We start from the raw sequence: 111,148 nt of genomic DNA, 5'->3' as shown, positions 1-111,148 counted from the left end.
TACGGCGATGAGGTCGCTGATCTGCATCCGGGTGCAGTCGGCGATGGACCGGCCGCGGATCCGGGTGGCCAGCGCGGCCTCGTTGAGCCGGGCGCCCGCGCAGCGCGGGCAGGTGTCCTCGGTGAGGAAGCGCTCGACCATCTCGCGGGTGCGCGTGCTGAGCGCGGACAGATCCCGGTTCAGGTACAGCCGCTCGAAGCGGTCCGCCAAGCCCTCGTAGTCGATGGCGCGCGATCCGCCGGTGTTGTCGACACTCACGCGCGTGCCGCGCCCGCGCAGCAGGAACTCCCGCTCGGCGTCGGTGAACTCGCCGACCGGTTTGCGCACATCCAGGTCCGCCGTGTTGGTGTACGTCTGCCCCTGCCAGGTGCCCGCGGTGAACGGCGGGAAGAGGATCGCACCGCCGGCGAGGGAACGGGCCGGGTCGAGGATGCGGTCCCAGGCGGGCCGTGCCGTGCGGCCGAGCCCCTGGCACTCGGGGCACATGCCCGCCGGGTCGTTGAAGGAGTACGCCGTCGCCTCGCCGGCGCTCGGGGTACCGCACCGGGAGAACAGCACCCGGATCACCGCGTAGACGTCGGTCATCGTGCCGACGGTGGAGCGTGAGTGGCCGCCGACCGGCCGCTGGTCGACCACGATGGCGGGGGACAGGTCCTCCATGGCGTCCGCGCGCGGGCGTTCGTACCTGGGCAGCCGGTTGCGCACGAACCAGGTGTATGTCTCGTTGAGCTGGCGCTGCGACTCGACGGCGATCGTGTCGAAGACGACCGACGACTTGCCCGATCCCGAAAGGCCGGTGAACACGGTCAGCCGGCCTTTCGGGATGCGCAGGGTGACGTCCTTGAGGTTGTTCTCCCTGGCTCCGGTGAGGGTGATGTAGTCGCGCACGACCCCGACGCTAGGCGGGATACCCGACAGCTTCTGGCGTGATTTCCTTCAGTTCTCCGTCGAGCAGCAGCCAGCGCGTGATGCCGATCGACTGCAGGAACGGCAGGTCGTGGCTGGCCACGATCAGTGCGCCCTGGTACGACTCCAGCGCCGTGGTCAGCTGGTTCACGCTCGCCATGTCGAGGTTGTTCGTCGGCTCGTCCAGCATCAGCAGCTGCGGGGCGGGCTCGGCGAGCATCAGCGCGGCCAGGGCCGCCCGGAAGCGCTCGCCGCCGGACAGCGTGGCCGCCTTCTGGTCGGCGCGTGCGCCCCGGAACAGGAAGCGGGCGAGCCGTGCCCGGATCCGGTTGTTGGTGGCGCCCGGCGCGAACCGGGCCACGTTCTGCGCGACGGTCAGCTCACCGTCCAGGACGTCCAGGCGCTGCGGCAGGAAACGCAGCGGGACGTGCGCCGTCGCCTCGCCCGAGACCGGCGCGAGTTCGCCGGCGATCGTGCGCAGCAGCGTGGTCTTGCCCGCGCCGTTGCGACCGATCAGCGCGATCCGCTCCGGACCGTACAGATCGAAGCCGCCCTCGACACGTGCGCCGTAGGCCAGTGTCAGGTCCCGAAGGGTGAGCACGCCGCGGCCCGCGGGGACGGCGGTGTGCGGCAGGTCGACCCTGATCTCGTCGTCGTCCCGTACGGCCTCCACCGCCTCGTCGAGCCGTTCCCTGGCCTCGGTGAGCTTCTCCTCGTGCAGGAGGCGGTGCTTGCCCGCGGACTCCTGGGCCGCGCGCTTGCGCGCCCCCATGACGATCTTCGGCTCGCGTTTCTGGTCCCACATCTTCTGCCCGTACCGCTTGCGGCGGGCCAGCTTGACCTGGGCGTCGGTCAGTTCGCGCTTCTGCTTGCGCAAGTCGGACTCCGCCACGCGCACCATGCGCTCGGCGGCCTCCTGCTCGACGGCGAGCGCCTCCTCGTAGGCGGAGAAGTTGCCGCCGTACCGGGTGATCTCCCCGCCGCGCAGATCGGCGATCTGGTCGACCCGCTCCAGCAGTTCGCGGTCGTGGCTGACCACGATCATCACACCCGGCCAGGACTCCACGGCCGCGTACAGCCGGCGGCGGGCGTACAGGTCGAGGTTGTTGGTGGGTTCGTCCAGCAGCAGGACCTCCGGCCGGCGCAGCAGCAGCGCGGCCAGCCGCAGCAGGACCGACTCGCCGCCCGACACCTCGCCGATGGTGCGGTCCAACGCGATGTGGCCGAGGCCGAGTTCGCCGAGGGTGGCGAGCGCGCGCTCCTCGACGTCCCAGTCGTCGCCGATGGTCTCGAAGTGTTCGTCGGCGGCGTCACCGGCCTCGATGGCGTGCAGTGCGGCGCGCTGTGCGGCGATGCCGAGCGCCTCGTCGACGCGCAGAGTGGTGTCCAGCGTGACGTTCTGCGGCAGATGGCCGATCTCCCCGGCGACGCGTACGGCACCGTCGGTGGGGGTCAGCTCCCCGGCGATCAGTTTCAACAGGGTGGACTTCCCCGACCCGTTGGCGCCGACCAGTCCGGTGCGGCCGGGACCGAAGGCGGCGTCCAAGCCGTCGAGGACGACCGTGCCGTCCGGCCAGGCGAAGGACAGGGAGGTGCAGGTGAGGGATACAGACATGGGGCCTCGCGGTTGCTCGTGTACGGGAAGCGGGGGCAAACGCGTATCGAGACACCGCGGGACGGCAACCACTGAGGGTCCGGGAAGGCGTCAAAGGGAAAAGCCCTGTGCCCGGGACGGCTCGTATGCCGAGGTCGCACGCACGCAATGCACACCTGACGGGTGTGGCGCGGTGTCTCAGGACCTCAGACGAGCAACGTCCTTCTCCAATCGACGGCAACAGGATCGGTATCCACGGTAAGGGAGCGCATCGGGGCGGTCAACGGAATTAACGGGGCCCCTGCCGGGCAGGCGCGTACGTGTCGGATTTCTGCCGGACGCTGCTCACGCGCGGCTGGTTGAGTGGCCCGTATGACGAACCAGTCCTCCTCGCTGCGCGACAGTGCGCTCGCCTTCCGTGCCCTCCATGTGGCCGGCCGTCCGCTGGTCCTGCCGAACGCCTGGGACACCGCCAGCGCCCGGCTCGTGGAGGACGCCGGTGCCGCCGCGGTGGCCACCACCAGCGCTGGGCTCGCATGGGCCCTCGGCGTGGCCGACGGCGACCGCCTGGAGCGCGATCGGGCCCTCGCCGGCGTCGCCGCGATCTCCGCCGGGGTGCGCGTGCCGGTGACCGCGGACATCGAGAGCGGCTACGCCGCCGCCCCGGAGGGCGTCGCCGACACCGTGCGCGCGGTGCTCGAGGCGGGAGCCGTGGGCGTGAACATCGAGGACGCCGCGCACGGGGAGGGGCCTGGCCCGCTGCGACCGGTCGCCGAGCAGGCCGAGCGGATCGCCGCCGCCCGCGAGGCGGCCGACGCAGCCGGCGTTCCCCTGTTCGTCAACGCCCGCATCGACACGTTCCTGCGTGGCGCCGGTGGAGTGGACAGCACGCTGGAGCGGGCCGCCGCCTATCGCGCCGCCGGAGCCGACGGGATCTTCGTCCCCGGGGCCGTCGACCCGGAGACGATCAAGCTGCTGGCCGACGGCGTCGACCGGCCGCTGAACGTCATGGTGCATCCCGGAGCGCTGCCGGTCGCCGACCTCGCGGCCCTCGGCGTCGCCCGCGTCAGCGCCGGATCCGGTCTCGCTCAGGCCGCGCACGCCGCCGTCCGCCGCGCGGCACGGGAACTGCTCGGCGCCGGCACCTACGAGACGCTGTCCGGAGGGCTCGACTACGGCGAGCTGAACACGCTGCTGGGCCGGAGCGCCTAGCAGACCTGCGGACGCCGCCTAGCAGGCGTCCCGCATCAACTCCGCCAGGCCGTGGTCCAGGTCGAGCTGCAGGTGCTCCAGGCCCACCGGCACCAGCTCGCTCGTGGCCCGCAGGAAGCGCTGGATCTCGCCGGTGCGGACATGGACGACGGCCGTGCCCTCGGGGGCGTGGAACTCCAGGACCGTGCGGTCGAAGCCGTACGGCCGCACCCGGACGTCGCCGTGGCCCTCCGGGCCCTCCAGGCCGGCCGTGAGCAGCTCGCGGGAGAAGGTCCAGCAGACCTCCACGCCTTCCAGCGTGGCCGGCGCGGGGAAGGTCATCCGGACCGCGAACGGGTCCCGGCGGTCGTAGTGCAGCGTGGCGGGGATGTTCGGCATCCGGGGCGCGGCGGCGACGAGACGTGCCTGCACGGGCTGCTCGATGACGGTGGACAACGCCTTGCTCCCTTGTGACGGCTGGACGGCGGACGGACGGCGGGGCGGATGAGGCCGGTCACTTCAAGAGACGTGGGAACCGGCCGATCCGTGCACACTCAGAGCGAGTGACCTCTGTCACCGCCTTCATGCACGGTGCTGTCCGACTGCTTCCGGTGTGCCGGGAAGGTCACTTGTGGCGGGACGCGCTCTGGACGGCACCCGGGCGGTCGGCTAGCTTCGCCCGCCATGACGATCGCGAGGGCCATGAGGAGCAAGGGATCCGAGGGGCGCAACGGGTTCAAAGGGCCCAAGGCGGGCATGAGTCGCAGGACCGTCTCGGGAGCGGTGTGCGCCGCGGTGCTCGCCGCCCTGGCCGCCGCTCCGGCGCAGGCGCACGACGGCGCGCACCGCATGCCCCACTGGGTGCTCAAGAACACCGGTGCGCCCACCGTCCGCTTCCGCGGGCTGGCCGCCGTCGACCGGGACACCGCGTGGGCGGCCGGCAGCGCGGGGACCGTGCTGCGCACCACCGACGGCGGGGCGAGCTGGCGGAACGTCTCCCCGCCCGGCGCCGGCGAACTGCAGTTCCGGGACGTCGAGGCGTTCGACGCGCGCCGCGCCGTCGTCCTGGCGATCGGCGAGGGCGAGGCGTCCCGCGTGTACCGCACCGAGGACGGCGGCACGACCTGGACGGAGTCCTTCCGCAACACCGACCCGAAGGCCTTCTACGACTGCCTGGCCTTCTTCGACCACCGGCACGGCCTGGCGGTGAGCGACCCCGTCGACGGGCGGTTCCGCGCCCTGTCCACCAGCGACGGCGGCCGCTCCTGGACGGTGCTGCCCGCACGCGGCATGCCCGCCGCCCTGGACGGCGAGGCCGGCTTCGCGGCGAGCGGCCAGTGCCTGGTCACCTCCGGACCGAAGGACGTCTGGCTGGCCACCGGCGGAGCCGCCCACGCGCGCGTGTTGCACTCCGCCGACCGCGGCCTGACCTGGACGGCCACCGAGGCACCCGTCCCGGCCGGCGACCCGGCCCGCGGCGTCTTCGCGCTCGCCTTCCGCGACCGCGCCCACGGACTCGCCGTCGGCGGCGACTACCGCCCCGAGCAGCCCTCGCCGCTCGCGGCCGCGGTGACCGCCGACGGCGGCCGCACCTGGCGCCCGGCCGACCGCCCGCCGCCCGCCTACCGCTCCGGCGCCGCCTGGCTCGCGCACAGCCGCCGCGCCGCGCTCGCCGTCGGCCCCACCGGCACCGACCTGACGACGGACGGCGGGCGCACCTGGCGCACCGTCGACACCGGGTCGTACGACACCGTGGACTGCACGGCGGACCGGGCGTGTTGGGCCGCGGGCGAGCAGGGGCGCGTGGCCCGCATGGAGCCCTGAAACAGGCCCCGGGAGGCGGATTCGGGTGCAATGGGGGTACTCGGGGACCGCATCCGAAAGGAAGTGAACGCACATGCCACGCGGTTCCAGCCCCAAGCGGGAACGCCAGTACGAACACATCAAGGAGAGCGCCGAGGAGCGCGGCGCGAGCACCGGGCGCGCCAAGGAGATGGCCGCACGGACCGTCAACAAGGAACGCGCCCGCTCCGGCGAGTCCAAGACCGCCGGCCGCTCCTCCACCAAGGACATGTCGTCCGGCAAGCGGGGCGGCCAGCGGTCGGGCAAGGGCTCCCAGGGCAAGGGCTCCGAGGGCCAGACCTATGACCAGCTGTACGAGGAGGCCAAGCGCCGGGACATCTCCGGCCGTTCGAACATGAACAAGAGCGAGCTGCAGCGCGCCCTCGGCAAGTGAGCGGTACCGCTCAGCCGAGCGTCTCGCGGTGGCGCTCCAGCTCCGGCGCCGTCTTGGTGGCGATGAACTCGGTGATGCGGTACTCACAGACGCCCGCGGCGACGAAGGGGTCGCTCGCGGCGATCGCCTCTATCTGCGCGCGGTCCCCCGCGACGGCGATGATCACCCCGCCGTCGCGGGGTTCCTTGCGTCCGGAGGCCAGGACGCGGCCCTGGGCGTACAACTCGTCCAGCCAGACGACATGGTCCTTCAGGACGGCGTCGACGGCTTCGAGCGGGGCGGTGTAGATCAGCTCCATCACGAACATGATCGCGAGCCTACGCCGGGTCGCGGCGACATCGTAGGCTCATGGTCATCATGACGACCGTACGCGTTCCCGCGGGCTGGCCCGCGACCGAGGAAGAGGCCCGGGCGGTCCAGGACGGGCTGCGGGCCCGGGTGGTGCTCGACGAGCCGGGGCCGCAGCCGGGCACCGGGCACGTCACCGGCGTCGACGTGGCCTATGACGACGAGCGTGATGTCGTCGCCGCGGCGGCCGTCGTCCTGGACGCCGCGACCCTCGGTGTCGTCGCCGAGGCCACGGCCGTCGGCCAGGTCTCCTTCCCCTACGTGCCCGGGCTGCTCGCCTTCCGCGAGGTACCGACGGTGCTGGCCGCGCTCCACGCCCTGCCCTGTCCGCCGGGCCTGGTCGTCTGCGACGGCTACGGCCTCGCCCACCCCCGCCGTTTCGGGCTCGCCAGCCACCTCGGCGTGGTCACCGGGTTGCCCACCATCGGCGTCGCCAAGAACCCGTTCACCTTCGCCTACGACGAGCCGGACGCGCCCCGCGGCTCCTCCTCGCCGCTCCTGGCCGGCGAGGAGGAGGTCGGCCGGGCGCTGCGCACCCGCGACGGCGTCAAGCCGGTGTTCGTGTCCGTGGGTCACCGCGTGAGCCTCGCCGGCGCCTGCGCCCACACACTTGCGCTGACGCCGGCCTACCGGCTGCCGGAAACCACCCGCCGGGCCGACGCGCTGTGCCGCCGGGCGCTTCAGGAGGCGACGACCCGCCAGGCACCCACCTCCTTGTAGCCCGAGTCGTACACGGCCGACCCGTCGCCGGTCTGCAGCGGACAGTGGCGGACGTTGCCGGCCCAGTACCGCAGGATCCGGCTCAGCTCCCGCGCCTTGTCCTCGCTGCTCGCCGCCTCGTCCAGGGTGATGTCGAGAAGGAATCTCATACGTTCCATCGTTTCATTGACGCGCCCAGTGAGACTTTTGGCGACGGCGGCAAGGAGAGCCTGCACGGTGCCGGTGAAAGTCTCACGGCAGGGTGCATCTGAGTACGCGTACTGAGTACCCGTACGGATGTGCGGCGGGCAGGGCACCGGAAGGCTGACCCGCATGACGACACATCGCGCCGCCAAGCCCCTCAACGACCCCGCCCGGCCCGTCGAACGCGCCGTGAACGCCGCGCTCGCCCTCGCCGTGCTCGCCGGGCTCGGCTGGATCTGCGCGATGATCTACACGGTGGTGTCCTGGCCGCTGTAGCCGCGCCTGAGCCGGGCGGACCGCCGGACGCCGCCTCAGCGGCGCGCCGCGACCCGGAAGACGATTCCCGCCGCCCGCAGCCGCTCGGTGAGGGCCTCACCCATCGCCACCGCCGTGGTGACCTGGCCCGACGTCGGCGGCAGGTCGTCGAAGGACAGGGACAGGGCCGCCTCGGCGAAGATCTTCGCGGTCTCGCCGTAGCCGGGGTCGCCGCCCGACACCTCGGTGAAGACGCGCCGGCCGCCGCCTTCGCCGACGAAGCGCACGCGGAACCAGCTGCGGGCCCGCTTCTCGGCGTCCGGCCCCTCCCCGGGGCGGACCCGGTCCGACAACCAGCGGCGTGCCGACGGCACTTGGGCGGCGACGGCCACCGCGCCCACGGCCGCGATCCCGCCGGCCGCGACCGGCAGCCGGCGCACGGCCGCGTAGTGGCGGTAGCGGAAGTCGGGTCCGTAGCGGTCCAGGGACCGTGCCGACCGCTGGACGACCTGCGGGTCGATGGTCGGCAGCGGCAGCGCCCACGCGCCGATGTCGCGCGCGTAGTGCGGCACGCCGATCGGCGCGGTCGCCCGGCGCCCCACCAGCCGCGGCTCGTGCCGCGCGCGGTCCCGGGCCGCCGCCACCATCTGCCGTCCGCGCGCGAACTGGTTCAGCGCCGAGGCCAGCGTCCCGCCCGAGAAGGCCGCGTCGGCCGACACGAAGCCGTCCACGGTCAGCGGCACGTCCGGCGGCAGCTGCCCCACCGTGAACAGCACCCCCAGGTCGTGCGGTACGGAGTCGAAGCCGCACGCGTGCACGAGGCGCGCACCCGTCTCCCGCGCGCGTGCGTCGTGCCGGACGTACATCAGGTCCACGAACTCCGGCTCACCGGTGAGGTCGAGATAGTCCGCGCCGGTGTCCGCGCAGGCGGCGACGAGCTGCTCGCCGTAACGGATGTACGGCCCGACCGTGGACGCCACCACGCGCGCGTGCTCGGCGAGTTCCCGCAGGGACGCGGCGTCGGCGACGTCGGCCCGCAGCATCCCGATCCGCTCGCCGCCGGGCAGCCGCTCCCGCAGCCGCTCAAGTTTCGACGTGTCGCGTCCGGCCACCGCCCAGCGCAGGTCGGCGGGCGCGTGCGCGGCGAGGTACTCCGCGGTGAGCGTCCCGACGAAGCCGGTGGCTCCGAAGAGCACGATGTCGTACGGACGGTCCGTCCTGTTCAGCCTGCTCATGACACCCCTCGCCTTGTTCGGCCGCGCCGCTGTCGGTGGCCGAGGCTAGCGTGAGGAGTGCGTGAGCGGATGACGAGCCCGGAGGTGGCGGATGGCCGTGGCCGAAAGCGTCCGGAGAAAGTGGGAGAAAGTACGCGGGTTCGCCCTGTCCCTGCCGGGTGCGGCCGAGGAGTTCCCCTGGGGTGAGACGGTCGCCAAGGTGAACAAGAAGGTGTTCGCCTTCCTCGGCGTGGACGACGGCGGCCACCCCATGGCGGTGACCGTGAAACTCACGGACGAGGCGGCCCACGCCCATGCCCTGTCATCCCCGGGCGCCGAACCCGCCGGGTACGGCCTGGGCAGAGCGGGCTGGGTGCGCATCCCGCTCCAGGAGCCGGGCGCCCCGGCGGCCGAGCTGCTGTGCGACTGGGTGGAGGAGAGCTACCGCACCATCGCGCCCAGGCGGCTTGTCGCCGAACTGGACGCCGGGTGAGGCGGGCGGCGGATCGGAGGCCGATCGGCCGGCGGCGGCCCATAATTGGCTAAGCGCTTGCTCGCTCGGGTCTTGTGCCCGGTGGAACACGTTCTTAGCATCACTGGTGTTACATCGGTTGTGTCACAGCGAGGGGGCCTGGATGGCCACGGCACCGACGACGCCCGCGCAGGGGCCGCTGACCGGCGTGCGCGTGGTCGAGCTGGCCGGTATCGGCCCCGGTCCGTTCGCCGCCATGCTCCTGGCCGACCTCGGCGCCGACGTCGTCCGTGTCGACCGCCCCGGTGGCCCCGGCCTCGGCATCGACCCGGCGTACGACGTCACCAACCGCAACAAGCGCTCGGTGGTGGTCGACCTGAAGGACCCCGGCGGACCGCAGTGCGTCCTCGCCCTGGCCGCCCGCGCCGACCTCCTCATCGAGGGCTACCGTCCCGGCGTCGCCGAGCGCCTCGGCGTCGGCCCGGAGGCCTGCCACGCCCGCAACCCGAAACTGGTCTACGGCCGCATGACCGGCTGGGGCCAGGACGGCCCGCTCGCCGACCGCGCAGGTCACGACATCGGCTACATCGCCGTCACCGGCACCCTCGGCATGATCGGCGGCCCCGACCAGCCGCCCCCGCCCCCGGCCAACCTCCTCGGCGACTACGCGGGCGGCTCCCTCTACCTCGTCGTCGGCCTCCTCGCCGCGCTGCACCACGCGCGCGCGTGCGGCACCGGGCAGGTCGTCGACGCCGCGATCGTCGACGGCACCGCCCATCTGTCGGCGATGATCCACGGCATGCTCGCGGCCGGCAGCTGGCAGGACCGGCGCGGCGCCAACCTCCTCGACGGCGGCTGCCCCTTCTACGGCACCTACGAGACCGCCGACGGCCGGTACATGGCGGTGGGCGCGCTCGAGCCGCGGTTCTACGACGCGTTCACGGACCTGCTCGGCATCGACGGCGAGGTCCCGGCCCGGCACGAGGTCGCCCGCTGGGGCGAGCTGAGCGAGGCGGTCGCCGCCCGCTTCAAGGCCCGTACCCAGGACGAGTGGACGGCCGTCTTCGAGGGCTCCGACGCCTGCGTGGCGCCCGTGCTGTCGCTCCGCGAGGCCCCGCACCACCCCCACCTCGCCGCCCGCTCCACCTTCACCGACCACGGCGGCATCACCCAGCCCGCCCCGGCGCCGCGTTTCTCCGCGACCCCCGCCACCATCCGCAGCGGCCCGGCGCGACCCGGCGCCGACACCGCGGACGTGGCCCGCGACTGGGACGTACCCGAACTGCTGCCCCCGCCTTCCTCCCACCCTCAGCGAAAGGCCTCCTCGTGAGCACCGAAGCGTACGTGTACGACGCCATCCGCACCCCGCGCGGACGCGGCAAGGCAGGCGGCTCCCTGCACGGCACCAAGCCCGTCGACCTGGTCGTCGGCCTCATCCACGAGATCCGCGCCCGCTTCCCGGGCCTGGACCCGGCGGCGGTCGACGACATCGTGCTCGGCGTGGTCGGCCCGGTCGGCGACCAGGGCTCCGACATCGCACGGATCGCCGCGATCGCCGCCGGCCTGCCCGACACGGTCGCCGGCGTGCAGGAGAACCGCTTCTGCGCCTCCGGTCTGGAGGCGGTCAACCTGGCCGCCGCCAAGGTCCGTTCCGGCTGGGAGGACCTGGTCCTCGCGGGCGGAGTGGAGTCGATGTCCCGGGTGCCGATGGCCTCCGACGGCGGCGCCTGGTTCAACGACCCGATGACCAACCTCGCCACCAACTTCGTGCCGCAGGGCATCGGCGCCGACCTCATCGCCACCATCGAGGGCTTCACCCGCCGGGACGTCGACGAGTACGCGGCCCTGTCCCAGGAGCGCGCGGCCACCGCCTGGAAGGAAGGCCGCTTCGAGCGGTCCGTCGTACCCGTGAAGGACCGCAGCGGCCTCGTCGTCCTCGACCACGACGAGCACCCGCGCCCCGGCACCACCGCCGACTCCCTCGCCAAGCTCAAGCCGTCCTTCGCGGACATCGGCGAACTGGGCGGCTTCGACGCGGTCGCGCTGCAGAAGTACCACTGGGTGGAGCAGATCGACCACGTCCACCACGCGGGCAACTCCTCCGGCATCGTCGACGGCGCCTCCCTCGTCGCCATCGGCTCCAAGGAGGTCGGCGAGCGCTACGGCCTCACCCCGCGCGCCCGGATCGTCTCCGCCGCGGTCTCCGGGTCCGAGCCCACCATCATGCTCACCGGCCCCGCCCCCGCCACCCGCAAGGCCCTCGCCAAGGCCGGACTGACCATCGACGACATCGACCTCGTCGAGATCAACGAGGCGTTCGCGGCGGTCGTGCTGCGCTTCGTGAAGGACATGGGCCTGTCGCTGGACAAGGTCAACGTCAACGGCGGCGCCATCGCGCTCGGCCACCCGCTCGGCGCGACCGGCGCGATGATCCTCGGCACCCTCCTCGACGAACTGGAGCGCCAGGACAAGCGCTACGGCCTCGCCACCCTGTGCGTGGGCGGCGGCATGGGCATCGCCACCGTCGTCGAGCGCATCTGACCTTCCCACCGGATCACCACGGACCATCACGGAGCAGCTTCCATGAGCACTGAGCCCACCACCATCCGCTGGGAACAGGACGACACCGGTGTCGTCACCCTCGTCCTCGACGACCCCAACCAGTCCGCCAACACCATGAACCAGGCCTTCCGCGACTCGCTGGCCGCGGTCGCCGACCGCCTGGAGGCCGAGAAGGACTCGATCCGCGGCGTCATCGTCACCTCCGCCAAGAAGACCTTCTTCGCCGGCGGCGATCTGCGCGACCTCATCCGGGTCACCCCCGAGACCGCGCAGGACCTCCTCGACGGCGGCATGGCCATCAAGCGCAACCTGCGCCGCATCGAGACCCTCGGCAAGCCCGTCGTCGCCGCGATCAACGGCGCGGCCCTGGGCGGCGGTTACGAGATCGCGCTGGCCTGCCACCACCGCGTCGCCCTGGACGCCCCCGGCTCCAGGATCGGCTGCCCGGAGGTCACCCTCGGCCTGCTGCCCGGAGACGGCGGCGTCGTGCGCACCGTCCGGCTGCTCGGCATCACCGACGCCCTGCTGAAGGTCCTCCTCCAGGGCACCCAGTACAACCCGCGCCGCGCCCTCGACAACGGCCTGGTGGACGAGGTCGTCGACAGCCGCGAGGAGCTTCTCGCCCGGGCCCGCGCCTTCATCGACGCCCACCCCGAGTCCCAGCAGCCCTGGGACCGCCCCGGCTACCGCATCCCCGGCGGCACCCCGGCGAGCCCGAAGTTCGCCGCCAACCTGCCCGCCTTCCCGGCCAGCCTGCGCAAGCAGACGGGCGGCGCCCCCTACCCGGCGCCGCGCAACATCCTCGCCGCCGCCGTCGAGGGCGCCCAGGTCGACTTCGAGACCGCGCAGATCATCGAGGCCCGCTACTTCGTGGAGCTGGCCGCGGGCCAGACCTCGAAGAACATGATCCAGGCGTTCTTCTTCGACCTGCAGGCCGTCAACTCCGGCGCCAACCGCCCGAAGGGCGTCGAGCCGCGCACGGTCCGCAAGGTCGCCGTGCTCGGCGCCGGCATGATGGGCGCCGGCATCGCCTACTCCTGCGCCCGCGCCGGCATCGACGTCGTCCTCAAGGACGTCGCCCTGGAAGCCGCAGTCAAGGGCAAGGGCTACTCCGAGAAGCTGTGCGCCAAGGCCGTCGCCAAGGGCCGTACGACGCAGGAGAAGGCCGACGCGCTGCTCGCCCGCATCACGCCCACCGCCGATGCCGCCGACCTCGCGGGCTGCGACGCGGTCATCGAGGCCGTGTTCGAGGACACCGCGCTCAAGCACAAGGTGTTCCAGGAGATCGAGTCCGTCGTCGCGCCGGACGCGCTGCTGTGCTCGAACACGTCCACGCTGCCCATCACCACGCTCGCCGAAGGCGTCGAGCGGCAGACCGACTTCATCGGGCTGCACTTCTTCTCGCCGGTCGACAAGATGCCCCTGGTGGAGATCATCAAGGGCGAGCGCACCGGGGACGAGGCCCTCGCCCGCGCCTTCGACCTGGTGCGCCAGATCAACAAGACGCCGATCGTCGTCAACGACTCGCGCGGCTTCTTCACCTCCCGCGTCATCGGCCACTTCATCAACGAGGGCGTGGCCATGGTCGGCGAGGGCATCGAGCCCGCGTCGGTCGAGCAGGCCGCGGCCCAGGCCGGCTACCCGGCCAAGGTGCTCTCCCTGATGGACGACCTGACGCTGACCCTGCCCCGCAAGATCCGGAACGAGACGAAGCGGGCCGTGGAGGAGTCCGGCGGCACCTGGACGGCGCACCCGGCCGAGGCCGTCATCGACCGGATGGTCGACGAGTTCGGCCGCACCGGCCGCAGCGGCGGCGCCGGTTTCTACGAGTACGGCGAGGACGGCAAGCGGCTGCGCCTGTGGCCTGGCCTGCGCGAGCACTTCACGCAGGAGGAGCGCGAGATCCCCTTCCGCGACATGCAGGAGCGCATGCTGTTCTCCGAGGCGCTGGACACCGTCCGGTTGCTGGAGGAGGGGGTGCTGACCTCGGTCGCCGACGCCAACATCGGCTCGATCCTCGGCATCGGCTTCCCCGGCTGGACGGGCGGCGTGCTGCAGTACATCAACGGCTACGACGGCGGTCTGCCCGGCTTCGTGGCACGCGCGCGTGAGCTCGCCGAGCGCTACGGCGAGCGCTTCACGCCGCCGGCGCTGCTGGTGGAGAAGGCGGAGACGGGGGAGACGTTCACGGACGGGCGCTGAGCGGCCGGATCACTCATCGGCGCTGTCCAGCCACTCCCGCAGCTCATCCTTCAGCGACCGCTGGAAGGTCGTGAGCAGGGCCTGCACCACCAGTGGGTGCATATGGGCGGACAGTGACTTCACATCCTGCGGGCCGCGGTCGGCAACCGCGGCCCGCAGCAGTCCCGACAGTTCCCGCGCGGCCGCACGGGAGTGCTCGATCAGGGCGGTACGCGCGGTGAGGACCGTCTCCTGCGACAGCGGTACGTCCAGCAGCTCGACGCCGAGCCGCAGCAGCCCGGCGTCGACGCGGAACGCGTCCCCGTCCGGCACGGCCACGTCCATGGCCGTCAGCCGCCGCAGGTCTTCGTCGCCGAGCGCGCGGCCCGCCCGCCGCTCCAGCTCCTCGCGGCTCACCGACTCCACCGTGTCCGGCGCCCACGACGCCACCACCGCGCGGTGCAGGGCGAGGTCGCGGGCGCTCAGGTCGGCCGGGAGCTGCCGCAGATACCGCTCGATCGCCGCCAGCGTCATCCCCTGGCGCTGGAGCTCCTCGATCAGCGCCAGGCGCGCGAGATGACCGGCGCCGTAGCGGCCCACCCGGCGCGGGCCCAGCACGGGCGGCGGGAGCAGACCCTTGGTGCTGTAGAAACGGACCGTGCGTACGGTGACGCCCGCGCGGGCGGCCAGCTCGTCGATCGTGAGGGTCGGCTCCTCGGTCGTCGTCATGTGCAGCAGTATCACTGTCTCACCGGTGCTGTGACACCCGTCGTGCGAGGAGTGGCCGTTCATCCGCCCTGGTGAACGCGCCGTGAACCCCATGTGAGAAGAACCGCTCTGTGACATGGACCATCGCATGAGAAGTGATCTAGCTGGGAAGCTGCTGCCTTGGTCTGTGCCGTGAGGGGGTGGTGCGGGCCAAGCCACGTACGAGTCCCGAGGGCAACCCGCTCGGGCCGCACCAGAGAGTGGAACCACCCGTGAGCAAGGAAGCCGTGCACACGGCACAGGCCGCCGCCCACCCCGCGGCGACCGCAACGCCCGCGGACGCGGGCGACGCCGGTTACAGCAAGGACCTCAAGCACCGCCACGTCAACATGATCGCGATCGGCGGCGCGATCGGCACCGGCCTCTTCCTGGGCGCCGGTGGCCGACTGCACAACGCGGGCCCCGCCCTCGCGCTGGCCTACCTCGTCTGCGGCATCTTCGCCTTCTTCGTGGTGCGGGCGCTCGGCGAGCTGGTCCTCTACCGCCCCTCCTCCGGATCCTTCGTGTCGTACGCGCGCGAGTTCCTCGGCGAGAAGGGCGCATACGTCGCCGGCTGGATGTACTTCCTGAACTGGTCGACGACCGGTATCGCCGACATCACCGCGATCGCGCTGTACACGCACTACTGGAGCCTGTTCACGCCCATCCCGCAGTGGGTGCTGGCGCTGATCGCGCTCGCGGTGGTGCTCGCCGTGAACCTCATCTCCGTGAAGATCTTCGGCGAGATGGAGTTCTGGTTCTCGATCGTCAAGGTGGCCACGCTCGTCGCCTTCATGCTGATCGGCATCTTCCTGCTGGCCACGCAGCACGAGGTCGGCGGTCACACGCCCGGCCTCAGCATGGTCACCGACCATGGCGGCGTCTTCCCGCACGGCGTCATGCCGGTCGTCCTGGTCATGCAGGGCGTGATCTTCGCGTACGCGGCGCTGGAACTGGTCGGTGTCGCGGCCGGCGAGACCTCCGAGCCCGAGAAGGTCGTCCCGCGCGCGGTGAACTCGATCATGTGGCGGGTCGGTCTGTTCTACGTCGGTTCCGTCGTCCTGCTGGCGCTGCTGCTGCCGGGGTCGGTGTACTCCGGTGACCAGAGCCCCTTCGTGACCGTGCTGTCGAAGATCGGCGTGCCGGCGGCCGGCGACGTGATGAACCTCGTCGTCCTGACCGCGGCCATGTCCTCGCTGAACTCCGGCCTGTACTCCACCGGGCGCATCCTGCGCTCCATGGCGATGGCGGGCTCGGCGCCGAAGTTCACCCGCGTGATGAGCCGCACCCAGGTGCCGTACGGCGGCATCCTGCTGACCTGCGGCATCTGTGTGCTCGGCGTGGGCCTGAACTACCTGATGCCCAGCCAGGCCTTCGAGATCGTGCTGAATGTGGCCTCCCTCGGCATCATCAGCACCTGGGTGATCATCATGATCTGCCACCTGGTCTTCGTGCGCCGGGCCAAGGCGGGCCTGGTCACCCGGCCGCACTTCCGCCTGCCGGGCAGCCCCGTCACCGAGATCGCGACGGTGGCGTTCCTGCTGGCCTGCCTCGGCATGATGTGGAACGACCCCGAGGTCGGCCGCAAGACGCTGCTCCTGATCCCGCTGATCGCGGTGCTCCTGGTCGCAGGCTGGTTCGCCGTCCGCCGCCGCGTGGCCCAGAACGCGGAGCGCGAAGTCACGCAGTAGCAGCCCATGGCCACTGTCAGTGGCACCCCCTAGGGTGGCGTCATGTCGGAGATCACATATGTCCGGGGTGACGCCACCGCGCCGCCGGTCAAGGGCGTCAAGCTGATCGCCCACGTCTGCCGGTCACGGCAGAGCGCCGTGACGGTCCACGACCACGGGGAGGGGCAGTGAGCCGGGACCTCGACGTTCTCGTGCTGGGCGGGGCCGGGGTGGACACGATCGTCCAGGTGCCCGAGCTGCCGCTGCCCTATGCCGACAGTTACATGATCGACTCCGGCATCCGCACCCGCGCCGGACAGACCGGCGACTTCGTCTCGCTCGGCCTCGCCGCCCTGGGCCTCGCCGTCCACCATGTCGACCTGCTCGGCGACGACCCGGAGGGCGACCTGGTGCGCGCCCTGCACCGCGACCACGGCATCGCGCTGACCGCGGTCCCGCAGCCGGCCGGCACCAAACGCGCGGTGAACCTGGTCGGCCCGGACGGCCGCCGTCTGTCGCTGTACGACACCAGCCGCAGCCGCCCCGGCGACGGGCTGCCCGAGGACACCGTCCGCCGCCTCGCCGTCACCGCCCGGCACGCGCATGTGTGCATCACCCAGCCGTGCGCCGACGCCCTGCCGGTGCTGCGCGCGGCCGGCGTGACGATCTCCACCGACCTGCACGACTGGGACGGCGAGAACCCCTACCACGAGCAGTTCGCCTACGAGGCCGACATCGTCTTCCTGTCCGCCGCCGCGCTGAGGGACCCCGAGGGCACCCTGCGCCGCATCGCCGCCCGGGGCCGGGCCCGTCTCGCGGTCGCGACGGCCGGGGCGGAGGGCGCCCACCTGCTGGCCGACGGCGCCCTGACCCGCATACCGGTGGCGCCGCCGCCCGCACCGGTGGTGGACTCCAACGGTGCGGGCGATGCCTTCGCCGCCGGCTTCCTCTTCGGCTTCCTGACCGGCGAGCCGCCCCAGCGCTGCGCCTTCTACGGCGCACTGGCCGGCGCCCACGCCTGCACGGTCCCGGCGTCCCGCACGGCCGCCCTCGGCCGCGCCGAGCTCCTGGCCCGGGCGACCGAGGCGGAACCCGTCACCGGCTAGCCGACCCGGGGCCACAGCCCCGTCTCGGCCGGCAGGCCCGGCGTCGCACCCTCCGTGTCGGCCGGCAGGCCCGGAGTCGCACCCCCGCCGGTCGGCCGGGTCGGCGTCAGCCTCCGCGTCGGCCGGCAGGGCCTGCGTCATCCGCCCGCCGGCCCCCGCCTTTCGCTCAGTGCCCGTGCACCTCGTTCGTCGCCGCGATCTTCTTCCAGGACTTCGGCTGGGCGGCCGGGGCCGCCGAGGTCCGGGCGAAGGATTCCGCGCGGGCCGCCGGAGCGCTCGGCTTCACCGGCTGGTACAGCCAGGTGTCGAAGAGGGCCGCGAGCGGCTTGCCGGAGACCTGCTCGGCGTAGCGCTGGAAGTCGGCCACCGACGCGTTGCCGTACGCGTACCGCTGCGGCCAGCCCTTCAGGATCCTGAAGAACGCGTCGTCACCGATCTCGTTGCGCAGCGCCTGGATGGCCAGCGCGCCGCGGTCGTAGACCGCGATGTCGAACTGGTCGTCCGGACCCGGGTCGCCCGGCTTCACCGTCCAGAAGGGGTCGTCGGCCGGGTGCGAGGCGTAGGTGTAGTCCGCGAGTTCCTGCGCGGTGCCCTCACCCTCGTGCTCCGACCACAGCCACTGCGCGTACCGCGCGAAGCCCTCGTTGATCCAGATGTCCTTCCAGCTCCTGAGCGACACACTGTCGCCCCACCACTGGTGGGCCAGCTCGTGCACGACGACGGAGGTGTTCGCGCCGTTCGCGAACTGCCGCGGGCTGTAGTAGACGCGCGTCTGGGTCTCCAGCGCGTACCCGGTGGTCGTGTTGGGCACATAGCCGCCCGCCGACGAGAACGGGTACGGGCCGAAGTAGCCGCTCAGCCAGTCGACGAGCTCCCCGGTGCGCTCCACGCTCGCCCGGGCCGCGCCGTCGTTGTCGCCGAGGTCCTTGCTGTAGGCGTTGACGACCGGGACGCCGCCCTCGGAGGTGGACGTGGTGAGGTCGAACCTGCCCAGCGCCAAGGTGGCCAGATACGTCGCCTGCGGCTTGTTCTCGCGCCAGTTCCACCGGGTCCAGCCGAGCTTGGAACTCGTCGACTGCAGGGTGCCGTTGGACAGGGCCTGCGTCCCGTCGGGCACGAGTACCGACACGTCGTAGGTGGCCTTGTCCAGCGGATGGTCGTTGCTGGGGAACCACCACCAGGCCGCTTCCGGCTCGTTCGCCCCGATGCCGCCGTCCGGGGTGCGGTGCCAGCTCGTGAAGCCGTACGCCTTCTTCGACGACGGCACCCCGCTGTAGCGCACGACGACGGTGACCGCCGTCCCCTTCGGCAGCGGTGTCCTCGGCGTGATCACCAGCTCGTGCTCGCCCGACGCCGTGAAGGCCGCCTTGGCCCCGTTGACCCGGACCTCGCTCACATCCAGCAGGAAGTCCAGGTCGAACCGCGACAGATCCTGCGTGGTCCGCGCCAGGATCGTCGCCGTGCCCTCCAACTCGTCCGTGGCCGGCTGGTACTTCAGCCTCAGGTCGTAGTGGGAGACGTCGTATCCGCCGTTGCCGTAGGCCGGGTAGTAGGGGTCGCCGATGCCCGGGGCGCCGGGGGAGAAGCTCGCCGCCGATGCCGGGATCGCCAGCAGGACGGAGGCGGCGGCCAGTGCGCCCGGCGCGATGATTCTGCGGTGCACGAAAGCTCCAAGTCGTAGGGGACCGAAGTTCGTTCGAGCCTATTGAGTCCCTCCGCCCCCGGTCATGTCCATGGCCCCTCCTGTCACACGATCGCCATTCAGCCGTCATGACCGAAGCCGTTCCACACTCCTCACCGACTGCTCGCCCGACACGGCTCACCGGCCCCCGTCTGCGCTCTTCTGCACGGGAGTTGACCGATGTACCGTCCGCGCATGCCGAAACGCACCCGCTTCACGACCACAAGAACGCTCGTGACAGCCGCGGTCGCCGCCCTGGTGGCCGCTCTCCTCACCCCGGCCGCCGCGCACGCCACCCCGCGCGAGAGCCGGCCCGTCTACTCGTACGCGCACGCCATCCGCGAAGCCGTCTGGGTGGACACCGGACTCGACGGCGACGGCGACGGCCGCACCGACCGCGTCGCCGCGGACATCGTCCGGCCCCGCGAACCTGCCGCGCAGGGTCGCAAGGTGCCCGTCATCATGGACGCCAGCCCCTACTACTCCTGCTGCGGCCGCGGCAACGAGAGCCAGAAGAAGACCTACGACGCACACGGCGACATCGTCCGGATGCCGCTGTTCTACGACAACTACTTCGTTCCGCGCGGTTACGCCGTCGTCGGCGTCGACCTCGCCGGTACCAACCGCTCCGACGGCTGCGTCGACGTCGGCGGCCGCTCCGACGTCCTGTCCGCCAAGGCCGTGATCGACTGGCTGAACGGCCGCGCGAAGGCGTACACCTCCCGTACCGGCACCACCACCGTCACGGCCGGCTGGACCGACGGCCGCACCGGAATGATCGGCAAGAGCTGGGACGGCACCGTCGCCAACGGCGTCGCCGCGACCGGCGTCAAGGGCCTGAAGACCGTCGTCCCGATCAGCGCGATCTCCTCCTGGTACGACTACTACTTTCAGCAGGGCGCTCCGCTGTACGACTCCGGCCCCGAGTGGCTGTCCGACTACGTCGAGAGCCCCGACGCCCACGCCAAGTGCGCGGCCGTACAGCAGAAGTTGGTCGACGGCGCGCCCCGCAGCGGCGACTGGACGCCCCTGTGGACCGAGCGCGACTACGTGAAGGACGCGAAGAAAGTCCGCGCCAGCGTCTTCCTCGTGCACGGCATGCAGGACCTCAACGTGCGTACCAAGCACCTCGGCCAGTGGTGGGACGCCCTCGCGAAGAACGGCGTGAAGCGCAAGATCTGGCTCTCCCAGACCGGGCACGTCGACCCCTTCGACTTCCGCCGCGCCCCGTGGGTCGACACCCTGCACCGCTGGTTCGACCACGAACTCCTCGGCTACGACAACGGCATCGACCGCGAACCGATGGCCGACATCGAACGCCACCCCGACCAGTGGGTGACCTCACACAGCTGGCCCCCGAGCGGCATCCGGCTCACCACCCTGCGGCCCGCCCCCGGCACCGAGTCCGGCGTCGGCACCCTCGGTCTGCGCCCGGCCACCGGCACCGCGACCTTCACCGACGACCCGAAGCACAGCGAGACCGACTGGGCGGCCCAGATCGACCGGCCGACCCCCGACAAGGCCGGCTTCACCACCGCGCCGCTCATCCGCGACCTGCGTCTGTCCGGCTCCTCCAAGGTCACCGTCACCGCGACGCCGACCACCACCACGGCCCATCTGTCGGCGGTCCTCGTCGATGTCGGCCCGGCCACTGTCCGGGACTACGCCGACGCCGGCGAGGGCATCACCACCCTCACCGACCGCACCTGCTGGGGCGCGAGCACCGCGGGCGACAGTGCCTGCTTCAAGGAGACGCGGGCCAAGACCACCGACGTCGGCTACACCGTCGTCAGCCGCGGCTGGGCCGACCTCGGCACCTGGGCCCACCCCGGCAAGGGCGCGCCGCTCGTCCCGGGCCGGCCGTACACGATCACCGTCGACCTGGCGGCGACCGACCACGTCGTGCCCAAGGGCCACCGGCTGGCGCTGATCGTGGCCGGCACCGACAAGGACCTCATCGATCCGCCGTCCACCACCCCGACCCTCACCCTCGACCTGTCCCGGACCTCCGCCCGGCTCCCGCTGGCCGGCGGTGCCGGTGCCTTCGCCCGCGCCACGGCCGGAGCGGCCACCCCGGCCCAGCACCCGACGACGCTGAACGGCGTGCACGGGCCGCGCACCACCCCGCGCGTGCCCTGAACCCCACGAGAGCCGCCTCTCAGGAGGGGGCGGCCAACGCGGCCGCCTCCTCCGCACAACCCCACGCCACGGTGACGCCCGCGCCGCCGTGCCCGTAGTTGTGCACCACCACCCGCCCGTCCGGCCGCGGTGCGCGCTCCAGCCGGACCGCGTCCCGGGCGGGCCGCAGCCCCACCCGGTGTTCCAGGACGCGCGCCCCGGCCACCTCCGGCCGCAGCGCCGCACACCGCCGCACGATCGCCTCGGCCACGGCCGGGTCGGGTTCGGTGGACCAGTCGCCGTCCTGCGCTGTGCCGCCCAGCAGCAGACGGTCCGGGTGCGGCAGCAGATAGGCCAACTCGCCCTCGGCGGTGGTCGAGACGATCCAAGTGCGCACGCCGGGGTTCTCCACCACGACCAACTGCCCCCGCACCGGCCGCACCGCCGGATCGGGGACGAGCCGACGGGCGCCCAGACCCGTGCAGTTGACCACCACCGCGGCCGGCACCCGGTCCAGATCGGACACCGTGCGCTCCTCGACGATCCCGCCCGCCGCCGTGAACCGCCGCCGCAGCCACGGCAGATGCACCGCCATGTCGATCAGCGGCAGCCGCGTCCACACCCCCGACCCGGCGTACTCCTCCTGCACGGAGGCCCGCAGCCCCGGCAGCCGGGCGGCCGCCCACCCCGCGACCTCGTCCAGCTCCGTCTCGCCCAGCACCCCGTCGACCAGGCGCACGCCGGTCGCCTCCGGGCGCTCCGCCAGCTCCTCGTACACGTCCAGGGAGCGCAGCGCCCACGCCCGCGCCGAGGCCACCGGTTTGATGTGGTACGGCCACCACAGCGCACCGGCGACCCCCGATGTCGTCCGCTCCGCCGGGTCCCGCGTCCACACGCGCACCCGCCGGCCACGCTCGGCGAGCACCACGGCGGTGGTCAGCCCCACGACCCCGCCACCGACCACGATCACGTCGTCCCTGCGCTCACTCTCCACACCGGGACGGTAGCGGAATGCGTCATGCAGCACCTCGCCGTGCCGGGTGCGGCTGACGGCGTACCGCGTGGACCGGCCCTCGTCACACCCACGGGATCTGCGACGGCGTCCTCGAGACCGGCAGCCACCGCATCCCGCTGGACGCCCCGTTAGGATCGGCGCCCTGATGACTGCCACTCTCGTCGCCAAGAACCTCGCCGCCGGGCACGGCGACCGCTCGCTCTTCTCCGGGCTCGACCTCGTCGTCGCGCCCGGCGACGTGATCGGGCTGGTCGGTGCCAACGGCGCGGGCAAGTCCACGCTGCTGACCATGCTCGCCGGGCTCCTCCCGCCCGAGCAGGGCGAGCTGCGCCTGTCCCCGCCGACGGCCACCGTGGGCCACCTCCCGCAGGAACCGGAGCGGCGGCCGGGGGAGACGGTCCGGGAGTTCCTGGCCCGCCGCACCGGCGTCGCCGCCGCGCAGCGCGCCATGGACGAGGCCACGCAGGGGCTGGTCGACGGGGCGCCCGGCGCGGACGACGCGTACGCGGTGAGCCTGGAGCGCTGGCTCGCCCTCGGCGGCGCCGACCTCGACGAGCGCGCGGAGGAGGTCGCCGACTCCCTCGGTCTGGCCGTGGGCCTGGACCAGCCGATGACGTCGCTGTCCGGCGGCCAGGCGGCACGCGCCTCCCTCGCCTCACTCCTGCTGTCGCGCTACGACGTCTTCCTCCTCGACGAGCCCACCAACGACCTGGACCTGGACGGCCTGGAGCGTCTCGAACGCTTCGTGAGCGGGCTGCGCGCGGCCACGGTCGTCGTCAGCCACGACCGCGAGTTCCTCACCCGCACGGTCACCAAGGTGCTCGAACTCGACCTCGTCCAGCAGCGGATCAACCTCTACGGCGGCGGCTACGACGCCTACCTGGAGGAGCGCGAGGTGGCCCGCCGCCATGCCCGCGACGACTACGACGAGTACGCCGACAAGAAGTCCGCGCTGGAGGACCGGGCGCGCACCCAGCGCGCCTGGATGGACAAGGGGGTGAAGAACGCCCGGCGCAAGGCGGGCGACAACGACAAGATCGGCCGCAAGTTCCGCAGCGAGGCCAGCGAGAAGCAGGCCGCGAAGGCCCGCCAGACGCAGCGGCTGATCGAGCGCCTCGACGTCGTCGAGGAGCCGCGCAAGGAGTGGGAGCTGCGCATGGAGATCGCCTCCGCCCCGCGCTCCGGCGCGGTCGTGGCGACCCTGCGCGACGCCGAGGTCCGGCGCGGCGACTTCACCTTCGGCCCGGTCTCCCTGCAGATCGACTGGGCGGACCGGGTGGCGGTCACCGGTGCGAACGGCGCCGGCAAGTCCACGCTGCTCGGCGCCCTGCTCGGCCGTGTCCCCCTGGACGCCGGGCACGCCGCGCTCGGCTCGGGGGTGCTGGTCGGCGAGGTCGACCAGGCGCGGCGGCTGTTCCACGGCCCGGAGTCCCTGCTGGACGCGTTCTGCGCGGCCGTCCCCGACACCGAACCGGCCGAGGTCCGCACACTGCTCGCCAAGTTCGGCCTCAAGGCCGGCCATGTGATGCGCCCGGCGGCGACGCTCTCCCCGGGCGAGCGCACCCGGGCCGCCCTGGCGCTGCTGCAGGGCCGGGGCGTCAACCTCCTCGTCCTCGACGAGCCGACCAACCACCTCGACCTGCCGGCCATCGAGCAACTGGAATCCGCGCTCGACGCCTACGAGGGCACCCTGCTCCTGGTCACCCACGACCGCCGCATGCTGGACGCCGTCCACGTCACCCGCCGCCTGGAGGTCGCGGACGGCAAGGTCATCGAACGCTAGGGGGCGTCTCCGTCGTACAGGCCGGCCGCCTCCTTCGCCGCCCGCTCCACGCGGGCCACGTGCCCGGGGTCGTGCGGTGCCACGTTGGCGCCGCCCGCCCGCTGGCCCGCGGTGCCGTCGATCAGCTCCCGGACGATGTCGGCGTGCCCGGCGTGCCGGTGCGTCTCGCCGATCATGTGCGTGAGCACCCGGTGCAGGGTCAGTTCGACGCCGGGGCCGCCGGGCAGTCGGCCCACCGCGTCCAGCGGCAGCGCCTCGATCGTGGCGTCCGCGTGCGCCCACGCCCGCCGGTACCCGGCGACGATCCGTGCGCGGGGCTCCTCGGGCCGGGCCCACAGGTCAGCGTCCGGTTCGGCGTCGCCCGCGATCCACAGTGCCGGCCCGTCGAAGGGCCGCCCGAAGGTCGCGCCGAAGTACAGTGCCTCGGCGCCGGTCAGGTGCTTCACCAGGCCCAGCAGATTGGTGCCGGTCGGAGTCAGCGGACGGCGCACGTCGTACTCCGGAAGTCCCTCCAGCTTCCAGAGCATGACCTCGCGGGCGTCCTGGAGGCAGCGGCGCAGGTCTTCCTTGGGTTCGGTCGCGGTCATGCGGCCAGTCTGCCGACGCGACGATCTTCCCTCACCCTGTTATTCCGCCGCGATCCGTGTCGCCAGCTGCGGATAGTGGACGACGAACCCGTCCGCGTCGATCTCCAGGTCGCTGCGGAAGGAGCCGGAGGCGTAGCGGACGCGGCCGCCTCCGCCGGACAGGCGGGCGAGATGGGTGTAGGTCTGCCGGGACGGGCGTACCACCAGGCCCGGCACCGACACCCAGGCCATCAGGAACTCCTGCTCGCCCACCGCCCGGTGCAGCGCGTGGCGCAGCAGCGGCATGGTGTTGGTGAGCGGGCTGAGCCCGAGGTCGCAGTCGAGGGCGCCGGTCAGCGGGGGCAGGGGTTCCCCGTCGGCGCTCCAGCCGCCGCGGCCGTCGTGGCGCAGCTCCAGGGTGCGGGTGCGGGCGGCGGTCTCCGCGGTCACCCGCAGCCGCCGCGTGACGAAGTCCTCCGCGGTTTCCAGCTCGTAGGAGATCCAGTACGGCTCCGGCGTGGTGCCGACCGCCCGCCCCCGGGCGTGCAGGGCGCCCTGGCCGCAGTCGACCCACGCGGTCTCGTACCCACCGCTCGCCGGCACGTCCCAGGTGAGCACACGCGAAGTGGTCATACGGCCACTGTACGAGCGCGCCCGGCTCCGCCCCTGCCGGAGCGGAACCGGGCGCCCCGAAACGGCCTAGCGGCGGCCCTTCTTGTCGCCGCCCAGCAGCCCCGCGCGACGCAGCGCGTCGGCCATGGCGCTGTTCGCCGGAGCCGCGGCCGGAGCCTGACGGCCACCGCCGCCGCCCCCGGCACCACCGCCGCCCCCGCCCCCGCGGCCCTGACGCTGCTGCGGCGGGCGTCCGCCGCGCTGCCGGCCGCCGCCGGGAGAGGCGGACTTCTCCTGGGGGGCAGCCTCGTCGTCGAGACGCAGGGTCAGCGAGATCCGCTTGCGCGGGATGTCGACCTCGAGGACCTTCACCTTCACGATGTCGCCGGGCTTGACGACGTCGCGCGGGTCCTTGACGAACGTCTTCGACATCGCGGAGACGTGCACCAGCCCGTCCTGGTGGACACCGACGTCGACGAAGGCACCGAAGGCGGCCACGTTGGTGACGACGCCCTCGAGGATCATCCCGGAGGCGAGGTCGGAGATCTTCTCGACGCCCTCCTTGAAGGTGGCCGTCTTGAAGGCGGGCCGCGGGTCGCGGCCGGGCTTCTCGAGCTCCTTGAGGATGTCGGTGACGGTCGGCAGACCGAACGTGTCGTCGACGAACTCCTGCGGCCGCAGCGAGCGCAGCACCGCGGTGTTGCCGATCAGGGAGGCGACCTCCTGCCCGGTGTTCTTCACCATGCGGCGCACCACCGGGTAGGCCTCGGGGTGCACGCTGGAGGCGTCCAGCGGGTCGGTGCCCCCGCGGATGCGCAGGAAGCCGGCGCACTGCTCGTACGCCTTCGGGCCGAGCCGCGGCACCTTCTTCAGCTGCGCGCGGGAGGTGAAGGGGCCGTTGGCGTCACGGTGCGCCACGATGTTCTCGGCGAGCCCTGAGGTGATGCCGGAGACGCGGGCCAGCAGGGGCGCGGACGCGGTGTTGACGTCGACACCGACGCCGTTCACACAGTCCTCCACGACCGCGTCCAGCGAGCGGGACAGCTTCACCTCGGACAGGTCGTGCTGGTACTGGCCGACGCCGATCGACTTCGGGTCGATCTTCACCAGCTCGGCCAGCGGGTCCTGCAGCCGGCGCGCGATGGACACCGCGCCGCGCAGCGACACGTCCATGTCGGGCAGCTCCTGCGAGGCGAACGCCGACGCCGAGTACACCGAGGCGCCGGCCTCCGACACCATCACCTTGGTGAGGTTCAGCTCCGGGTGCTTGGTGATCAGCTCACCGGCGAGCTTGTCGGTCTCGCGGGAGGCGGTGCCGTTGCCGATGGCGATCAGCTCGACCGCGTGCTCCTTGGCGAGCCGGGCCAGCTTGGCGATCGCCTCGTCCCACCGGTTCGCCGGGACGTGCGGATGGATGACGTCCGTCGCGACGACCTTGCCGGTGGCGTCGACGACGGCGACCTTGACGCCCGTACGGAAACCGGGGTCGAGACCGAGCGTCGCGCGCGTGCCCGCGGGGGCGGCGAGCAGCAGGTCCCGCAGGTTGGCGGCGAAGACGCCCACGGCGTCGTCCTCGGCGGCCGTGCGCAGCCGCAGCCGCAGGTCGATGCCCAGGTGGACGAGGATGCGGGTGCGCCAGGCCCAGCGGACGGTGTCCTTCAGCCACTTGTCACCCGGCCGCCCGCGGTCGGAGATCCCGAACTTCGCGGCGACGATGCCCTCGTACGACGACGGGCCGTCCGTGGGCTCCTCCGGCTCCAGGACGAGGTCGAGGACCTCTTCCTTCTCGCCGCGCAGCATCGCCAGGACGCGGTGCGAGGGCAGCTCGGTGAACGGCTCGGCGAAGTCGAAGTAGTCGGCGAACTTGGCGCCCGCCTCCTCCTTGCCCTCGCGCACCTTCGCGGTCAGCCGGCCCCGTACCCACATGCGCTCGCGCAGCTCGCCGATCAGGTCGGCGTCCTCGGAGAACCGCTCGGTGAGGATCGCGCGGGCGCCGTCCAGGGCCGCCTGCGGGTCGGCGACGCCCTTGTCGGCGTCGACGAAGGCCGCGGCCGCCGCGAGCGGGTCGACGGACGGGTCGCCGAGCAGTCCCTCGGCCAGCGGCTCGAGACCCGCCTCGCGGGCGATCTGCGCCTTGGTGCGCCGCTTGGGCTTGTACGGGAGGTAGATGTCCTCCAGCCGCGCCTTGGTCTCGGCGCCGCGGATCCGCGCCTCCAGCTCGTCGGTGAGCTTGCCCTGCTCGCGCACCGACTCCAGGATCGCCGTCCGGCGCTCCTCCAGCTCGCGCAGATAGCGCAGCCGCTCCTCGATCGTGCGCAGCTGCGCATCGTCGAGCATCTCGGTCGCTTCCTTGCGGTAGCGCGCGACGAAGGGCACCGTCGAACCGCCGTCGAGCAACTCCACGGCGGCCTTGACCTGCCGCTCCCGTACGCCGAGCTCCTCGGCGATCCTGCCTTCGATGGACCCTACTTCGATGGATCCGGGTGTCGTCACGATCCCGTACCGCCTTCTCCACATCGGGTTGCGCGGCAATTGTGGCAGGCGGCACCGACAACGGGGATCAGGGCGTGCCCCCGGCGGGGCGGGAACGCGGACGGCGGGGCGGCCGGGGCGGCTGGGGCGGGAGGGCGGTGGTCAGCGTGTCACCGGCCCGCCCCGCCCCCTGGGCTCAGGCCCCATGTCCTCGGGCCGTGCTCGAGGCGCCGCCGAACAGGCGGGCCACCGCGCGGAACGGCAGGGTCACCACCGTGGCCACCGCCGAGCCGGTCTGGCGCAGAACGTCTGCGATCGCACGCAACACGTGGATCCCCTTTGTTCGTCCGGGTTGCTGTCCCGGACCGGGTACCGCGCCGCTGTGCTCCCATGCCCGGGCCGGCGGCTCGGCACTCGCCGGACCAGGGGCTCAGCCCTTGCCGACCAGGTCCGCCGGGAAGGCCCCCGCGAGGGCGGCGGTGCGGGCGAAGGTGCCGGCGAGGTCCGTGAGCCGCGCGACGTCCTCCGCGCCCAGGTGCTCGTACGGCGCCCGGTCCAGCCGGTCCGTCTGCTCCTCGATGTCCGCGCGCAGCGCCACGCCCTGCTCGGTCAGTTCCCCCGACGCGTCGAGCAGACCGCGCTCGCGCAGCCGCGCCCGGGCCGCGTCCCAGTCCGCGCGCGTCCAGCCGCGTGTGGTGAACACCCAGGCCGGGGTCATGCCTTTGCCCGTCGCGGTGTGCGTCACCAGGGCCTCGAGACCGTCCAGCTCGGCCGCCAGCAGTACGGCGAGGTGCCCGTCGCCCCGGTGCTCGCGCAGCAGCGTCGCCGCCTGCCAGAACGCCAGGTGCGGCTCCTCGGGCACCGGCAGGTCGGCGTGGGCGGAGTACAGCGGCCGCCCGGGGCGGGAACAGGCCTGCGCGGCCCGCAGCGCCAGCCGTGCCGCCTCGGCCATCTCCTTTGACGCGATCGCCTCCTCGCCCAGCAGGCGGCGCAGCGATCCGTCGACGGCACGCGTGCGTGCCGCGAGCACATCGGCCGGCGCGGCCGTCGCCCACACCGCGGGCACGTGCTCGGCGACCAGGCCGTACCGGTAGTTGTAGAAGGCCGCGGCGACGGTGCCGGCGCCCACCGGCCCGAGCGCCGCCGACCGGACGGCGAAGTTGACCGCGCGGGGGTGCGTGATCCCCAGCGCGCCGAGTTCCTTGCCCAGTTCGGGCGCGAAGTAGTGCATGGCGTGCAGCGTGTTGAGCGCGTTGTGGCAGCGGCGGCCGGCGCGAGGACGGCGGTAGTCATGCGCGCACGTTACCGACCGGTCGGTATCTCCTCCAGTCCCCGGACCTCACTCACCGCCCGCGATGGCAGAAAAGGTGGGAAATTCGTCGTTGCCGCCATCACGCGGCTCCCGAAGAATCGTCGGCATGGCGCAGCGAACCGTTCTCTTCGTGCTCTTCGACGGCGTGCAGAGCCTCGACGTCACCGGCCCCCTGGAGGTCTTCACCGGCGCGGAGAAACAGACCCCGGGCAGCTACCGCCTGCGTACGGCCTCCCCGGGGCGCGCCCCCGTGCGCACCTCCAGCGGCCTGCTCCTCGTACCGGACGAGGCGCTGGAGGACACGCCCGACCCGCACACCCTGCTCGTCCCCGGCGGGCAGGGCACCCGCAGCCCCGACCCGCACCTGGTCGACTGGCTGCGCCGGCACGGACCGCGTGCGCAGCGGGTGGTCTCGGTGTGCACCGGCGCGATCCTGCTCGCCCGGGCGGGACTGCTGGACGGCCGGCGCGCCACCACGCACTGGGCATACTGCGACAAGCTCGCCCGGGACCACCCCGCCGTCCAGGTCGACCCCGACCCCATCTACGTCCGCGACGGACACGTGAGCACGTCCGCCGGCGTCACCTCCGGCATCGACCTCTCGCTCGCCCTGGTCGAGGAGGACCTCGGCCGGGACGCGGCGCTCACCATCGCCCGCCACCTGGTCGTCTTCCTGCGCAGGCCCGGCAACCAGGCGCAGTTCAGCGCCCAGCTCGCCGCGCAGACCGCCTCCCGCGAGCCGCTGCGTGAAGTCCAGCAGTGGATCACCGAACACCCGGACGACGACCTCGGCGTGGAGGCGCTCGCGGCGCGCGCCCGGCTCTCGCCGCGTCACTTCACGCGCGCGTTCCGGGCCGAGACCGGCACGACACCCGGCCGGTACGTCGACCGGGTCCGCCTGGAACACGCCCGCCGCTTGCTGGAGGACACCGGCGACGGCGTGGAGGAGGTCGCCCGGGCCAGCGGCTACGGCACCCCGGAGGCCATGCGACGCGCCTTCGTCAAGGCCCTCGGCGCCTCCCCGGCGGAGTACCGCCGCCGCTTCCGCCCCGCCCCCACCCGTTGAGAGGGACCCTCATGCAGATCGCCATGGTCGTCTACGACCGCTTCACCGCCCTCGACGTCGTCGGGCCCTACGAGATCCTCAGCCGCCTGCCGGACGCGCACGTCGACTTCGTCGCCGAGGAACCGGGCGCCGTCCGCACCGACACCGGATTCCTCGCCGTCACCGCCGACCGGGCCCTGCGGGAGGTGCCCAGCCCCGACATCGTGGTGTTGGCGGGCGGCCCCGGCACCTTCGCGCAGGCGGAGAACGAGGCCCTGGCCGAGTGGCTGCGCACGGCCGACGCGACGAGCACCTGGACGACCTCCGTGTGCTCCGGGTCGCTGCTGGTGGGCGCCGCCGGCCTGCTGCGCGGCCGGCGCGCCACGAGCCACTGGGCCGCGCTGGACCTGCTGCGGCAGTACGGCGCCGAGCCCACCGGGCAGCGGGTGGTCTTCGACGGCAAGTACGTCACCGCCGCCGGGGTCTCCTCCGGCATCGACATGGCGCTCGCCCTGGTCGGCCGGATCGCCGGCGACGAGCACGCCCAGGCAGTGCAACTGCTGACCGAGTACGACCCGCAGCCGCCCTACGACGCGGGGTCGCCCGAGAAGGCGCCCGCGCACCTCGTCGAGGAGTTCCGCACCGCGAGCCGGTTCAGTCTGACGTAGTCCAGGTGAAGCGCGGCGCGCGGCGCTCCAGGAACGCGGCGACGCCCTCCGTGGTGTCGCCGCTGCCGCGCGCCTGCCGCGCCCAGTGGTCCTCGCGGTCGGTGCGGCCGTTCGCGAACTCCTTGGCGGCGGCCTGCGTGAGCTGCGAGCGGGCGGCCAGGACGCGGGTGAACTCGGCGACCCGCTTGTCCAGTTCCCCCTCGGGCAGCAGTTCGTCGACCAGGCCGGTGCGCAGGGCCCGTTCGGCGTCGATCAACTCACCGGAGAACAGCAGGTACTTCGTGGTCGCCGGGCCGACCAGCGCGGTCAGCCGGCGGGTGGCGGAGGCCGGGTAGACGATCCCGAGCTTCGCTGGGGTCACCCCGAACAGCGCTCCCTGCTCCGCGAACCGCAGATCGCAGGCCGCCGCCAGCTGGGCGCCGCCGCCCACGCAGTGGCCCCGCACCGCGGCCAGCGTCGGCTTGGGAAACGCGGCCAGGGCCTCCTCGGCGAGTACCGCCAGGCGCTGGGCCTCCTCGGGGGAGCCCTGGAGCGTGGAGATGTCGGCGCCCGCGCAGAAGGTGCCGCCCTCGCCGGTCAGCACCAGGACGCGCACGTCCGGATCGGCGGCCAGGGTGTCCAGCAGCGGCGGCAGCGCCTGCCACATCGCCGCCGTCATGGCGTTGCGCTTGGCCGGATGGCGGATGACGACGGTGGCGACCGCGTCGGTGACGCTGTGCAGCAGCTCGGGCTCCATGGGCCGGATGCTATCGGCGCCGCCGGACCCCCGGGCGGCGCCGGGAGTGAGACCGCCCACCGACGGAAGGTGAAACGTCCCACGCTGGGCGAAGACGACCGGGGGACGGCCGACGCCGGACCGGACGCAACGGTTCCCACCGAACCCGTACAACCCGAAGAGTTCCGGAAGGCGGCACGACGTCGACACGAGCAGTCCCACATCTGACCGTGTCATACGCCAACGGTCACGAACGCTCGATATGTGCCTACTTCTGGTCAGGTGTGCGGAGGGGAGCGACGCGTTCTCAACACTCGACGTGTGGTGACAATCGAGCGCAAGGGTGGCGACCGGACGATGGACGATCAAGGGCGCGGGTCCGCCCCACGCCCCGCGGGCGGCGCGGAGGCCCCCGCCGACCCGGCGAGACGGGGCCCGCTGCCGTACGAGGGCGTGTGGCGGTTCACCGCCCCCGCTGTCGACGCCTCCGTACCGCAGGCCCGGCACGCCGTGCGGGACCTGCTGTACCGCCAGGGCGTCCCGGTCTCCTCCGACCTGCTGCAGGGACTGCTGCTGATCGTCTCGGAGCTGGTGACCAACGCCGTCCGGCACGCGGCGCTGCTGTCGCCGATGCTCGCCGTGGAGGTGGCGGTCGGCGCCGAATGGGTGCGGGTGTCCGTGGAGGACAACCACCCTTACCGCCCCACCGCCCTGGAGGCCGACCACGGGCAGCTCGGCGGGCGCGGGCTGCTGCTGGTCCGCGAGATCACGCGCGAGGCGGGAGGGGTGTGCGAAGTGGAGCACACCGCGAGCGGCGGCAAGGTGATCTGGGCGGCCCTGCCGCTCGCGCCCGCGCGCGTGCCGTAACGTGCCTCGACCGGCCCGGCGGCCTGCGCCCACCGGACCGGGGCGGCGCTCACCAGCCCGCGCCCGGGCCCGTCAGCTCCCTGATCGCCGGGCGCGCCGCGTCCAGGACGGTCATGAACCAAGCGGAGAACGTGTCCCGCGCGTGGCGCTCGGCCAGCTCGGCGGCGGTCACGAAGGCCGTCGCGCCGACCTCCTCCGGGTCCGGACGCAGCGCGGACTGCACGAGCCCGACGAACAAGTGGTTGTACTCCTGCTCCACCAGGCCCGATGCCGGGTCCGGGTGGTTGTAGCGCACCGTGCCGGCCTCGGCGAGCAGTGACGGGGACACGCCGAGCTCCTCGTGGGTGCGCCGGGCGGCGGCGGCGAAGGGCGCCTCACCGGGGTAGGGGTGGCCGCAGCAGGTGTTCGACCAGACGCCCGGGGAGTGGTACTTGCCCAGCGCCCGCTGCTGGAGCAGCAGCCGGCCGGTCTCGTCGAAGAGGAACACGGAGAACGCCCGGTGCAGCTGCCCGGGAGCCTGATGGGCGGCGAGCTTTTCCTCGGTGCCGATCGTCACGCCGTTCTCGTCGACCAGTTCCAGCAAAATCGCGTCCGCGGCGCCGTTCGACGACGAGGTGCGCGTCGCAGTGGCAGGTGTGATCGGCATACCCATCCTTCGCATCGTCCTACGGCCCCAGTCTGCCGTACGCATCCGGCACTCCCGGCGCTTGGCGGCGCGCCCGCATGTCCCGCGCCGACGCGGACCGCGGCCGTGGCCGTCCGGTCACCGGAAGGGGGCCCGGTGGTTGATGTTGCCCGGGGCGACGACTGCGGAACCGTCCTTTCCGGGTGAGCGGGAGGTGACGGCGGGGGCGCTCAGTGGCACAGATGCGCTTCGTGCTCCGCGTGGCCGCCCGGCTCCAGCTGGAAGGTGCAGTGCTCGACGTCGAAGTGGCCGCCGAGGCACTCCTGCAGCTCGTGCAGCATCTTCTCGTGGCCGATCGCGCTGAGGACCTCGGTGCTGACCACGACGTGCGCGGACAGCACCGGCAGGCCGGAGGTGATCGTCCAGGCGTGCAGGTCATGGACGTCCTCCACGCCGTCCAGGGCCAGGATGTGCATCCGCACCTCCGCCATGTCCACGCCCTTCGGCGCCGACTCCAGCAGCACGTCCAGGGTCTCGCGCAGCAGCTTGACGGTCCGCGGGACGATCATCACGGCGATGACCAGGGAGGCGATCGGGTCGGCGGCCTGCCAGCCGGTGAGCAGGATCACGCCCGCGGCGATGATCACCGCGACCGAGCCGAGCGCGTCCGCTGCGACCTCGAGGAAGGCGCCACGCACGTTGAGGCTCTCCGCCTGGCCGCGCATCAGCAGCACGAGCGAGACGCTGTTGGCGACGAGGCCGACCAGACCGAAGACGATGGTCAGGCCGCCCTCGGTGGCGGCGGGGGTGACGAAGCGCTGGATCGCCTCGATGAGCACGTAGCCGCCCACGCCGAGCAACAGCAGACAGTTGGCGAGCGCGGCGAGGATCTCGGCGCGGGCCAGGCCGAAGGTGCGGCGCTCGCTCGGCGGACGGTTCGCGAAGTGGATCGCCAGCAGGGCCATGCCGAGCCCGAGGGCGTCGGTGGCCATGTGCGCGGCGTCGGCGACCAGCGCGAGGGAGTCGGCCAGCAGGCCGCCGACGATCTCGACCACCATCACGGTGAGCGTGATCCCCAGCGCGGCGCGCAGCCGCCCGCGGTACGCCGCGGTGGCCGTCCCGGCGGTGTGCGCATGCCCGCCGTGACCGTGCGCGTGGTCGTGCCCAGCCCCCATGAAACTCCTCCTGTTGAACGCCCGGGCCCCCAGTCAACTACGGGTGGGGGGTATCGGGCAACGCGGCATTGAACACCGTTGTCATGTGCCCTGACCTGCACAAACGAACCCCAGGTCAGGACGTTGCGGGCTGCTCCGCCGGGGGAGCGGGCTGCGGGCGCCGGGGGTGTCGAGCCCGGCGGGGGAGGGACCGGGTCAGGGTGGTGGGGGCGGCTCTGTAGGGGGGAGGGCTGCGGCGGGCTGGGGGCCGCGCGAGCCCGGCGGGGGGAGGGACCAGGGCAGGGCGTTGCGGGTTGCTCCGCCGGGGGCGGGTTGCGGCGCGCACCGGTGGCCGCGCGAGCCCGGCGGGCCAGGGGCGGTCGGGGATCGGGTGAGGTGGGCGACGCGCGGGCCGGGCTCCGCGGTCCGCGTCGGGGGGCGGGCCGGTGGGGAGAGGGACGGTGGCCGGCGCCGATTGCTCGGCCAGCGAGACACCGGGCCGCCAGACCCAGCCCCACCGCCCCGGGAGCGGACGGCATGGTCCTCGGCACGCGGGCCCCCACGGCCCTGGCCTGCCGCCCGCCGCCTGGCGCGTGGCTCCCGCCCCGCCGGGCAGGCGCCCCGTGGTCCCGGCCCGCCACCCGGTGTGCGGCTTCCGCCCCCTGCATGCCGCCGAGCGGCCTCGCCCTGCCATCAGGCGGGCGGTTCCGCCCACAGTGCATGGGGTCCTGTGGACCCGGGGCCGCCGCCCGGGGCCGCGCCCGGTGCGGCTTACGCCCCGCCCTGCATCCCGCCGGGCGGCCCCGCCCTGCATCCCGCCGGGCGGCCTCGCCCTGCCATCAGGCGGGCGGTTCCGGCTCCGCCGTGCATGCGGTCCCGTGGGCCTGGGACCGCCGCCTGGTGCTGCTCCCGGCCTGCCCTGCACGCCGCCGGACCGGCCTCTTCCGCCACCCGGCGTGTGCCTCGCGCCCCCCCCGCTACGGGGTCCCGCCTCTTGGCGCCGCGCGAGGCCCGCTCCACCTCGGCCCCCCGTGTCCATCGCCGAGATACAGGAGACGAGGCCCTGCCCAGGCCCCGGCTCAGGCGCCCGGCCCAGGCTCCGGCCCGCTCCCGGCCAGCTGCCACGCCGGTCTCCCGGGCAGCCGCCACGCCGGACAGGGACACAGCGCCCCCGAGAGCCCCGCAGAGCCGCCCGCCGGTATGTCCCCCGATGCGGCCTCTGTCGGGGGCGGTTTGTGGGGTGGGGGTGTGATCACCGATGATGACCGCGGCAAAGGGCGGTGCAGTCCGCGTCGAGCAGGTGTTTAACGGGCGGTGAACACGCGCTTCGCGGCATCCGATAGCCTCTGCCGACATGCCGCCCGCCTGGTGCAGCCAGCGGCGCCCCCCCACCATGCACACGACCGGCGCCCGACGCGCCGGTGTCCAGGGAGTGAGTTCGGTTGCCGACCGCCATCCTCACCGGCCAGCCGGTCCCCGGAGCGTCGATCGAGGACGACCTGCGGGCGCTGGGCTTCGAGGTGCGACTCGCCGCCGACGCCGCCGACGCCGAGTCCCTGCTCGCCGCGGTCCCCGGTGACCAGCGCGTCGCCGTCGTCGACACCCGTTTCGTCGGCCACCTGCACGCCCTGCGCCTCGGCCTGACCGACCCCCGCTTCCCGCTCGCCGCGATCCCCGGTGCCGTCACCGCCCGGCCCACCGGCCGCCAGGCCCTCACTCGGGCGATGGCCCGGGAGACCTCCGCGTCCGGCGACACCCAGGGCACCACCCACACCGCCGTCGCCGGTCTCGCCGACCGCGTCACCGCCGCCCTCGACGCCGAGGGCACCGACGTCCACCGCCCCGCGCTCGGCAGCCTCGTCGCGGCCGTACCGGACGACCCGCAGGCCCGTAACGAGGCCCGGCAGGCCGTCGCCGCCGTCGACGAGGAGGCCGTACGCCTGAAGTCGGCCGTGAAGGCCGGCGACGGCTTCTTCACGACCTTCTTCATCAGCCCGTACTCGCGCTACCTCGCCCGCTGGTGCGCCCGGCGCGGACTCACCCCGAACCAGGTCACCACCGCCTCCCTGCTCACCGCCCTGATCGCCGCCGGCTGCGCGGCCACCGGCACCCGCGGCGGCTTCGTCGCGGCCGCCGTCCTGCTCATCGCCTCGTTCGTGCTCGACTGCACCGACGGCCAGCTCGCCCGCTACTCCCTGCAGTACTCCACGCTCGGCGCCTGGCTGGACGCCACCTTCGACCGGGCCAAGGAGTACGCCTACTACGCCGGGCTCGCCCTCGGCGCGGCCCGCGGCGGCGACGACGTATGGGCGCTGGCGCTCGGTGCGATGATCCTGCAGACCGGCCGGCACATGGTCGACTTCGCCTTCCACGAGGCCACCGACGACGCGGTCCCCGCCACGGCCGGAGCCGGGCCGGCCGGGCCCGCCGCCCCCACCGACCGGCTCGACGGCGTCGGCTGGACGCTGTGGGTGCGCCGCATGATCATCCTGCCCATCGGCGAGCGGTGGGCCATGATCGCGGTCCTCACCGCCGCGACCACCCCGCGCATCACCTTCTACGCCCTGCTCATCGGCTGCGCCTTCGCCTCCGTCTACACCACGGCCGGCCGGGTGCTGCGGTCCCTGGCCCGCAGGAGCCGGCGCCGCACCGACCGCGCGGCGCGCTCGCTCGCGGACCTGGCCGACTCCGGGCCGCTCGCCCTCGGCCTCGCCCGTGTGCTGCCGGGGCGGCTGCCCGGCTTCGCCGTCCCCGCCGCGGCCCTGCTGGGCGGCGCGGCGGTCGTGGCCGTCTCGGCGCTGACCGGCTACGGCAGCGTGTGGCCCGCCCTCGCGGCCGCCGGCTACGTCCTGACCTCCGCGCTCGCCGTCGCCCGCCCGCTCACCGGCCCGCTCGACTGGCTCGTCCCCCCGCTGTTCCGCGCCGCCGAATACGTCACCGTGCTCGCGCTGGCCGCGAAAGCCGACGTGAACGGGGCACTTCCGGCGGCTTTCGGGCTGGTGGCGGCCGTCGCCTACCATCACTACGACACGGTGTACCGCATCCGCGGCGACGCCGGCGCGCCCCCTGCCTGGCTGGTGCGCGTCACCGGGGGACAGGAGGGGCGGACGCTGCTCGTCGCCGTACTGGCCGCGCTGCTCACCGCCTCGCAGTTCAAGGTCGCGCTCACGGCTCTGGCCGTGATCATCGCCCTGCTGGTGCTCGTCGAGAGCATCCGCTTCTGGGTGTCCGCCCATCAGGGCGGCGCACCCGCCGTACACGACGAAGGAGAATCCGCATGATCGGCCTCGTGCTGGCGGCCGGCGCCGGACGGCGTCTGCGCCCCTACACCGACACCCTGCCCAAGGCGCTGGTGCCGGTCGGGCCCGAGGGCGCCGAGGACAGCCTCACCGTCCTGGACCTCACCCTCGGCAACTTCGCCGAGGTGGGGCTCACCGAGGTCGCGGTCATCGTCGGCTACCGCAAGGAGGCCGTGTACGAGCGCCGGGAGGCCCTGGAGGCCAAGTACGGCCTGAAGATCACCCTGATCGACAACGACAAGGCCGAGGAGTGGAACAACGCCTACTCCCTGTGGTGCGGCCGTGACGCCCTCAAGGACGGCGTGATCCTCGCCAACGGCGACACCGTGCACCCGGTCTCCGTCGAGAAGACCCTGCTCGCGGCCCGCGGCGAGGGCAAGAAGATCATCCTCGCCCTGGACACCGTGAAGTCCCTCGCCGACGAGGAGATGAAGGTCGTCGTCGACCCCGCCAAGGGCGTCCAGAAGATCACCAAGCTGATGGACCCGGCCGAGGCGACCGGCGAGTACATCGGCGTCACCCTCATCGAGGGCGACGCGGCCGCCGAGCTGGCCGACGCGCTGAAGGCCACCTTCGAGCGCGACCCGCAGCTGTACTACGAGGACGGCTACCAGGAGCTCGTCAACCGCGGCTTCCAGATCGACGTGGCGCCGATCGGCGACGTCAAGTGGGTCGAGATCGACAACCACGACGACCTCGCCAAGGGGCGTGTGATCGCGTGCCAGTACTGACCCGGCTGATCCCCACCCCGGTCGTCGTGGACATCCGCCCGGGTGCCCTCGACGACCTGGCGGGCGTCCTCGCCGACGAGCGGATCTCGCACTCCGGGCGGCTCGCCGTCGCCGTCAGCAACGGCTCCGGCGCCCGGCTGCGCGAGCGCATCGCGCCCACCCTGCCCGGCGCCACCTGGTACGAGGTCGGCGGCGGCACCCTGGACGACGCGATCCGGCTGGCCGGCGACATGAAGGCGGGCCGCTACGACGCGGTCGTCGGCCTCGGTGGCGGCAAGATCATCGACTGCGCCAAGTTCGCCGCGGCACGCGTCGGCCTGCCGCTGGTCGCCGTGCCGACCAACCTCGCGCACGACGGCCTGTGCTCCCCGGTCGCCACCCTCGACAACGACGCCGGCCGCGGCTCCTACGGTGTGCCGAACCCGATCGCGGTCGTCATCGACCTGGACGTCATCCGCGACGCCCCGGCCCGCTTCGTGCGCTCCGGCATCGGCGACGCCATCTCCAACATCTCCGCCATCGCGGACTGGGAGCTGGCCAACCGGGTCAACGGCGAGAAGATCGACGGCCTGGCCGCGGCCATGGCCCGGCAGGCGGGCGAGGCGGTGCTGCGCCACCCCGGCGGCATCGGCGACAACGACTTCCTGCAGGTGCTCGCCGAGGCGCTGGTCCTCAGCGGCATCGCCATGTCCGTCTCGGGCGACTCGCGGCCGTCCTCCGGCGCCTGCCACGAGATCAACCACGCCTTCGACCTGCTCTACCCCAAGCGGGCCGCCAGCCACGGCGAGCAGTGCGGTCTCGGCGCGAGCTTCGCGATGTACCTGCGCGGCGCGCACGAGGCGTCGGCCCACATGGCCCAGGTGCTGCGCCGGCACGGGCTGCCGGTGCTGCCCGCCGAGATCGGCTTCACGACCGAGGAGTTCGTCAAGGTCGTGGAGTTCGCCCCGGAGACCCGGCCCGGCCGCTACACGATCCTCGAACACCTCGACCTCACGACCGAACAGATCAAGGACGTCTACGCCGACTATGTCAAGGCCATCGGTAGCTGAACTCCGCCCGGTCGTGCACCCCGCCGGGGTCAAGGACCGGCGCAGCGGTGAGCACTGGGCGGGCCGCCTCTACATGCGTGAGGTGTCCCTGCGGATCGACCGCTACCTGGTGAACACCAGGGTCACCCCCAACCAGCTCACCTACCTGATGACCGTCTGCGGCGTGCTCGCGGCCCCGGCGCTGCTGGTGCCCGGGATCCCCGGCGCGGTCCTCGGCGTGGTGGCGGTCCAGCTGTACCTGCTGCTGGACTGCGTCGACGGCGAGATCGCCCGCTGGAAGCAGCAGTACTCCCTCGGCGGGGTCTACCTGGACCGGGTCGGCGCCTACCTCACCGACGCCGCCGTGCTGGCCGGCCTCGGGCTGCGCGCCGCCGACCTGTTCGGCAGCGGCCGTATCGACTGGCTGTGGGCGTTCCTCGGCACCCTCGCCGCGCTCGGCGCGATCCTGATCAAGGCCGAGACCGACCTGGTCGGCGTCGCCCGCCATCAGGCAGGGCTGCCGCCGGTCAAGGAGGCGGCATCCGAGCCGCGCTCCTCCGGGATGGCGCTGGCCCGCAAGGCCGCCGCGGCGCTGAAGTTCCACCGGCTGATCCTCGGCATCGAGGCGTCCCTGCTGATCCTTGTGCTGGCGATCGTCGACCAGGCCCGCGGCGACCTGTTCTTCACCCGCCTCGGCACCGCCGTGCTCGCCGGGATCGCGCTGCTGCAGACCGTGCTGCACCTGGTGTCCGTCCTCGCCTCCAGCAGGTTGAAATGAGCGCCTCACTGAAGGTCGGCGCGGTCGTTATCACCATGGGCAACCGCCCCGACGAGCTGCGCGCGCTGCTCGACTCGGTCGCCAAGCAGGACGGCGACCGGGTCGAGGTGGTCGTCGTCGGCAACGGCTCGCCGGTACCGGACGTCCCCGCGGGCGCGCGCACCATCGAGCTGCCGGAGAACCTCGGCATCCCCGGCGGCCGCAACGTCGGCATCGAGGCGTTCGGGCCCGGCGGCCGGGACGTCGACATCCTGCTCTTCCTCGACGACGACGGTCTGCTCGCCCGCACCGACACCGCCGAGCTGTGCCGCCAGGCGTTCGCCGACGACGAGAAGCTCGGCATCATCAGCTTCCGCATCGCCGACCCGGACACCGGCGTCACCCAGCGCCGCCACGTGCCGCGGCTGCGCGCCTCGGACCCGATGCGCTCCTCGCGGGTCACCACCTTCCTGGGCGGCGCCAACGCCGTCCGTACGCGGGTCTTCGCCGAGGTCGGCGTGTTGCCGGACGCGTTCTTCTACGCCCATGAGGAGACCGACCTGGCCTGGCGGGCCCTGGACGCGGGCTGGATGATCGACTACCGGTCCGACATGGTGCTGTACCACCCGACGACCGCACCCTCGCGGCACGCGGTCTACCACCGCATGGTCGCCCGCAACCGCGTCTGGCTGGCCCGCCGCAACCTGCCCGCCGCCCTCGTCCCGGTCTATCTCGGGGTCTGGCTGCTGCTCACGCTGGCCCGCCGTCCCTCCCGGTCCGCGCTGAAGGCCTGGTTCGGCGGCTTCCGCGAGGGCTGGGCCACCGCGTGCGGTCCCCGCCGGCCCATGCGGTGGCGTACCGTGTGGCGGCTGACCCGGCTGGGCCGGCCCCCCATCATCTGAGAAGCTCGTTCCCGACGGCACGCCGACGGGCCCGACCCCTGGCCCCCGGCGCGTGCCCAGCCCGCACAGGCTGCGCATCGAAACGAAGACGAAAGTTTCCACTGTGAGTGAGACAACGCACGATGGCGGAGTCGCGGTGAGCGCGGCCCCGTCGCCCGACGAGGGCCTCACGGCGGCGCAGCTCGCCGCCCGGCACGGGCTGGCCGTGAGCGGCGCCCGTCCTTCGCTGCCGAGTTACGTCCGTCAGCTGTGGGGCCGGCGCCACTTCATCATGGCCTTCTCCTCGGCGAAGCTGACCGCCCAGTACAGCCAGGCCAAGCTGGGCCAGCTGTGGCAGGTGGCCACGCCGCTGCTGAACGCGGCCGTGTACTACATGATCTTCGGGCTCATCCTGAAGGCCAACAGGGGCATGGAGCGCGAGGTGTACGTGCCGTTCCTGGTCACGGGCATCTTCGTCTTCACCTTCACGCAGAACTCGGTGATGGCCGGCGTCCGCGCGATCTCCGGGAACCTAGGCCTGGTGCGGGCGCTGCACTTCCCGCGCGCCTCGCTGCCGATCTCGTTCTCGCTCCAGCAGCTCCAGCAGTTGCTCTTCTCGATGATCGTGCTGTTCGTCTTCGCGATCGGGTTCGGCAGCTACCCGGACATGTCCTGGCTGCTGATCATTCCCATACTCCTGCTGCAGTTCTGCTTCAACACCGGGCTGTCGCTGATCATGGCGCGGGCCGGTGCCAAGACCCCGGACCTCGCCCAGCTCATGCCGTTCATCATGCGCACCTGGATGTACGCGTCGGGCGTGATGTTCTCCATCCCGGTCATGCTGGCCGACAAGCCGGCGTGGATCGCCACGGTGCTCCAGTGGAACCCGACCGCGATCTACATGGATCTGATGCGCTTCGCGCTCATCGACGGCTACGGCGCGGGCAACCTGCCCGACCACGTCTGGGCGGCGGCCGGCGGCTGGGCCCTGCTGTTCGCGGTGGGCGGCTTCGTGTACTTCTGGAAGGCGGAGGAGAGGTACGGCCGTGGCTGAGCAACAGGGCACCGAACGCGTCCCGACGGTGATCGCGGACGGCGTGCACATCGTCTACCGCGTCAATGGCGCCAAGGGCGGCAAGGGCAGCGCGACCGCCGCCCTCAGCCGGATACTCAAGCGGCGCTCCGGCGAGGAGGAGCGGGGCGTGCGCAAGGTGCACGCCGTGCGCGGCGTGTCGTTCGTCGCCTACAAGGGCGAGGCCATCGGCCTGATCGGCTCCAACGGCTCCGGCAAGTCGACCCTCCTGCGCGCCATCGCCGGGCTGCTGCCCTGCGAGCGCGGCCGGGTCTACACCGACGGCCAGCCCTCGCTGCTGGGTGTGAACGCGGCGCTGATGAACGACCTGACCGGCGAGCGCAACGTCATCCTCGGCGGCCTGGCCATGGGCATGTCCCGCGAGGAGATCAAGGCCCGCTACCAGGACATCGTCGACTTCTCCGGCATCAACGAGAAGGGCGACTTCATCACCCTGCCGATGCGCACGTACTCCTCCGGCATGGCCGCGCGTCTGCGGTTCTCCATCGCGGCCGCCAAGGACCACGACGTGCTGATGATCGACGAGGCGCTGGCCACCGGTGACGCGAAGTTCCAGAAGCGCTCCGAGGCGCGCATCCGGGAGCTGCGCAAGGAGGCCGGCACGGTGTTTCTGGTCAGTCACAGCAACAAGTCCATCCGCGACACATGCGACCGGGTGCTGTGGCTGGAACGCGGCGAGCTGCGCATGGACGGGCCCACCGAAGAGGTCCTCAAGGAGTACGAGAAGTTCACGGGCAAGTGACCCGCTGAGCGCAGGGCCCCGCCGGACCGGCTCCGGCGGGGCCCTCTCTTGTGCAAAGGAAGCGTCAACTCCGGCCGCTCCAAGGAATCTTGGCTTCAATCGGTGTGTTCTTGTGATGCGCAGGACACCCCGGAGATCCTTGCGGCGTTGTACAACGTAAGCTGGAGCGGTCCCCAAAGGCGGCAAGTGGGGAGATAGTGCGCGACACCCTCCGCCGGGGACGCCGCGCGGGGGCTCGGGCGGCGTGTCCGAAATAGTGTGTATCGGGTCCGCGGTGTAGAACGGGAGATGTGACGGCAATGGCTACGGAAACTCCCCAGCTGGGCGCAGCATGTGCCGTCCCCGCCCCGGGCAGCCGGCGGTGACGGACACGGCGACGACGCGACCCCGTACGGATCCGGAGCGCGGCACCCTCGCCAAGGCCGCGGACGAGAACTTCCCCGTGGCCCCCTTCTTCCTGCCCCGCGCCTGGCGCGAGGACCTCATGGCCGTCTACGGCTTCGCCCGGCTGGTCGACGACATCGGCGACGGCGACCTCGCCCCCGGCGGCGCCGACGCGGAGCTGCTCGGCGTGCCGGAGAGCGACGCCGAGGACCGTCTCGTCCTGCTGGACGCCTTCGAGGCCGATCTGCGGTGCGTCTTCGACGGCGCCCCCCGCCACCCGCTGCTGCGCCGGCTCCAGCGCACGGTCCGCCGCCGCGCGCTGACCCCCGAGCCCTTCCTCGCGCTGATCGCGGCCAACCGTCAGGACCAGCTCGTCTCCCGCTACGAGACCTACGACGACCTCCTCGCGTACTGCGAACTGTCCGCCAATCCCGTGGGCCGCCTGGTGCTCGCCGTCACCGGCACCGCCACCCCCGAGCGGATCCGCCGCTCCGACCAGATCTGCACGGCCCTGCAGATCGTCGAGCACCTCCAGGACGTGGCCGAGGACCTCGGCCGTGACCGCATCTATCTGCCCGCCGCGGACATGAAACGCTTTCACGTCCGGGAGGCGGATCTCGCCGCGGCGAGCGCGGGTGCATCGGTGCGCGCGCTGGTCGCGTTCGAAGCGCAACGCGCCCGCCGGCTGCTGAATGAAGGCGCCCCGCTGGTGGGCAGCGTCCAGGGCAGGCTGAAACTGCTGCTCGCGGGGTTCGTTGCGGGGGGAAGGGCGGCGATCGACGCGATCGCCGCCGCTGAATACGACGTACTTCCCGGCCCTCCCCGGCACGGCAAGGTCCAGTTGCTGCGCGAGGTGGGCCTGACCCTGCGAGGAGAGGGGTGATCCGGACCGTGGAGCCTGAGTCACACGTGTCCGCACCGGTACTCGCCGCCTACCGCTACTGCGAGGCCGTGACCGGACAGCAGGCCCGTAACTTCGCCTACGGCATCCGGCTGCTGCCCACGCCCAAGCGGCGCGCGATGTCGGCGCTGTACGCGTTCTCGCGTCGCGTCGACGACATCGGCGACGGCGCGCTCGGTAACGATGTCAAGGTGGCCCGGCTCGAGGACACCCGGGCGGTGCTGGCCCGCATCCGCGCCGGCGAGGTCGCCGATGACGACACCGACCCGGTCGCGGTCGCCCTCACCCACGCCGCCGCGCACTTCCCCATCCCGCTGGGCGGCCTGGACGAGCTCATCGACGGCGTCCTGATGGACGTACGCGGCGAGACCTACGAGACCTGGGACGACCTGAAGGTGTACTGCCGCTGCGTGGCGGGCGCCATCGGCCGCCTCTCGCTCGGCGTGTTCGGTACGGAACCGGGAGCGCGCGGCGCCGAACGCGCGCCGGAGTACGCCGACACGCTCGGGCTCGCGCTGCAGCTCACCAACATCCTCAGAGACGTCCGCGAGGACGCCGAGGGCGGCCGCACCTACCTGCCCGCCGACGACCTCGCCAAATTCGGCTGCTCCGCCGGGTTCCGGGGGCCGACCCCACCGGAGGGCTCCGACTTCGCGGGCCTCGTGCACTTCGAAGTGCGACGGGCCCGCGCCCTTTTCGCCGAGGGCTACCGGCTGCTGCCGATGCTCGACCGGCGCAGCGGCGCCTGCGTGGCCGCGATGGCCGGCATCTACCGCCGGCTGCTGGACCGCATCGAACGCGAACCCCAGGCCGTCCTGCGCGGCCGCGTCTCGCTGCCCGGACACGAGAAGGCCTACGTCGCCGTGCGCGGCCTGTCCGGACTGGACGCCCGGCACATCTCCCGGCAGACCGTCAGGAGGCGCGCCTGATGGACCTCACCCCGGACGGTGGCATGCGGCAGGCAACCCTTCCCCGCGTGGCGGCGTCCCTGACGGCGACGGCCTCCCGTGCGGCCCTCGGGCAGCGCGGCACGGCCGCGGGGGAGGGGACGCGATGAGCGACGGGACGCGGGCCGACGGGCCGCGGGCGGACCCGCCCGGGCCGGCCGGCTCCGGGCGGCACGCCGTCGTGGTCGGCGGCGGGCTCGCCGGCATCACCGCGGCGCTCGCGCTCGCCGACGCGGGCCTCGGCGTCACCCTGCTGGAGGGCCGGCCCAGACTCGGCGGCCTGGCCTTCTCCTTCCAGCGCGGCGACCTCACCGTCGACAACGGCCAGCATGTCTACCTGCGCTGCTGCACCGCCTACCGCTGGTTCCTGGACCGCATCGACGGCGCCGCGCTCGCCCCGCTGCAGGACCGCCTCGACGTACCCGTGGTCGACCTCGACAAGCCCGCGGGGCGGCGGCTCGGCCGGCTGCGGCGCGACGCCCTGCCCGTACCGCTCCACCTGGGGCGCAGCCTCGCCACCTACCCGCACCTCTCGCTCGCCGAGCGGGCCAGGGTCGGGCGGGCCGCGCTCGCGCTCAAGGGACTCGACCTTTCCGACCCGGCCCTGGACACACAGGACTTCGGCAGCTGGCTGGCCGCGCACGGCCAGTCGGCGCGCGCCGTCGAGGCGCTGTGGGACCTGGTCGGGGTCGCCACCCTCAACGCGGTCGCCTCCGACGCCTCCCTCGCTCTCGCCGCGATGGTGTTCAAGACCGGTCTGCTGTCCGACCCGGGCGCGGCCGACATCGGCTGGGCGCGCGTCCCCCTGGGCGAGCTGCACGACCGGCTGGCCCGCAAGGCGCTCGACTCCGCGGGCGTGCGCACCGAAGTCCGTACACGCGTCACCTCCGTCAGTGAAGACGGAAACGGACGCCTGCGCGTTCAGATTCCCGGCGAGACGCTCACCGCGGACGCCGTCGTCCTCGCCGTACCGCAACGCGAGACCCACGACCTGCTGCCGCCCGGCGCGCTCGACGCGCCCGGGGACCTGCTGCGGATCGGGACCGCGCCGATCCTCAACGTCCATGTCGTCTACGACCGCAAGGTGCTCGACGCGCCCTTCCTCACCGCGCTGGGCTCCCCGGTGCAGTGGGTCTTCGACCGCACGGATGCCTCCGGGCTGCGCTCGGGCCAGTACCTGGCGCTGTCCCAGTCCGCCGTGCACGACGAGATCGACCTGCCCGTCGCCGACCTGCGCGCACGCTATCTGCCCGAGCTTCAGCGGCTGCTGCCCGGCACAGGCGGTGCCGAGGTGCAGGACTTCTTCGTGACCCGGGAGCGCACCGCCACGTTCGCTCCCACCCCCGGCGTCGGGCGGCTGCGGCCCGGCGCCCGCACCAGAACCCCCGGCCTGTACCTGGCCGGAGCGTGGACCGCCACCGGGTGGCCCGCGACCATGGAGAGTGCGGTCCGCAGCGGTGTGAGCGCGGCGGAGGCCGCGCTCGGCGCCCTGGGCCGGCCCCGCCCCCGCCGTCTCTTCCCCGTCGAGGAGGCGGCGTGATGCTCGGTGAACGCGGCGAGGCAGGTCCCCGCACCCCCGGTACCGCAACAAGAGGAGTAACTGTGCCCCCTGTGCCCCCGGCCTCGACGACCGCTCGTGCCACCGAGGTGGACGTGGCCGCGCTGTTGGAGCGCGGCCGGACACTGGCCACGCCGGTACTGCGGGCGGCCGTCGACCGCCTGGCCCCTCCCATGGACACGGTCGCCGCCTACCACTTCGGCTGGATCGACGCCGCGGGCAACCCGTCCTCCGGCGACGGCGGCAAGGCGGTACGCCCCGCCCTGGCGGTGCTGTCGGCCGAGGTGACGGGGGCGGCACCCGAGGCGGGCGTCCCGGGCGCGGTCGCGGTCGAGCTCGTCCACAACTTCTCGCTGCTGCACGACGACCTCATGGACGGCGACGAACAGCGCCGCCACCGCGACACCGTGTGGAAGGTGCACGGCCCCGCCCAGGCCATCCTGGTCGGTGACGCCCTGTTCGCGCTGGCCAACGAGGTACTGCTGGAGCTCGGCACAACCGACGCCGGGCGCGCCACGCGCCGGCTGACCACCGCCACCCGGGCCCTGATCGACGGTCAGGCGCAGGACATCTCCTACGAGCACCGCGACCGTGTCAGCGTCGAGGAGTGCCTGGAGATGGAGGGCAACAAGACCGGCGCCCTGCTCGCCTGCGCCAGCTCCATCGGTGCCGTCCTCGGCGGCGCCGACGACCGTACCGCGGACATGCTGGAGAAGTACGGCTACCACCTCGGCCTGGCCTTCCAGGCCGTCGACGACCTCCTCGGCATCTGGGGCGACCCGGACGCCACCGGCAAGCAGACCTGGAGCGATCTGCGCCAGCGCAAGAAGTCCCTGCCGGTCGTGGCCGCGCTCGCGGCGGGCGGCGCCGCCTCCGATGAGCTCGGCGACCTGCTGGCCGCCGACGCCAAGGCGAGCGACTTCGAGAACTTCTCCGAGGAGGAGTTCGCGGCCCGCGCCCGCCTCATCGAGGCGGCCGGCGGCCGGGACTGGACCGCCGAGGAGGCGCGCCGCCAGCACACCATCGCCATCGAAGCCCTCGACGCCGTCGACATGCCCGACCGGGTGCGGGAGCAGTTCACGGCGCTCGCCGACTTCGTCGTCGTACGAAAGAGATGATCACTATCGGGCGAACAGCCACCCTCGCGTAGTCGCCGGCCGGCAGCTCCGCCACGAGAGCACCGGCCGACGGCGGACCCACAGCAGCACGACGCGCACGACTGCACGAAGGGGAAGCCATGACAGCGACGACCGACGGAAGCACCGGGGCGACCTTGCCGCCCCGCGCTGCCGCGGCCAGCGAAACCGACACCCACACCCCCGGGGCGGCCGGGGTGCAAGAAGCCGCCATCCGCGCCGTACAGCGCGCCACCCGCTACCTTCTCTCCACGCAGGATGCCGAGGGCTGGTGGAAGGGCGACCTCGAGACGAACGTCACGATGGACGCCGAGGACCTGCTGCTGCGCCAGTTCCTGGGCATCCAAGACGAGGCGACCACCCGCGCCGCCGCCCTGTTCATCCGCGGCGAGCAGCGCGAGGACGGCACCTGGGCCACCTTCTACGGCGGCCCCGGCGACCTGTCCGCCACCGTCGAGGCCTACGTCGCCCTGCGGCTGGCCGGGGACGCGGTCGACGCCCCGCACATGGCGAAGGCCTCCGCCTGGGTCCGCGAGCAGGGCGGCATCGCCGCGGCCCGCGTCTTCACCCGGATCTGGCTGGCCCTGTTCGGCTGGTGGAAGTGGGAGGACCTGCCCGAACTCCCGCCGGAACTGATCTGGTTCCCGCACTGGGTCCCGCTGAACATCTACGACTTCGGGTGCTGGGCCCGGCAGACGATCGTGCCGCTGACCGTCGTCTCCGCCAAGCGCCCCGTGCGCCCCGCGCCCTTCCCGCTGGACGAGCTGCACACCGACCCCGCGAACCCCAACCCGGCCAAGCCGCTCGCGCCCGTGGCCAGTTGGGACGGCGCCTTCCAGCGCCTTGACAAGGGTCTGCACGTCCTGCGCAAGGTGGTGCCCAAGCGGCTGCGCAAGGCCGCGATGGACACCGCCGCCCGCTGGATCATCGAGCGCCAGGAGAACGACGGCTGCTGGGGCGGCATCCAGCCCCCGGCCGTGTACTCGGTCATCGCGCTGCACCTGCTCGGCTACGACCTCCAGCACCCCGTGATGCGCGCGGGACTCGAGTCGCTGGACCGTTTCGCCGTGTGGCGCGAGGACGGCGCCCGGATGATCGAGGCGTGTCAGTCACCGGTGTGGGACACCTGTCTTGCGACCATCGCGCTCGCCGACGCCGGTGTGCCCGCCGATCACCCGCAGCTGGTCAAGGCCGCCGACTGGATGCTGGGCGAGCAGATCGTGCGCCCCGGCGACTGGTCGGTGAAGCGGCCCGGACTGCCGCCCGGTGGCTGGGCGTTCGAGTTCCACAACGACAACTACCCCGACATCGACGACACCGCCGAGGTCCTCCTCGCGCTGCGCCGGGTCGCGCACCACGATCCCGAGCGCGTCGAGAACGCCATCTCCCGCGGCGTGCGCTGGAACCTCGGCATGCAGTCGAGGAACGGCGCGTGGGGCGCCTTCGACGCCGACAACACCAGCCCCTTCCCCAACCGGCTGCCGTTCTGCGACTTCGGCGAGGTCATCGACCCGCCGTCGGCCGACGTCACCGCGCACGTGGTGGAGATGCTCGCCGTCGAGGGGCTCGCCCACGACCCGCGCACCCGGCGCGGCATCGCGTGGCTGCTGGCCGAACAGGAGACGAACGGCTCGTGGTTCGGCCGCTGGGGCGTCAACTACGTCTACGGCACCGGCTCCGTCGTCCCCGCGCTGACCGCCGCCGGCCTGCCCGGCTCGCACCCCGCGATCCGGCGAGCCGTGGCGTGGCTGGAGTCCGTGCAGAACGACGACGGCGGCTGGGGTGAGGACCTGCGCTCCTACAAGTACACCAAGGAGTGGAGCGGCAAGGGCGCCTCCACCGCCTCTCAGACGGCGTGGGCGCTGATGGCGCTGCTCGCGGCGGGGGAGAGGGACTCCAAGGCGGTCGAGCGCGGCATCGCGTGGCTGGCCGCGACCCAGCGCGAGGACGGCTCCTGGGACGAGCCCTACTTCACCGGCACCGGCTTCCCCTGGGACTTCTCCATCAACTACCACCTGTACCGGCAGGTGTTCCCGCTCACCGCGCTCGGCCGGTACGTCCACGGCGACCCCTTCGCCGACCGGCTCCCGGCACACCGGGCCCACGCCGAGGCCAAGGGGGCCTGATGAGTACCCAGCCCGCCCCGGCCCCGCTGCTGATCGCCTGCGCGCTCGGCATCGAGCACCTCGCCCTGCGCGCCGGCGATCAGAGCGGGGCGGGCGGGCCGGTCACCCTGCTGCGCACCGGCATGGGGCCCGGGGCGGCCGAGCGCGCGGTCGAGCGGGCCCTGACCACCCCGGCGCTGGCCGACGCCGCCGTCGTCGCCACCGGCTTCTGCGCGGGGCTCGCCCCCGGGATGCACCCCGGCGACCTGGTCGTGGCCGAGGAGACCAGGGACCAGCGCTCGACGGTCGCCTGCGTCGGCACCGAACTGCTCGTGAAGGAACTCTCCCGCACCCTTCCCGGGCGCACCGTGCACACCGGTCCGCTCACCGGCTCCGACCACGTCGTACGCGGCGCCGAACGGTCCGCGCTGGCCGCCGGTGGCGCGATCGCCGTGGACATGGAGTCGGCGGCCACGCTCTTCAGCGCCGTCCGGGCCGGCGAGCGCCCGGTTGCGGCCGTCCGGGTGGTCGTGGACGCTCCAGAACATGAACTCGTCCGGATCGGCACGGTGCGCGGTGGAATATCGGCTTTCCGCGTTCTTCGGTCCGTATTGCCTACTTTTTTCGAATGGCACCGTAATGTGCTGCTCCCCCGGAGGTGAGCCAGATGGCCATGCCGCTGCGCCAGTCCATCAAGGTCGCTACATACCTGGCCGAACAGAAGCTGCGCAAGCGGGACAAGTTCCCGCTGATCGTGGAGCTCGAGCCGCTCTTCGCGTGCAATCTCAAATGTGAGGGCTGCGGCAAGATCCAGCACCCGGCGGGCGTGCTCAAGCAGCGCATGCCGGTGGCGCAGGCCGTGGGCGCTGTGCTGGAGTCGGGTGCGCCGATGGTGTCCATCGCGGGCGGCGAGCCCCTGATGCATCCGCAGATCGACGAGATCGTGCGCCAGTTGGTGGCCAAGCGGAAATACGTCTTCCTGTGCACCAACGCCATGCTCCTGCGCAAGAAGATGGACAAGTTCACGCCCTCCCCGTACTTCGCCTTCGCCGTGCACATCGACGGGCTGCGCGAGCGGCACGACGAGTCCGTGGCGAAGGAGGGTGTGTTCGACGAGGCGGTGGAGGCCATCAAGGAGGCCAAGCGGCGCGGCTTCCGGGTCACCACCAACTCCACCTTCTTCAACACCGACACCCCGCAGACCATCATCGAGGTGCTCAACTTCCTCAACGACGACCTGAAGGTCGACGAGATGATGATCTCGCCCGCCTACGCCTACGAGAAGGCCCCCGACCAGGAGCACTTCCTCGGCGTCGAGCAGACCCGCGAGCTGTTCAAGAAGGCCTTCGCGGGCGGCAACCGCAAGAAGTGGCGGCTCAACCACTCCCCGCTGTTCCTCGACTTCCTCGAGGGCAAGGTCGACTTCCCGTGCACCGCCTGGGCGATCCCCAACTACTCGCTCTTCGGCTGGCAGCGCCCCTGCTACCTGATGAGTGACGGCTACGTGCCGACCTACCGCGAGCTGATCGAGGAGACCGACTGGGACAAGTACGGCCGCGGCAAGGACCCGCGCTGCGCCAACTGCATGGCGCACTGCGGCTACGAGCCCACCGCCGTGCTGGCCACGATGGGATCGCTCAAGGAGTCCCTGCGCGCCATGCGCGAGACCGTCTCAGGGAACCGGGAGTGAGGCGATGACCGCTGTGTCCCTGCCCGTCCCCGAGGTACCGGCCCGGCCGGTCGCCGCGCGACGCGTGTCGCGGCAGATCCAGGTCGGGCCGGTGCCGGTCGGGGGCGGGGCCCCGGTGTCGGTGCAGTCGATGACGACGACCCGCACGTCCGACGTCGGCGCCACGCTCCAGCAGATCGCCGAGCTGACCGCCTCCGGCTGCCAGATCGTGCGGGTGGCGTGCCCGACGCAGGACGACGCCGACGCGCTCGCCACGATCGCCGCGAAGTCGCAGATCCCGGTGATCGCCGACATCCACTTCCAGCCGAAGTACGTCTTCGCCGCGATCGAGGCCGGCTGCGCGGCCGTGCGCGTCAACCCCGGCAACATCAAGAAGTTCGACGACCAGGTCGGTCAGATCGCGCGCGCCGCCAAGGACCACGGCACCCCGATCCGCATCGGCGTCAACGCCGGTTCCCTGGACCAGCGCCTGCTCAAGAAGTACGGCAAGGCGACCCCCGAGGCCCTGGTCGAATCGGCGCTGTGGGAGGCGTCCCTCTTCGAGGAGCACGACTTCCGCGACATCAAGATCTCGGTCAAGCACAACGACCCGGTCGTGATGATCGAGGCCTACCGCCAGCTCGCCGAGCAGTGCGACTACCCGCTCCACCTCGGCGTCACGGAGGCCGGCCCGGCGTTCCAGGGCACGATCAAGTCGGCGGTCGCCTTCGGCGCGCTGCTCTCGCAGGGCATCGGCGACACCATCCGGGTGTCGCTGTCCGCGCCGCCCGCCGAGGAGGTCAAGGTCGGCATCCAGATCCTGCAGTCCCTGGGCCTGAAGGAGCGCCGGCTGGAGATCGTCTCGTGTCCGTCCTGCGGCCGCGCCCAGGTCGACGTCTACAAGCTCGCCGACGAGGTCACGGCCGGTCTGGAGGGCATGGAAGTCCCCCTGCGGGTGGCCGTGATGGGGTGCGTGGTCAACGGCCCCGGCGAGGCACGGGAGGCGGACCTGGGCGTCGCCTCCGGCAACGGCAAGGGGCAGATCTTCGTCAAGGGCGAGGTCGTGCGGACCGTACCCGAGTCGAAGATCGTCGAGACCCTGATCGAGGAGGCGATGAAGATCGCCGAGCAGATGGAGCGGGAGGGCTCCGGACCAGCCACCGGGAGACCGGCAGTGACGGTGAGTTGACATACGGCACGGACCGAGAGGGGGCCCGAGCGTGACGATCCTGGAGAACGTCCGGCAACCACGCGACCTGAAGGCGCTGTCCGAGGCGGAACTGAGCGAACTGTCGGACGAGATACGCGAGTTCCTGGTGCAGGCGGTCACCCGGACCGGCGGACACCTCGGGCCCAACCTGGGCGTCGTCGAGCTGACGATCGCCCTGCACCGGGTCTTCGAGTCGCCGGCCGACCGCATCCTGTGGGACACCGGCCACCAGTCCTACGTGCACAAGCTGCTGACGGGACGTCAGGACTTCTCCAAGCTCCGCGGCAAGGGCGGCCTGTCCGGCTACCCCTCGCGCGAGGAGTCCGAGCACGACGTCATCGAGAACAGCCACGCCTCCACCGCGCTCGGCTGGGCCGACGGACTCGCCAAGGCCCGCCAGGTGCAGGGGGAGAAGGGCCACGTCGTCGCGGTGATCGGGGACGGCGCGCTGACCGGTGGCATGGCCTGGGAGGCGCTGAACAACATCGCGGCGGCCAGGGACCGGCCGCTCATCATCGTCGTCAACGACAACGAACGCTCCTACGCCCCCACCATAGGCGGCCTCGCCAACCACCTGGCGACGCTGCGCACCACCGACTCGTACGAGAAGGTCCTCGCCTGGGGCAAGGACGTGCTGCTGCGCACACCCGTCGTGGGCAACACGGTCTACGAGTCCCTGCACGGCGCGAAGAAGGGCTTCAAGGACGCCTTCGCACCGCAGGGCATGTTCGAGGACCTGGGCCTGAAGTACGTCGGCCCGATCGACGGGCACGACATCCGGGCCGTCGAGTCGGCGCTGCGGCGCGCCAAGCGGTTCCACGGCCCGGTGCTGGTGCACTGCCTCACGGTCAAGGGACGCGGCTACGAACCCGCCCTGCAGAACGAGGAGGACCACTTCCACACCGTCGGCGTCATCGACCCGCTCACCTGCGCGCCGCTCGTCCCGGCCGACGCTCCGTCGTGGACGTCGGTGTTCGGCGACGAGATCGTGCGGATCGGCGAGGAACGGGACGACGTCGTCGCGATCACGGCGGCCATGCTGCATCCGGTGGGCCTCGGCAAGTTCGCCGCCCGCTTCCCGGACCGCGTGTGGGACGTCGGCATCGCCGAACAGCACGCGGCCGTCTCCGCGGCCGGCCTGGCCACCGGCGGACTGCACCCGGTCGTCGCGGTCTACGCCACCTTCCTCAACCGCGCCTTCGACCAGCTGCTGATGGACGTCGCCCTGCACCGCTGCGGGGTCACCTTCGTCCTCGACCGGGCCGGCGTCACCGGGGCCGACGGGCCCTCCCACAACGGCATGTGGGACATGTCCGTCCTCCAGGTCGTGCCCGGCCTCAGGATCGCCGCGCCGCGCGACGCCGACCAGCTGCGCGCCCAGCTGCGCGAGGCCGTCGCCGTGGACGACGCGCCGACCCTGGTCCGCTTCCCGAAGGAGTCCGTGGGGGCGTCGATCCCGGCGATCGACCGGGTGGGCGGCCTCGACGTGCTGCACCGCTCGGCGGAGAGCCCACAGGTCCTCCTGGTCGCGGTCGGCGTGATGGCGCCCGTGTGTCTGCAGGCCGCCGAGCTGCTGGCGGCCCGGGGCATCGGCTGCACGGTCGTCGACCCGCGCTGGGTCAAGCCCGTCGACGCGGCGCTGCCGGGCCTCGCGGCCGAACACCGGCTGGTCGCCGTCGTCGAGGACAACAGCCGCGCGGCGGGCGTCGGCAGCGCGGTGGCCCTCGCCCTCGGCGACGCCGACGTGGATGTGCCGGTACGGCGCTTCGGCATCCCGGAGCAGTTCCTCGCCCACGCCAAGCGCGGCGAGGTGCTGGCCGACATCGGCCTCACCCCCGTCGAGGTGGCCGGCCGGATCAGCGCGAGTCTGGCCGTGCGGGACCTCGACGGCCCAGTCAAGGAGAGTGAATGACCACCGAGTTCGACCTCGGCGCCCTGCTCGCCGAGCGTGGAGCCGAACGCTACGAGCTGCACGCGCGGTACCTCAACCCGCAGCTTCCGCGCATGCTGCGCACCATCGGCTTCGACAAGGTCTACGAGCGCGCCGAGGGCGCCCACTTCTTCGACGCCGAGGGCAACGACTACCTCGACATGCTCGCCGGGTTCGGGGTGATGGGCCTCGGCCGCCACCACCCCGTCGTCCGCAAGGCGCTGCACGACGTGCTCGACCTCGGCCTCGCCGACCTCACCCGTTTCGACTGCCAGCCGCTGCCCGGCCTGCTCGCCGAACGGCTGCTCGCGCACAGCCCGCACCTGGACCGGGTGTTCTTCGGCAACAGCGGCACCGAGGCCGTCGAGACGGCCCTGAAGTTCGCCCGGTACGCCACCGGCAAGCCGCGCGTCCTGTACTGCGACCACGCCTTCCACGGGCTGACCACCGGCTCGCTGTCGGTCAACGGCGAGTCCGGCTTCCGGGACGGCTTCGCCCCGCTGCTGCCCGACACGGCTGTTCCCCTCGGCGACCTCGAGGCGCTCGCGCGGGAGCTGCGCAAGGGCGACGTCGCCGCCCTGATCGTCGAGCCGATCCAGGGCAAGGGCGTGCACGAGGCCCCGCCCGGCTATCTGCGCGCCGCGCAGGAGCTGCTGCGCCGGCACAAGGCGCTGCTCATCGCCGACGAGGTGCAGACCGGCCTCGGCCGCACCGGCGACTTCTACGCCTACCAGCACGAGGACGGCGTCGAACCCGACCTGGTCTGCGTCGCCAAGGCCCTCTCCGGGGGCTATGTGCCGGTCGGCGCCACCCTGGGCAGGGAGTGGATCTTCAAGAAGGTCTACTCGTCCATGGACCGCGTCCTGGTCCACTCGGCGAGCTTCGGCTCCAATGCCCAGGCGATGGCGTGCGGCCTCGCCGTGCTGTCGGTCATGGAGCAGGAGCAGATCGTCGCCGGGGTGCGCAGGACCGGCGAGCTGCTGAGGTCCCGGCTCGCCGCGCTGACCGAGAAGTACGAACTGCTCGCCGACGTCCGCGGCCGCGGGCTGATGATCGGCATCGAGTTCGGCCGGCCCGCCTCGCTGAAGCTGCGCAGCCGCTGGACCATGCTCCAGGCCGCCCGCAAGGGCCTGTTCGCGCAGATGGTGGTCGTGCCGCTGCTCCAGCGGCACCGGATCCTCACCCAGGTCTCCGGCGACCACCTCGAAGTGATCAAGCTGATCCCGCCGCTGATCATCGACGAGGCGGACGTGGACCGCTTCGTCGACGCCTTCACCGCCGTGATGGACGACGCGCACAGCGGCAACGGGCTGATGTGGGACTTCGGCAAGACGCTGATCAAGCAGGCCGTGACGAACCGGTAGCGGCACACGGCGGGCCGGGCCGGGTGGGTGAGCCGCGTGGGCGCCGCAGGCTTTGCCTCTGAGGCAACAAATTTGCCGCATAGGCAAGCCTGCGGCTGAATGGGGACATGAGTTCCTCCGAGTCCCCTGCGGAACCGGCCGGCGGCCTGCCCGCGGTGGCCCCGCAGCTGCGGTCCCTGCGCCGCCGCGCCGGCCTCACCCTGGAGGCCGCCGCCCGCGCCGCCGGACTCTCCCCGGCCCATCTGTCCCGCCTGGAGACCGGGCAGCGCCAGCCCTCGCTGCCGATGCTGCTCGCGCTGGCCCGTATCTACGGTACGACCGTCTCGGAGCTGCTCGGCGAGAGCGTCGCCGAGCGGGACGCCGTGGTGCGCGGCTCCGACATGGAGCCGACGGCGGCCGGCGGCTGGACGTACCGGCAGGCCGGCGCGCCGGGCCGCGGCATGCAGGCCCTGCGGGTGCAGGTGCCCTACGGCGCGCAGGGCGACATCGTGCGCGTACACCCCGGCGAGGAGTGGCTGTACGTCCTGACCGGTCGGCTCAGGCTGCGCCTGGGGGACACCACCCACCGGCTCGGCCCGGGGGACAGCGCGCACTTCGACTCGCTGACCCCGCACCGGATCGCCGCCGATGACCCCGCCGGTCTGGAGCTGCTGTTCGTCCACACCCTGCTGCAGAGCCCCACGGCCACGCTGTGCCTGGGGCCCGCCCACCCTGGAGAGGCACGATGAGCAACTTCGAGGAGAAGTTCCCCCGGACCCTGTGGATCCGGCTCATCATCTACATCGCCGTCGGCCATGTCCTGGCCGGCTTCGTCTGGCTGCTGTTCGAGCTGGGCGCCCGGCAGTAGGCCCCTCGGCGGGCACGGCGGGCACCGGCCGGCCGCGCGGTCGCTTCCGCGGCTCAGTCGAGCAGGCGTGCCCGCAGCCGCTCCCGGGTCTCGGGGGTGAGCCGCAGTCCCTGCTCCAGGTAGGCGTCGACGCCGCCCCAGGTCTCCTCGATGGTCTCCAGCGCCGCCGTGAGGTACTCGGCGCGCGCGTCGAAGAGCGGGCTGAGCAGTTCCATCACCTCGGGCGTGTAGGCCGACTCGGCCGAGCCGCTGCGGCGCACCTTGTAGCGGCGGTGCTTCTCGTTGGACTTCAGGTAGTCCTCGACGATGGCGTCCTGCTCCACGCCCAGGGCGAGCAGGGTGACCGCTATCGACAGGCCCGCGCGGTCCTTGCCCGCGGCGCAGTGCATCAGGGCCGGGACGTTGTCCTCGGCGAGCGCGTGCAGCACCCGGGAGTGCTCGGCGGTGCGCTCCTTGATGATCGTGCGGTAGGAGGCGATCATCCGGTTTGCTCCCTTGCCGTCGGCGAGGATGCCGCGCAGCTGCTCGAGATCACCGTCGCGCACCATCTTCCAGAACTCGGCGCCGTCCGCCGGGTCCGACAGCGGCAGATTGACGTTGCGCACGCCCGGCAGCTCGACGTCCGGCCCCTCCAGCTTCTGGTCGGCCGCGTTGCGGAAGTCGAAGATCGTGTGCAGCCCCAGGGTGGAGAGGTACGCCGCGTCCCCGGGCGTCGCGTGGGCGAGGTGGCCGCTGCGGAAGAGCACGCCGTGCCGCACCCGCCGACCGTCGATCGTGGGGAGTCCGCCCACGTCTCGGAAGTTGCGCACTCCGGCCAGCTCGGGTTCGGTCGACGGCACCTGCTGCGTCACGAAGGGCTCCTCCCGCTCGTACCCGCCGACGCGGCTCGAATGGCCGACGGGCTGCCCTTCGACGATACGACATGGATTCCCGGGGCAACCGGTTGCACCGGCCTCCCGACCGAGGCGTACGGATAGGCCGGTTATCCCTCGGCGTCGCATTTGAGCTTTCTGCCCGAATTGGCCTTTTGTTTCCAACTCGCGTGGAAATAGGGGTCACTAGAAGGCGAGCGCGTGAGGAGCGTCATAACCGTGACCGTCCGTCGTATGGCATGTCCACGTAATGGCGGTGGATTTGCTGGTGAATTGACGAGCTGGCAGCAGATCGAATTCACGCAGTGTGACGGCGGATTCCCTCATTGGATCACGATAAACGCCCGTTCATGCAACCTCCTGCTTGTCCCTGTGCGTCCTACTCGCTTACGTTCCCACCGAATCCGGACGGACGCCGAATCCTGCCGCCGTCCGGCGCACCGCACCCACCCACCCGACGCACGGCAGGAGCGGGGGACCCACAGGTACGACCGCCTGTTCCGGTTCCCGGAACGGCTATGGGGTGAAGCCGCACCCGGCGGCCGGGCATCTCCAGCCCGAACCCGACAGCTCACCTCGCAGGCGCCGGAGAGGAAAAGCGCCATGCCCGCAAAGGGTAAGCACCGTCGTCCGAAGACCCTGCGTTTCGCCCGCACTCTCGCCGTCGCCGGCACCGGTGGCGCCGCGCTCGCGCTGCCGCTCATGGGCGCCGCCGGAGCGCACGCCGTTACGCCGCAGACCGCCGCCCAGTCGGTGTCCGGCAAGGCCGTCCAGAGCCTGCCGTCCGTCGAGAAGAAGGCGACGCGGTCCGGCGCGCGCCTCTACACCGTCAAGTCCGGCGACTACCTGTCGAAGATCGCCGACGAGCAGCACGTCGCCGGCGGCTGGAAGAAGCTGTACGAGGACAACCGTGAGGTCGTCGGCAGTGACCCGTCGCTCATCCACCCCGGTCTGAAGCTGACCCTCGGCAAGAAGGCCGCCGTGGCGCACAAGGCCGCCCCGTCGCACAAGAGCGAGGTGCCCTCGCACAAGCCCGCCAAGCCCGCGAAGGCCGCCGAGCCCGCCCGGTCGACGAGCACCGCCGCCGGCTTCACCCTCCCGGTCAGCGGCGCCACCATAGGCACCGCCTACCACACCGCCGGCAGCATGTGGTCCAGCGGCTACCACACCGGCGTCGACTTCGTCGTCCCGACCGGCACCACCGTCAAGGCCGTCGGCGCGGGCACCGTCGTCTCCGCCGGCTGGGGCGGCGCCTACGGCAACCAGGTCGTCATCAAGCTGAACGACGGCTACTACGCCCAGTACGCCCACCTGTCCCAGCTCTCCGTCTCGGCCGGCCAGACCGTGACCGCGGGCCAGCAGCTCGGCCTGTCCGGCGCGACCGGCAACGTGACCGGCCCGCACCTGCACTTCGAGATCCGCACCACGCCGGACTACGGCTCCGACGTGGACCCGGTCGCCTACCTGCGCGCCCACGGCGTCACCGTCGGCTGACCCCGCGCCGCCCCGGCGGCCACCCGTCTGACACGCCACCAAGGCCGGCCCCGATCCACGGGTGTCCGGCCCTCGGTGTGTCCGGCCTTCGGTGTGTCCGGACCGGCCGGGGTTTTCCGGTCGGAGCGCTTATTCCCGACACGGCCGGACATGTGGAGTGGCTTATCTCACCGCCCGTCAACCCTTGCCTACGGTCGCGTAAGTCACATTCGAGGGTGAATCATGGACTGCTGTGGCAGACGATTCGAAGAGTGACAGCAGAGCAGTGATCGGGTCGTACGTGGCGGTGGGGGACAGCTTCACCGAGGGCGTCGGTGATCCCGGCCCCGACGGGCAGTTCGTGGGCTGGGCCGACCGTTTCGCCGTACTCCTCGCCGACCGGCGTCCCGAAGGCGACTTCACCTACACGAACCTCGCAGTACGCGGCAGGCTCCTCGACCAGATCGTGGCGGAGCAGGTCCCGCGGGCCGTCGAACTCGCCCCCGACCTCGTGTCGTTCTGCGCCGGCGGCAACGACATCATCCGGCCCGGCACCGACCCCGACGAGGTCGCCGAGCGGTTCGAGAGGGCGGTCGCGCAGCTCGCCGCGGCGGCCGGCACGGTCATGGTGACGACCGGCTTCGACACCCGGGGCGTCCCGCTGCTCAAGCATCTGCGCGGCAAGATCGCCACCTACAACGGGCACGTCCGGGCCATCGCCGACCGCTACGGCTGCCCGGTACTCGACCTGTGGTCGCTGAAGTCCGTGCAGGACCGCCGCGCCTGGGACGACGACCGGCTGCACCTGTCGCCCGAGGGGCACACGCGCGTGGCGCTGCGGGCCGGCCAGGCGCTCGGCCTGAGGATCCCGGCCGACCCCGAGCAGCCCTGGCCGCCGCTGCCGCCGCGCGGCACGCTCGAGGTCCGGCGCGACGACGTGCACTGGGCGCGCGAGTACCTGGTGCCGTGGATCGGCCGGCGGCTGCGCGGCGAGTCCTCCGGCGACCATGTGACCGCCAAGGGCACGCTGTCACCGGACGACATCAAGATGCGGATCGCGGCCGTCGCCTGAACCGCGCGGCCAGGGGCGGGCCGTGGCGGCACCGCCCCTCGGCCCGCCGTCAGGTCGGGAACTCCCCGTACCAGCTCCCCTGCACGAGGTGGGTCGGCAGATACGGCGACGACGTGTCCACCGGGAAGCCCGCGTCGTACGCCAGTGAGGCCAGCGCCAGCGGGCCGAGGGCGACCAGCGCGCGCGGGTCGCCGGAGCCCTCCCAGTAGCGGCCGTGGTGGGCGAGCGCCTCGGCGAGGACGGTCGCGAACTTCTCCTGGTCGCGGGCGATGAACCGGTGGAACAGCGCGATCGGCTGGTAGTCGACCAGGTTCAGGAAATCGCCTGGCGTGCGGGTCGCCACCTGCGGGTCGGACGTCTGGATCGTGGTGACCAGGCGGTCGGCGACCTCGTCCATGGGGCGCCGCAGCACGAAGGCCTGCAGCGTGCCGATCCAGTGGAAGAGGTAGTCGTCCGCCTCGCCGGCCCGGTGCAGCCGCTCCACCGGCACCTGGCTCAGCCGCGTCAGCCGCTCGCCCTCCCGGCACACCAGCGCCAGCCAGAACGCCTCCAGCCAGGCCCGGCCGTCGCCCCGCGGAGCATCCGGCGTGGCGAACAGCGCCGAGCCCTCCTGCATGGCACGCACCCACGCCTCCCAGCTCTCGAGCTTCACCGCGGAGGGATCGTCGGCGGCCTGGGCGTGCGCGTGCGCGAGCGCCGTGGCGAAGGGGGACGAGTCCTGGCCACCGCGCAGCCGCTTCATCAGCTCCAGCAGTTCCTGCGGGGCCCGCACGGACAGCGAGCGCGTCTCCTCGTCGATGTGGGTGAGACACACCAGCCGCCCCCGGTGCCACCAGTACAGACGGGGGGTGAGCGAGCCCGGCCCGTCCTGGCAGGCGCCCAGTGCGTAGGAGCCGAGGTCGTTGACCGCGTCCACGACCGTGCCGTCCGCGATCGGATGGAACGCCAGCAGATGCCGCGTCGGCACGGCCACCAGCGCGCCGGCCTCCGGCAGGTCCCGGCCGGTCACCTCCCGGACCAGTTCCGGCAGCGCCAGCGCCCTGCTCGCGACGAAGTGCGAGTCGCCGTACACCGAGTGCAGCACCGCCCCCGCCGCGGTGCGCACCTCCTCGTGCCGCACGGGCTCGGCGAGCAGGTTGGCCCGGCCCGCCGCCCACAGCTGCTCGGCGTCCACCCGGGCCACGTCGCCGTCGTGCAGGATGCGCACCGATTCGGGAGTGTCCAGGGCGAGGGCCGCGAGCAGGCCGTCGGCGACCGGGCGTACGTAGCGGAAGCTGCCCGCCGCCTCCTCGGGGAACGCGTCGTCGGGCAGCAGCCGCAGCCGCGTCCCGCGCAGCAGCTCTTCGGCGTCCTCGTCGCCCCGCGAGGCGTTCTCCAGGCGCGCGAAGTGCTGCCGGACCAACTCCGGCCACTGTTCCTCGGGTATGTCGCGGCAGCGCTGGGCCAGCGTGGTCAGCGGGCTGCGGCGCCCGCTGTGCAGGACGTCCGTGCCGGTGACGACGATGTCGTCGTGCCCGGCGCCGAGGTGGTCGACGGCGAGGGAGCGCAGCCGGGCGGCCTGTGGCCCCGTCAGCATGGGCAAATGGGGATCGGGTGCGTGCAGTCGGTTCACCCCGGGACTCTACGAGGCCGCTGCGCACCGCCCCAGGCAGGGTTGGTGTCACTCACCTCCGCGGCGCGGTCAACTCCTGGCGGCTCAGCCCGAGTTCCCGGGCCAGCGCCTCATCGACCCACTCCTGCGCCCGGATGCGCGAAACCGTGCCGCCGTACGCGGTCAGCTGCACCGCCAGCCCGTCCAGCAGAGCCGTCAGCCGCAGCGCGGAGGCGGCCGGATCGGGGCAGGTGAACTCGCCCGCGGCCACCCCCTCCGCGACGACTTCGGCCAGCGCCGCCTTCCACCGCCGGTCCAGGTCGCGGCCCACCGCGCGCAGCGGCGGCTCGCGCAGGGCCGCCGACCAGCCCTCGATCCACAGCCGCCAGCCCTTGGCCTGCCCCGTCGGCGCGTACCAGCGCACCGCCGCGCGCAGCCGGCGCAGCGCGGTGGTACGGCGGCCGAGCAGTTCCCGCAGCCGCGCGAGGTCGGCCTCGGCGGCGTACGCGAAGGCCGCCGCGACCAGCTTCTCCTTGGTGGAGAAGTGGTACAGCACCAGCGCGTTGCTCACGCCGAGAGCCTGGGCGACGTCGGCGATCCGCACCGCCGCAACGCCCCGCTCCTCGATCTGCTCCACGGCGGCCCGCAGGATCTCCTCCCGCCGCTCCGCCACGCTCAACCGCACTCTCGCCACGGCTGTTCACCCTAGTGCAGCGCTCGGGGCCGGACACCTCGAATGTCCGGCCCCGCGCCACGGCCCCTGGGACCCGCGCCGTCGGCCGGCAATTGGGCGACTTCCCGTGTCGCGCCGCTCGTCTCAGGCGGACCGGCTGTCGGCGCCGGTCTCGTGGCGCTTCTGGGTCGAAGCGGCGTCGCAGAAGGCCTCCAGCCCTTCCAGAAGGGCTGCGCGCTTCGCCGGGGGCATCACGTTCAGTACCGACTGCAGCTCCTGTTGTCTCCGCTCGCGCAGGTCGGCGAGGAAGGAGCGGCCGTGGCCGCTCAGGTGCAGGCGCACCTCGCGCCGGTCGGTCGGGCTGACGTCGCGGTCGATGAAGCCGGCCGCCTGCAGCCGGTCGCAGAGCCGGCTGGTCGACGGAGGCGTGGAGGCCAGGCAGTCGGCGAGGGTGCGCAGATTGATGCCGTCCTGGTGCTCGAGGACGAGCAGCACACGCAGCTGGGACGCGGAGGCGGGAGCGGTGGAGGCCCGGCCCCAGACGACTTCCAGCAGCTCCGCGGCCGTGGAGGTCACCCGCGCGACCTCGTCGGGCTGCGGGCGGGCGCGGAAGGAAGTCACGGTCACACTCTCGTAGGCGCGCTGGGACGGCTGCCAGCGTACTAGGAGAGTGGGCCGGCTACTGATGTCTCGGCAACCGGGTAGACGCATCCAACGACCGAAGTCCCCGAGTGATGTCCGGTGGCACACCGGCGAAGGATTGGTGTTTTTCCCATCGTGAAGAGATTCGTGGCCGCTGAACGCGCACTCCGTACGGCGGCTCCGCACGAGCTGCTCGACGCCGTCCGTCGTGTACTGCTGGAGCAGTATGCGGCGGAGTCCGTCGAGCTGTTCCTGGCCGACTACAGCCTCACCCTGCTGCAACCGGTGTCGGTGCTGCCGCACACCCTGGAGCCCGTATCGGTGCGCAGCAGCCCGGCAGGCCGGGCGTTCGGAGCCCAGCAGCCCTTCGTGGAGACTCTCGGCGAGGGCCAGGCGCGGATCCACCTGCCCGTCACCGTGCGTGGTGACCGGCTCGGCGTGCTGTCGGTCACCGTACCGGACGGCGGGCACGTCGAGGAGTGCCTCGCGGAACTCGCCGAGATCGCCGAGGTTCTGGGACACGAGGTGATCGTGGCCGAGCGGGACACCGACCTGTACATGCAGGCACGCCGCAAGGACCGGCTCACCCTGGCCGCCGAGATGCAGTGGCAGCTGCTGCCCGGACGCTCCTGCGCGCGCCCGGAGTACGAACTGGGCGCTCAACTGGAGCCCGCCTACGCCATCTTCGGCGACAACTTCGACTGGTCCCTGACCGCTGACCACCTCATGCTCTACGTCACCAACGGCATGGGGGAGGGCATAGAGGCCTCCCTGCTGACCAACCTGGCCATCAACGCGCTGCGCAACGCACGGCGGGCCGGCCTCTCCATCGCCGACCAGGCGGCCCTCGCCGATCAGGCGGTCTACGCGCACTACCGGGGCCGCTGCTATCTGTCGGTGCTGATGCTCGGCTTCGAACTCGCCACCGGTCGTGCCCGGGTCGTGGACGCCGGCTCCCCACGGCTGCTGCGGCTGCGCGGCGGCGTGGTGGAGCCGGTGCGCTTCGAGGAGCAGCTCCCGCTCGGCATGTTCGAGGAGACCGACTACGTCGCCCAGGAATTCCAGGTCGAGCCCGGTGATCGTCTGATCTTCGTCAGCGACGGGGTGTACGCCGTCGCCTCCCCCGAGGGGGAGCCCTACGGCGACACCGCGCTGACCCGGGCGATCCAGGCCACCCGGCTGCTGCCCGCCGCCGAGGTGCCGAGGGCCGTCCTTCGGGAGCTGACCGGCCACCGCGGCCGGCCCGTCCCGGACGACGACGCGCTGGTGGTCTGCCTCGACTGGCGCGGGCGCTGACCGGCGGCACCCCGTGCGCGTAGCCCGGCCAGGGAGTCCGTGGTGGCCTCCCTGGCCGCGGCGGCGGCCTCCGGCCGGACGGACGGCTTCAGCACCCGGCCGGCACGCCCGGCGCCGGACTCCGGACATGCCTGCACCCTTTGCGGTCCACCCGCGAGGCAACAGTGGCTGCGGGACAGCTCGGCGAGGTTCCCGATGCCGCGATGGTGTGCCTCGACCGGACCGGCCGTGCCGCGGCGAACGCCGTGCGGGCCCCGCACGGCCGGGTGAGCATGCCCGTCATCGCTGCCCGGGCGGCGGCGCACCTGCTTCCCGCGAGGCCAGAAAAGCGCGCAGGCCACGGATCAGGGCCGTACGTTCTTCGGGGGCCATCGATGCCAGAGCGGCGCCCAGGGCCTGCGCCCGCCGGGCCGCCACGTCCTTGAGCACCCGGTTCCCGTGGCCGGTGAGCCTCAACTGGACCTCCCGCCGCTTGTGCGGATGGGACGAACGCTGGAGGAGGCCGGCCGCCTCCAACCGGTCGCACAGCCGGCTCGCCGTGGGCGGCCCTATCCCCAACTGCTCGGCAAGAGCCGTGAGGTTCACGTCCGGAGCCGCCTCCAAGGCGCGCAACGCCCTCAGCTGATGCGGGGACAAGCGCAAGGCGGCCTCCTGGGCGGCCACCGACCAGAGGCCGGTGAGACTGTCCACGGCATCGGCGATCTCCACCGCGACAGCCTCGACGCCATCGCGCGATCCCCTCGCTTCGTCGCCTCCGGGGCTGCCGAGACGGGTCACCGGCACATCACTTCCGTAAGTTTCAGGACTGGGCACGCATCCCCATCAACATGCAGTACCCGAAGAGGCAAGCGGCAAGCGGTACTACCGTCTGCCTCTTCACTCGTCCCACGGATCAGATGATGATCCGGCAGCGGAGGGTCACGGCCCCGCAGGCACGGTTCCGTCCTGGGATCACCGGTCGTCCGCCCGCACCACCACGGCGTAAGGGCCCGCGCCGATCAGCCGCTCACCAGGGATGTCGCCCAGAGCGGTGAAAAGGGTGAGCACACGTCCGGAGTCCGGGTCGAACCCCACATCCTTGACGGTCCCGTGCTCGGTGCCCTGGTCCGTCAACACCCGCCTCCCGATGACCTCCTGATGCTCCGGCACCTCGGGCGCGGTACGGTCGGCGGCCATCCGGGAGCGCGCGATGACGGCATCCGGCCCCACTGCCTCGACCGCGCTCCAGGAGACCGCGTCGGCGTGACGGGACGTTCCCGACAGACGCAGGTAGGAGACGGTGGCCGTGGCCGCGTCGATCGACACAGCCTCCACCTTGCCGAGCGATGCGGCCTCGACGGCGGTCAGAACGGGCAGCCCGCGCGTCTGCGAAAAGAGCATCATCCGCGTCCTCCTTCGTCCTCGCCGGGGGAAAGGATGTCCGAGGCCCCTTGCCGGCTGCGCTCGCGGAAGGCCTCGACCTGGGCGGCGAAGTTCGGCAGGTCGTCGGCGAGGAAGTGACGCGCGGACGTGGGAACGACCAGCGCCTGTCCGGATACGGCGAGCGTCTGGCCGCGCGGGATGAACACCTTGCGCTGCCGCCGCTCGAGGTGTGCGTGGGTGGCGATCTCGAACCCCACCACCCGACCGCCGGCCCCACTCGCGACGACGAGGTCGAGCACCGTCCCCACCTCTGTGCCCTGGTCGGTGAGGACCGGCGCGCCCAGCACATCGCCGCGCGCGGCCTCGCCGGGTTCGATGACCGCCCGCTTTTCCACCAGTGCGGCCTTGTCGCGGATCATCACGGCGGACGGCCCGAGGGCATGGACGTCGGTGAACGGCAGACTCTGCCGCAGCGGCCCTGCCAGCAGCCCCCGCCCGCTCAGCGTGAAGCCGGTGATCCGGCCTGCGGGGGCGTCGAAGACGGTGTCCTTGACCTTCGCCAAGGCTTCACCGCCCAACGTCACCACGACCCGCCCGGTCAGTTCGGAGGCCAGCATGAGCGTGCTCACCGGGCACCTCCCCGACGGGGCCGCCGTTCGCGCCGCACCACCAGGACCGTGCCGGAGCGGCGGCGCGCCTGTAGGGCGGCGGCTCCCACGGTGAGCAGCAGCACCAGCGCGATGAGGAAAAGCGCCCAACCCCACCACGTCATTGTCGGCCTCCTTCGCGTCGTCATCTTCGGTAGCGCAAGCTGTTCCGATACCGCCCCGCGCTACTGCGGTTGCCCGCGCCGGGAGACGGCAACCCCACGGATGACACTCGGCGCTCGCAGGACCAACCCGCCGCCCGTGACGAGTCAGTTGGCTGCGCGCCGGTATTGCCGTGTGCATGGCCAGAGAGGGGGAATCCGCAAGGCACCGGAGTATCCGCTCTCACCCCTGCCGGAAGGAACGAGCATCGTGCTGGCCATCGCCTCGGCGGTTTTGTTCTTCATCGCCTTTTTGATCAATGCGGCTGACATCTCCACCAACGACACCTTCACCTCGACCAACATCATGCTGATCGGTCTCGCCGTGCTGGCCCTGCACCTCGCGGGCGTGGGAAGCGGTTGGTCCGCACGGGGCCGCAGGCGCTGAAGAAGCCCCGGGCAGGGCGTCTGCGAGCGGTCCGCGATGGGAACATCGGGGCATGCGTGACTGTGGCGGCCGGGACGGCCGATGGTGGACGGCGCTTCGCCGGGTACCGGTGGCGGTGTGGGACGACGACGTCACGGACTGGGCCGCCGCACTGACCTACTACGCGGTGCTGGCTCTGTTCCCCGTGCTGCTGGTGATCCTGTCGGTGCTGGGCCTGACCATGCCCACGACGAAGCCGGGCGTCATCGACCGGATGCTCCAGCTCTTCCCGCTGGCCTCACGTGGGCTGCTGCGCGGTGCTCTGCAGCAGATGGCCGGGCAGTCGTCCGCGACGTGGCTGCTCTTCGCCTTCAGCGTGACGGGAGCGCTGTGGTCGGGCTCGAGCTACCTGAGCGTCTTCCGGCGGGCCCTGCACGCGATGCACCGGGTCGGCGCGCACCGCCCGGTGTGGCGCACCGTTCCACGCGTCATCCTCACCACGGTCGTACTGATCGCCCTGCTCCTCGTCACCACCCTCGCCCTGCTCCTCACCGGAAGCCTGGCCAGGAGTCTGGGCAGGGCCCTGGATCTGGGCAACGTGCCCGAGACGGCCTGGGGCGCGCTGCGGTGGCCCCTCCTGACCGTGGTCGCGGTCGCCCTGGTTCTGGTGCTGTACCGCTCGGGCCCCGCGGCCTCGCGCCCCGTACGGAGGATGGCGCCGGGCGGTGGTCTGGCGGTCGCCCTCCTGCTGGTCGTCTCGCTGGGCTTCACCTTCTACACCAACCACGTGAGCACCTACCACCGCCTCTACGGCTCACTGGCCGGCGTCATCGTCTTCCTCATCTGGCTGTGGCTGTCCAATCTGGCGTTGCTGATGGGCGCTCAGTTCAACGCGGAACTCGCCAAGACCGCCACCGGGGCTCACGCCGGCGTCCCCCGAGTGCGGGAAGAAGACGCTCCGTCCCGTACCTGAGTTTTCCTCGTGTGGACCGGGGTAGGCGCGCCTCACTGGCTGCTTCGGTCGGGGAGGGCACGAGAAGGGGAGAGAAATGATGGCGGCGACGGCGTCACGCACGGACGTGAACGGCAAGACGGCCGGCCTGCCGGAGGTGACCGACCCCCGGGCGGTCCCGCCGAAGGACGCCCGGCAGCTGACGAAGGCGTTCCTCGAGCGGCTGGCGGTGCTGGAGGAGGGCACGGCCCAGTACCAGTACGCGCGCAACACGCTGATCGAGATGAACACCTCTCTCGTGCGGTATGCGGCGGGCCGGTTCCGCAGCCGCGGCCCGGAGGAGATGGAGGACATCGTCCAGGTCGGCACGATCGGCCTGATCAAGGCGATCGACCGCTTCGAGCTGTCCCGTGAGGTGGAGTTCACCTCCTTCGCCATCCCCTACATCGTCGGCGAGATCAAGCGCTTCTTCCGGGACACCTCCTGGGCCGTCCACGTGCCCCGCCGCCTGCAGGAGGCCCGGGTCGAGCTCGCACGGGCCACGGACGAACTGCGCTCCCGGCTGGGCCGCACCCCCACCGTCCGGGAGCTCGCCGAGCTGATGAGCCTGTCGGAGGAGGAGGTCATAGAGGCCCGCATGGCTTCCAACGGCTACAACTCCTCCTCCCTGGACGCCACCATCGGCGGCGCACCGGACGGCGAGATGGCATTGTCCGAATTCATCGGCGCCGAGGACCCCGCCATGGGGCTGGTGGAGGACTTCCACGCCCTGGCGCCCCTGATCGCCGAACTCGGCGAGCGCGACCGGCAGATCCTGCACATGCGGTTCGTCGAGGAACTCACCCAGGCCCAGATCGGCGAGCACCTGGGATGCTCCCAGATGCATGTCTCACGCTTGCTGTCCCGGACCTTGAAGCGCCTGCGTGAGGGCATGCTCACCACGCGCTGAACCGTGGGCCGTCCGGCGGCACGGGCGTTCGCCCGGGCCTGCTCCCCACGCCGGTGCCGTCACCGGGGCGGGGAGCGGCGACACGAAGGCCGGGCACACGAACGGAACGTACCGGCCAATCAGGGAGGCAGCGCGTGATCCGCCATCGTCCGGGGACGGGAGTCGGCCCGTCGCGTCACACGGTCCTCGACAGTGACTCGGAAACTCCCGTCAGGGCTCGGCGCGTCTGCCGGCGATATCTGCGGCAGCTGGTACCGCCGGTCGTGGGCCGCGCGGCCGACGACGTCGAACTGGTCGTCTCGGAGCTCGTCACCAACGTGGTGCGGCATGCGCACAGTGCGACGTGCATGTTGAGCTTGGACGCCCGTCCCGATGCGGTCGAGGTGACGGTGGTGGACTCCGACCCCACCCCTCCGTGCTCACGCCTCCCCGACCTGAGCGGGCAGGCCGGAGGGTTCGGCTGGTCCATGGTCCGTCGCCTGGCCAAGAGGGTGACGGTGGTCCCGGTCCCGAGCGGTAAGGCCGTGTGCGTACTGATGCCGCGGCCGGCCCCGGCCTAGGCGTTCGGGGGAATCGCCTGCCGCGCCTGACGACGAGTGGTTTACCCGGCTCGGCACGTGGCACCCGTGCGGTGCATGGAAGGTGCGGTTCGAAAGGCGAAGTCGGGCCGCAGCGTGCGTCTCCCCTTCAAAGGGCGGCGAGGCCGAACGTGAACCGGCCTCGCCGCCCTTCTCGGTGACTGGCCATCGTCGTTCCCGGACGGCCGCCCCGCCCCCATGCCCCGCCCGCACCGTCCACGGGGCGTACGCGCGGCGCACCCCGCCGGTTCGGGGCCGCCCCGTCCGCACCTCGGCCCGCCGGCACCCGGCCCGCCGAGTCGTGGGACCGACGACAGACTTCTCGGGCAACCCGTCGGGGAGATCAAGGCCACGACGCACTCGCCGCGGACGATCACACACAGCCGCCGGCCCTACGACCCCTGGCCGCCGGGCCTACGACCCCTGATCTCGACTTCCGGGCCCCTGGGCCCAGGCCGGCCCCCGGCCGCCGGCTTCCGCCGCCCGCGCCTGCCCCGCCCTGCGCCCGCCCCGCCCCGTGGTCGGTCGCGTCGCGGACCATAATGGAACGCCCCGACTCTTCTGGAGGTGCCGTGACCGGCTCCCGTTTCACGAGCTCCGGGCTCCGTGCGCTGAGGCCGGCGGCCTTCGGTGCGGACCCGGCCGGTGAGCGCCTGGCGCGCATCCGGCGTTCGCCCCACTTCCAGGACGGCGTGTTCGTGAACCCGGGCGGCGCCGCCCGTACCCGCCCGTCCTGCTCCGCGACGGACTTCGCCAAGGTGTACTTCGACAAGGAGGCCCGCCCCCGGCGCTCTCCGACGGGCACGGTTCCGGTGCACGCCACCACGCTCGCCGACCTCGCCCGGCCGCCGGCGACGGGGCTGCGGCTGACCTGGATGGGGCACTCCAGCGTGCTCGCCGAGATCGACGGGCAGCGGGTGCTCTTCGACCCCGTGTGGGGTGAGCGCTGCTCCCCGTTCCCCTTCGCCGGGCCCAGACGGCTGCATCCCGCGCCCCTGCCGCTCGCCGCGCTCGGCCCGGTCGACGTCGTCGTCATCTCCCACGACCACTACGACCACCTCGACCTGCCCACGGTCAAGGCGCTGGCGGGCACCGACACGCTGTTCGCCGTGCCGCTCGGCGTCGGCGCCCATCTGGAGCACTGGGGCGTCGCGGAGAGCCGGCTGCGCGAGCTGGACTGGCACGAGGAGATCAAGGTCGGCCCCCTCACCCTGACCGCGACCCCGGCCCGCCACTTCTGCGGCCGCGGCCTGCGCAACACCCAGCACACGCTGTGGGCGTCCTGGGTCGTCGCGGGCGAGGAACACCGGATCTACCACAGCGGCGACACCGGCTACTTCGACGGCTTCCGGGACATCGGCGCAGCCCACGGCCCGTTCGACGCGACGATGATCCAGATCGGGGCGTACAGCGAGTTCTGGCCGGACATCCATATGACCCCCGAGGAGGGCGTACGCGCCCACCTCGATCTCCAGGGCGGCGCACCGCACGGGGCGCTGCTGCCGATCCACTGGGGCACCTTCAACCTCGCCCCGCACCCGTGGGCCGAGCCGGGGGAGTGGACGCTGGCGGCCGGTGAGACGGTCGGGCAGCCCGTCGCGGTGCCCGTGCCGGGCGCGCCCTTCGAGCCGGGCGGCGACCTGCCCACCCGTCCCTGGTGGCGCGGCGTGTCCCAGACCCTCACCCGCAGCTGGCCGGCCCCGGAGCTCGGACTGCGCGCGGCCCGGGGGCTGGACCTCGTGGGCGACGACTGAGCGCCCCGTCCAGGGAGCCCGCCCCCGAGCCCCCGTCCAGGGGGCCGTCACCTGCGTAGAACCGTGAGGACGACGCCGAGGAGGGTCGAGGCGGGCACGTAGCCGAAGTGGCGGGAGTCCTGGGTGCGCGGTGCGTCCCCGCGGACGACCAGGGAGCCGGGTGGCACCCGCCCGCCCGGCGGAGCGCCGACGGCCGCGCGCACCTCCTCCGGGACCGGGTCGCCGGGCACAGCCGCGACCCGTTTGACCAGCCACTCCAGGTGTGCGTCGCGCTCGACGGCGGGCATCGGGTTGCGGAACACGACCGCGTCGCCGCGACGTACGTGCCGCGTGCGGCGCACGATCAGCCGGTCGCCGTCCGCGAAGGCCGGGCTCATGCTCGATCCGGTGACCCTGACGAGCGCGAGCCGTGTCCGCAGGGCCCGCACCGACCCCAGCAGCAGCACCATGCCCGCTGCCACTGCCGTCAGCGCCCGTCCCGTGCGCGCCCCCGTCGCCGTCATCGTGCCGTCTTCGTGTCGTGGGCGGCTCATGACGCCGCCTCCGCCGGCCTGCTCCGGTCGCCGTCGCTGGCGTAGCCCGCCGCCTGCAGGGTGAACAGCCGCGCGTAGTGCCCGTCCGTGCGGGCCATCAGCTCGTCGTGGGAGCCGAGTTCGGCGATCTCGCCGTCCACCAGGACGGCGATGCGGTCCGCCGCGCGCAGCGCGCCGAGCCGGTGGGAGACCAGCAGCGCGGTGCGTCCCCGGCGGTGCCGGCCCAGCGTGCGGTGCACCTCGTGCTCGGCCTCCGGGTCCAGGCCCGAGCTGGGCTCGTCGAGGATGAGCAGGTCGGCGTCGCGCCGCATCAGCGAACGGGCCAGCGCCACCCGCTGCCACTGCCCGCCGGACAGGGTGACTCCCGTGGCGCCGTCCTCCTCGCCCCGGTGGACCCGGCTGAGCTGCGTCGCGTACCCCTCGGGCAGGCCGCGCAGGGTCCCGTCGATGCCGGCGAGTGCCGCACTGGCGTGGATCCGCTCCCGGTCCTCGCGGTGCGCCAGATCCCCGATGCCGATGTTCTCCGCCGCCGAGAGGTCGTACGTCATGTAGTCCTGGAACGTCACGCCGATCCGGCGGCGCAACTCGGTCACGTCCATGGCGCGGATGTCCGTGCCGTCCCACAGGATCGCGCCGCGCTCGGGGTCGTAGAACCGGCACAGCAACTTGATGAGGGTGCTCTTGCCGGCTCCGTTGCGGCCCACGAGCCCGGTCGCGGTGCCCGCCGGGACGGTCAGGTTCACCCCGCGCAGGACCCAGGGGCCGGACGGGTCGTAGCGGAACCAGACGTCGCGCAGTTCGAGGCTGCCGCTGAGCGCCGGCACCGGAGCTCCGCCCCGGGGCAGGTCGTCGGGGGTGTCGAGCAGGTCGAGGTAGTGGCCGAAGAGCCGGACGCCCTCGGCGGCGGTGCCGGCCTGCAGGACGATCCCGGTGAACGCCCCCTGTACGCCCGCCGCGGCGGCCACGAACAGCGTGACGTCGCCGACGGTGAACCGGCCTCGGGCCGCGCCGACCACGACGACGACCGTGCCGAGCCCGGCGAGAACCGCGTTGAGCGCGGCGAACGCCGACTGTACGAGGGCGCCGCGCCGGGCCACCGCCAGCTGGGCCTCGGTGGCGTCGCCGAGCGCCCGTACCAGCCGGCCGTTCATGAAGCCGCCGAGTCCGAACAGCCGGATCTCCTTGGCGGCCCGCGGGTCGGTGAGCAGCGAGCGGTAGAACAGATGGCGCCGCAGCCGGGCCGAACTCAGTTCCCAGACCACGGCCTGACGGCGCGCCAGCGACAGCCGGGCGAGCAGGGCCGCGGCGCCGACCAGGAACAGCAGGCCCACCATCGGCGGCCACACGGCGAGCAGCGCGCCGGTGAAGGCGCCGATGGCGGCCACCGCGCGCACGGCCTCCTGCGCGAACATGGTGATGTTGTGCGGCGCGTCCTCGCAGGCCTGCTGGGCGAGCCGCAGCCGGTCGTGGAACGCGGGGTCCTCGAACCGCCGCAGCCCGTGGAAGGTGTCGACCTTGGCGAACAGCGTCCGCTCGACCTCGACGACCAGCCGCCTGCGCACCAACTCATCGAGGTAAGCGGAGAGTTGGAGGAGGATCGCGGAGAGCGCGCCGAGCGCGGCCACGGCGATCCCGAGGAAGACGGCACGGTGGGTGTCGGTGTGCGCACCGTGGCCCAGTTCGTCGAACAGCAGCTTGGTGAGCCAGGCGGCGGCGGCCGGCAGGACGCCGACGGAGAGGGTGGTGGCGAACAGCAGCGTGGCGCCCACGGGTGCGCCGCGGAACTGCAGGGCGATCGCCGCCCACGCGGCGCGGGCCCGCAGCCGGTTCCCCGGAGGCGGCGATGCCTCCGGGGAACCGTCCGGTGGATCGGCGTGCGTCATCGGCGCGTTGGGACCGAGGGTCAGCAGCTGCCGGACTTCACGCAGGGACCGGCACAGCTGTAGACGTACCGGACGTGGTTCGTGCACTTGCAGAACGTGCCGTGCTCCGGGACGCAGGCGCCGGCCCGGTCCTCCTTGAGGAGCATGCCGAGCAGCTTGTCGCCCATCGTTGCGATCACACGGGTCATCGCGGACCTCCGTCTAGGAATGAAGGCCGGCCATGGGTGTGGCCGACCGCGGCAGAAGTTAAGTCCTGTGGCCAATTGAGCGCAAGGGCGCAAAAGTTGACGGAGCGATTCCGTATTCGCAGGAAATTTTTGAGCGGGAAATGACCACTGTTGCTCATGTCGACTTGGGGTTACATTGCCTCCGGCCCAGTCGTCCCAGAGAGGTGAGGGCTGCTCGTGGCATACGCCCTGCTTGCTGTCCGGCTTCTCGTCGGCATCGTGTTCGCCGCCTCGGCGACCGGAAAACTGCGCGGCGCCGGTGCGTTCGCCGGATTCGAGGATTCCGCCCGCGCCATGGGCGTACCGGCCCGCGCCGTGCGCCCCGTGGCGGTGACCGTCGTGGCGGGGGAGTGTGCCGCGGTGGTGCTGCTCGCCCTCGGGCCCGGCGGAGCCTTCGGCTTCGGCCTGACCCTGTTGCTGCTCGCCGCCTTCACCGCCGGCATCGTCCGGGCGTTGCGTGCCGGGACGCGGACGTCGTGCGCGTGCTTCGGTGCCTCGACGACGCCGCTCGGCCGCCGGCATGTGGTGCGCAACACCGTGCTGCTCGCCCTGGCCGCCTTCGGCCTGGCGGCGGCGCTCGCCGGGACGCCGGTGCCGGGGCAGGCGGCCGGTGTGCTCGTCGCGGCGTTCGCCGCGCTGGTCGGCGCACTCCTCGTGATCTTCACCGACGAGCTGGGCTCGCTGTTCGACGACGGCGCCCCCCGCACCCAGGGGCGCGTCCGCGGATCCGCCCCGTAGGCATCGACCGCCGCACCCCTAAGGCGGCTCGACCTCCCGGACCGCCGCGGCGGACACCCCGCCCGGCGATCACACGAGACCTCGGAGTCACCCATGCCCTTCCTCGTCAGCGCCGTCGTGGTGCTCGCCGTGCTCTGTCTGCTGAACCTGCTCCTCACCTTCGGCGTCATCCGCAAACTGCGGGCGCAGGCCGCGGAGAAGTCCGACCGGGTCGTGGACGGGCTGATCGTCCCGGCCGGCTCCACCGTGTCCTCCTTCTCCGCCGTGACCACCACCGGCGAGCGGATCACCCGCGACGGGCTGGGCGAGACCATGCTCGGTTTCTTCACCCCCGACTGCCGTGCCTGCAAGGAGCGGCTGCCCCTCTTCGTGGAGCAGGCCCGCGCCACGGCGGCCCTGACCGGCCGCAGCGTCCTGGCGGTCGTGCACGGCACGCCGGAGGAGGCCCGTGAGCAGGTGGCGGCCCTGTCCGGGGTCGCCCACGTCGTCGTCGAGGAGGGCGACGGGCCGCTCGGCGAGGCCTTCGACATCACCGGCTATCCGGTCTTCGGTCTGCTCACGGCCGACGGCACCCTCGCCGCCACGGCGTTCGACCCGGCCCGCCTGCCGGCGCCGGCGCGCGCGGCGGTCTGATCCCGAGTCACCTCGACGTTAACGCTGAGTGATGCCAAGGGGAAGGCTGCACCGGGCGCGGACCGGTCCCGAGCGATCCCCGCCGGGCGTCCATCGAACAGGAGACGGAAAGGGTGAGGGCCGGGAGGTGACATGCCTCCCGGCCCTCGCCCTTTCGTCATGACCGCTCCTGAACAGCTCTGATCGCAAAATGATCGCCGCTGTCCGCCTCCCGGGCAGGGTTATCGGTCTGTCGTACGAAGCCTCATACCAGAGGGGGGTGCTGTGCGTGGCACTTTGTCAACTGCCCACCGCGCATGATGCGTTGCCGACTACTGTGAGTGTCCGTCGGGCGACACCAGCCCGACGGACCAGGACCCCAGTACGAGGACACCGATGTCTCACCTCCGCGCACCGGCCGCACGCGCAGACCGCCGTGAGGGCGGCGGGCGGCACGGGCGGCCGGCAGTCCGCACCCACCCCACCGTCCCCGAGGCCCACATACGGCCGCAGCTGCTGCGCCTCGCCGTACTCCCACCGACCGCGGTCGCCCTGAGCGCCTGCGCGGCGGTGCTGTTCACCGTCCGCACCTCCGGGCCACGCCCCGACGGCCTGTGGGCCGTGCTGGCCGGCGCGGGGGCCGTCGCCCTCGCCGGCATCGTCATCGCCGCCGTCGCGGCCGACCGCGCCGCCCGCTCCATCGGCGACCGGGTCGGCGCCCTGCGCCGCCGCAGCGCGCGCGGCGAGGCGGACCTGCGCGCCCTCGTCGAGGCGCTGCGCCGCGGCGAGGCCCCGCCCGCACCCCCGCAACCGCGCGCCCCGGGCCCCGACGCCGACGACCTCGACCTGCTCGCCGCCGACCTGACCCGCGCGCACGACGCCGCCGTCGCCGCCGTGGTCCATGCCGCGCAGCTGTCCAGCCAGACCGGCAGCGAACAGAAACTGGAGGTCTTCGAGAACCTCGCCCGGCGGCTGCAGTCCCTGGTGCACCGGGAGATCTCCATCCTCGACGAGCTCGAGAACGAGATCGAGGACCCCGACCTGCTCAAGAGCCTCTTCCACGTCGACCACCTCGCCACCCGCATCCGCCGCCACGCCGAGAACCTCGCCGTGCTCGGCGGCGCCGTCTCCCGTCGGCAGTGGAGTCACCCCGTCTCCATGACCGAGGTGCTGCGCTCGGCGATCGCCGAGGTCGAGCAGTACTCCCGGGTCAAGCTGGTCCCGCCGATCGAGGGCACCCTGCGCGGCCACGCCGTCGCCGACGTCATCCACCTGCTCGCCGAACTCGTCGAGAACGCCGGCGTGTTCTCCGCCCCGCACACCCAGGTCCTGCTGCGCGCCAGCCTCGTCACCTCCGGCCTCGCCGTAGAGGTCGAGGACCGCGGCCTGGGTATGCCTGTCGAGGAACAGCAGCGGATGAACCAGCTGCTCGCCGACCCCGACCAGGTCAACGTCGCCCGGCTGCTCGCCGACGGCCGCATCGGGCTCTACGTGGTCTCCCAGCTCGCGCGGCGGCACGGCATCCGGGTGCGCCTGCAGAACAACATCTACGGCGGAGTCCAGGCCGTCCTCGTCGTCCCGCTGGCCCTGCTCGGTGCCGACACCGACACCGGGGCCGTTCCGGCGGGCGGGGACCGACCGCACGACACCGGCACCGGCGCGCACCCCGTCGTCGTACCGCCGCAGCAGGCGCACCCCACCGGGCCGTACGCCGTGCCACCGCACGAGCCCCGTCCCGCGCCCGCGAGCGCGCCCCACGCCACGGTGCCGGACGGCGACGACGGCGTCGTGCCGGTCGTACGGCCGAGGAAGGGCGACCGGCACACCGGCACCGGCCGGCCGGGCGAGGCGCGCTCCGGGCGGCCCGCCCACCCCCTGCCCGAGCAGGCCGCCTCCCCCGCACCCGAGAGCGCCGCCCACGGGCCGGGCGTTCCGCCGTTGCCCGTGCGGGGCCGGCAGCAGGAGCGACCCACCCCCGCCTCGGCCGTACCCGGCATCCGGCCCGAGGACCGGGCGGCGGTGGAGGAGATCGCCGGCGCCCCGCCGCTCCCGCGGGCCGGCGCCGTCCGCGGCACCATGGGCAAGCCCCGGCTGCCCCGGCGCCGCGCCCAGGAACACATCGTGCCGCAACTGCGCGGCGGCCCCCTGCCCCGCCCCGAGGACGACGCCGCCGGACCCGACCCCGGTCTGATGGCCGCCTTCCAGCGCGGCATCACTCTGGCCGAGGCCCAGCAGGGCCTCGACCCGGTCACCGAGCCCCGCCCGGAAGCGGCGACCGGGCCCACCGCCCTGCACCTGACGTCCCCGCGCGCGGCGCACCCCGGGCCGCACGCCGTCCACCTGCCCGCGCCGCTCGACACACCCGGCACCCACCACGGCAGGCCGGCCCCCGCGCCGCACCACCCCGGCGCCCCCGCGCCCGACCGTCTCACCACCCGGCACGACGGGAGCGCACCGGCCGGATGACCACCCCCACCGCTCCCGCCCCACCACGTACCCCAAGGAGTCGATCCACCATGGCGAGCGATGCGCCGACCGCCCAGGCAACCGACCTCGACTGGCTGTTGAGCGGCCTCGTCCAGCGCGTACCCCACACCCGCAGCGCCGTCCTGCTGTCCTGCGACGGGCTCGTGAAGTCCGTGCACGGGCTCGACGTGGACAGCGCCGACCACATGGCGGCCCTCGCCTCCGGCCTGTACTCGCTCGGCCGCAGCGCCGGCATCCGCTTCGGCGACGGCGGCGACGTCCGGCAGGTCGTCGTCGAACTCGACGCGACACTGCTGTTCGTCACCACCGCCGGCTCCGGCACCTGCCTCGCCGTACTCGCCGGCCGCGACGCGGACGCCGCCGTGCTCGGCTACGAGATGGCCATGCTCGTCAAGAGCGTCCGCCCCTACCTGGTGACCGCGCCCCGCCAGCAGTCCGCCGAGCCCCCGGTGATGCGGCCTTGAGCGTGGCGGCGGCCGGGGAGGGCCCCTGGCTCGACGACGCGGCCGGCCGGCTGGTGCGCCCCTTCACGGTGAGCAACGGCCGCACCCGCCCCAGCGTCGCACTCGACCTGATGTCACAGGTGATGGCCACCGGGGCGACCCCCCTCGGCTATCTCGGCCCCGAACACGCACAGGCCCTCGACCTGTGCCGGGCACCCGTCTCGGTGGCCGAGATCGCCGCCCACCTGAAGCTGCCGGCGGTCGTCACCAAGGTGCTGCTGTCCGACCTCGTCGACACCCGCGCGCTCACCACCAAACCCCCGGCGTTCCACCACCGACCCACCGACCGGGCCCTACTGGAGGCAGTGCTCGATGGACTACGACGACAGCTCTGAGACGTCCTACGACCGCTCCGGCTACGGCGGCCACCCCGACTACCGAGCCGGCGCGCCCACCTACCAGGGGCACGACGACGGCGACCCGTTCCCGACCGCGCTGAAGATCCTCGTCGCGGGCGGTTTCGGCGTCGGCAAGACCACCTTCGTCGGCGCGGTCAGCGAGATCGCCCCGCTCAGCACCGAGGAGCTGCTCACCACCGTCAGCGCGGCCACCGACAGTCTCGAGGGCATCGAGAACAAGATGGAGACCACGGTCGCCATGGACTTCGGCCGCATCACCGTCGATCCCGGGCACGTGCTGTACCTGTTCGGAACCCCCGGACAGGAGCGCTTCTGGTTCATGTGGGACGAACTGTGCGAGGGCGCCCTCGGCGCGGTCGTCCTCGCCGACACCCGGCGGCTGCAGGACTGCTTCGCCGCCGTCGACTTCTTCGAGGAGCGCGGCCTGGGCTTCATCCTCGCCATCAACGAGTTCGACGGCGGCCACCGCTACGACCCCGACGAGGTACGCGCCGCCATCGACCTGGCCCCGGAGATCCCCGTCGTGCGCTGCGACGCCCGGATCTCCGCCTCCGGCGTGCAGACCCTGCTCACCCTCGTGCGGCACCTCATCGCCTACGCCCCCGTCGCTCCCGCCTCCACCAGCGGCGCCTGACAGGAGAGACCGTGACGCCCCCAGACCATCTTCCGGACCATCCCCGCACTGCTGGAGAACGGCCATGAGGTACGAGCCGCCGAGCCCCGTCGGCCGGCTGCTGCTCACCCCCGAGGACCGCGACGCCCCCGCTCGCGCCCGCCGGCTGCACCTGCTGGGTCTCGGGGAGCGGGCCGAGCCCTCCCTCGACTCCTACGCCGGCCACCTCGCCGACCTCACCGGAGCGCCGTTCGGGATGGTCAACTTCCTCGGCGCGGATACGCAGTTCTTCGCCGGACTGCACGCACCGCCCCCGCCGCCGCCCGCGCCGGGCGAGCCGCCGCGCCCCGCCCTCGGCCGGGTCCTGCCGCGCGACCACGGCTACTGCCCGCACGTCGCCGTGCGCCGCCGCGCCCTGGCCCTGGAGGACGTCGCCGACTACCCGCGCTTCGCCGGCAACCCGGTCGTCGACGAGTACGGCATCCGCTCCTACCTCGGCGCCCCGCTCATCGACTCCACCGGAACCGTCCTCGGCACCGTGTGCGTCGCCGACCGCGCGCCACGCACCTGGGGCAAGGCCGGCCTGGAGACGATCAAGTCCGCGGCCGCCGACCTGGCGGGCCGGCTGGAACACGGGCTGGTGTGACGACCGGCCGCGGGGCACACGGGCCGGTGTGACGACTGGACCGAAGGCGTGAAGGAAAGCTGAGCCGCCGCTTAAGAAAAGCTCGATGGACCCCGGCGTGCGCTATACGGCAGATTGCTGAACGCATTCCCATCCCTCTTCCCGCACGCGGGCTTCTTCGGCCTGCCCGCGCCCGGGCCCGAGCACCACAGGAGCCGTAGCGTGAAGGCGCTGGTCAAGGAGAAGGCGGAGCCCGGACTGTGGCTCACGGACGTGCCGGAGCCGGCCATCGGCCCCGGGGACGTCCTGATCAAGGTGGAGCGCACCGGCATCTGCGGCACCGACCTGCACATCCGGGCCTGGGACGGCTGGGCGCAGCAGGCGATCGACACCCCGCTGGTGATCGGGCACGAGTTCGTCGGCGAGGTCGTCGAGACCGGCCGTGACGTCACCGACATCGCCGTCGGCGACCGGGTCAGCGGCGAGGGCCACCTGGTGTGCGGCAAGTGCCGCAACTGCCTGGCCGGCCGCCGTCACCTGTGCCGGGCCACCGTCGGTCTCGGCGTCGGCCGCGACGGCGCGTTCGCGGAGTACGTCGCGCTCCCCGCGTCCAACGTGTGGGTGCACCGCGTCCCCGTCGACCTCGACGTCGCCGCGATCTTCGACCCGTTCGGCAACGCCGTGCACACCGCGCTGTCCTTCCCGCTCGTCAACGAGGACGTGCTCATCACCGGCGCCGGCCCGATCGGTCTGATGGCTGCCGCCGTGGCCAAGCACGCCGGAGCCCGTCACGTCGTCATCACCGACGTCAGCGAGGAGCGCCTGGAGCTGGCACGGAAGATCGGTGTCAGCCTCGCCCTGAATGTGGCGCGGGAACAGATCGCCGACGGGCAGCGGGAGCTGGGCCTGCGCGAGGGCTTCGACATCGGCCTGGAGATGTCCGGCCGGCCCGAGGCGCTACGCGACATGATCGCCAACATGACGCACGGCGGCCGTATCGCCATGCTCGGCCTGCCCGCCGAGGAGTTCCCGGTCGACTGGGCCCGGATCGTCACCTCGATGATCACCATCAAGGGCATCTACGGCCGGGAGATGTTCGAGACCTGGTACGCGATGTCGGTGCTGCTGGAGGGTGGCCTCGACCTCGCCCCCGTGATCACCGGCCGCTACGGCTACCGCGACTTCGAGGCGGCGTTCGCGGACGCCGCGAGCGGCAAGGGCGGCAAGGTCATCCTCGACTGGACCGCGTGACCCCGCCCCGGCCTCTTTCCCGCGAGCACTCCTAGGAGCTTTCCCGATGTTCGAATCCGTGCGCGACGACCTGCGTGCCACCCTCGACGAGATCCGCGCCGCCGGGCTGCACAAGCCCGAGCGGGTCATCGACACCCCGCAGTCCGCGACCGTCAACGTCACCGCCGGCGGCCGCCCCGGCGAGGTCCTCAACTTCTGCGCCAACAACTACCTCGGTCTCGCCGACCACCCCGAGGTCGTCGCCGCCGCCCACGCGGCCCTGGACCGCTGGGGCTACGGCATGGCCTCCGTGCGCTTCATCTGCGGCACCCAGGAGGTCCACAAGGAGCTGGAGGCGCGCCTCGCGGCATTCCTCGGCCAGGAGGACACGATCCTGTACTCCTCCTGCTTCGACGCCAACGGCGGTGTCTTCGAGACGCTGCTCGGCGAGGAGGACGCGGTCATCTCCGACGCCCTCAACCACGCCTCCATCATCGACGGCATCCGCCTGTCCAAGGCCCGCCGCTTCCGCTACGCCAACCGCGACCTGGAAGACCTCGAGACCAAGCTGAAGGAGGCGTCCGACGCGCGCCGCCGCCTGATCGTCACCGACGGCGTCTTCTCCATGGACGGCTACGTGGCGCCGCTGGCGGAGATCTGCGACCTCGCGGACCGCTACGACGCGATGGTCATGGTCGACGACTCCCACGCCGTCGGCTTCGTCGGCCCCACCGGCCGCGGCACCCCCGAACTGCACGGCGTGATGGACCGCGTCGACATCGTCACCGGCACCCTCGGCAAGGCCCTCGGCGGTGCCTCCGGCGGCTACGTCGCCGCCCGCGCCGAGATCGTCGCCCTGCTGCGCCAGCGCTCGCGGCCGTACCTGTTCTCCAACACGCTCGCCCCGGTGATCGCCGCCGCCTCGCTGAAGGTCCTCGACCTGCTGGAGTCCGCCGACGACCTGCGGGTCCGGCTGAACGAGAACACCGCCCTGTTCCGCCGCCGCATGACCGAGGAGGGCTTCGACATCCTCCCCGGCGACCACGCCATCGCCCCCGTCATGATCGGTGACGCGTCCGTGGCCGGCCGGATGGCGGAGCTGCTGCTGGAGCGCGGCGTGTACGTGATCGGCTTCTCCTACCCGGTCGTGCCGCAGGGCGCCGCCCGCATCCGCGTGCAGCTGTCCGCCGCCCACTCCACCGAGGACGTGAACCGGGCCGTGGACGCGTTCGTGGCGGCGCGGGCGGAACTGGGCGCCTGACACCCGCCCGGCCCGGGCCCGCCCGGCCCGACCTGCCCGGCCCGACCTGCCCGGCCGACCTGAGACAATCGATTCCGTGATCGAAGCGCGGCGGCTCCACATCCTCCGTGCGGTGGCCGACCACCGCACGGTGACGGCGGCTGCCGCCGCGCTGTACCTCACCCCGTCGGCGGTCTCCCAGCAGCTCACCGCGCTGGAGCAGGAGACCGGTCACCGCCTGGTCGAGCGCGGCGCCAAGGGCGTACGGCTCACCCCGGCCGGTGAGATCCTGCTCAGCCACACCAATGCCGTCCTCGCCCAGCTGGAGCGGGCCGAGGCCGAACTCGCCGCCTACGGCTCCGGGCAGGCCGGCACGGTCACCGTCGCCGCCTTCGCCACCGGCATCGCGCTGGTCGTCGCGCCCGCGGTGGCCCGGCTCGCCGACACCGCCCCCGGCATCCGCATCCGCGTCCAGGACGCCGAGGGCGACGCCAGCCTGCCGATGGTGCTGGACCGGCAGGTCGACGTGGCGGTCGCCGTCGAGTACCGCGGCGCGCCGCCCGCCGACGACCCCCGCCTCACCCACATGCCGCTCTACGCGGAGCCGTTCGACGCGGTCGTCCCGGTCAGCCACCGCCTCGCCGACTCCGTCGAGGTCCCCCTCGCCGACTTGGCCAAGGACCCGTGGATCGGCCCGTACCCCGGCAACCCCTGCCACGACGTCGTCGTCCTGGCCTGCGAGCACGCCGGTTTCCAGCCCCGCCTGGAGCACTCCTCCGACGACTTCCGCGCCGTCGTCGCCCTCGCGGCGGCCGACGCCGGCGTGGCCCTCGTGCCGCGCTCCGCCCTGCGCGGCATGGACCTCACCGGTGTCGTCGTCCGCCCGGTCGACGGCGCGCCGCCGACCCGCCGCGTCTTCGCCGCCGTCCGCCGGGGCGCGGAGGAGCACCCGCTGATCCGCCCGGTACTGGACGCGCTGGGCGAGGCGGCCGAGGGATAGCGGCGGGACGCGTCGGCCGGGCCGGCCGGACGCGACGGGAACCGGTCGGCAGGCGCACGAGTCTGTGCTGTCATGCGCGTGACGATGATCCTTCCGGCTCTGACCGAGGCGACCAGCCCGCTGTTCCGGCCCATCAAGTACTCGCTGTTCCCGCCCCTGGGCCTGGCCACCCTGGCGGGCTATCTGGACCCCGACGACGAGGTCACGCTGTACGACGAGCACGTGGAGCGCCTCGCCCTCGAGGCTCTCGCGAGCCCCGACCTGCTGGTGGTCCAGCCGTACATCACCTCCGCCCGGCGCAGCTACGAGATAGCCGACCACTTCCGCGCCCGGGGCGTCCACGTGGCCATGGGCGGGCTGCATGTGACCTCGCTGCCGGAGGAGGCCACGGCGCATGCGGACACGATCTTCACCGGTCCGGGCGAGGACACCTGGCCGCTGTTCCTCAAGGACTTCCGCGACGGCGTGCCGGCCCGCCGCTACGACTCGGCGCAGCGCACGCTGGCCGGGCTCCCGCCGGTGCGGCGAGACCTGATCAAGAGACACCTGTACCTGGTGCCCAACTCCCTCGTGGTGTCGCGCGGCTGCCCCCACCACTGCGACTTCTGCTACAAGGACGCCTTCTTCGAGGGCGGCAAGTCCTTCTACACGCAGGCCGTCGACGACGCCCTCGCCGAGATCGACCGGCTGCCCGGCCGCCATCTGTACTTCCTCGACGACCACCTCTTCGGCAACCGCCGTTTCGCCGAGGCCCTGTTCGACGGCATGGCGGGCGGGGGACGGCTGTGGCAGGCCGCGGCCACCGTCGACTCGGTCATGCGGCCGGGACTGCTGGAGAGGGCGGTCGAGGCGGGCCTGCGCAGTCTGTTCGTCGGCTTCGAGAGCGTCAACGACGCCAACCTCGCCGAACGCCGCAAGAACCAGAACGTCGGCACGGACTACGCGGCGGTGGTACGCCGCCTGCACGACGCCGGCGTCATGGTCAACGCCAGCTTCGTCTTCGGGCTCGACAGGGACGGCCCGGACGTCTTCGACCGGACGGTGCAGTGGGCGGTCGGCCAGGGCATCGAGACGGCCACCTTCCACATCATGACGCCCTACCCCTCGACCGGACTGTGGAAGCAACTGGAGTCCGAGAACCGGATCCTGCACCGCGACTGGGACCTGTACGACACCCGCCACGTCGTGTACGAGCCCCGGAGGATGACGGCGCGTCAGCTGGAGGACGGCTACTGGCGGGCCTACCGCGACTTCTACCGCTGGTCCAACATCTGGCGAGGCTCGGCCGCCCAGCCGGGCCGGTCCGAACGGCTGCGGCACCTCGCGTACGCGGGCGGTTGGAAGAAGTTCGAGCCCGCGTGGGACCTGCTGATCCGTTCCCGCGGGGTGGTGCGCGCCCTGCCCGCGCTGGAGCGCACGCTGGCGGCGTTCGGCGGACGGGAGTGAGGCCGCCGTAACACGGCTGTCTCATATTCGGGATAGCGTCCCGAATATGGGAAACCCTGAAGTCACGGCCGCCGACGTCGACGTGCGGCTCGGAGTGCGGCTGGCCGAACTGCGTGCCGAACAAGGCTGGTCGCTGGGCGAGTTGGCCGAGCGCTGCGGCATCAGCCGTTCGACCCTCTCGCGGGCCGAGCGGGCCGAGATCAGCCCGACCGCCGCCCTGCTGAACCGCCTGTGCGCGGTCTACGGACGGACCATGTCCCAGTTGCTCAGCGAGGTCGAGGCGGAGCCCGCCGCCGTCGTGCGCGCGGCGGACCAGCCGGTCTGGGAGGACCGTTCGGCCGGCTTCGTACGGCGCTCGGTGTCCCCGCCGCACACCGGGTTGCGCGGCGAACTCGTGGAGGGCCGCCTCGCCGCCGGCGCCGACCTCGCCTACGACCGCCCGCCCGTCGCCGGCCTGGAACAGCACATCTGGGTGCTTCAGGGGGCGATGGAGGTGACCGCGCAGGAGGTCACGCACCGGCTCGGAGCCGGTGACTGCCTGCGGATGCGGGTGTGGGGGGCGACCCGGTTCCGCTGCGCGGACGACACCGGCGTGCGCTACCTGCTGGCGGTGGTGCGGCCGTGAGACGCCTGGACGGCCCCCACCTTCTCGCCGCCTCCGCGGAGTTGGCGGACCTGCTGGTCGACACGGTGGCCGGGGGTGCCTCCATCGGCTTCCTCGCACCCCTGGAACCGGCCGCGGCCGTCGCGTGGTGGCGGGAGCGCGCACAGGCCGTGGCCGCCGGACGGCTCACCGTGTGGGTGGCGTACGACGCGGGGCGGCCGGCCGGCACCGTGAGCCTCGCCCTGCCCGACAAACCCAACAGCCGTCACCGCGCGGAGATCATCAAGCTGATGGTCCACCGCGGCGCGCGTGGCCGCGGTCTCGGCCGCGCCCTGCTGGCCACCGCCGAGGCGGCCGCCGTCGCGGCCGGGATCACGCTGCTGCACCTGGACACCGAGACCGGCAGCCCCGCCGAGTCCCTGTACCGCTCGGCCGGCTGGACCCGCGCCGGGACGATCCCCGACTACGCGGCGAGCCCCGACGGCGTACTGCGGCCGACGACCCTGTACTACAAGCAGGTCGGGACGGCCGGCGCCGGCGGGTGAGTGTCAGTGGCAGCGGTTACGGTTCCTGCCATGCCGGATGCCGAAGACGTACGCCGTGTCGCGCTGTCCCTGCCGGACACGACGGAGAAGACCGCCTGGAGCATGCCCACGTTCCGGGTCGCGGGAAAGATGTTCGCCACGCTGCCCGAGGACGAGACCTCCATGGCGGTGCGCTGCCCGAAGGAGGAGCGCGACGAACTGGTGCTGGCCGAGCCGGAGAAGTTCTGGATCGCCGGGCACGAGGCGCAGTTCGCCTGGATCCGGGTCAGGCTCGGGGCGCTGGAGGACGAGCGGGAGCTGCGCGACATCCTCACCGACTCCTGGCGCCAGGCGGCCCCGCCGCGACTGCTGGAGTCCTACCCGGAGTGGGGGCGGCCGGCCCCGGAATGACCACGCGGCGGAAATTCCGGTGGCGTTGTCAGTGGCGGATGGCATGATCCGACGGCAGTGACGGCAGCCGGAGCGGAGGGGGCTCCGGCTGCCACAGGACACCGGGAGGGGAGGGCCTGGGGTGGCTGACACGGGGTCCGCGACGTGGTGCGGCGCGGGAGGAGCCGGTGGCACCGGGACCGCGGCGGGGGAGGCGTGTGGTCGCGGGACTTCGCGTTGTTCTTCGTGGCGCGGGCCGTGGCCCGGCTGGGCGACACCATGCTGCCGGTGGCCCTCGCCGCGGGACTGCTCCAGCACGGGTACGGCGCCGGCGCGGTCGGACTCGCCATGGCCGCGACCGCCGCCGCGTTCGCCGGGCTCGTCGTCTTCGGCGGGGTCATCGCCGACCGCTTCTCCACCCGCAGGCTGATGATCGGCGCCGACCTGGTCCGGCTGGGCACCCAGTCCCTGGCCGCCGCGCTGTTCTTCGCCGACCACGTGGTGCTGTGGGAGATCTGCGCGATCGGCTTCGCCGGCGGGGTCGCGGGCGCGGTCTTCCAGCCCGGCGTGGCCAGTACCGTGCCCCGTCTAGCCGCCGACATCCAGGGCGCCAACGGTGCCATCCGCATCGCCGAGTCCGCCGCCCAGCTCGCCGGCCCTGCGCTCGCCGGCCTGCTCGTCGGCTTCGCCTCACCCGGCGGCGTGTTCGCCGCGCACGCCGCCACCTACGCCCTCAGCGCCCTGTGCCTGCTGCTGATCCGCATGCCCCCGCTCGCGCACGGCGACCGCGCGGTCCGGCGGGGCGCCCGCGCCTTCCGGGCCGACCTCGTCGAAGGCTGGCACGAGTTCCGGGTCCGCACATGGCTGTGGGGCGTGATCGCCGTCTGGTGTCTGTACATGATCGCCGTCTGGGGCCCCAGCGTTCCCCTGATCGCCGCCGAGGTGGTGCAGCACCACGGGCCGCGCGCCTACGGCCTGGTCAACTCCGCCCTCGGCGCCGGCACCGTGGTCGGCGGACTGCTCGCGCTGCGGCTGCGCCCGCGCCGCATGCTGCGCGCCGGGGCAATCGCGCTGTTCGGCTTCGTCGCCTTCCCGGCGAGCGTCGGCGCGGGTCTCGGGGTCCCCGCCATGGCGGCCGGGGCCGCGGTCGCCGGGGCGGCGATGTCGTTCTGGGGCGTGATGTGGGCGACCAGTGTGCAGACCCACGTCCCCGCCGACGTCCTCAACCGCATCCACGCCTACGACGTCGCCGCCTCCCTCGCCATGCTGCCCGTCGGCCAGGCCCTGTCCGGCCCCGCCGCCTCGGCGCTGGGCGCCGACCACGTGCTGCTGGTGTCCGCGGCGACCAGCGTCGTCGTCGCGCTGGCGCTGCTGTCGGTGCCCGCGATACGCGACCTGGTCCGAGCCGACACGCTCCCGCGGGCCGGGACGGTGATACCCCGGCCGACGCGGACGGAACACGGCTGAGCCAGGCCACTCAGCCGGCCGGCCGAAGGAACCCGGCGATCCGTTCCCGCAGTGAGGCGGCGTCCAGGCCGTGTGCGGCCACGTGTTCCTCGACGGTCCCGTAGCGCCGCAGCTCGCGCCGCCCCACGCCGAGCCCCAGCACCCGGTGCGGCAGGTCGGCCAGGGCGTCGTTGGCCGCGGCCGTCGAGGTGCCCGCCAGATACGGCTCGACCAGCACGACGTCCGGCCGGGCCGCGTCTGCCGCCCGGCGCAGGGCCGCCGTGTCGAAGGGCCGCACGGTCGTCGCATACAGCACGGTCACGTCGAGGCCCTCGGTCGCCTCCAGCACGGTGTCCAGCAGGGGCCCCACCGCGACGACGACGCCCGCGCCACCCTCGCGCACGGTCAGGAACCGCTCCCCGTCGACCGGCCGCCCCTGGGCGTTCGCCTGCACCGACAACCGCACGTACACCTTGTCGTCGCCCGCCGCGACGGCGTGCCGCAGCAGGGTCTCGGCCTCGTCGGGATGGCCCGGAACGTGCACGGTCCAGCCGTCCAGCGTGTCCAGCAGCGCCACGTCCCCCGGCGCCATGTGGGTGAACCCGCCCGCCGGCCAGTCGAACGAGGCGGCCGCGCTGACCAGGACGGCGCCGAGCCCCTGGTGCCCGAGGTCCAGTTTCACCTGCTCGAAGGGCCGCTCCACCAGAAAACTGGCGAAGGTGTGCACCACCGGCCGCAGCCCGGTCAGTGCCAGACCGGCGCCCGCGCCGACCAGCAGTTGCTCGCGGATGCCGACGTTGACCACCCGGTCCGGATGGCGGCGCATCGCCTCGGTGAAACCGTCCTTTCCGATCTCGGCGAGCACGACGGCGACCCGCGGGTCCTCGTCCAGCAGCCGGGTGAGCACAGGGGCGAACCGCTCGCGCATGGTCTCCATGAGAGCTCTTCCTTTCGGGGTCGGAGGGACCGGGATCAGGCGTACTTCGGCTCGACACGGGCCACCACGACGTGCGGGCGGCCCGGATGGGGTGCGGTGAACGCGGCGTACAGCGCGTCGTGGTCGCGGCCGTCCACGGTGACCGCGGACCAGCCCGCCGCCTCGAAGCGGGCCGCGATGCCGCCGGGCCGGGCATGGCTGGCGGAGGCGTTGTCGATCACGACCGTGTGCAGCCGGTCAAGACCGGCCGGCCCGGCGAACGCGATCGCCTCGTGGTTGCTGCCCTCGTCCAGTTCGGCGTCCCCGGTCAGCACCCACACCGCGGGTTCGGGAAGCCCCTGCGCGCGCAGCCCCAGCGCGGCGCCGACGGCGATCGGCAGCCCGTGCCCGAGCGATCCGCTGCCGATCTCGGCGCCCGGCACGAGCATTCGGTCCGGGTGGTGTCCGAGCGGCGAGTCGTACGACCCGAAGCCGGTCAGCCACTCCACCGGCACGAACCCTTTTGCGGCCAGCACCGCGTAGTACGCCATCGGCCCGTGCCCCTTGGACAGCAGGAACCGGTCCCGCGCCGGGTCGTCGAGCCGGTCCGGCGCGACCCTCAGGACCCGGTCGTAGAGCACCCACAGCACGTCCAGCGTGGAGGTGGCGGCCGGCCCGTGCTTCTCGTCGCCGGTCATCAGCCCCATGAGTCCGGTCAGGTCGGCGTAGCCGTACCGGCGGACCTCTTCCTCGGTGATCGTCATGCCGACGAGCGTGCAACCTCAAGCGGACTTGAGGTCAAGGGCGGCCCCTCCGGGGGCGCCCAGCGCGGCCCGGCGGAAAGGGGCGCGCGACCACCGACGCGAGTGCGGTATTGTTTCCCTGTCCGTTCGTCCGGGGGAAACCCCAGGTCAGACGGGCAACGGGACGTGGCGCAGCTTGGTAGCGCACTTGACTGGGGGTCAAGGGGTCGCAGGTTCAAATCCTGTCGTCCCGACTTCGCGAAGTCGCGAGTCGGAGGCTGTTTCGGCGAGATGCCGAAGCGGCCTCTTCTGTGTTTCCGGCAATCGCCCCGCCTACCAGGTGCGTTCCCGGCGCAGCGCCGACTCCGTCAGCGCCCGGATGTGCACTCCCTGCAGGAAGAGGTCGTAGAACCACTCGGGTATGACCAGCATCGAGGTGGCCGCCACTCGCCATCCCCGGGCCTTCACGGTGATCGCGCGCTCGATGGCGTAGAACCCGGTGAGGGCCAGCCAGAACGGTGCGAGGTGCACTCCGGCCCCGGTGGCGAGGTACCACAGGATGGCCCCGATGTAGATGCCCGACACGGCCGTGCCCAGCAGGGCGACCAGTTGTCTGACCCACCCTTCGCAGGTGTGGCGCGTCAGTCCGTAGTCGAACAGGTTCTCCAGCGCTCCGCGCTTCCAGCGCAGTCTTTGCTTGGCCAGGTCGCCCCAGGTCGGCATGACCTCCGTCGTCATGGTGGCGCGGGAGGGGGCGGCGACGCGCCATCCGCGGTGTTTGAGGGCGAGGGTGAGTTCGTTGTCCTCGGTCAGCACCTTGGTGTCGTAGACGCCGTCCGCGGCCGGCAGCTGTCCGTCGCGACGCGCGGTCAGGACGTCCCTCAGTGCCGCCACCCGGAACAGGCAGGCGGTGCCGGTGAGGCACAGGACCTTCCCCCGCTTGCGTGCGGTGTCACGGGCGTAGCGGGCATATTCGTTGCGCTGGAACGCACCGCACAGTCCGCCGCCCGAGCGGCCGCGGAAATTGCCACCCACGGCGCCGTAACCCTGGCTGAGTCCGGCGTGCGCCACTTCGATGAAGTGGGGATCGAGGTAGGTGTCGGCGTCCTGCACCAGCACCGCGTCGTCGTCCGCCAGGGTGGGCAGCAGTTCGGCGAGCGCCCCGTTGAGATTGCCCGCCTTCTTGTGCCGGTTTCCGACCGAGTGCCGCACCTCGGCGCCCGCGCGGCGGCCGATGCGCTCCAGTTCGGTTGTCGTCCGCCGGTCCCGGTAGGGGTCGAGGGTCACCACCACGCGGTCCGCCGGACGCGTCTGCCGGCTCAGCGCTTCGAGAACGCGCGGCAGCGACTCGACTTCCTTGTAGGCGGGAACGACCACCACCACCTGTTGCGGGGCGCCGGCGACAACGCTGTGGCCCTCGGTGCGAGACATGGCCTCCGCCTTCCGTCAGCGAATCGGATGGTCCCGAGATGAATGTTTACGTCGTATACGTACACTATTAAGCGAGGAGGGCGCGCAGTCAACACGAGCCAGGGGCGCCGAGCATCCAGAGGAGGTGCGCGATGGCGGCCACGGGACGGGGTGGCGGTTACGGTCGCCTGAGCCGGGAACGCATGCTGGCCGGCGTCCTGGAACTGGTGGACCGCGAGGGGCTCGGCGCGCTGAGCATGCGCCGTCTGGGTGCCGAACTCGGCGTGGAGGCGATGGCGCTCTACCGGCACGCGGCGAGCAAGGAGGAACTGCTCGACGGGCTGATCGAGGGGCTGTACGGCGAACAGGCGGAGCGCCGGGCCGCCGACGAGCGGGCGGACGCGGCGGACGGCGCGGAGTCGTGGCGCGCCGGCCTGCATCGCATCGCCCGGACGACGTACGAGATCTGCCAGGCCCATCCCCGTGCCGCGCCGCTGCTGACCGTCCGGGTGCTGGAGGTGCCCTTGGCTCGCCGGCCGCCCGTCGTCCGCAAGCAGCACCTGGCGGTGCTCGCGCTGTTGCGGGAGGCCGGGCTCGACGAGCGTCGCATCCCCTTGGTGTTCCGGGCCTGCCTCGCCTGGATCCACGGTTATCCCGCGGTGGACCTGTGTCTCATGGACCCACCGGAGGAACTGCCCGAACTCCAGGCCGTCACGGCCGCCGAGCCGAGCGGGCCGGAAGGGCTCGCCGTCGGCCTCGACGCGCTGCTCGACCGCCTCGTCGGTCCGCCCGCTCGGCAGGGCCCCGCGTGAACGCCGCTCCGCTTGACGTCGGCGGCATACGGGGAGAAGGTTGTACGTATACGGCGTAAACAAGCGGCGCTACGGTGTAAACAAGCATCGTCACGGCGTGAACGACCGCCGTCGGTACATCCCTTCCGAAAGCACGTGTACTCCATGGACCCGAGATTTCCTTCGGACGTGCTTTCCCTTTCCCCGATCGTCTCTTGTTCCGTGCAGTTGTCCATTTGGGATATCGGCCGCTGCGCACGCGAAAGGAGCACCTCATGGCGGATTACACAGGCGCAGGCACCGCTGCTTCCGCCGGCGTCGGTGCGGGCCTCCTGCCCGTCACCGGCGGGGTGGACAGCATCTGGTTCTGGGTCGTGATGTTCGTCCTCATCTCGGCGGGATTCGCCGTGCTGCGGCTGGTTCCGCGAAGGACGCACGACAACGACACCTAGAGCGTCGCGGCACACACCCGAGGCGGGGCCGCCTGCCCGGCGACCCCGCCAAGACGGCGAGGACGAGCACCATGCGGACACTGATCCGTCTGTTCGGTACGGCTCTGATCATTGCCGGTCTGCTGGTGGCGGGTCTCGCCACCTACCAGAACTGGCAGCACGACCAGGCCTACGGCCGAGCCCAGCGAGACCTGCGCGCCCAGCTCGCACACCCCGTGACCGGGCACGACGAGCCGGCCGTCGCCACCGGGACATCGAGGACGCGGGCGGAGCCACGTCCCCGGGACGCATCCGCGCTCGCCGTCCTGCGCATCCCGAGATTCGGCTCGGCGTATCACCCGGTGATCGTCGAGGGCGTCACCCAGAACGATCTCGCCAAGGGGCCGGGACACTATCCGGGCTCCGCGATGCCCGGCGAGGTCGGCAACTTCGCGGTCGCCGGCCACCGCACGGGCTGGGGCGAGCCCTTCCGGAAGCTGAACACGCTGGTGCGCGGCGACGCACTCGTCGTCGCATGGCGCGGGCGGACGTACACCTACCACGTCACCGGCACCAGGACGGTGGACCCGGCCGACGTCGGTGTCGTCCTGCCGGTCCCCAACAAGCCCGGCGTCAAGCCGGACAAGGCGCGGATCACCCTCACCACGTGCGCGGACCGCGACCCGCTGACCCGTGCCTACACGCACCGCCTCATCGTCTGGGGCGAACGTGACGACCACTGACCGGGAATGCCCTGAGAACGCCGGGCGTCAGTGCGGCAGGCCCAGGTGGGCCAGGGCCTGGCGGAGCAGGAAGCCGTGGCCGCCCGGCATCTCGCTCTGCACGCCCGGCGAGGCGGCCTCGTGCGGGTCGAACCAGACCAGGTCCAGGGCGTCCTGACGCGGCCGGCAGTCCCCGGTCACCGGCACGATGTAGGCGAGGGACACCGCGTGCTGCCGGGGGTCGTGGTACGGCGTGATGCCCCGCGTGGGGAAGTACTCGGCGACCGTGAACGGCTGGAGCGAGGCCGGGATGCGGGGCAGCGCCACCGGCCCGAGGTCCTTCTCCAGGTGGCGCAGCAGGGCGTCGCGCACCCGCTCGTGGTGCAGGACCCGGCCGGAGACCAGTGTCCGGCTGACCGTTCCGTCCGGCCCGATGCGCAGCAGCAGGCCGATCCGGGTGACTTCGCCGCTGTCGTCGACCCGGACGGGCACGGCCTCCACGTACAGGATCGGCATGCGCGCCCGCGCCTGCTCCAGCTCGTCGGAGGACAGCCAACCGGGCGTGGTTTCGGTCATGTCAGACATTGCTTGATCATACTTTCAGGAGGGACCGGAAAGGCGGTAGACCTGGCGGGCGTTGTGTGCTCCCGCCCACTCGGCGATGCGCAGCGCGTCCGGCAGGCTCAGCTCGTCGGCGGCCACCCGCTCGTCGAGCAGCTCGGCAAGCCCCCGCCGGAAGGCCAGCGCCCCGAGTGCGTAGAACTCGGCCACACCGCAGGCGTCGGAGCTGTACAGCAGCTTGCGGAACGGCGTGATCTCCAGGGCCTCGGCCAGCACCGCACGCGCGCGGGCCGGGCCGACGTGGTGCAGGGTGAGGCCGACGTCCAGGTAGACCTGCTCGAACACCGCGGCCAGGTACGCGGCCTGCCGCTGGTAGGGCCAGCAGTGCAGCAGCAGGACGGGAATCGTTCCTGCCGTCAGGTGCAGCCAGTCCGTCAGCAGCGCGGGGTCAGAGCGGTGCAGCCGCAGGTCGTTGTCGCCGAAGCCGACGTGCAGTTGGAGCGGCAGTCCCAGGTCGACGGCCGTCCACAGCAGATGCCGTACCAGCACCGGGTCGGTGAGCCGGCCGCCGTGCGGCAGCCAGTCCGCGGCCGCCGCGGTGACCTCCGCGTCCGTGGGGCGGGCCGGGTCCAGCGCGAAACCGGTGCGGTAGGCCGCGACCGACTTCACCGCGACCACGCTCGGCCGCCGTACCGCCTCCTGGGCGGCGGCACGGAACGCGTCGGCGTAGGCGTCCGCTTCGACCCCGTGCGCGGTCACCGCCTCGGCGACCGACTCCAGCCGTACCACCTCGTACGCCACCGCGGCTCCGGCCGCCTCGGCGGGGCCGACGGCTCCGGCGGGCGCGAAACCGGTGTCGACGCAGAACACCTCCGTGCGCGCGGAGGCGAGGAAGCGCCGGTTCACCTCCCGCGCGCCCAGCTCGGCCCGGCGTGCCAGGTACGCGTCCGCCGGGGCGTGCCGTTCCAGGTCCAGCAGGGGAGCGCAGTACCGGCGCACGGCGAGCCCGACGGGTGTGTCGAAGGACGACATCCCGGGCCAGCGGTCGCCCTCGGTGAGCAGGGTCTCGAAGCCGGCCCGGCCCAGGTCGGTCGCGACCACGCCGTGGCAGTGGTGGTCCACCAGCGGCAGCGCGGCGAGCGCGTCGGCGACGGCGCCCATGGTCAGTACCGCCACCGGTAGGCCGCGGCGACCTGCGCGTCGTCCAGCCCCGCCACGGCGGCCACCTCTCCTTCGCGTACGGCGACGACCGCGTCGGCGAGGACCGGGCCGAGCGCCTCGCGCAGCACCGTGTCCGCCCGGAACCGGTCCACCGCCTCCGTCAGGGACACCGGCAGCCGGTGCACGTCCCGCTTCGCCGCCTCGTCGGCCGGCAGCAGCGCCGGGTCGCCCGTGACCTCCTCGGGCAGGACGGCGCCCGAGGCGAGGCCGTCCAGCCCGGCGGCGAGCAGACAGCCCAGGGCGAGGTAGGGATTGGCGGCCAGGTCGACGGGTTTGACCTCGACGTTCGCGTCCGTCGCGCGGCGGCCCGCCATGCCGGCGATCACCCGCAGGGCGCATTCGCGGGTCTCCAGGCCCCAGGCGGTGTACACCCCCGCCCACTGGGAGGGCTTCAGCCGCAGATAGCTCGCGGGGCTCGGCGCGGTCACCGCCGTCAGGCCGGGCAGATGGTCGAGCAGGCCCGCCGCGAAGGACTCGCCGTCGGCCGTCATCCCGTACCGGCCCTCGCCGCCCGTGTGCAGGTTGTCCCCGGCCCGCCAGGCGGAGAGGTGGACGTGTCCGCCGTTGCCGACGCCCTCGGCGAGCACGGCCGGCGCGAACGACACCCGCAGCCCGTGCCGCCGGGCCACCGCGCGGATCGTGTGCCGGACCAGCACGCTGCGGTCGGCCGCCGCCACCGGGTCGAGGGCGCCGACGGAGATCTCGAACTGACCGGCGGCGTACTCGGGGTGCAACTGGTCGACGTCCACGCCCTGCGCGTGGCAGGCGGCCAGCAGATCGGCGAGGCAGTCGCCCAGCTCCACCTGCCGGTCGGCGCCGTAGGCGGGGCCGGTGGCGGCGGGCACGAACGTCCCGTCGGGCGCCGAGCCCAGCCCCACCGACCACTCGATCTCGATCGCGGCGCGGAAGGACAGCCCGTGCGCGCGGGCCGCGTCGGCGGTGATCCGGCGCAGGAAGGTCCGGCTGCACCCGGGATGCGGCTGCCCGTCCTGGGTGATCCGGTCGACGGGCGCCCACGCCCACCCGGGCTGCCCGGCCAGCACCGTGAGGTGGTCCAGGTCGGGGAAGAGCCGCAGATCACCGTCGGGGGAGCCCAGTACATCGGTGGTGGCGATGCCGTCACCGGCCAGGAAGGTGTCGAACACCGGGGACATGCCGACACCCCAGGCCGCCGCCGAGGCCAGCTTCGCGGTCGGAACCGTCTTGATCCGGGTGACGCCCGCGGTGTCGACGTACGCCAGCACGACGCCGTGCACACCGCGCCCCGACAACTCACCGGCCAGCGCGGTGGCCCGTTCGACGTCGCCGGGGCGTCCGCCGGGGACGGGATCGGCAAGGGTGGTCATCGCATCCTCCTCGTCGCACCGGGCGTCGCCGCCTCATTGTGCCGTCCGGTGATCACCCTGTCCCGGGAAATCGCGACACGGGGCGCGCGGACGCCTCCCGTAGGGTGGAAAGGACGCCCCCGACCGAAAGCAGGACATGCCGTACAGCAGCGCCCCCCTGGTCAGCACCCCCGAGCCCCGCTCCGGTGAGGTCCCCGCCGACATCCGGCTGATCGTCACCGACATGGACGGCACGCTCCTGGACGACGACAAGCAGGTTCCGCCCGGCCTGTGGCGCACGCTGGAGCTGCTGCGCGAGCGGGGCGTGCTGTTCAGCCCGGCGAGTGGACGGCAGTACGCCACCCTGGCGCGTCAGTTCGCGGACGTCGCCGAGGGCATGGTGTTCATCGCCGAGAACGGCACCTACGTCGTGCGCGACGGCGTCGAGCTGAGCTCCGACCCGCTGCAGCGGGAGGCCGCCGTCCGTGTCATCGGCGCGGCCCGGCGCCTCGCGGCCGGCGGCGTCGACGTCGGCGCCGTGCTGTGCGGCAAGCGGGCCGCGTACGTCGAGCGCACCGACGAGCCGTTCCTGGCCGAGGTGCGCAAGTACTACGCCGAGCACCGCGTCGTGCCGGACGTCACCGCCGTCGACGACGACTTCATCAAGGTCGCCCTGTACGACTTCGGCTCCGCCGAGCACGGCACCGCCCCCGGGCTCGCCGACTTCACCGCCACCCACAAGGTCGTCGTCTCCGGCGAGCACTGGGTGGACGTGATGAACCGCACCGCCGACAAGGGCGCCGCCGTCCGCCGCCTGCAAGGCGAGCTGGGCATCACCCCGGCCCAGACCATGGTGTTCGGCGACTACCTCAACGACCTGGAGATGCTGGACGCCGCCGAGTGGTCCTTCGCGATGACCGGCGGCCACCCGGAAGTCGTCCGCCGCGCCCGGCACCTGGCCCCGTCGAACAACGACAACGGCGTCCTGCGCACCATCGCACGCGTCCTGCACCTGCCGTAGCCGCTCAGCCGGCGACCCGGCCGACCAGCACGAACTCGTTGTATGGGAAGACAGTGCCGAGGGCCCGGGGGAAGGGGAAGGAGTACGTCCGCGCCACGGTGATCCCCGCCTGCTGCGCGTGCCGGTCCAGTTCCTCGAAGCCGACGAAGCGCTCATGCGTGGCGTCGCTTTTGAACCCGGCCTCCTGCGGCGTGATCAGCACGACCTTCCCGCCCGGCCTGACCAGCGGCAGGTACTGCTCCAGCACACTCTGCGCGAGGTCCTCCGCCATGTGCTCCAGGACGTGCGCGCACAGCAGGCTGTCGAACGAGCCGGGACCGCAGTCGGGCGCCTCGGCCAGCCCCTCCGGCGTGTACGCGGTCAGCCCGCGCTCACGGCACACGGCCACGGAGTGGGCGTTGTGGTCGACGCCGACGCTGTCGGGCCCGCAGTTCAGCAGGTTGCGGCCGAGCCCGCAGCCCACGTCGAGCACCCGGCCCAGGCGCAGACGCCGCAGATTCCACCGGTACGGGGCCTGGGTGGGCAGCAGCCGTCTGATACCGGCCTTCTCCAGCCGCGCGAGCCGCTGGGTGTAGCCGGAAGACGCTGTGGCTGAGCCAAGAGCTTCGTCCTGGACTCCGGACATGGGTGACCGCCGTCCTCTCGGGTTCGCACAAGTGATCTGTGCCACAACCTATGACGCGGAGCGTGCGCCGGCATGGAACCGGACCCGCCGTTTCCATATTTTCACTTCGCTGTCACCCTCGGGGCCGCCCGCACGAGCACGGGGGCTGGAGCCGGCCCCCTCCGGCCGTCGAGAATCGCCGCAGCCGATCACGAGGAGGCAGCAGCATGATCGATCCGGCCGCCGTGGCCCGACGGACGCGCGAGGTGACCGAGGCGGTGAAGGCCGCGGAACTCGAGGACTTCTACCGCGACCTGCACCGTCATCCCGAGCTCGCCTTCCAGGAGCACCGCACCGCGGGCAGGCTCGCCGCACGGCTGCGCGCGGCCGGATACGCGGTGACCGAGGGTGTCGCCCGCACCGGCGTGGTGGGCGTGCTGAGCAACGGTGACGGGCCGGTGGTGTGGCTGCGCGGTGACATGGACGCGCTGCCGGTGCGGGAGGCGACGGGGCTGCCCTACGCCTCGACCGTGGACGCGGTGATGCACGCCTGCGGTCACGATCTGCACGTCACCTGGCTGGCCGGGGCTGCCGAGGCCCTCGCGGCGGCCCGTGCCGGCTGGTCGGGGACGCTCGTCGTGATCGGCCAGCCCGCCGAGGAGAGCGGCGGGGGAGCGGACGCGATGGTCGCGGACGGCCTGCACGAGCGCTTCCCGCGCCCCGACTTCCTGTTCGGCCAGCACGTCGCTCCCGGTCCGGCCGGGTTCTACCCGCACACCCCCGGTCTCACCATGTCCGCCGCGGACGACATCGACGTCGTCGTGCACGGCGTCGGCGGCCACGGCTCACGCCCCGAGTCCACCGTCGATCCCGTCGTGACGGCGGCGTACATCGTCACCCGGCTGCAGACCGTGGTCGCCCGTGAGGTGGCCGCGAAGGAGTCGGCGGTGCTGACGGTGGGGCAGTTCCATGCCGGTACGAAGCACAACATCATCCCCGACGAGGCCCGGCTCGCCCTGAACCTGCGCAGCCAGAAGGCCGCGGTACGCGAACGCGTCCTCACCGCTGTCCGGCGGATCGTGGAGGGGGAGTGCGCGGCGGCCGGCTGCCCGGTCCCGCCCGAGGTGACCGTGCACCCGGGCTACCCGAACACCGTCAACGACGCGGCCCTGGACGGCGAGATCGCCGCCGCACACCGGGCGCTCTTCGGTGACCACACCGTCTTCGACTTCGGCCCGGCCATGGGCAGCGAGGACTTCTCCCTGCTGGCACCCGAGGGTGTGCCCTACGACTACTGGTACGTCACCTCGACACCGGCCCCGGTGTGGGAAGCGGCCCCCGGGGAGGAACTCGCCGAGAAGTTCGGCAACGTCCCCGGCAACCACAGCCCCCTGTTCGCCCCCGACCCGGCGGTCCTGCTGCCAGGCGTCCAGACCCTGATCGCCGCGGCCCTCACCCGCCTGGCGACCTGAGCGGCACGCGCGTACGGCGGCCCGGGCGGGACGCGGGGAACGGCGCGAACCGCCCCGGCGCACGCACCCGCACGGGCCGCCGGAAGGGGGGCGAGCACCCCCGCGCGCCGCACCGGAACGACGCACCGCGCCGCACCGGCGAGAGCGCCGCAGGCTCATGGCTTCAGCGGGTCGTGCCCGATCGTCATCAGCCGGTGCCGGCGGCGGGTGTCCTCGGCCTCCGGCTCGTTCTCCACGTCGGCCTCCTCGTCCACCGTGTCGACGACCTTGCGCATCACCCGCAGGTCGTCCTCCGTCAGGTCGGTGCGCCGCTTCTGCAGGATGGCCAGCACGTGCTGCCCGGTCGGGCTCCCCGCCTGCTCCGGCAGGGGCTCGGTGTCCTCGGCGGCGTCGCGCACCTTCAGCCAGGCGGCCAGCTCGGCCGAGGTCATGTTCACCGCGCGGTGGAAGTCCTCCCACAGCGCGTCGAGTTCGAGGGCGTCGGTCATCAGCTGCCTCTTTCGTTGCGTTGCATGGGGTACCGGGGTGGGTGGGCCGGGACGGCGTGCCCCGGTCAGTCCCGCGGGAAGTTCTCCGCCTCGAACATCCACCGCTGCTTCTCCAGCTCGGCGGTGATGCCGATGAGCAGGTCCTGGGTGACCGGGTCGGGCTTGTCGGTGACCTCGATGCGGTCACGCAGCCGGGTGACGGCCTCTTCCAGCGACTGCACCATCAGCCCCACGACCTCCGTGTCGCGCAACCAGCCGTCCTTCGCGCCGGGCAGCCCGTAGGCGGCTGCGACGGTCTCGGGGCGGCCGTCCGGTGTCACGCCCAGCGCCGCGGCACGCTCCGCCACGGTGTCGGCGAAGCCGCGCGCGGCTTCGACCACCTCGTCCAGCTGGAGGTGGATCGAGCGGAACCGCGGCCCCACGACGTTCCAGTGCGCCTGCTTGGCCACCAGTGACAGCCCGAGCAGGTCCACGAGGGTCTCCTGCAGGGCCTGGCCGGTGACACGGCGGGCGTCGTCGGGCAGCGTGCTCTTCACCACGGTCATGGCGCGCTTCTCCTCCTCACGTCGTTCTGCGAAGAGGGGCGGGTGCCCTGGCGGTACGGCGGCCAAACCGGGAGGCGTCCTCGATGCCCGCCGGGGTGTCTCGGGGTGTCTCAGGGTGTGAGCACCTTGTCCAGGAAGCCCGTCACCTCGGCGAACACCTCGTCCTTGTCGGTCTCATGGAAGACCTCGTGCCGCGCGCCGCGGTAGACCCGCTCGGTCGGGCCGCCGTCCCCGGCCAGCCGCTCCACGCCGATCCGGCTGCCCGGCAGCGGGACGAGCCGGTCGTCGTCGCCGTGCAGCCACAGCACCGGCAGCCGCCCCACGTCACCGCCCTTCGCCACCCTCTCCAGCGTGCGCACGAACGCCTTGAGCGTCGGCCGCTTCATCGGCCCGTGCCACACCAGCGGGTCCGCCGCGTACGCCGCCCCGACCGCCGGGTCGCGGGAGAGCGCGGCCGGGCTGATCGGGACGTCGGGGATCTCGCCGTGCCGCGCGGCGTGCGCGAGCAGCCGCTCGGGGGTCTCCCAGGCCCCGATCACCGGCCCGGACAGCACCAGCGCGGCCAGGTCGTCGCCGTACCGCTGGGCGTAGCGGGAGGCGATCAGGCCGCCCATGGAGTGGCCGACCATCACCACCGGCAGCCCGGGGTGTGCGGCCCGGGCGAGCCGGGCCACCGCGTGCACGTCGCTGACGACGTCCTCGAAGTCCTCGATCACCACCCGCTCACCCGCCGACCGGCCGTGCCCGATGTGATCCGGCCCGTACACCGCCGCGCCATGCTCCAGGAGTACGGCCGCGAGGCCCTCGTAGCGGCCGATGTGCTCCCCGTAACCGTGGACGACGACGGCGATGTACCGGGCCCGCGGGTTCGGCCACTCGCGGGCGACGATCGTGCCGCGGGTTCCGGCCAGGACGTGTTCGCGGGACTCGGCCATGTCTCCTCCGGTGGGTCGGCGCAGCTGTGAGGGGGGATCTTCCCAGGGAGCGGTCCCGCGGTCTATAGTCCAAAACTAGCAGTGCTAATTAAGAGCTCGCTGGTCCACAGCGCCGTCGGTCAGGAGTCCTTCCGTGCGTCCCGTCCACTTCGCGGCCGCCCGCCGCACCCCCATCGGCAAGCTGCGCGGCGCGCTGTCCTCCGTCCGCCCCGACGACCTCGCCGCCGCCGTGATCCGCGGCCTGGTCGCCGACGTGCCCGCACTCGATCCCGCCCGGATCGACGACGTCTACTGGGGCGCCGCCAACCAGGCCGGCGAGGACAACCGCAACGTCGCCCGCATGGCCGCCCTGCTCGCCGGCCTGCCCGAGACCGTGCCCGGCGCCACGGTCAACCGGCTGTGCGCCTCCGGCCTCGAAGCGGTCACCGCCGCCGCCCGGACGATCGCCGCGGGCGAGGCCGACCTCGTGATCGCGGGCGGCTCGGAGTCGATGAGCCGCGCCCCCTTCGTCCTGCCCCGCCCCGACGAGGCCCTGCCGCACCGCATGGAGACCTACGACACCCGGCTCGGCTGGCGCCTGGTGAACCCGGCGATGAAGGACCTGCACGGCCTGCTCGCGATGGGCGAGACCGCCGAGGAGGTCGCCGCCCGGTACGGCATCAGCCGGGAACGGCAGGACGAGTTCGCGCTGCGCAGCCACCAGCGCGCCGCCGAAGCGCGCAAGCTGGGCCACTTCGACCACGAACTCCTGCCCGTCGAGCGCCCCGACGGCACGGTCGTCGACACCGACGAGTGCATCCGCGAGGACACCTCCTACGACAAGCTCGCACGCCTCAAGCCCGTCTTCCGCTCCGGCGGCACGGTCACCGCGGGCAACGCCTCACCGATGAACGACGGCGCGGCGGGCCTGATCCTGGCCGGCGAGGAGGCCCTCAACGAGCTGGGCCTGGAGTCCATGGGCCAGTACGTCGCCGGCGGCTCCGCCGGGGTCCACCCCGACGTCATGGGCATCGGCCCGGTCCCGGCCACCCGCAAGGTGCTGGCCCGGGCCGGCTGGAGCATCGGCGAGGTGCAGGAGGCCGAATTCAACGAGGCGTTCGCCGCCCAGGCCCTCGCCTGCGTCGACCAGCTCGGCATCGACCCCGACCTGGTCAACGCGAGCGGCGGCGCCATCGCGCTGGGCCACCCGCTCGGCTGCTCCGGCGCCCGCATCCTGACCACCCTGCTGCACCGCATGCGCCGCACGGGCGCCGCGCGCGGCCTCGCCACGATGTGCGTGGGCGTGGGCCAGGGCAGCGCGGTGCTGGTCGAGAGGCACTGAGCACAGCGGCCCCGCTCGAGGGGCACCGAGCACAGCGCACGGCGGCTCCGCACCGAGGAGCCGAACGGGGGCTCCCCTGAAGGGGATCCGGTAACACGAGCCGCAAGGAATCGGAGCGACACTCCATGGCAACCCTCTCCCTGGCCGTCATCCTCGCCGAGAACGCCCGGCGCCGTCCGGAGAAGACCGCCCTGATCGAGGGCGAGCGGCGGCTGACCTTCGCCGAGGTGTGGCGGCAGGCGCTGGCGCAGGCCGGCGCGCTGGCCGGGCTGGGCGTCGCGCCGGGGGACCGCATCGCCCTGATGGCACCCAACACCGCCGAGTTCCCGCTCGCGTACTACGCCGTCGCCGCGGCCGGCGGGGTCGTCGTCCCCGTGCATCTGCTGCTCTCCGCGCCGGAGGTCGAGCACGTGCTGCGCGACAGCGGCGCCACCCTGCTGCTGGTCCATCCCGCGCAGGCGGAGACCGGGCGGGCCGCCGCCGAGGCCACCGGCGTGCGGGTCGTCACCCTCGGCGAGGAGTTCGACAAGCTGGCGGCGAACGCCGAGCCGCTCCGGTCGTACGTCACCCGCGCCGCCGACGACCCGGCGGTCGTCTTCTACACCAGCGGCACCACCGGCGTGCCCAAGGGCGCCGTGCTCAGCCACTTCAACCTGGTGATGAACGCGACCGTCAACGCCTTCGACGCCAACGACATCCGCCCCGACGACATCGCGCTCGGCGCGCTGCCGCTCTTCCACGCCTTCGGGCAGACGGTGTCGATGAACTCCACCTGGCGGGCGGGCGCCACCCTCGTCCTGCTGCCCCGCTTCGACGCGGCGCGCGCGATCGAGCTGATGGTGGCGGAGAAGGTGAACACCATCCACGGCGTGCCCACCATGTTCGTCTCGCTCGCCGCCGCGGCCGCCGCAGCGCCGGCCCTGCCGGAGCTGCGGGTGTGCATCTCCGGCGGCGCCTCGCTGCCCGTCGCCGTCCTGGAGCGGTTCGAGGCGGCGTTCGGGGCGCGGATCTACGAGGGGTACGGGCTGTCGGAGACCTCACCGACGGCGACGGTCAACCAGCCCTGCTTCGGCACGAAGGCCGGCACCATCGGGCACCCCCTGTGGGGCGTCGACGTGGAGATCGCCCGCGCCGAGGTCGAGGGCCGTGTCGAACTGCTGCCGCCCGGCGAGCTGGGCGAGGTCGTCATCCGCGGCCACAACGTGTTCTCCGGCTACCTCGGCCGCCCCGAGGCGACCGCTCAGGCCGTGGTCGACGGCTGGTTCCGCACCGGCGACCTCGGCACCAAGGACGAGGACGGCTTCCTGAGGATCGTCGACCGGAAGAAGGACGTGATCATCCGCGGCGGCTACAACGTCTACCCGCGCGAGGTCGAGGAGGTCCTGATGCGCCACCCCGGCATCGCCCAGGTCGCCGTGATCGGCCTGCCGGACGAGCTGCACGGCGAGGAGGTGTGCGCGGTCGTCGTCCCGGCGCCGGGCGCCTCCCGGGACGCCGCCGCGCTCACCGCGTGGTCCAAGGAACACCTGGGCCGGCACAAGTACCCGCGTCGGGTGGAGTTCACCGACGCGCTGCCCCTCGGCCCGAGCATGAAGGTGCTCAAGCGGGAGCTGCGCACGCAGTACGCCGGTTAGGGGCGAGCAGCCGAGTCGGGCGGGCCGCCTGGCGAGACGGTCCTTCTGCGCACCGGTTGTCAGGACATAGCATCGGTGGCCGCATGGACACGATGACGCTGTGGCACATATCCGGCTGGGGGTTCGCCGCGCTCGCCTTCGCGGCGCTGCTCGTCGGCTTCTCGAAAACCGCCGTGAGCGGGGCGAACACGGTCAGCCTCGCGATCTTCGCGGCGGTCCTGCCCGCCCGCGCCTCCACCGGCGTACTGCTCCCGGTGCTGATCGCCGGGGACGTGCTCGCGGTGCTCACCTACCGGCGGCACGCCCACTGGCCCACGCTGTGGCGGCTGTTCCCGGCGGTCGCGGCGGGCGTGGTGGCCGGCACGCTGTTCCTTGTGTGGGCCGGTGACGGGGTCGTACGCGTCTCGATCGGGGTGATCCTGCTGGTCATGGCCGCGGTGACCGTGTGGCGCCGGCGCACGGCCGAACGGACGGCGGAGCCCGACGTGGTCACCACCCGCGCGGGCCGGATCAAGGCCCGCTCCTACGGCGTCCTCGGCGGCTTCACCACGATGGTCGCCAACGCCGGCGGCCCGGTGATGTCGATGTACCTGCTCTCGGCCGGCTTCCGCAAGCTGGGGTTCCTGGGCACGTCGGCGTTCTTCTTCCTCATCGTCAACGTCTCCAAGGTCCCCTTCAGCGCCGGTCTCGGGCTGATCGACGGCCGCTCGCTGCTGCTGGACGCGGCGCTCGCGGTGTTCGTGGTGCCCGGTGCGTTGTTCGGCAAGTGGGCCGTGAACAGGATCAACCAGAAACTCTTCGAGCAACTCGTCATCGCGGCCACCGTGGTGGGCGGTCTGCAACTGCTCCTGCGCTAGACGGTGCCGGCGGTGGCTTCGTCGAGCGCGGCGAGTGCGGCGGCGGCCTCGACCTGGCGCGGGCTTCTCAGCGCGGCGAGGGCGTCGCGGGCGGTGCGCAGCGTCTCCCGGGCCTCCGGGTGGCCCATGGCACCGAGGACCTGACCCAGGTCCAGCCGGGCCTGCTCCACCCACACCGGCATCTGCGCGGCCTCGAAGGCGGCGAGGGCCTGCCGCAGCGACGCCTCGGCCTCGTCCCAGCGTTCCAGGGCCGCCAGGTCGTTGCCGATCTGCTGCCGGGCGACCGCGTGGTACAACCCGATCACTTCGCCGGTCCGGCCCGGGACCCCCGCGCGGCAGATCCGCTCGCTGCGGCGGTGGATGTCCAGCGCCTCGGCGGCCCGGCCGGTCTGGCGCAGCAGGGTGCCGAGGCTGTTGAGGGTCGTCAGCTCGGCCAGCCGGCCCTGCGGTGACGCCTGGGAGGCGAGGCAGCGCGCCCCCTCACGCAGCCGGTCCTGGGCCTCCTCCGCGCGGCCCAGCCGGTGCAGTGCGCCCGCGCCGTGACCGAGCGCCCAGCCCTCCTGAAGCCCGTCCCCGCACTGGCGGGCGACCGCGAGCGCGGCATCGGCGCTCGTCAGGGCGGCGTGCGGGTCGTGCACACAGAGGTTGTGGGCCCAGGCGACGCTCCGGCGGCCAGCGCGGCGCGCCGCAGCAACGTCCTCGGTTCCGGCGGCAGTTGCCGATAGGAGAGCGCGAAGGCGGCACGCACCCGCAGGGTTCCGGCCTCCAGCCCGTCCAGCCGCCGGCCCTCGGCGGCGAGGCGGGCGACGGCCGATCGGTCCGCGGCGGCCGCCTGCTCCACCGGAGCCGGTGACCTGCCCGGACCGGGCGCCTCGTACCCTCGACGCCATGCCGACCCCGCACGTCCTCGTCCTCGGCGGCACCACCGAGGCCCGCCGTCTCGCCGCCGTCCTCGCGGAGCGGGCGGAGGTGCGGGTGACCACTTCGCTGGCCGGGCGGGTGACCCGGCCGGGGGCGGTCGACGGTGAGGTGCGCGTCGGGGGGTTCGGCGGCGCGGAGGGGCTCGCCGGGTGGCTGCGCGAGCAGCGGGTGAGCGCGGTCGTCGACGCCACCCATCCTTTCGCGGCCGGCATCACCGCGAACGCCGCCGAGGCCGCCGCGCTGACCGGCGTACCGCTGGTGGTGCTGCGCCGGCCGGGGTGGCGTCCGGGCCCGGGCGAGCGCCGGCACACCGTCGACTCCCTGGACGCGGCCGCGCGGGAGCTGCCCCGCCTCGGCCGCCGGGTGTTCCTGACCACGGGCCGCCTCGGCCTCGCCGCCTTCGCCCACCTGACGGACATCCACTTCGTCGTACGGTCCGTGGAGCCGCCCGAGCCTCCACTGCCGCCGCGGCTCGACGTGATCCTGGCGCGGGGCCCGTTCACCGTGGCCGACGAGAGGGCGCTTCTGCGGGAACACCGCATCGACGTCCTGGTGACCAAGGACAGCGGGGGAGAGGCCACCGCGGCCAAACTGACAGCGGCCCGCGAGCTGGGCCTGCCGGTCGTGGTCGTACGCCGCCCGCCGCTGCCGGAGGGCGTCACGGCGGTGGCGGACGTGGTGGCGGTGCTGGAATGGCTGGGGTTCAGCCGCAGGTGAGGGAGACGCGCAACGGTCGGTGACGCGTGGGACCACCCTGCGGCACTTGGCCGATGTGAACGCACGCCACCGCCCGCTGCGGATGCGGGCCGCATGGTCAGGCGGCCGCCGCCCGTGCCGGTTCCGCCGGCCGCTGGGGCAGGCCCTGACCCAGGTCCTCCGCCAGGAGGCGTTTGGCGATCGTGAACACAGGGTTGCCGAACAGCCGCATCGGCAGCATCGGTTTCCGCGGCCCGCGTCTCGACCAGACAGAACAGGGCGAGGGCGAGCGCGCCGCCGACGGACAGGCCGATGACGACGCCGGAGCCCCACGCGTACTCGTTGCCGCCCCAGCTGGTCGCCAGGATCAGCGCGGACGCGCCGACGAGCGCGATGCCCGCATAGTCGATCACCGGCCGGGACGGCGACTTGACCACCGGGATCGTGCGGGCGGCCGCGACGACGACGAGGACCGCGACGGGCACGTTGACGTAGAACGCCCACCGCCACGACAGGGGCCGGCGGTGCCGTGTCCTCGGCGACTGTCACGAGGTCACGCTCACACCGGCGGGCCGCCCCCGCATGCCCGGTGGCCCCGGCGGGTGCGTCAGGCGTCCTTCGGGTTGCGCCGCAGCAGATACGTGTCCATGATCCACCCCTTGCGCTCCCGCGCCTCGGCCCGCAGCCGCTCGATGCGCGGCGCGGCCTCGGCGATCGGACCGGAGGCGAGGATCTCGTCCGGGGTGCCGAGGTAGGCGCCCCAGTAGATGTCGATGTCCTGGTCGACGTACTGCCGGAAGGCCTGGTGCGCGTCCAGCATCACGACCACGTCGTCCACGCCGTCCGGGAAGCCCTCCGCCAGCCGCCGCCCGGTGGTGATCTGCACCGGCCGCGCGACCCGGTTCAGCCCTGTGCGGTGTCGGGCCACGAGCGAGGAGACGCTGCTGATGCCGGGCACGACGTCGTAGCCGAAGGCGACCGCGCCCCGCTCGAGCACCTCGTCCAGGATCGCGATCGTGCTGTCGTAGAGCGCCGGGTCGCCCCACACCAGGAACGCGCCGGTCTCCTCCTCGCCCAGCTCCTCGGCGATCAGCCGCTCGTAGATGCCGGCGCGGGCGCTGCGCCAGTCCCCGACGGCCGGGGAGTACGCGGCGCCGCCCGCGCGGCGGTCCCGCTCGGGGTCACGCGCCTCGACCACGCGGTAGCCGCCCTCGGGTATGTGCGCCTCGAGCATGTCCCGGCGCAGCTGGACCAGGTCGCTCTTCACCTCGCCCTTGTCGAGGACGAAGAACACGTCCGTGGCGCGCAGCGCCTTGACCGCCTGCAGGGTCAGCTGGTCGGGATCGCCGGCACCGATCCCGATGACATGAATCTTTCGCACGCCCCGAGTCTGCCGTACGCCACTGACAGTGACCGCACCGCCCGCCGGTCAGCGCAGCCGGGGCGCCCGCTCCCGGGCGTCCACGGGCCCGCCGCCGGCCTCCACCTCGGCGGCCAGCTCCCGCGCCCAGACGGCGAGAGAGCCCAGGTCCATGCCGTGCGGCCGGCCCTCACCGGTGTCCGCCGCCCACTCCTCGACGGCGCCCGCCCCGCGCCGCAGCAGCCGCGCCCCGCCGGTGGCGTTCCCGCGCGCCGCGTGCGTGAGGCCCACCGCGAGCTGCGCGAGCCCTCGCCACAGCGTCCGCTCCCGCTGCGGCCCCGACTTCCACGCGTCCTCGAACACCTCGTGCGCGTGGAACGGCTTGCCCTCGTCCAGCAGCGCCTGCGCCTCGGTCACGGACTCCTGCGGGGTGCGCACCACCCCCTCCGGCTGCCGGTCCACGCCCGGGGCGCCGTACGGCAGGGGCCGGCCCAGCCCGTCCCGGGGCCGCGCGTTGCGCGCCCGCCCCTCGCCGTCCCGGTCCCGGGCGCCGTCGCCCTGGCGCGGGGGAGAGGTCCCGTCGCCGGGGCGCGGCGGTGAGGTGCCGTCGCCGGATGCCGTGCCGTCCGTGTCTGCGGTGCCTGCCATGCCTCGATTGTCCCGTGCCGTCCGTGCCCCCTTCGGCCCAGCCCCGGGTGTGGGGTAAAGTGCTGTTCGCGCGATCACGCGGGACACCCGCGTATCGGCGCGGCCGGGACGTGGCGCAGCTTGGTAGCGCACTTGACTGGGGGTCAAGGGGTCGCAGGTTCAAATCCTGTCGTCCCGACTTTGCGAAGTCGCAGGTGAAAGGCCGTTTCGGAGTGATCCGGAACGGCCTTTCACGTGTCCTGGCGCGGAGGGCGCCGGGGATCATCCCGCCACGCCACCCACCCAGCGGGGTGGGCGGGCAGCCGTACGCCCACCCCGGTGACCGGACGAACCCCTCGCGGGCGACGAGGTCCGCGAGGCCGGCTGCGAGCGCGCCTTCGCCTTCCCCGGCTTCGTCCCGCCCCACATCTGTCCGCTGGATCTGCACCCGGGTCGCCGGAAGCGGCAAGCCGGCGCTGTGCGACATCGCCGAGCTGAACCCGGCGCTCGACGCGGACGACCGCACGGCCCGCGCCGGGGCCCGGCTGATCCACCCCGTGCTCACCGCGCGGAAGGGCGCGCCGTTCGGGACCTGACGACGCGCGGTCGGCGGGCGGCGGGCGGCGGACGGCTCGCCGTGGGGGACCGTCCCCAGGAGATCGGTCCCCCACGGCGTGATCGCGGATGCCGCTACCCTGAACGGTGGCCCCGACGGAAGGAGCGCGGTGATCCCCGCCCCCGCGCAAGCGACGGTTCTGACCTACCCCGAGGAGGCCGTCCCGACCGGCCTACGGCGGCAGGTGCGGGCACTGCAGGAGGACGCCTGGCCGTCCTCTGACGAGGCGTCGGCCGCGTCCCTCGCGCCGGTCCACGACCCCGCGCTGCGGCCGGTGTCCATGCTGCTCGTGGCCGGCGACACGGTACTGGCGGCGCTGGACGTGCTGACCAAGGAGATCACCCACGCCGGGCGGCGCTGGGCGGCCGGCGGGCTGAGCACGGTGGTCACGCGGCCCGAGGCGCGCGGCCGGGGCCACGGCGGGCGCCTGGTGAGCATCGCGCGGGAGGCGATGGCCGGGCAAGGCCTGGAGGTCGGCCTGTTCACCTGCGACCGCCCGCTCCAGGCGTTCTACGATAGCGCCGGCTGGCGGCGGCTGCCCGGCGCCGTCCTGGTCGGCGGGACGGCCGAGTCGCCTTTCCCCAGTGACTGGTCGGCCTTCGACAAGGTGACCATGGCCTGCTTCTTCACCGACGGCAGCCGCGCGGCGGAACCGGCCTTCCGGAACAGCCGTATCGCGCTGCACCCGGGCAGGATCGACAAGCTCTGGTGACGGGCCCGGCGTGGGTGCGCGGCCGTTGCGCCGGTCTCAAGAGGCGGTCGGCCCGCTGTCCGTGAAGCGGTCCAGGAGCGCGTCCAGGCCGGCCGCCAGCCTCTTCGTCCCGCCCCGTTCGGCGAGCGCCGGCGCGGTGCGGCGCAGGGTGGGCAGTTCCTGCGACGGCAGGCGGTGCAGGCCCAGCCGGAAGGCCGGGTCGGGCTCGTCGGGGTTGTCCACCATGGGGCGCAGCTCGACCGAGACATAGCCGAGCAGCCAGGCGACGCAGGCATGGAACGCGGCGGCGGTCCCGGCCTCGTCCAGACCGGCCTTCTCCAGCAGCGCGAGCACGCGCTCATGGCTGCGGAGCACCGGCAGCGGCCTGCGGGCCATCGGCACGGCCAGCAGCCGGGTCGTCAGCAGCGGCACCGCGTGCGGGTGGGCCACGCAGACGTTGTACAGCGTCCGGGCGAAGCGGTGCAGGTCCGCGCGCCAGTCGGGCGTGTCGTCCGTGGCCGGGCCTTCGGCGTCCAGGCGTGCCTGCAACTCCAGGTGCATCGCCTCGACCAGGCCGTCCAGCAGGGCTTCCTTGCCCTCCGCATAGCGGTACAGGGCCATCGCCTCGACGCCGAGTTCCGCGCCCAGCCGCCGCATGCTCAGGGCGCCCAGGCCCTCGCGGTCGACCAGCTCCAGCGCGCTGGCCAGCACCCGCTCCCGGCTCAGCCGGCCGTAACGGCCCCGGTCGCTGGCACGCCGCGCCGGGGTGGTGTCGGGGTTCTTCGCCATGGAACGCCCTCCTTTGTCACTTGACCTTACGTGGGGTCGGGGCCATCCTGTCTGTATACGCCGTAAACGTACACGATACGGATACGGTGGCCCCCGCGATTCGGCGAGGGCAGCGAGGTGACCGACATGCAGCTTCCCTTCCGTCACGCACACGTCGATGGGGAGATCGTCCCGGCACCCGGGCCCCGGCCACGGCATCGCGGTTTCGCCCTGCCCAGCTACGCCCGCGACGGCTACGACGACCCCCGCGCCGCCGAGCACCTGCGCCGGATCGCACGGTCGGGTGCCAACTGGGTCCAGCTCACTCCCACCTGGTACCAGCCCGCCGCCACCTCGGACATCATCCGCCCCAGCCGCATCACCCCGACGGACGAAGGGGTCGCGCGGATGATCCGCCTGGCGCATGCGCACGGCCTGAACGCCTTGCTCAAACCCCACCTCGACCTCGACGACGCCGCGTACCGCGGCACCATCCGCCCCGCCCTGCCCGCCCGCTGGTTCGCCGCCTACGCGGAGTTCATCGCGCACTACGCGCGCCTCGCGGCCCGCTACGGCGCCGACGCGTTCACCGTGGGCACCGAACTCGCCGGCACGGTGGAGGACCGCGCGCGCTGGGTCGCGGTCGTCGAGCGCACACGCGTCGTCTACGGCGGCTCGCTGCTCTACGCGGCGCGCCTGAAGGACTACGAGCACGTCGCCTTCTGGGACGCGGTCGATCTGATCGCTGTGGACGCCCGCTGGCCGCTGCCCACCGGGCCGCGCCGGGACGCGCAGGCGTTCATCGAGGCCTGGCGTCCCGTCTGCGGCGCGCTCGGGGAGTTCGCCGCCCGCACCGGCCGTTCGGTGCTGTTCGCGGAGGCCGGATACGCCGGCGTGCGCGGCGCGCCGACCGGGCCGGTCGCCCCCGACATGGCGGAACAGGCCGCCGGCTACGAGGCGTTGCTGCGCACCTTCACCGGCCAGCCCTGGTGGGCGGGCGTCCACTGGTGGGTCTGGGCACAG

The 111,148-nt window shown here is 72.6% G+C and carries 113 protein-coding genes, 2 tRNA genes, 2 pseudogenes and 1 riboswitch (2 of these 118 only partly in view); of the genes and pseudogenes, 73 read left to right on the top strand and 44 right to left on the bottom strand.

Annotated features, from left to right (window positions below):
• Together AB0J12_RS11890 and AB0J12_RS11885 are read right to left on the bottom strand one after the other, a co-directional pair.
• Positions 1-888 carry the 5' portion of an excinuclease ABC subunit UvrA gene (locus AB0J12_RS11890; protein ID WP_363264117.1) on the bottom strand. It extends 1,368 nt beyond the left edge of the window, so only the first 888 of its 2,256 coding nucleotides appear in the window; the start codon lies at positions 886-888; its stop codon lies beyond the left edge, outside the window.
• Positions 889-898: 10 nt separating this feature from the next.
• Entirely contained in the window at positions 899-2,521 is a 1,623-nt protein-coding gene (locus tag AB0J12_RS11885; protein WP_363264116.1) for an ABC-F family ATP-binding cassette domain-containing protein, read from the bottom strand.
• A gap of 351 nt (positions 2,522-2,872) precedes the next feature.
• Here AB0J12_RS11885 and AB0J12_RS11880 point away from each other — a divergent pair, with 351 nt between their 5' ends.
• Positions 2,873-3,712 (top strand): isocitrate lyase/phosphoenolpyruvate mutase family protein, encoded by an 840-nt coding sequence (locus AB0J12_RS11880; RefSeq protein WP_363264115.1) that lies wholly within the window; start codon positions 2,873-2,875, stop codon positions 3,710-3,712.
• A gap of 18 nt (positions 3,713-3,730) precedes the next feature.
• Here AB0J12_RS11880 and AB0J12_RS11875 read toward each other — a convergent pair whose 3' ends face one another.
• Positions 3,731-4,147, bottom strand: a complete 417-nt coding sequence (locus tag AB0J12_RS11875; protein ID WP_363264114.1) for an SsgA family sporulation/cell division regulator — start codon at positions 4,145-4,147, stop codon at positions 3,731-3,733.
• Between the two features lie 300 nt (positions 4,148-4,447).
• On the opposite strand from AB0J12_RS11875, the gene AB0J12_RS11870 reads away from it, so the two are divergent.
• Positions 4,448-5,515, top strand: a complete 1,068-nt coding sequence (locus tag AB0J12_RS11870) for an oxidoreductase (protein WP_363264113.1) — start codon at positions 4,448-4,450, stop codon at positions 5,513-5,515.
• 73 nt (positions 5,516-5,588) lie between these two features.
• Positions 5,589-5,927 (top strand): plasmid stabilization protein, encoded by a 339-nt coding sequence (locus AB0J12_RS11865; protein WP_363264112.1) that lies wholly within the window; start codon positions 5,589-5,591, stop codon positions 5,925-5,927.
• 10 nt (positions 5,928-5,937) lie between these two features.
• On the opposite strand, the gene AB0J12_RS11860 is transcribed toward AB0J12_RS11865, so the two are convergent.
• Positions 5,938-6,234 carry a YciI family protein gene (locus AB0J12_RS11860; RefSeq protein ID WP_363264111.1) on the bottom strand — a complete coding sequence of 99 codons (297 nt, stop codon included), beginning with the start codon at positions 6,232-6,234 and terminating at the stop codon, positions 5,938-5,940.
• Positions 6,235-6,284: 50 nt separating this feature from the next.
• On the opposite strand from AB0J12_RS11860, the gene AB0J12_RS11855 reads away from it, so the two are divergent.
• Entirely contained in the window at positions 6,285-6,995 is a 711-nt protein-coding gene (locus AB0J12_RS11855) for an endonuclease V (protein WP_363264110.1), read from the top strand.
• Here the strand turns inward: AB0J12_RS11855 and AB0J12_RS11850 are convergent.
• On the bottom strand, positions 6,956-7,144 hold the full coding sequence (locus AB0J12_RS11850; RefSeq protein WP_363264109.1) for a hypothetical protein: 189 nt from the start codon (positions 7,142-7,144) through the stop codon (positions 6,956-6,958). The two genes, AB0J12_RS11855 and AB0J12_RS11850, sit on opposite strands and share 40 nt — an antisense overlap.
• A gap of 163 nt (positions 7,145-7,307) precedes the next feature.
• On the opposite strand from AB0J12_RS11850, the gene AB0J12_RS11845 reads away from it, so the two are divergent.
• Positions 7,308-7,454 (top strand): hypothetical protein, encoded by a 147-nt coding sequence (locus AB0J12_RS11845; RefSeq protein ID WP_363264108.1) that lies wholly within the window; start codon positions 7,308-7,310, stop codon positions 7,452-7,454.
• A gap of 35 nt (positions 7,455-7,489) precedes the next feature.
• Here AB0J12_RS11845 and AB0J12_RS11840 read toward each other — a convergent pair whose 3' ends face one another.
• Entirely contained in the window at positions 7,490-8,668 is a 1,179-nt protein-coding gene (locus tag AB0J12_RS11840; protein WP_363264107.1) for a saccharopine dehydrogenase NADP-binding domain-containing protein, read from the bottom strand.
• A 91-nt stretch (positions 8,669-8,759) separates the two neighbouring features.
• Between AB0J12_RS11840 and AB0J12_RS11835 the strand changes: the two genes are divergently transcribed.
• From AB0J12_RS11835 to AB0J12_RS11820, 4 genes are all read left to right on the top strand, one after another.
• A complete protein-coding gene (locus tag AB0J12_RS11835) occupies positions 8,760-9,140 on the top strand; it encodes an MmcQ/YjbR family DNA-binding protein (RefSeq protein WP_363264106.1) in 381 nt (126 codons plus the stop codon).
• A 142-nt stretch (positions 9,141-9,282) separates the two neighbouring features.
• Entirely contained in the window at positions 9,283-10,449 is a 1,167-nt protein-coding gene (locus AB0J12_RS11830) for a CaiB/BaiF CoA-transferase family protein (protein WP_363264105.1), read from the top strand.
• Positions 10,446-11,660 carry an acetyl-CoA C-acetyltransferase gene (locus tag AB0J12_RS11825; protein WP_363264104.1) on the top strand — a complete coding sequence of 405 codons (1,215 nt, stop codon included), beginning with the start codon at positions 10,446-10,448 and terminating at the stop codon, positions 11,658-11,660. The genes AB0J12_RS11830 and AB0J12_RS11825 overlap by 4 nt, the downstream gene beginning before the upstream one ends.
• Before the next feature lie 42 nt (positions 11,661-11,702).
• Positions 11,703-13,883 carry a 3-hydroxyacyl-CoA dehydrogenase NAD-binding domain-containing protein gene (locus AB0J12_RS11820; RefSeq protein ID WP_363264103.1) on the top strand — a complete coding sequence of 727 codons (2,181 nt, stop codon included), beginning with the start codon at positions 11,703-11,705 and terminating at the stop codon, positions 13,881-13,883.
• A 9-nt stretch (positions 13,884-13,892) separates the two neighbouring features.
• Here the strand turns inward: AB0J12_RS11820 and AB0J12_RS11815 are convergent, their stop codons facing one another.
• Positions 13,893-14,591, bottom strand: a complete 699-nt coding sequence (locus tag AB0J12_RS11815; RefSeq protein ID WP_363264102.1) for a MerR family transcriptional regulator — start codon at positions 14,589-14,591, stop codon at positions 13,893-13,895.
• Between the two features lie 251 nt (positions 14,592-14,842).
• Here AB0J12_RS11815 and AB0J12_RS11810 point away from each other — a divergent pair, with 251 nt between their 5' ends.
• The 3 genes and pseudogenes from AB0J12_RS11810 (at position 14,843) to AB0J12_RS11800 (ending at position 17,385) form a co-directional block, all read left to right on the top strand.
• Complete coding sequence (locus AB0J12_RS11810; RefSeq protein ID WP_363264101.1) at positions 14,843-16,300, top strand: amino acid permease; 1,458 nt, start codon at positions 14,843-14,845, stop codon at positions 16,298-16,300.
• Positions 16,301-16,342: 42 nt separating this feature from the next.
• Positions 16,343-16,420, top strand: a pseudogene (locus tag AB0J12_RS11805) (Appr-1-p processing protein); the annotation flags it as partial.
• A 47-nt stretch (positions 16,421-16,467) separates the two neighbouring features.
• Positions 16,468-17,385 carry a PfkB family carbohydrate kinase gene (locus AB0J12_RS11800; protein WP_363264100.1) on the top strand — a complete coding sequence of 306 codons (918 nt, stop codon included), beginning with the start codon at positions 16,468-16,470 and terminating at the stop codon, positions 17,383-17,385.
• A gap of 166 nt (positions 17,386-17,551) precedes the next feature.
• On the opposite strand, the gene AB0J12_RS11795 is transcribed toward AB0J12_RS11800, so the two are convergent.
• Positions 17,552-19,048 carry a M1 family metallopeptidase gene (locus tag AB0J12_RS11795; RefSeq protein ID WP_363264099.1) on the bottom strand — a complete coding sequence of 499 codons (1,497 nt, stop codon included), beginning with the start codon at positions 19,046-19,048 and terminating at the stop codon, positions 17,552-17,554.
• Between the two features lie 213 nt (positions 19,049-19,261).
• On the opposite strand from AB0J12_RS11795, the gene AB0J12_RS11790 reads away from it, so the two are divergent.
• Positions 19,262-21,205: a Xaa-Pro dipeptidyl-peptidase gene (locus AB0J12_RS11790; RefSeq protein WP_363264098.1), complete on the top strand. Its 1,944-nt coding sequence runs from the start codon at positions 19,262-19,264 to the stop codon at positions 21,203-21,205.
• A gap of 19 nt (positions 21,206-21,224) precedes the next feature.
• Here AB0J12_RS11790 and AB0J12_RS11785 read toward each other — a convergent pair whose 3' ends face one another.
• Positions 21,225-22,178, bottom strand: a complete 954-nt coding sequence (locus AB0J12_RS11785; protein ID WP_363264097.1) for an FAD-dependent oxidoreductase — start codon at positions 22,176-22,178, stop codon at positions 21,225-21,227.
• 166 nt (positions 22,179-22,344) lie between these two features.
• On the opposite strand from AB0J12_RS11785, the gene AB0J12_RS11780 reads away from it, so the two are divergent.
• Positions 22,345-23,982: an ABC-F family ATP-binding cassette domain-containing protein gene (locus tag AB0J12_RS11780; RefSeq protein ID WP_363264096.1), complete on the top strand. Its 1,638-nt coding sequence runs from the start codon at positions 22,345-22,347 to the stop codon at positions 23,980-23,982.
• On the opposite strand, the gene AB0J12_RS11775 is transcribed toward AB0J12_RS11780, so the two are convergent.
• From AB0J12_RS11775 to AB0J12_RS11755, 5 genes are all read right to left on the bottom strand, one after another.
• Entirely contained in the window at positions 23,979-24,569 is a 591-nt protein-coding gene (locus AB0J12_RS11775; RefSeq protein ID WP_363264095.1) for a DinB family protein, read from the bottom strand. The genes AB0J12_RS11780 and AB0J12_RS11775 overlap by 4 nt on opposite strands.
• Before the next feature lie 39 nt (positions 24,570-24,608).
• Positions 24,609-25,181 (bottom strand): putative glycolipid-binding domain-containing protein, encoded by a 573-nt coding sequence (locus tag AB0J12_RS11770; RefSeq protein WP_363264094.1) that lies wholly within the window; start codon positions 25,179-25,181, stop codon positions 24,609-24,611.
• Positions 25,182-25,247: 66 nt separating this feature from the next.
• Positions 25,248-27,653, bottom strand: coding sequence for a Tex family protein (locus AB0J12_RS11765; protein ID WP_363264093.1), 2,406 nt, complete (start codon positions 27,651-27,653; stop codon positions 25,248-25,250).
• Between the two features lie 175 nt (positions 27,654-27,828).
• Positions 27,829-27,960, bottom strand: a complete 132-nt coding sequence (locus AB0J12_RS11760) for an LPFR motif small protein (RefSeq protein ID WP_363264092.1) — start codon at positions 27,958-27,960, stop codon at positions 27,829-27,831.
• A 102-nt stretch (positions 27,961-28,062) separates the two neighbouring features.
• Positions 28,063-28,863: a hypothetical protein gene (locus tag AB0J12_RS11755; protein ID WP_363264091.1), complete on the bottom strand. Its 801-nt coding sequence runs from the start codon at positions 28,861-28,863 to the stop codon at positions 28,063-28,065.
• A 187-nt stretch (positions 28,864-29,050) separates the two neighbouring features.
• On the opposite strand from AB0J12_RS11755, the gene AB0J12_RS11750 reads away from it, so the two are divergent.
• Together AB0J12_RS11750 and AB0J12_RS11745 are read left to right on the top strand one after the other, a co-directional pair.
• Complete coding sequence (locus tag AB0J12_RS11750) at positions 29,051-30,010, top strand: GlxA family transcriptional regulator (protein WP_363264090.1); 960 nt, start codon at positions 29,051-29,053, stop codon at positions 30,008-30,010.
• A gap of 11 nt (positions 30,011-30,021) precedes the next feature.
• Positions 30,022-30,657 carry a DJ-1/PfpI family protein gene (locus AB0J12_RS11745; RefSeq protein WP_363264089.1) on the top strand — a complete coding sequence of 212 codons (636 nt, stop codon included), beginning with the start codon at positions 30,022-30,024 and terminating at the stop codon, positions 30,655-30,657.
• Here the strand turns inward: AB0J12_RS11745 and AB0J12_RS11740 are convergent.
• A complete protein-coding gene (locus AB0J12_RS11740; protein WP_363264088.1) occupies positions 30,644-31,393 on the bottom strand; it encodes an enoyl-CoA hydratase/isomerase family protein in 750 nt (249 codons plus the stop codon). The two genes, AB0J12_RS11745 and AB0J12_RS11740, sit on opposite strands and share 14 nt — an antisense overlap.
• Before the next feature lie 336 nt (positions 31,394-31,729).
• Between AB0J12_RS11740 and AB0J12_RS11735 the strand changes: the two genes are divergently transcribed.
• Complete coding sequence (locus tag AB0J12_RS11735; RefSeq protein WP_363264180.1) at positions 31,730-32,239, top strand: ATP-binding protein; 510 nt, start codon at positions 31,730-31,732, stop codon at positions 32,237-32,239.
• Positions 32,240-32,288: 49 nt separating this feature from the next.
• On the opposite strand, the gene idi is transcribed toward AB0J12_RS11735, so the two are convergent.
• Both idi and AB0J12_RS11725 read right to left on the bottom strand, forming a co-directional pair.
• Positions 32,289-32,885, bottom strand: a complete 597-nt coding sequence (gene idi / locus AB0J12_RS11730; RefSeq protein WP_363264087.1) for an isopentenyl-diphosphate Delta-isomerase — start codon at positions 32,883-32,885, stop codon at positions 32,289-32,291.
• 209 nt (positions 32,886-33,094) lie between these two features.
• Positions 33,095-34,039, bottom strand: a complete 945-nt coding sequence (locus AB0J12_RS11725; RefSeq protein ID WP_363264086.1) for a cation diffusion facilitator family transporter — start codon at positions 34,037-34,039, stop codon at positions 33,095-33,097.
• 1,421 nt (positions 34,040-35,460) lie between these two features.
• On the opposite strand from AB0J12_RS11725, the gene AB0J12_RS11720 reads away from it, so the two are divergent.
• The 20 genes from AB0J12_RS11720 to AB0J12_RS11625 all read left to right on the top strand — a co-directional run bounded on the left by AB0J12_RS11720 (position 35,461) and on the right by AB0J12_RS11625 (position 56,600).
• Positions 35,461-37,299: a DUF5941 domain-containing protein gene (locus tag AB0J12_RS11720; protein ID WP_363264085.1), complete on the top strand. Its 1,839-nt coding sequence runs from the start codon at positions 35,461-35,463 to the stop codon at positions 37,297-37,299.
• Positions 37,296-38,048, top strand: coding sequence for a phosphocholine cytidylyltransferase family protein (locus tag AB0J12_RS11715; RefSeq protein ID WP_363264084.1), 753 nt, complete (start codon positions 37,296-37,298; stop codon positions 38,046-38,048). The genes AB0J12_RS11720 and AB0J12_RS11715 overlap by 4 nt, the downstream gene beginning before the upstream one ends.
• A complete protein-coding gene (locus AB0J12_RS11710) occupies positions 38,036-39,097 on the top strand; it encodes an iron-containing alcohol dehydrogenase family protein (RefSeq protein WP_363264083.1) in 1,062 nt (353 codons plus the stop codon). Before AB0J12_RS11715 ends, AB0J12_RS11710 begins: the two co-directional genes overlap by 13 nt.
• Positions 39,075-39,854, top strand: coding sequence for a CDP-alcohol phosphatidyltransferase family protein (locus AB0J12_RS11705; protein ID WP_363264082.1), 780 nt, complete (start codon positions 39,075-39,077; stop codon positions 39,852-39,854). Before AB0J12_RS11710 ends, AB0J12_RS11705 begins: the two co-directional genes overlap by 23 nt.
• Positions 39,851-40,735 (top strand): glycosyltransferase, encoded by an 885-nt coding sequence (locus tag AB0J12_RS11700; RefSeq protein WP_363264081.1) that lies wholly within the window; start codon positions 39,851-39,853, stop codon positions 40,733-40,735. Before AB0J12_RS11705 ends, AB0J12_RS11700 begins: the two co-directional genes overlap by 4 nt.
• A 103-nt stretch (positions 40,736-40,838) precedes the next feature.
• Positions 40,839-41,768 carry an ABC transporter permease gene (locus AB0J12_RS11695; RefSeq protein WP_363264080.1) on the top strand — a complete coding sequence of 310 codons (930 nt, stop codon included), beginning with the start codon at positions 40,839-40,841 and terminating at the stop codon, positions 41,766-41,768.
• Positions 41,761-42,549, top strand: coding sequence for an ABC transporter ATP-binding protein (locus AB0J12_RS11690; RefSeq protein ID WP_363264079.1), 789 nt, complete (start codon positions 41,761-41,763; stop codon positions 42,547-42,549). The genes AB0J12_RS11695 and AB0J12_RS11690 overlap by 8 nt, the downstream gene beginning before the upstream one ends.
• 331 nt (positions 42,550-42,880) lie before the next feature.
• The gene (gene hpnC, locus AB0J12_RS11685) at positions 42,881-43,816 is read left to right on the top strand and encodes a squalene synthase HpnC (RefSeq protein WP_363264078.1); all 936 of its coding nucleotides are present in this window, start codon (positions 42,881-42,883) and stop codon (positions 43,814-43,816) included.
• Entirely contained in the window at positions 43,813-44,763 is a 951-nt protein-coding gene (gene hpnD / locus AB0J12_RS11680) for a presqualene diphosphate synthase HpnD (protein WP_363264077.1), read from the top strand. The genes hpnC and hpnD overlap by 4 nt, the downstream gene beginning before the upstream one ends.
• Positions 44,763-44,891, top strand: a complete 129-nt coding sequence (locus AB0J12_RS11675) for a DUF6380 family protein (RefSeq protein ID WP_363264076.1) — start codon at positions 44,763-44,765, stop codon at positions 44,889-44,891. The genes hpnD and AB0J12_RS11675 overlap by 1 nt, the downstream gene beginning before the upstream one ends.
• The gene (hpnE, locus tag AB0J12_RS11670) at positions 44,888-46,321 is read left to right on the top strand and encodes a hydroxysqualene dehydroxylase HpnE (RefSeq protein ID WP_363264075.1); all 1,434 of its coding nucleotides are present in this window, start codon (positions 44,888-44,890) and stop codon (positions 46,319-46,321) included. The genes AB0J12_RS11675 and hpnE overlap by 4 nt, the downstream gene beginning before the upstream one ends.
• 71 nt (positions 46,322-46,392) lie before the next feature.
• Entirely contained in the window at positions 46,393-47,457 is a 1,065-nt protein-coding gene (locus tag AB0J12_RS11665) for a polyprenyl synthetase family protein (RefSeq protein WP_363264179.1), read from the top strand.
• A gap of 119 nt (positions 47,458-47,576) precedes the next feature.
• Positions 47,577-49,601 (top strand): squalene--hopene cyclase, encoded by a 2,025-nt coding sequence (gene shc / locus AB0J12_RS11660; protein WP_363264074.1) that lies wholly within the window; start codon positions 47,577-47,579, stop codon positions 49,599-49,601.
• Entirely contained in the window at positions 49,601-50,242 is a 642-nt protein-coding gene (locus tag AB0J12_RS11655; protein WP_363264073.1) for a 1-hydroxy-2-methyl-2-butenyl 4-diphosphate reductase, read from the top strand. The genes shc and AB0J12_RS11655 overlap by 1 nt, the downstream gene beginning before the upstream one ends.
• Before the next feature lie 5 nt (positions 50,243-50,247).
• Complete coding sequence (gene hpnH / locus AB0J12_RS11650) at positions 50,248-51,270, top strand: adenosyl-hopene transferase HpnH (protein ID WP_089107242.1); 1,023 nt, start codon at positions 50,248-50,250, stop codon at positions 51,268-51,270.
• A gap of 4 nt (positions 51,271-51,274) precedes the next feature.
• Complete coding sequence (ispG, locus tag AB0J12_RS11645) at positions 51,275-52,438, top strand: flavodoxin-dependent (E)-4-hydroxy-3-methylbut-2-enyl-diphosphate synthase (RefSeq protein WP_363264072.1); 1,164 nt, start codon at positions 51,275-51,277, stop codon at positions 52,436-52,438.
• A gap of 31 nt (positions 52,439-52,469) precedes the next feature.
• A complete protein-coding gene (dxs, locus tag AB0J12_RS11640; protein ID WP_363264071.1) occupies positions 52,470-54,371 on the top strand; it encodes a 1-deoxy-D-xylulose-5-phosphate synthase in 1,902 nt (633 codons plus the stop codon).
• Positions 54,368-55,753, top strand: coding sequence for an aspartate aminotransferase family protein (locus tag AB0J12_RS11635; RefSeq protein WP_363264070.1), 1,386 nt, complete (start codon positions 54,368-54,370; stop codon positions 55,751-55,753). The genes dxs and AB0J12_RS11635 overlap by 4 nt, the downstream gene beginning before the upstream one ends.
• Positions 55,754-55,860: 107 nt before the next feature.
• On the top strand, positions 55,861-56,481 hold the full coding sequence (locus tag AB0J12_RS11630) for an XRE family transcriptional regulator (protein WP_363264069.1): 621 nt from the start codon (positions 55,861-55,863) through the stop codon (positions 56,479-56,481).
• Positions 56,478-56,600 carry a DUF6126 family protein gene (locus tag AB0J12_RS11625; RefSeq protein ID WP_363264068.1) on the top strand — a complete coding sequence of 41 codons (123 nt, stop codon included), beginning with the start codon at positions 56,478-56,480 and terminating at the stop codon, positions 56,598-56,600. The genes AB0J12_RS11630 and AB0J12_RS11625 overlap by 4 nt, the downstream gene beginning before the upstream one ends.
• A gap of 53 nt (positions 56,601-56,653) precedes the next feature.
• On the opposite strand, the gene AB0J12_RS11620 is transcribed toward AB0J12_RS11625, so the two are convergent.
• On the bottom strand, positions 56,654-57,451 hold the full coding sequence (locus AB0J12_RS11620) for a tyrosine-protein phosphatase (protein WP_363264067.1): 798 nt from the start codon (positions 57,449-57,451) through the stop codon (positions 56,654-56,656).
• Positions 57,452-57,916: 465 nt separating this feature from the next.
• Positions 57,917-58,070: riboswitch (cyclic di-AMP (ydaO/yuaA leader) on the top strand.
• 5 nt (positions 58,071-58,075) lie between these two features.
• Between AB0J12_RS11620 and AB0J12_RS11615 the strand changes: the two genes are divergently transcribed.
• Both AB0J12_RS11615 and AB0J12_RS11610 read left to right on the top strand, forming a co-directional pair.
• A complete protein-coding gene (locus AB0J12_RS11615; RefSeq protein WP_363264066.1) occupies positions 58,076-58,966 on the top strand; it encodes a peptidoglycan DD-metalloendopeptidase family protein in 891 nt (296 codons plus the stop codon).
• A gap of 265 nt (positions 58,967-59,231) precedes the next feature.
• Positions 59,232-60,017, top strand: a complete 786-nt coding sequence (locus AB0J12_RS11610) for an SGNH/GDSL hydrolase family protein (RefSeq protein WP_363264178.1) — start codon at positions 59,232-59,234, stop codon at positions 60,015-60,017.
• Positions 60,018-60,066: 49 nt separating this feature from the next.
• On the opposite strand, the gene AB0J12_RS11605 is transcribed toward AB0J12_RS11610, so the two are convergent.
• The 3 genes from AB0J12_RS11605 to AB0J12_RS11595 form a co-directional block, all read right to left on the bottom strand.
• The gene (locus AB0J12_RS11605) at positions 60,067-61,593 is read right to left on the bottom strand and encodes an immunity 49 family protein (protein ID WP_363264065.1); all 1,527 of its coding nucleotides are present in this window, start codon (positions 61,591-61,593) and stop codon (positions 60,067-60,069) included.
• An 88-nt stretch (positions 61,594-61,681) separates the two neighbouring features.
• On the bottom strand, positions 61,682-62,302 hold the full coding sequence (locus AB0J12_RS11600; protein WP_363264064.1) for a TetR/AcrR family transcriptional regulator: 621 nt from the start codon (positions 62,300-62,302) through the stop codon (positions 61,682-61,684).
• 123 nt (positions 62,303-62,425) lie between these two features.
• Positions 62,426-62,908 carry a MarR family transcriptional regulator gene (locus AB0J12_RS11595; RefSeq protein WP_363264063.1) on the bottom strand — a complete coding sequence of 161 codons (483 nt, stop codon included), beginning with the start codon at positions 62,906-62,908 and terminating at the stop codon, positions 62,426-62,428.
• Positions 62,909-63,070: 162 nt separating this feature from the next.
• Here AB0J12_RS11595 and AB0J12_RS11590 point away from each other — a divergent pair, with 162 nt between their 5' ends.
• Positions 63,071-64,219 carry a PP2C family protein-serine/threonine phosphatase gene (locus AB0J12_RS11590; protein ID WP_363264062.1) on the top strand — a complete coding sequence of 383 codons (1,149 nt, stop codon included), beginning with the start codon at positions 63,071-63,073 and terminating at the stop codon, positions 64,217-64,219.
• A 279-nt stretch (positions 64,220-64,498) separates the two neighbouring features.
• Here the strand turns inward: AB0J12_RS11590 and AB0J12_RS11585 are convergent, their stop codons facing one another.
• From AB0J12_RS11585 to AB0J12_RS11570, 4 genes are all read right to left on the bottom strand, one after another.
• Positions 64,499-64,996 carry a MarR family transcriptional regulator gene (locus AB0J12_RS11585; RefSeq protein WP_363264061.1) on the bottom strand — a complete coding sequence of 166 codons (498 nt, stop codon included), beginning with the start codon at positions 64,994-64,996 and terminating at the stop codon, positions 64,499-64,501.
• 174 nt (positions 64,997-65,170) lie between these two features.
• Entirely contained in the window at positions 65,171-65,602 is a 432-nt protein-coding gene (locus AB0J12_RS11580) for a PRC-barrel domain-containing protein (RefSeq protein WP_363264060.1), read from the bottom strand.
• The gene (locus AB0J12_RS11575) at positions 65,599-66,210 is read right to left on the bottom strand and encodes a PRC-barrel domain-containing protein (protein WP_363264059.1); all 612 of its coding nucleotides are present in this window, start codon (positions 66,208-66,210) and stop codon (positions 65,599-65,601) included. The genes AB0J12_RS11580 and AB0J12_RS11575 overlap by 4 nt, the downstream gene beginning before the upstream one ends.
• Complete coding sequence (locus AB0J12_RS11570; RefSeq protein ID WP_363264058.1) at positions 66,207-66,353, bottom strand: hypothetical protein; 147 nt, start codon at positions 66,351-66,353, stop codon at positions 66,207-66,209. Before AB0J12_RS11570 ends, AB0J12_RS11575 begins: the two co-directional genes overlap by 4 nt.
• Positions 66,354-66,600: 247 nt before the next feature.
• On the opposite strand from AB0J12_RS11570, the gene AB0J12_RS11565 reads away from it, so the two are divergent.
• The 5 genes from AB0J12_RS11565 (at position 66,601) to AB0J12_RS11545 (ending at position 70,989) form a co-directional block, all read left to right on the top strand.
• Positions 66,601-66,777: a hypothetical protein gene (locus AB0J12_RS11565; RefSeq protein ID WP_363264057.1), complete on the top strand. Its 177-nt coding sequence runs from the start codon at positions 66,601-66,603 to the stop codon at positions 66,775-66,777.
• 52 nt (positions 66,778-66,829) lie between these two features.
• Positions 66,830-67,729, top strand: a complete 900-nt coding sequence (locus AB0J12_RS11560; protein WP_363264056.1) for a YihY/virulence factor BrkB family protein — start codon at positions 66,830-66,832, stop codon at positions 67,727-67,729.
• Positions 67,730-67,805: 76 nt separating this feature from the next.
• The gene (locus tag AB0J12_RS11555; protein ID WP_363264055.1) at positions 67,806-68,657 is read left to right on the top strand and encodes an RNA polymerase sigma factor SigF; all 852 of its coding nucleotides are present in this window, start codon (positions 67,806-67,808) and stop codon (positions 68,655-68,657) included.
• Between the two features lie 53 nt (positions 68,658-68,710).
• The gene (locus tag AB0J12_RS11550) at positions 68,711-69,217 is read left to right on the top strand and encodes an ATP-binding protein (protein ID WP_363264054.1); all 507 of its coding nucleotides are present in this window, start codon (positions 68,711-68,713) and stop codon (positions 69,215-69,217) included.
• A 590-nt stretch (positions 69,218-69,807) separates the two neighbouring features.
• On the top strand, positions 69,808-70,989 hold the full coding sequence (locus tag AB0J12_RS11545) for an MBL fold metallo-hydrolase (protein ID WP_363264053.1): 1,182 nt from the start codon (positions 69,808-69,810) through the stop codon (positions 70,987-70,989).
• Positions 70,990-71,036: 47 nt separating this feature from the next.
• On the opposite strand, the gene AB0J12_RS11540 is transcribed toward AB0J12_RS11545, so the two are convergent.
• From AB0J12_RS11540 to AB0J12_RS11530, 3 genes are read right to left on the bottom strand one after another with little or no spacing between them, the layout of a single operon-like run.
• A complete protein-coding gene (locus AB0J12_RS11540) occupies positions 71,037-71,522 on the bottom strand; it encodes a S26 family signal peptidase (RefSeq protein WP_363264052.1) in 486 nt (161 codons plus the stop codon).
• Complete coding sequence (locus tag AB0J12_RS11535) at positions 71,519-73,405, bottom strand: ABC transporter ATP-binding protein (RefSeq protein ID WP_363264051.1); 1,887 nt, start codon at positions 73,403-73,405, stop codon at positions 71,519-71,521. Before AB0J12_RS11535 ends, AB0J12_RS11540 begins: the two co-directional genes overlap by 4 nt.
• Positions 73,406-73,425: 20 nt before the next feature.
• Positions 73,426-73,593, bottom strand: a complete 168-nt coding sequence (locus tag AB0J12_RS11530) for a hypothetical protein (RefSeq protein ID WP_363264050.1) — start codon at positions 73,591-73,593, stop codon at positions 73,426-73,428.
• A 216-nt stretch (positions 73,594-73,809) separates the two neighbouring features.
• Between AB0J12_RS11530 and AB0J12_RS11525 the strand changes: the two genes are divergently transcribed.
• From AB0J12_RS11525 to AB0J12_RS11455, 15 genes are all read left to right on the top strand, one after another.
• On the top strand, positions 73,810-74,370 hold the full coding sequence (locus tag AB0J12_RS11525) for a MauE/DoxX family redox-associated membrane protein (RefSeq protein WP_363264049.1): 561 nt from the start codon (positions 73,810-73,812) through the stop codon (positions 74,368-74,370).
• Between the two features lie 93 nt (positions 74,371-74,463).
• The gene (locus AB0J12_RS11520) at positions 74,464-75,003 is read left to right on the top strand and encodes a hypothetical protein (RefSeq protein ID WP_363264048.1); all 540 of its coding nucleotides are present in this window, start codon (positions 74,464-74,466) and stop codon (positions 75,001-75,003) included.
• 375 nt (positions 75,004-75,378) lie between these two features.
• On the top strand, positions 75,379-77,448 hold the full coding sequence (locus tag AB0J12_RS11515) for an ATP-binding protein (RefSeq protein WP_363264047.1): 2,070 nt from the start codon (positions 75,379-75,381) through the stop codon (positions 77,446-77,448).
• A 50-nt stretch (positions 77,449-77,498) separates the two neighbouring features.
• Positions 77,499-77,933, top strand: a complete 435-nt coding sequence (locus tag AB0J12_RS11510; RefSeq protein WP_363264046.1) for a roadblock/LC7 domain-containing protein — start codon at positions 77,499-77,501, stop codon at positions 77,931-77,933.
• A gap of 2 nt (positions 77,934-77,935) precedes the next feature.
• Positions 77,936-78,307: a DUF742 domain-containing protein gene (locus AB0J12_RS11505; protein WP_363264177.1), complete on the top strand. Its 372-nt coding sequence runs from the start codon at positions 77,936-77,938 to the stop codon at positions 78,305-78,307.
• On the top strand, positions 78,285-78,965 hold the full coding sequence (locus AB0J12_RS11500) for an ATP/GTP-binding protein (protein WP_363264045.1): 681 nt from the start codon (positions 78,285-78,287) through the stop codon (positions 78,963-78,965). The genes AB0J12_RS11505 and AB0J12_RS11500 overlap by 23 nt, the downstream gene beginning before the upstream one ends.
• A 64-nt stretch (positions 78,966-79,029) precedes the next feature.
• Positions 79,030-79,590 carry a GAF domain-containing protein gene (locus AB0J12_RS11495; RefSeq protein WP_363264044.1) on the top strand — a complete coding sequence of 187 codons (561 nt, stop codon included), beginning with the start codon at positions 79,030-79,032 and terminating at the stop codon, positions 79,588-79,590.
• 201 nt (positions 79,591-79,791) lie between these two features.
• Positions 79,792-80,820 carry an L-threonine 3-dehydrogenase gene (tdh, locus tag AB0J12_RS11490; RefSeq protein ID WP_363264043.1) on the top strand — a complete coding sequence of 343 codons (1,029 nt, stop codon included), beginning with the start codon at positions 79,792-79,794 and terminating at the stop codon, positions 80,818-80,820.
• 46 nt (positions 80,821-80,866) lie between these two features.
• On the top strand, positions 80,867-82,060 hold the full coding sequence (locus tag AB0J12_RS11485) for a glycine C-acetyltransferase (protein ID WP_363264042.1): 1,194 nt from the start codon (positions 80,867-80,869) through the stop codon (positions 82,058-82,060).
• A gap of 76 nt (positions 82,061-82,136) precedes the next feature.
• Positions 82,137-83,039, top strand: coding sequence for a LysR family transcriptional regulator (locus tag AB0J12_RS11480; RefSeq protein ID WP_363264041.1), 903 nt, complete (start codon positions 82,137-82,139; stop codon positions 83,037-83,039).
• Positions 83,040-83,111: 72 nt separating this feature from the next.
• A complete protein-coding gene (locus tag AB0J12_RS11475; protein ID WP_363264040.1) occupies positions 83,112-84,485 on the top strand; it encodes a radical SAM protein in 1,374 nt (457 codons plus the stop codon).
• A gap of 46 nt (positions 84,486-84,531) precedes the next feature.
• Positions 84,532-85,110 (top strand): XRE family transcriptional regulator, encoded by a 579-nt coding sequence (locus AB0J12_RS11470; RefSeq protein ID WP_363264039.1) that lies wholly within the window; start codon positions 84,532-84,534, stop codon positions 85,108-85,110.
• The gene (locus AB0J12_RS11465) at positions 85,107-85,634 is read left to right on the top strand and encodes a GNAT family N-acetyltransferase (protein WP_363264038.1); all 528 of its coding nucleotides are present in this window, start codon (positions 85,107-85,109) and stop codon (positions 85,632-85,634) included. Before AB0J12_RS11470 ends, AB0J12_RS11465 begins: the two co-directional genes overlap by 4 nt.
• 30 nt (positions 85,635-85,664) lie before the next feature.
• Entirely contained in the window at positions 85,665-86,024 is a 360-nt protein-coding gene (locus AB0J12_RS11460; protein ID WP_363264037.1) for an MmcQ/YjbR family DNA-binding protein, read from the top strand.
• A gap of 195 nt (positions 86,025-86,219) precedes the next feature.
• Entirely contained in the window at positions 86,220-87,470 is a 1,251-nt protein-coding gene (locus AB0J12_RS11455; protein WP_363264036.1) for an MFS transporter, read from the top strand.
• Between the two features lie 10 nt (positions 87,471-87,480).
• Here the strand turns inward: AB0J12_RS11455 and AB0J12_RS11450 are convergent, their stop codons facing one another.
• Positions 87,481-88,386, bottom strand: coding sequence for a transketolase (locus AB0J12_RS11450; protein ID WP_363264035.1), 906 nt, complete (start codon positions 88,384-88,386; stop codon positions 87,481-87,483).
• Positions 88,387-88,421: 35 nt separating this feature from the next.
• Positions 88,422-89,129, bottom strand: a complete 708-nt coding sequence (locus tag AB0J12_RS11445; RefSeq protein ID WP_363264034.1) for a transketolase — start codon at positions 89,127-89,129, stop codon at positions 88,422-88,424.
• 159 nt (positions 89,130-89,288) lie between these two features.
• Here AB0J12_RS11445 and AB0J12_RS11440 point away from each other — a divergent pair.
• A tRNA-Pro gene (locus AB0J12_RS11440) sits at positions 89,289-89,362 on the top strand.
• 79 nt (positions 89,363-89,441) lie between these two features.
• Here the strand turns inward: AB0J12_RS11440 and AB0J12_RS11435 are convergent.
• The gene (locus tag AB0J12_RS11435) at positions 89,442-90,539 is read right to left on the bottom strand and encodes a glycosyltransferase family 2 protein (RefSeq protein ID WP_363264033.1); all 1,098 of its coding nucleotides are present in this window, start codon (positions 90,537-90,539) and stop codon (positions 89,442-89,444) included.
• 131 nt (positions 90,540-90,670) lie between these two features.
• On the opposite strand from AB0J12_RS11435, the gene AB0J12_RS11430 reads away from it, so the two are divergent.
• From AB0J12_RS11430 to AB0J12_RS11420, 3 genes are all read left to right on the top strand, one after another.
• Entirely contained in the window at positions 90,671-91,330 is a 660-nt protein-coding gene (locus tag AB0J12_RS11430) for a TetR/AcrR family transcriptional regulator (protein WP_363264032.1), read from the top strand.
• A 254-nt stretch (positions 91,331-91,584) separates the two neighbouring features.
• The gene (locus AB0J12_RS11425) at positions 91,585-91,761 is read left to right on the top strand and encodes a hypothetical protein (RefSeq protein ID WP_363264031.1); all 177 of its coding nucleotides are present in this window, start codon (positions 91,585-91,587) and stop codon (positions 91,759-91,761) included.
• Positions 91,762-91,832: 71 nt separating this feature from the next.
• A complete protein-coding gene (locus AB0J12_RS11420) occupies positions 91,833-92,483 on the top strand; it encodes a class E sortase (protein WP_363264030.1) in 651 nt (216 codons plus the stop codon).
• 27 nt (positions 92,484-92,510) lie between these two features.
• Here the strand turns inward: AB0J12_RS11420 and AB0J12_RS11415 are convergent, their stop codons facing one another.
• Genes AB0J12_RS11415 through AB0J12_RS11405 form a run of 3 tightly spaced genes read right to left on the bottom strand, consistent with a single transcriptional unit; the run spans position 92,511 to position 95,590 of the window.
• Entirely contained in the window at positions 92,511-93,038 is a 528-nt protein-coding gene (locus tag AB0J12_RS11415) for an NUDIX hydrolase family protein (protein ID WP_363264176.1), read from the bottom strand.
• Positions 93,039-93,062: 24 nt separating this feature from the next.
• Positions 93,063-94,190 (bottom strand): amidohydrolase family protein, encoded by a 1,128-nt coding sequence (locus AB0J12_RS11410; protein ID WP_363264175.1) that lies wholly within the window; start codon positions 94,188-94,190, stop codon positions 93,063-93,065.
• On the bottom strand, positions 94,187-95,590 hold the full coding sequence (locus AB0J12_RS11405) for a glutamine synthetase family protein (protein ID WP_363264029.1): 1,404 nt from the start codon (positions 95,588-95,590) through the stop codon (positions 94,187-94,189). Before AB0J12_RS11405 ends, AB0J12_RS11410 begins: the two co-directional genes overlap by 4 nt.
• A gap of 136 nt (positions 95,591-95,726) precedes the next feature.
• Here AB0J12_RS11405 and AB0J12_RS11400 point away from each other — a divergent pair, with 136 nt between their 5' ends.
• Positions 95,727-96,590, top strand: a complete 864-nt coding sequence (locus AB0J12_RS11400; protein ID WP_363264028.1) for a Cof-type HAD-IIB family hydrolase — start codon at positions 95,727-95,729, stop codon at positions 96,588-96,590.
• Between the two features lie 4 nt (positions 96,591-96,594).
• Here AB0J12_RS11400 and AB0J12_RS11395 read toward each other — a convergent pair whose 3' ends face one another.
• Positions 96,595-97,215: a class I SAM-dependent methyltransferase gene (locus AB0J12_RS11395; protein ID WP_363264027.1), complete on the bottom strand. Its 621-nt coding sequence runs from the start codon at positions 97,213-97,215 to the stop codon at positions 96,595-96,597.
• A gap of 206 nt (positions 97,216-97,421) precedes the next feature.
• Between AB0J12_RS11395 and AB0J12_RS11390 the strand changes: the two genes are divergently transcribed.
• On the top strand, positions 97,422-98,666 hold the full coding sequence (locus tag AB0J12_RS11390) for an amidohydrolase (RefSeq protein ID WP_363264026.1): 1,245 nt from the start codon (positions 97,422-97,424) through the stop codon (positions 98,664-98,666).
• Positions 98,667-98,821: 155 nt separating this feature from the next.
• Here AB0J12_RS11390 and AB0J12_RS11385 read toward each other — a convergent pair whose 3' ends face one another.
• From AB0J12_RS11385 to AB0J12_RS11375, 3 genes are all read right to left on the bottom strand, one after another.
• A complete protein-coding gene (locus AB0J12_RS11385) occupies positions 98,822-99,154 on the bottom strand; it encodes a DUF3140 domain-containing protein (protein ID WP_363264025.1) in 333 nt (110 codons plus the stop codon).
• 65 nt (positions 99,155-99,219) lie between these two features.
• Positions 99,220-99,699 (bottom strand): DNA starvation/stationary phase protection protein, encoded by a 480-nt coding sequence (locus AB0J12_RS11380; protein WP_363264024.1) that lies wholly within the window; start codon positions 99,697-99,699, stop codon positions 99,220-99,222.
• 110 nt (positions 99,700-99,809) lie between these two features.
• On the bottom strand, positions 99,810-100,634 hold the full coding sequence (locus AB0J12_RS11375; RefSeq protein ID WP_363264023.1) for a lysophospholipase: 825 nt from the start codon (positions 100,632-100,634) through the stop codon (positions 99,810-99,812).
• A 133-nt stretch (positions 100,635-100,767) separates the two neighbouring features.
• On the opposite strand from AB0J12_RS11375, the gene AB0J12_RS11370 reads away from it, so the two are divergent.
• The 3 genes from AB0J12_RS11370 (at position 100,768) to AB0J12_RS11360 (ending at position 104,446) form a co-directional block, all read left to right on the top strand.
• Positions 100,768-101,955: an acetyl-CoA C-acyltransferase gene (locus AB0J12_RS11370; RefSeq protein WP_363264022.1), complete on the top strand. Its 1,188-nt coding sequence runs from the start codon at positions 100,768-100,770 to the stop codon at positions 101,953-101,955.
• Between the two features lie 125 nt (positions 101,956-102,080).
• On the top strand, positions 102,081-103,589 hold the full coding sequence (locus AB0J12_RS11365) for a long-chain fatty acid--CoA ligase (protein WP_363264021.1): 1,509 nt from the start codon (positions 102,081-102,083) through the stop codon (positions 103,587-103,589).
• An 83-nt stretch (positions 103,590-103,672) separates the two neighbouring features.
• Positions 103,673-104,446 carry a sulfite exporter TauE/SafE family protein gene (locus AB0J12_RS11360; protein WP_363264020.1) on the top strand — a complete coding sequence of 258 codons (774 nt, stop codon included), beginning with the start codon at positions 103,673-103,675 and terminating at the stop codon, positions 104,444-104,446.
• Here the strand turns inward: AB0J12_RS11360 and AB0J12_RS11355 are convergent.
• Both AB0J12_RS11355 and AB0J12_RS11350 read right to left on the bottom strand, forming a co-directional pair.
• Complete coding sequence (locus AB0J12_RS11355; RefSeq protein WP_363264019.1) at positions 104,443-105,084, bottom strand: tetratricopeptide repeat protein; 642 nt, start codon at positions 105,082-105,084, stop codon at positions 104,443-104,445. The genes AB0J12_RS11360 and AB0J12_RS11355 overlap by 4 nt on opposite strands.
• Positions 105,060-105,287 carry a hypothetical protein gene (locus AB0J12_RS11350; RefSeq protein ID WP_363264018.1) on the bottom strand — a complete coding sequence of 76 codons (228 nt, stop codon included), beginning with the start codon at positions 105,285-105,287 and terminating at the stop codon, positions 105,060-105,062. The genes AB0J12_RS11355 and AB0J12_RS11350 overlap by 25 nt, the downstream gene beginning before the upstream one ends.
• A 47-nt stretch (positions 105,288-105,334) precedes the next feature.
• Between AB0J12_RS11350 and AB0J12_RS11345 the strand changes: the two genes are divergently transcribed.
• The gene (locus AB0J12_RS11345; protein ID WP_363264017.1) at positions 105,335-106,084 is read left to right on the top strand and encodes a cobalt-precorrin-6A reductase; all 750 of its coding nucleotides are present in this window, start codon (positions 105,335-105,337) and stop codon (positions 106,082-106,084) included.
• Positions 106,085-106,262: 178 nt separating this feature from the next.
• Here the strand turns inward: AB0J12_RS11345 and AB0J12_RS11340 are convergent.
• The 3 genes and pseudogenes from AB0J12_RS11340 to AB0J12_RS11330 form a co-directional block, all read right to left on the bottom strand.
• Positions 106,263-106,578, bottom strand: a pseudogene (locus tag AB0J12_RS11340) (MFS transporter); the annotation flags it as partial.
• A 92-nt stretch (positions 106,579-106,670) separates the two neighbouring features.
• Positions 106,671-107,444 (bottom strand): precorrin-6A synthase (deacetylating), encoded by a 774-nt coding sequence (gene cobF / locus AB0J12_RS11335; protein WP_363264016.1) that lies wholly within the window; start codon positions 107,442-107,444, stop codon positions 106,671-106,673.
• 48 nt (positions 107,445-107,492) lie between these two features.
• The gene (locus tag AB0J12_RS11330; protein WP_363264015.1) at positions 107,493-108,071 is read right to left on the bottom strand and encodes a DUF309 domain-containing protein; all 579 of its coding nucleotides are present in this window, start codon (positions 108,069-108,071) and stop codon (positions 107,493-107,495) included.
• 104 nt (positions 108,072-108,175) lie between these two features.
• Here AB0J12_RS11330 and AB0J12_RS11325 point away from each other — a divergent pair.
• Both AB0J12_RS11325 and AB0J12_RS11320 read left to right on the top strand, forming a co-directional pair.
• A tRNA-Pro gene (locus tag AB0J12_RS11325) sits at positions 108,176-108,249 on the top strand.
• Positions 108,250-108,775: 526 nt separating this feature from the next.
• A complete protein-coding gene (locus AB0J12_RS11320; RefSeq protein WP_363264014.1) occupies positions 108,776-109,378 on the top strand; it encodes a GNAT family N-acetyltransferase in 603 nt (200 codons plus the stop codon).
• A gap of 36 nt (positions 109,379-109,414) precedes the next feature.
• Here AB0J12_RS11320 and AB0J12_RS11315 read toward each other — a convergent pair whose 3' ends face one another.
• Positions 109,415-110,146 carry a TetR/AcrR family transcriptional regulator C-terminal domain-containing protein gene (locus tag AB0J12_RS11315; protein ID WP_363264013.1) on the bottom strand — a complete coding sequence of 244 codons (732 nt, stop codon included), beginning with the start codon at positions 110,144-110,146 and terminating at the stop codon, positions 109,415-109,417.
• Between the two features lie 126 nt (positions 110,147-110,272).
• Between AB0J12_RS11315 and AB0J12_RS11310 the strand changes: the two genes are divergently transcribed.
• Positions 110,273-111,148 carry the 5' portion of a hypothetical protein gene (locus AB0J12_RS11310; protein WP_363264012.1) on the top strand. It continues 147 nt past the right edge of the window, so the window shows 876 of its 1,023 coding nt (coding positions 1-876); it begins with the start codon at positions 110,273-110,275; the stop codon falls past the right edge of the window.

Origin of the sequence: Streptomyces sp. NPDC049915 (assembly GCF_040656475.1) — a bacterium.
Lineage (GTDB): Bacteria > Actinomycetota > Actinomycetes > Streptomycetales > Streptomycetaceae > Streptomyces.
This window is presented reverse-complemented; position numbering and strand designations above follow the sequence as displayed.

Bases quoted from the DNA above. Each gene is read 5' to 3' on its own strand.
- ispG (WP_363264072.1), top strand. From the start codon at position 51,275: ATGACCGCTGTGTCCCTGCCCGTCCCCGAGGTACCGGCCCGGCCGGTC.
- AB0J12_RS11625 (WP_363264068.1), top strand. From the start codon at position 56,478: ATGAGCAACTTCGAGGAGAAGTTCCCCCGGACCCTGTGGATCCGGCTC.
- AB0J12_RS11790 (WP_363264098.1), top strand. From the start codon at position 19,262: ATGCCGAAACGCACCCGCTTCACGACCACAAGAACGCTCGTGACAGCC.
- AB0J12_RS11435 (WP_363264033.1), bottom strand. From the start codon at position 90,539: ATGTCTCGCACCGAGGGCCACAGCGTTGTCGCCGGCGCCCCGCAACAG.
- AB0J12_RS11860 (WP_363264111.1), bottom strand. From the start codon at position 6,234: ATGTTCGTGATGGAGCTGATCTACACCGCCCCGCTCGAAGCCGTCGAC.
- AB0J12_RS11405 (WP_363264029.1), bottom strand. From the start codon at position 95,590: ATGACCACCCTTGCCGATCCCGTCCCCGGCGGACGCCCCGGCGACGTC.
- AB0J12_RS11430 (WP_363264032.1), top strand. From the start codon at position 90,671: ATGGCGGCCACGGGACGGGGTGGCGGTTACGGTCGCCTGAGCCGGGAA.
- AB0J12_RS11845 (WP_363264108.1), top strand. From the start codon at position 7,308: ATGACGACACATCGCGCCGCCAAGCCCCTCAACGACCCCGCCCGGCCC.
- AB0J12_RS11735 (WP_363264180.1), top strand. From the start codon at position 31,730: ATGGACGATCAAGGGCGCGGGTCCGCCCCACGCCCCGCGGGCGGCGCG.
- AB0J12_RS11885 (WP_363264116.1), bottom strand. From the start codon at position 2,521: ATGTCTGTATCCCTCACCTGCACCTCCCTGTCCTTCGCCTGGCCGGAC.
- AB0J12_RS11555 (WP_363264055.1), top strand. From the start codon at position 67,806: ATGATGGCGGCGACGGCGTCACGCACGGACGTGAACGGCAAGACGGCC.
- AB0J12_RS11820 (WP_363264103.1), top strand. From the start codon at position 11,703: ATGAGCACTGAGCCCACCACCATCCGCTGGGAACAGGACGACACCGGT.
- AB0J12_RS11605 (WP_363264065.1), bottom strand. From the start codon at position 61,593: ATGCTGACGGGGCCACAGGCCGCCCGGCTGCGCTCCCTCGCCGTCGAC.
- hpnH (WP_089107242.1), top strand. From the start codon at position 50,248: ATGGCCATGCCGCTGCGCCAGTCCATCAAGGTCGCTACATACCTGGCC.
- AB0J12_RS11415 (WP_363264176.1), bottom strand. From the start codon at position 93,038: ATGACCGAAACCACGCCCGGTTGGCTGTCCTCCGACGAGCTGGAGCAG.
- AB0J12_RS11515 (WP_363264047.1), top strand. From the start codon at position 75,379: ATGTCTCACCTCCGCGCACCGGCCGCACGCGCAGACCGCCGTGAGGGC.
- AB0J12_RS11460 (WP_363264037.1), top strand. From the start codon at position 85,665: ATGCCGGATGCCGAAGACGTACGCCGTGTCGCGCTGTCCCTGCCGGAC.
- hpnE (WP_363264075.1), top strand. From the start codon at position 44,888: ATGAGCGACGGGACGCGGGCCGACGGGCCGCGGGCGGACCCGCCCGGG.
- AB0J12_RS11850 (WP_363264109.1), bottom strand. From the start codon at position 7,144: ATGAGATTCCTTCTCGACATCACCCTGGACGAGGCGGCGAGCAGCGAG.
- AB0J12_RS11840 (WP_363264107.1), bottom strand. From the start codon at position 8,668: ATGAGCAGGCTGAACAGGACGGACCGTCCGTACGACATCGTGCTCTTC.
- AB0J12_RS11830 (WP_363264105.1), top strand. From the start codon at position 9,283: ATGGCCACGGCACCGACGACGCCCGCGCAGGGGCCGCTGACCGGCGTG.
- AB0J12_RS11425 (WP_363264031.1), top strand. From the start codon at position 91,585: ATGGCGGATTACACAGGCGCAGGCACCGCTGCTTCCGCCGGCGTCGGT.
- AB0J12_RS11570 (WP_363264058.1), bottom strand. From the start codon at position 66,353: ATGACGTGGTGGGGTTGGGCGCTTTTCCTCATCGCGCTGGTGCTGCTG.
- AB0J12_RS11755 (WP_363264091.1), bottom strand. From the start codon at position 28,863: ATGCACTACTTCGCGCCCGAACTGGGCAAGGAACTCGGCGCGCTGGGG.
- AB0J12_RS11770 (WP_363264094.1), bottom strand. From the start codon at position 25,181: ATGACCACTTCGCGTGTGCTCACCTGGGACGTGCCGGCGAGCGGTGGG.
- AB0J12_RS11815 (WP_363264102.1), bottom strand. From the start codon at position 14,591: ATGACGACGACCGAGGAGCCGACCCTCACGATCGACGAGCTGGCCGCC.
- AB0J12_RS11450 (WP_363264035.1), bottom strand. From the start codon at position 88,386: ATGGAGACCATGCGCGAGCGGTTCGCCCCTGTGCTCACCCGGCTGCTG.
- AB0J12_RS11400 (WP_363264028.1), top strand. From the start codon at position 95,727: ATGCCGTACAGCAGCGCCCCCCTGGTCAGCACCCCCGAGCCCCGCTCC.
- AB0J12_RS11520 (WP_363264048.1), top strand. From the start codon at position 74,464: ATGCCCTTCCTCGTCAGCGCCGTCGTGGTGCTCGCCGTGCTCTGTCTG.
- AB0J12_RS11715 (WP_363264084.1), top strand. From the start codon at position 37,296: ATGATCGGCCTCGTGCTGGCGGCCGGCGCCGGACGGCGTCTGCGCCCC.
- AB0J12_RS11725 (WP_363264086.1), bottom strand. From the start codon at position 34,039: ATGGGGGCTGGGCACGACCACGCGCACGGTCACGGCGGGCATGCGCAC.
- AB0J12_RS11500 (WP_363264045.1), top strand. From the start codon at position 78,285: ATGGACTACGACGACAGCTCTGAGACGTCCTACGACCGCTCCGGCTAC.
- AB0J12_RS11655 (WP_363264073.1), top strand. From the start codon at position 49,601: ATGAGTACCCAGCCCGCCCCGGCCCCGCTGCTGATCGCCTGCGCGCTC.
- AB0J12_RS11870 (WP_363264113.1), top strand. From the start codon at position 4,448: ATGAGTCGCAGGACCGTCTCGGGAGCGGTGTGCGCCGCGGTGCTCGCC.
- shc (WP_363264074.1), top strand. From the start codon at position 47,577: ATGACAGCGACGACCGACGGAAGCACCGGGGCGACCTTGCCGCCCCGC.
- AB0J12_RS11485 (WP_363264042.1), top strand. From the start codon at position 80,867: ATGTTCGAATCCGTGCGCGACGACCTGCGTGCCACCCTCGACGAGATC.
- AB0J12_RS11315 (WP_363264013.1), bottom strand. From the start codon at position 110,146: ATGGCGAAGAACCCCGACACCACCCCGGCGCGGCGTGCCAGCGACCGG.
- AB0J12_RS11360 (WP_363264020.1), top strand. From the start codon at position 103,673: ATGGACACGATGACGCTGTGGCACATATCCGGCTGGGGGTTCGCCGCG.
- AB0J12_RS11390 (WP_363264026.1), top strand. From the start codon at position 97,422: ATGATCGATCCGGCCGCCGTGGCCCGACGGACGCGCGAGGTGACCGAG.
- AB0J12_RS11855 (WP_363264110.1), top strand. From the start codon at position 6,285: ATGACGACCGTACGCGTTCCCGCGGGCTGGCCCGCGACCGAGGAAGAG.
- AB0J12_RS11470 (WP_363264039.1), top strand. From the start codon at position 84,532: ATGGGAAACCCTGAAGTCACGGCCGCCGACGTCGACGTGCGGCTCGGA.
- AB0J12_RS11530 (WP_363264050.1), bottom strand. From the start codon at position 73,593: ATGACCCGTGTGATCGCAACGATGGGCGACAAGCTGCTCGGCATGCTC.
- AB0J12_RS11420 (WP_363264030.1), top strand. From the start codon at position 91,833: ATGCGGACACTGATCCGTCTGTTCGGTACGGCTCTGATCATTGCCGGT.
- AB0J12_RS11750 (WP_363264090.1), top strand. From the start codon at position 29,051: ATGGCGCAGCGAACCGTTCTCTTCGTGCTCTTCGACGGCGTGCAGAGC.
- AB0J12_RS11865 (WP_363264112.1), top strand. From the start codon at position 5,589: ATGCCACGCGGTTCCAGCCCCAAGCGGGAACGCCAGTACGAACACATC.
- AB0J12_RS11385 (WP_363264025.1), bottom strand. From the start codon at position 99,154: ATGACCGACGCCCTCGAACTCGACGCGCTGTGGGAGGACTTCCACCGC.
- AB0J12_RS11560 (WP_363264056.1), top strand. From the start codon at position 66,830: ATGCGTGACTGTGGCGGCCGGGACGGCCGATGGTGGACGGCGCTTCGC.
- AB0J12_RS11395 (WP_363264027.1), bottom strand. From the start codon at position 97,215: ATGTCCGGAGTCCAGGACGAAGCTCTTGGCTCAGCCACAGCGTCTTCC.
- AB0J12_RS11540 (WP_363264052.1), bottom strand. From the start codon at position 71,522: ATGAGCCGCCCACGACACGAAGACGGCACGATGACGGCGACGGGGGCG.
- idi (WP_363264087.1), bottom strand. From the start codon at position 32,885: ATGCCGATCACACCTGCCACTGCGACGCGCACCTCGTCGTCGAACGGC.
- AB0J12_RS11615 (WP_363264066.1), top strand. From the start codon at position 58,076: ATGCCCGCAAAGGGTAAGCACCGTCGTCCGAAGACCCTGCGTTTCGCC.
- AB0J12_RS11635 (WP_363264070.1), top strand. From the start codon at position 54,368: ATGACCACCGAGTTCGACCTCGGCGCCCTGCTCGCCGAGCGTGGAGCC.
- AB0J12_RS11775 (WP_363264095.1), bottom strand. From the start codon at position 24,569: ATGACCGCGACCGAACCCAAGGAAGACCTGCGCCGCTGCCTCCAGGAC.
- AB0J12_RS11475 (WP_363264040.1), top strand. From the start codon at position 83,112: ATGCGCGTGACGATGATCCTTCCGGCTCTGACCGAGGCGACCAGCCCG.
- AB0J12_RS11630 (WP_363264069.1), top strand. From the start codon at position 55,861: ATGAGTTCCTCCGAGTCCCCTGCGGAACCGGCCGGCGGCCTGCCCGCG.
- AB0J12_RS11365 (WP_363264021.1), top strand. From the start codon at position 102,081: ATGGCAACCCTCTCCCTGGCCGTCATCCTCGCCGAGAACGCCCGGCGC.
- AB0J12_RS11705 (WP_363264082.1), top strand. From the start codon at position 39,075: ATGTCAAGGCCATCGGTAGCTGAACTCCGCCCGGTCGTGCACCCCGCC.
- AB0J12_RS11700 (WP_363264081.1), top strand. From the start codon at position 39,851: ATGAGCGCCTCACTGAAGGTCGGCGCGGTCGTTATCACCATGGGCAAC.
- hpnC (WP_363264078.1), top strand. From the start codon at position 42,881: ATGTGCCGTCCCCGCCCCGGGCAGCCGGCGGTGACGGACACGGCGACG.
- AB0J12_RS11445 (WP_363264034.1), bottom strand. From the start codon at position 89,129: ATGACGATCACCGAGGAAGAGGTCCGCCGGTACGGCTACGCCGACCTG.
- AB0J12_RS11880 (WP_363264115.1), top strand. From the start codon at position 2,873: ATGACGAACCAGTCCTCCTCGCTGCGCGACAGTGCGCTCGCCTTCCGT.
- AB0J12_RS11675 (WP_363264076.1), top strand. From the start codon at position 44,763: ATGGACCTCACCCCGGACGGTGGCATGCGGCAGGCAACCCTTCCCCGC.
- AB0J12_RS11535 (WP_363264051.1), bottom strand. From the start codon at position 73,405: ATGACGCACGCCGATCCACCGGACGGTTCCCCGGAGGCATCGCCGCCT.
- AB0J12_RS11495 (WP_363264044.1), top strand. From the start codon at position 79,030: ATGAGGTACGAGCCGCCGAGCCCCGTCGGCCGGCTGCTGCTCACCCCC.
- AB0J12_RS11510 (WP_363264046.1), top strand. From the start codon at position 77,499: ATGGCGAGCGATGCGCCGACCGCCCAGGCAACCGACCTCGACTGGCTG.
- AB0J12_RS11345 (WP_363264017.1), top strand. From the start codon at position 105,335: ATGCCGACCCCGCACGTCCTCGTCCTCGGCGGCACCACCGAGGCCCGC.
- AB0J12_RS11740 (WP_363264088.1), bottom strand. From the start codon at position 31,393: ATGGAGCCCGAGCTGCTGCACAGCGTCACCGACGCGGTCGCCACCGTC.
- AB0J12_RS11780 (WP_363264096.1), top strand. From the start codon at position 22,345: ATGACTGCCACTCTCGTCGCCAAGAACCTCGCCGCCGGGCACGGCGAC.
- AB0J12_RS11380 (WP_363264024.1), bottom strand. From the start codon at position 99,699: ATGACCGTGGTGAAGAGCACGCTGCCCGACGACGCCCGCCGTGTCACC.
- AB0J12_RS11835 (WP_363264106.1), top strand. From the start codon at position 8,760: ATGGCCGTGGCCGAAAGCGTCCGGAGAAAGTGGGAGAAAGTACGCGGG.
- AB0J12_RS11330 (WP_363264015.1), bottom strand. From the start codon at position 108,071: ATGGCAGGCACCGCAGACACGGACGGCACGGCATCCGGCGACGGCACC.
- AB0J12_RS11745 (WP_363264089.1), top strand. From the start codon at position 30,022: ATGCAGATCGCCATGGTCGTCTACGACCGCTTCACCGCCCTCGACGTC.
- AB0J12_RS11375 (WP_363264023.1), bottom strand. From the start codon at position 100,634: ATGGCCGAGTCCCGCGAACACGTCCTGGCCGGAACCCGCGGCACGATC.
- AB0J12_RS11580 (WP_363264060.1), bottom strand. From the start codon at position 65,602: ATGATGCTCTTTTCGCAGACGCGCGGGCTGCCCGTTCTGACCGCCGTC.